Below are 113,816 nucleotides of genomic sequence, written 5' to 3'. Positions count from 1 at the left end.
TGGCGCTGGGACCACGAGGCGGACGCCCCGGAACCGCCGTACGATCCGGAGCTGGCCGAAGCCGACGACGAGGACGACGAGTTCGAGGTCCCGCCGGTGCCCGGACTGCTGCACGCGGCCACCCCGGAGGGCCTGGCGGCCGGGCTCGCCTGGTCGGTCGGGCAATGGCACCGGCGCTTCGAGGTGCTGGCCGCGCTCAGCGAGCCGGACCGGGCCTACGAGCTGTCCGCGGCCCGGGACTTCGAGGGCTAAGGCCTGTCGGGTCGGCCCGACCGGCCGGACAGGGCCTCACCGCCGCGCGGCTTGAGCCGCAGGTAGACGGTGGTGGTGACGGTCAGCCAGACCGCGCCGAGCGTCACCATCGCCGCCGTCTTCAGGGTGGGCGTCGGCCTGGCGGCCAGACCGACGCCCACCATCGCCAGCGCCGTCAGCCCGGCCGCCAGCAGCCCGCCCAGGAAGGCGATGAACGCCTCCAATTCCCCACCCTTGCGCGCCATTCGGCACCCCCTCTCGGGGGCCATGCTAGGGCGTGTCTTTCGGATCACGACGACCGCTTGGCGTGATCCGAAAGACACGCCCTAAGCGCAGGGGCCGTTCGCTCACTCCATGCCGCGGCGCTTCATCCAGGCCCAGCCGACCTCCAGCACCACGCCGCAGACCAGGGCGATGGCCACGCCCGTCCACGGGTCGCGTCGGCCGACCAGGGAGAGCTCGAAGAAGTCCGACAGCCACGGCACCGTCAGCACCAGCGCGAAGGCGAAGCACATGGTGCCGATCAGCAGCAGCCGCCACCAGTTGTACGGGCGGGCGACGATGGCGAGCACCCAGATGGCGATCAGGAAGAGCGTCAGGGTGGCCACGCTGGTGTCGGCCTTGAGGTCGGTGGCGTGGTCGGAGCGGGCCAGCGAGTAGGCGACGAAGGTGCCGGTGCCGGCGATGACGCCGCCGGGCACGGCCAGCCGCAGCACCCGCTTCACGAAGCCGGTGCGGGCCCGCTCGTTGTTGGGGGCGAGGGCGAGGAAGAAGGCCGGCACGCCGATGGTGAGGGTGGACAGCACGGTGGAGTGCCGGGGCAGGAACGGGTACGGCGAGTGGGTGAAGATCACCAGCAGCGCCAGCAGGACGGAGTAGACCGTCTTGACCAGGAACAGCCCGGCCACCCGCTCGATGTTGCCGATCACCCGGCGGCCTTCGGCCACCACCGAGGGCAGGGTCGCGAAGGAGTCGTTCAGCAGCACGATCTGGGCGACCGCCTTGGTGGCGTCCGAGCCGGTGCCCATCGCCACGCCGATGTCGGCGTCCTTGAGTGCCAGCACGTCGTTGACGCCGTCGCCGGTCATCGCCACGGTGTGGCCGCGCGACTGCAGCGCCCCGACCAGCTGGCGCTTCTGCTGCGGGGTGACCCGGCCGAAGACGCTGGTCCGGTCGGCGGTCTCGGCGAGCTGCTCGGGGTCCTGCGGCAGGGTGCGGGCGTCCAGCGGGCGGTCCGCGCCGGGCAGCCCGAGATGGCCGGCCACCGCGCCGACCGAGACGGCCGCGTCGCCGGAGATCACCTTGGCCCGGACGTTCTGCCCCTCGAAGTAGCGCAGGGTCTCGGCGGCGTCCGCGCGCAGCCGCTGCTGGAGCACCACCAGGGCCAGCGGGGTGAGGCCGGCCGCCGGGTCGGGGGAGTCCAGCGGGACGGGTGTGCGGCCGAGCAGCAGCACCCGCAGGCCCCGGGAGCCGAGCTCGTCCACCTCGGCGAGCGCCGGGTGCCCGGCGGGCAGCAGCACGTCCGGGGCGCCGAGCAGCCAGCTGGCCTCGCCGCCCTGGGGCTCCAGCAGCTGGACGCCGCTCCACTTGCGGGCGGAGGAGAAGGGCATCGCCTCGATCACCCGCCAGCCGTCGCCGCCCGGGCCGGCGCCGTCGCCGCGCCCGTACGCGTCGATGACGGCCTGCATGGACGGGTTGGGGCGGGCGTCGGCCCCGGCCATCACGGCGAGCGCGTGCTGGATCGTGTCCTTGTCGACCGGGGCGGACTCGCCGTCGGAGAGCACCCGCAGGTCGATGACGTCCATGCCGCCCTCGGTGAGGGTGCCGGTCTTGTCCAGGCAGACGGTGTCCACCCGGGCCAGGCCCTCGATCGCGGGCAGCTCCTGGACCAGGCACTGCCGGCGGCCCAGCCGGATCACCCCGATCGCGAAGGCGACCGAGGTCAGCAGCACCAGGCCCTCGGGGACCATCGGCACGATGCCGGCCACCATCCGGCGCACGGCCTCGCGCCAGTCGCGGCCCTCCACGGCCAGCTGGCTGATGATCAGGCCGATCGCGGTGGGGATCAGCAGGTAGGTGATGAACCGCAGGATGCTGTTGATGCCGCTGCGCAGCTCCGACTTCACCAGGGTGAACTTGCTGGCCTCCTCGGCCAGCTGCGCCGCGTAGGCCTCCCGGCCGACCCTGGTGGCGGTGAACGCGCCGGCGCCGGCCACCACGAAGCTGCCGGACATCACCTGGTCGCCGGGCTGCTTGAGGACGGGGTCGGGCTCGCCGGTGAGCAGCGACTCGTCGATCTCCAGGCCGTCCGCCTCGGTGACCTCGCCGTCCACGATCACCTTGTCGCCGATGCCGAGCAGCACGGTGTCGTCGAGGACGATCTCGGAGACCGGGACCTGCTGGACGGCGCCGTCCCGGCGGACCTGCGGCCTGGTCTCGCCGATCAGGGCCAGGCTGTCCAGGGTCTTCTTGGCGCGCAGCTCCTGGATGATGCCGATCGCCGTGTTGGCCACGATGACCAGGCCGAACAGGCCGTCCTGGAGGGGCCCGACGATCAGGATGATCCCGAACATGACGCCGATGATGGCGTTGAACCGGGTGAAGACGTTGGCCCGGACGATCTCCTTGGCGGACCGGCTGGACCGCACCGGGACGTCGTTGACCCGTCCGTCCGCCACCCGCTCGGCGACCTCCGCGGTGGTCAGGCCACCGCGCCGTCCGGGCAGCAGGCCGAGCGGGTGCGCTCCGTCCGGGCGGCCTCCGTCGGTCGGCTGCTCTTCCGCGGGCTGGGCAGGCTGCGTCATGGCACCGACTCTACGGGTGCCTTATGTCCGGTGCGTGCTACTAAAGGACTATTCAGTCCGACTGGGTGGACGGGCTCTGGCCGCCGTCCCCGGAGGTGTCCCGCGCGGCCTCGGCGGCACGGCTGCGGGCGATCGCGTCCCGCCGGGCGCGGCAGTACCAGAGGCCGATCAGGCCGAGCAGGCCGCCGGAGAGGCAGATCCACGGCCAGGTGCCGTGGCCGTGGTCGGAGAGGGTGCCCTGGAAGGGGAGCAGGGCGAGGAAGGCGACGAACCACAGCACCGTGCCGCCGCCGACGATGGCGACGTCATTGGCCTCCAGCGGAGGGGGCGAGGGGTGCAGCGGCGTCTTGGGCATGGGGCCTAGCGTACGGTGCGCGGGGGGCTCGGGGGGTGTGGCGGGTGCCCGGCCGGCGGCCTCCGGCGGCCCTCGGTGCTCTACGCGCGAAGATAGCGCGTGTGCGATCCGGAAACCATACTTAAAGGTCTACGCCCGGCCACCGTCGTCCCGGGTGGAACCCTCCTCCTCAGCTCCCCCACAGAGGACGCCCGCATGCCTGTGGTCCAGTCGGCCACCGAGTCGCCCGAACCCGCCTCCAGCGCGCCCACGCCCCCCTCCGGCGCCCTGGACCGCTACTTCAAGATCAGTGAGCGCGGCTCCACCCTGCCGCGCGAGATCCGCGGCGGTGTCGCCACCTTCTTCACCATGGCGTACATCCTGGTGCTGAACCCGATCATCCTGGCCAGCGCCACGGACATGACCGGGGCTCACCTGGACAGCGCCCAGCTGGTCACCGCCACCGCCCTCACCGCGGGCCTCACCACCCTGCTGATGGGCGTGGTCGGCAATGTGCCGATCGGCCTGGCCGCCGGCCTCGGCGTCAACACCATCGTGGCGCTGCAGCTCGCACCCAAGATGACCTGGCCGGACGCCATGGGCATGGTGGTGCTGGCCGGCTTCGCGATCATGCTGCTGGTCGCCACCGGCCTGCGCGAGCGGGTCATGAACGCCGTCCCGCTCGGCCTGCGCAAGGCCATCGCGATCGGCATCGGCCTGTTCATCACCCTCGTCGGCCTGGTCGACTCCGGCTTCGTCAGCCGCATCCCGGACGCCGCCCACACCACCGTCCCGCTGCAGCTCGGCGGCAACGGCCACCTGCTCGGCTTCCCGGTGCTGGTCTTCGTGGTCGGCCTGCTGCTGACCCTGATCCTGGTCAGCCGCAAGGTGCCCGGCGCAATCCTGATCAGCATCGCCGTCTCCACCGTGCTGGCCGTGGTGATCGACAAGTTCGCCGACGTCCCGGCGCTCAAGTGGGGCCTCACCGTCCCCACCTGGCCCGGCAACCCGGTGGCCGCCCCGGACTTCGGCCTGGTCGGCAAGGTCAGCCTGTTCGGCGGCTTCGAGAAGGTCGGCGTGCTGACCGGCGTGCTGTTCGTCTTCACCGTGCTGATGTCCTGCTTCTTCGACGCGATGGGCACCATCCTCGGCGTCGCCGACGAGGCCCACCTGCTCGACGAGAAGGGCGACCTGCCGGGCATCAACAGGATCCTGATGGTCGACGGCATCGCCACCGCGGCCGGCGGCGCCGCCTCCGCCTCCGCCAACACCTGCTTCGTCGAGTCCACCGCGGGCGTCGGCGAGGGCGCCCGCACCGGCTTCGCCTCGATCGTCACCGGCCTGCTCTTTGTGGTGGCGCTCTTCCTCACGCCGCTGGCCACCATGGTCCCGGCCCAGGCCGCCACCCCGGCCCTGGTCACGGTCGGCTTCCTGATCCTGGCCAACTCGATCAAGGAGATCGACTGGGCGGACTACACCATCGCGATCCCGGCCTTCCTGACCATCGTGATGATGCCGTTCACCTACTCGATCACCAACGGCATCGGCTTCGGCTTCATCGCCTTCTGCGTCCTGCGCCTGGCCGCCGGCCGCGGCCGTGGCGTGCCGGCCCCGATGTACGTGGTGGCGGCGGTGTTCGCCTTCTACTACCTGATGCCGGCCTTCGGCCTGCTCTGACGCCGTACGGCCCTCGACGGCCCCGCCCTCCGGAACCGGAGGGCGGGGCCGTCGGCGTCCGGGGCGGCGTTCTCCCGGGCCGCCGGCGTTCCGGTCGGGGCCCGGGCCGGCGTCCAGCAGGCGGGCGATCAGGGTGCGGTGGTCCTCGACGGCGTAGTCCGGGGCGGCGCCCCAGAACGCGGCCTGGCGGTGCGGGTCGGCGCAGTCGATGACGAGCTTCCAGTGCAGTGGCATGCGACCGGGTGTACCGGCCCCGGCTCGGGGGCAATCACCGGCGATCGGAAGGTGTCAAAAAGGTGACTGTGTAGGGCAGTTGGCGGCGGGCATACTGCCTGGACGGAGACGGGGAGGGGACTCGACCGATGGTGCAACAGGATCCGCCCGGGGGAGTCGAGGCGCGACTGCTGCCGGAGTTGTTCTGGCGGGCGGACAAGGCCTCGCTGGACGGACAGCGCGAGACGCTCCGCTGGCACCGCGGGCTGATCGCCATGCTGGTGGTCGCCGCGCTGATCGGCTCGCTCCCGGGCCCGGACCACAAGGGCGACAGCGATATCAAGCCACTGTTCTCGGTGGCCGCCTTCCTGATCGCCGGCTACTTCTGGTCCCGGCTGCGCCGCAGCAACCCGCAGGGCCGGTGGTACGAGGCGCGGGCGGCGGCCGAGTCGGTCAAGACGCTGGCCTGGAAGTACAGCGTCCGGGCCAGCCCGTTCGGTGGCGACGCCGACTCGCCGGACGCCGACCGCGGCTACCTGCTCCAGGTCGAGGACGTGCTGCGGGCCTTCGAGGACCCGGAGATCGTGCCGCCCGGCAGCGTCCCGGAGATCACCGAGGAGATGCGCCGCGCCCGGGCCGACAGCCTCGCCGCCCGGCGCACCCTCTACCTGCGCACCCGGGTCGAGAGCCAGCGCACCTGGTACCGCTCCCGGGCCGATTCCTGCGAGTCCCAGGCGGTCTCCTGGGGGCTCGGCATCGCGACGCTGATCATCATCGGCGCGGCGGCGGCCATCGCCCAGGCCACCGGCGCCCTGGAGGTGCACATCTTCGGCGCCAGCTCGGCCGCGGCCGCCGCGATCATCGCCTGGACCCAGCTCAAGCAGCTGCGCCCGCTGGCCGCCGCCTACCAGCTGGCCGCGCGCGAACTGGAGAACGTCGGCAACCAGCTCTCCGACCTCGACCTCAAGACGCCGGACGCCGAGGAGCGCTGGGCCCGGCTGGCCGCCGAGGCCGAGGACGCGGTCTCCCGCGAGCACACCACCTGGCGGGCCCGCCGGGCCTTCCCCCGGTAGCACCCGGGGCCGGTCGCGGGCCGGTCGCGGGCCGGTCGCGGGCCGGGTCATGGTCCTGGCGCCGGGTGTCCGGCGCCAGGCCGACTCCGGGGAGGGGCTGGGGAGATCCGGCGAAGCGGGGCCACGCCGGGGCCACAGGTGTGCGGGGTGCGTGAGAGTAGAGCGCCGAGCCACGGAACGTGACCATTGCGTGTCCATGCCGTGGTTTCATCGCCTCCGCGCGACCCGCAGTCCCTGCCCGGAGGCCCCCTGTGCGCATTCTCCTGATCGCCACCGCGTTCAACAGCCTGACCCAGCGCGTCCACACCGAGCTGCGCGAGCGCGGCCACCAGGTCGCCGTCCAACTCGCCCTCGGCGACGAACAGATGAGGGAGGCGGTGGCCCGGGTCGACCCGGAGCTGATCGTCTGCCCGATGCTCACCAGGGCCGTCCCCGCGGACATCTGGTCCACCCGGACGGTCTTGATCGTGCACCCCGGCCCGAAGGGCGACCGCGGCCCCTCCTCGCTCGACTGGGCGATCACCGAGGACGCCCGGCGCTGGGGCGTCACCGTGCTGCAGGCCGTCGAGGAGATGGACGCCGGCGACATCTGGGCGTCCGTCGAGTTCGCCGTCCCCGAGTGCGGCAAGAGCGAGCTGTACCGGGGCGAGGTCGCGGACGCCGCCGCCGAGGCCGTCCTGCTGGCCGTCCAGCGCTACGAGGGCGGGCTGTTCACCCCCGAGCCGCTGGACTACACCCGCCCCGACGTGCGCGGCGAACTGCGGCCGTTCCTGCGCCAGGAGGCGCGCCGGATCGACTGGCAGCAGGACGACACCGCCACCGTGCTGCGCAAGCTGCGCGCCGCCGACTCCCAGCCCGGCGTGCTCGACGAGCTGTACGGACGCGAGTTCTTCCTGCACGGCGGCCACCCCGAGGACCAGCTGCGCGGCCCGGAGCCCGGCGCCGTCCTCGCCACCCGGGACGGCGCGATCTGCCGGGCCACCGTGGACGGCGCGGTCTGGATCCCCCAGCTGCGCCCGCGCCGTACCCCCGGCGGGCCGGTCACCTTCAAGCTGCCGGCCGCGACGGTGCTCGCCGACGAGCTGCACCGGGTCCGCGAGGTGCCGGTGAGCCCGGCGGACGCGGCCCGCCGCACCACCTGGTCGGAGCTGCGCTACCACGAGGACGGCGAGGTCGGCTTCCTCGAGTTCGCCTACGCGGGCGGGGCGATGGGCACCGAGCAGTGCCGCCGGCTGCTGGCCGCCTACCGGGAGGCCGCCGCCCGGCCCACCTCGGTGCTGGTGCTGGGCGCGCCCCGGGACTTCTACTCCAACGGGATCCACCTCAACGTCATCGAGGGCGCGGCCTTCCCGGCGCTGGAGTCCTGGGAGAACATCAACGCGATGGACGACCTGGTCGAGGCCGTCCTGACCACCGACGACAAGCTGACCGTCGCCGCCCTGGCCGGGAACGCGGCGGCCGGCGGCCTGATGCTGGCGCTGGCCGCCGACGAGGTGTGGTGCCGGGAGTCGGCGGTGCTCAACCCGCACTACCGGCTGATGGGCCTGTACGGCTCCGAGTACTGGACGTACACCCTGCCCGCCCGGGTCGGCGCCGAGCAGGCCGAGCGGCTCACCACCGAGGCGCTGCCGGTCGGGGCCGAACACGCCCGCCGGATCGGCCTGGTGGACCGTACGGCCGGCGGGGACGCGGCCGGGTTCCGGCGCTGGGTGGCCCGGGAGGCTGCCGCGCTGGCGGACGCGCCGGAGCTCACCGGGCGGCTGGTGGACAAGAAGCGGCGCCGCGCCGAGGACGAGGAGGCCAAACCGCTGGCCGAGTACCGGGCCGAGGAACTGCGCCGGATGCACGCCAACTTCTACCGGGCGGGCGAGCCGTACCACGCGTTGCGGCGGGACTTCGTGCGCAAGGCCTGCCCGGTGGCCACACCGGAGCACCTGACCGGGCTGCTCGGCCGGCCCTGAGTGCCCGCGCGGACGTCCGGCCGGGGTGGGGGACCCGGCCGGACGTCGGTCCTTCCGGCGCTGGGCTTCAGCGCCGGTTCGGGGCGGTCCGGCGCAGTGCGGTGCCGCTCGGGGCGGTGCCGTTCAGCGCCGGGCGCCCGAGCCGGTCATGGAGCGTCGCTGCTGCGGGGGGACGCGCGGCGGCCGGGGCGGCAGCGGGGCCGCCGGGCCGGCCAGCAGGGGCTGGGTGGAGGGCTTGCTCGGTGAGACGGCGAAGGCCAGTGAGCCGAAGAAGACGTAGCAGCCCAGTCCGACGCCGAGCGGGAAGATGAACTGCAGCGCCATCACGCCGCTTTCGGTGGAGCGCGAGAAGTCCAGCTGGACGGAGAGCGCCGCCATGCCGGTGTAGTGCATCGCGCAGACGGCCACGCCCATCACGGGCGCCGCGGCCAGCACGGCGAGGGTGCCCCGGATGTTGAGCGCGGCCCAGAGCGCGGCCGTGGCCGCGAACACCGCGATGCCGACCGACAGCCAGACCGTGACGTGGTCGTAGCCGAGGTGGCCGGGCAGGACCATCGCGGCCATGCCCAGGTAGTGCATCGCGGCGACCCCGAGTCCGGTGGTCAGCCCGCCGATCAGCAGGGACAGCACGGGCCGGCGGCGCCAGTACCCGACGGTGAACAGTCCGACGCCCACCACGGCGACGGCGACCAGCAGGCTGAGCACGGTCAGCCCCGGCTGGTAGGTGATCTCGACGCCGCTGACCGAGAAGCCGAGCATCGCGATGAAGTGCATGGACCAGATGCCGGCCCCGAGCGAGGTCGACGCGAACAGCAGCCAGATCACCCGGCTGCGGCCGGTGGAGACGAGTGCCCAGCGGGCGCTGCGCAGGGCGACGAAGGCGCCGAGGCAGGCGACGAAGTACGAGACCGCTGGTGTCACCCAGCCGTGGTCGGCGTGATGGATCGCACCCAATTGAACTCCCTGGACGAGGGGTTGAGGGCGCCAGGGCTCGGGCGGACCCGGCAGGCCGGGTCGCCGGGGAGAAGTGGGGGAAGGGGCACGGAACGGGTGCCATCGAGAGGAGACCTGGCGTGTGCTGCCCCTGACAACGGGGACAGTAACGACTGCCGGGCAGTCGCACAATGTTCGGGTTTTTCGTGAACTCCCAGGTCAGAGCGGACCTTTACGCTGCCTGCAAGATCTCGGCACCAAGCCCTGACATCGCCTGCGCACGACCCCCGGGCCCCGCCGCCTGCCGCCGCCCCCTGCTGCGCCTACTGCCCGACGGCCTGGTCCAGCGGGGCCAGTCCGAACGGGTGGCCGGCCGGGTCGATCAGCACCCGGAGCGTGCGGCCGTGCTGGTAGCTGGGCTCGGTCGCGCCGAGCGCGAGCGCCTTCGCGGTGGACTCCTCCAGGTCATCGACGTAGAAGTCCAGGTGGAAGTGCTTGCTGCCGTCCGGCTCGGTCCACGGCTCCGGCCGGTAGCCGGTGACCCGCCCGAAGCCCAGCGGGCTGCCGCCCTCCGGGTTGTCCAGGATCGCGAAGTGCTCGTCCACGTGCCGGGTCTCCCAGCCGAGCAGCTCGCCGTAGAAGGAGGCCAGTGCGATCGGGTCGGCGCAGTCGATGGTGACCATGGCGAGCCGGGCGAAGCCGGTGTCGTCCGGCGCGGACTGCGGGTCCGGCAGGGTCTGCGCGGGCCGGACGGCCGGTGCGGACCGGACGGCCGGCGGCGACTGTACGGACGGTTCGGAGGCGAGGTCGGACATCACTGGTCGGCCCTTCCGGAGTCGGGAACGATCACCCATCACCAATATGGCACCGGGCCGATCCTCCGGCACGGTGGGAACCCGTTTTTCCTTAGCGAGAGTAATGACGTAAGCTAAAGAGATGCCCGAGATGTCCGAGCAGGACCTCGCAGCGATCTCACAGCTGCGGTCGTCCACGATGCGCCTCTCCCGACGACTCAAACACCAACGGGTGGAGGAGTCACTGAGTCCCACCGAGATGGGAGTGCTGGGCACCCTCGCCCGGTGCGGGAAGGCGACGCCGGGTGAGCTCGCCCGGAAGGAGCACGTGCAGCCGCCTTCGATGACCAGGATCGTCGCGATGCTGGAGGAGAAGGGGCTGGTGCGGCGCGAACCGCACCCCGAGGACCGCCGCCAGGTGGTCGTCAGCAGCACCGAGCAGGCCGAGACGATCCTCACGGAGAGTCGCCGGCGCCGAAACGTCTGGCTCGCCGAGCTCGCCCAGGGGCTCGACGATGAGGAGTGGGCCGTCCTGCGGGAGGCCGCACCCGTGCTCTACAAGCTCGCACACCTCTAGGCACACCGAACCCGGCCGGCCGCCGGGAGGAGAAGGAGTCAGCATCACCGCAGGACCGACCACCGAAACCAGCAGCGCGACGGCCCCCGCCAGGGCCGTCGCGCCACGAGGGGAGACCACCGTGACACCGCCGGCCGCAGCCAGCGCCGCCGCCATCCGTACCGACGACCCGACCAGCGACCCCGCCGCGGACAACACCGCGGCCGCCGACGCCCAGGCCCCCGCCCCCAGCGGACTGCCCGGCAACGGCGACGACGACCCCGACGAACGCACCGCGGCGCATCCCGCCGCTCAGGGCCGAGCCCATTCGTCCCGCCCGTCGCCCACCACCACCCTTCTGGCGACGAGCTCCGCTCGGCCCCTCTCATCTCCCACCGGTTCGGTTCCGGTTCCCACGACTTCGGTTCCGGCTCCCACGGCTTCGGTGCCGTCTCCCGCGGCTTCGGCCGCATCGCCGACCGGCGCCGAGTTCACCCGGCCCCGGGGGATGTTCTCCTCGCTGCGCGTACGCAACTACCGCTACTACTTCGTCGGCCAGGTGGTGTCCAACACCGGCACCTGGATGCAGCGGATCGCCCAGGACTGGCTGGTCCTCAGCCTCACCGGCAGCCCGCTCGCGGTCGGCATCACCACCGCCATGCAGTTCCTGCCGATGCTGCTGCTCGGCCTGTTCGGCGGCGTGCTCGCCGACCGGATGCCCAAGCGCCGGCTGCTGATCTACACCCAGGGCGCCATGGGCCTGCTCGCCGCGGGCCTGGCCGTCCTGACCGTCGGCGGCGTGGTGACGCCGTACTACGTGTACGCCTTCGCCCTGCTGCTCGGCCTGGTCACCGTGGTCGACAACCCGACCCGGCAGGCCTTCGTGTCCGAGATGGTCGGGCCCAAGGACCTCGCCAACGCCGTCAGCCTGAACGCCGCCAACTTCCAGACCGCCCGGCTGGTCGGCCCCGCCGTCGCGGGCCTGCTGATCGCCGCGGTCGGCAGCGGCTGGGCGTTCGCCGTCAACGCGCTGTCCTTCGCCGCCGTGATCGGCGGGCTGCTCGCGATGCGGGAGTCCGAGCTGCGCCCGACCGAGCCGATCGCCCGCGAGAAGGGCCAGCTGCGCGAGGGCCTGCGGTACGTGAAGGAGCGGCCCGAGCTGCTCTGGCCGATGGTGATGGCCGGGTTCATCGGCACCTTCGGGTTCAACTTCCCGACGCTGCTGTCCGGCTTCGCGCACGACACCTTCAAGGTGGGCGCCGGGCAGTACGGCCTGCTGAACACCGCGATGGCGGTCGGCTCGCTGGCCGGCGCACTGCTCGCCGCCCGCCGGGGCGCGCCCCGGCTGCGCCGGCTGGTCGCCGCGGCGCTGGCCTTCGGCACCCTGGAGGTCGTCGCGGCCTTCGCGCCCGACTACTGGACCTTCGCGCTGCTGCTGACGCTGATCGGGGTGTTCGGGCTGAGCTTCAACACCTCGGTCAACTCCATGCTGCAGCTGGGCACCGACCCCGAGATGCGCGGCCGGGTGATGGGCCTGCTGGTGCTGGTCTTCACCGGCGGCACGCCGATCGGCGCCCCGGTCGTCGGCTGGGTCACCGCCTCGTACGGGCCCCGGCTCGGCCTGCTGGCCTGCGGCCTGGTGTCCGCGCTGGCGGCCGGCGCGGTCGGCCTGGTGCTGGCCCGCAGCGCCGACCTGCGGGTGCGGTTCGACCTCCACCCGGGCCGCGGCGGGCGGGTGGTGGCCTTCGTGCCGCGCACCGCTCCGGCGCTCAAGTCCGAGCTGGCCGCCGCCTGCTGATGTGTGGTCAGAGAATCCCGGAAGATGATTCCGGGGTTCTCTGACGCTCCGTCAGAGCCGGATCTCCAGCACCTGGCCGGGCCAGAGGCCGGACGGCTGCTCGACCTCGAAGCCCACGGTCTCGGTGAAGCCGAGCGCCCGGTACAGGCCGACCAGCTTGCGGTCGTTGCCGGCGTAGCAGTCCACCCGCAGCAGGCCGATGCCGCGCCGGCGGGCCTCCTCGATCGCGTCGGCGATCAGCGCGGCGCCGATGCCCGAGCCCTTGCGGCTGCGGTCGGTGACCAGGCTGCGCACGTACAGCTCGCGTTCATCTGCGGCGGGGATCCACTTGCCGCGGTCCTCGTTGAGCACGCAGCAGCCGATCGTACGGCCGTCCTCGTCCACCGCGAGGCGGATCAGGAAGGGCTCCTCGGCGTACGAGGCGACCTGGTCGACCCGGGCCGGGTTGGTGCTGAAGGGCTGGTCGCCCCATTGGCCGGTGCGCTCCTGGGCGGCCAGCCAGGAGACGGCGCCGTCGAGCAGGGACAGGATGTCGGGGACGTCCGCGGGACCCCCGTTGCGGATCTTCATGGAAATCCGTTCTACACCGAACGGCCGAGCAGGGGAAGATCGGACCATGAGGCTGTTCGTGGCTGTCCTGCCGCCCGCCGAGGCACTACAGGGGCTCTGCGCCGCCGTCGAGCCGGTGCGCGCCCTGCCCGGGGCGGACCGGCTGCGCTGGACCGCCGTCGAGGGCTGGCACCTGACCCTGGCCTTCCTCGGCCAGGTGCCCGCCGAGCGGCTGCCGGAGCTGGAGGCCGCCCTGGCGGCCGTGGCCGCCGTGCACCCGGCGCACCGGCTGCGGATCGCCGGCTCCGGCCGGTTCGGCGAGCGGGTGCTCTGGGCCGGGGTCGAGGGGCGGACCAGGGAGCTGCGCCGGCTCGCCGAGGACGTCATCGAGGCCGTCGCCGAGGTCGGCGGGGAGCCCGACGCCGTCGCCTTCCACCCCCACCTCACGCTGGCCCGGGCCGGCTCCCCGCGCGGCCACCGGCGGGCCGTCCAGCGGGTCGCCGCGGCCGGGCTGGACGCCCTGGCGGCGGCGCTGGCGCCCTACCGGGGGCCGGAGTGGGAGGCCGCCGAGCTGCACCTGATGAAGAGCGACCTGGACGGGGGCTTCGCCCACTACGAGTCGCTGCGCTCCTGGGCGCTGGCGGACTAGGGCGGGTCTGGGTCCGAAGGAGGGGGGCTCGGGGCCGAGGGCCTCGGGTTCGTCCGGGTGTGAGCCACAGGTACGCTCGATGACCGTGGACCCCAAGACTCGAATGCGCATCGTCTCCGGCACCCTGGTGCTGCTGCTGGTCGTCGTACTGATCAGCTCGCTGGCCGGCAAGTAGCGGGCAGCCGGTAGCCCGGCCCCCGGCCGGTCGGCACGCCGGCCCCGGCAGGTCAGCCCAGGAACGTCGGCCCCGGACACGGCTGAGGGCCACCGCCCGCAGGCGGTGGCCCTCAGCCGTGTCCTCGGAGGCTCAGCCCCCTCAGCCGTGTCCTCGGAGGCTCAGCCCCCTCAGCCGTGTCCTCGGAGGCTCAGCCGGCCAGCTGCTCCACCACGTAGTCGATGCAGTGGGTGAGCGCCTCGACGTCCGCCGGGTCGATCGCCGGGAACATCGCGATGCGCAGCTGGTTGCGGCCCAGCTTGCGGTACGGCTCGGTGTCCACGATGCCGTTGGCACGCAGTGCCTTGGCGACCGCGGCGGCGTCCACCGACTCGTCGAAGTCGATGGTGCCGACCACCTGGGAGCGCTCGGCCGGGTTCGCCACGAACGGGGTCGCGTAGGGGGACTTCTCCGCCCAGGCGTACAGCCGGGACGAGGAATCAGCAGTACGGGCGACGGCCCAGTCCAGCCCGCCGTTGCCGTTCATCCACTCCAGCTGGTCGGCCAGCAGGAACAGCGTGGAGAGCGCCGGGGTGTTGTACGTCTGGTCCTTCGACGAGTTGTCGATGGCCGTCGGCAGCGAGAAGAACGGCGGGACGTAGCGGCCGGAGCCGGCGATCTCGGCGGCGCGCTCCAGGGCGGCCGGGGAGAAGGTGGCCAGCCACAGGCCGCCCTCGGAGGCGAAGGACTTCTGCGGGGCGAAGTAGTAGACGTCGGTCTCGGTGATGTCGACCGGCAGGCCGCCGGCGCCCGAGGTGGCGTCCACCAGCACCAGCGAGCCGTCGTCCGCACCCGCCGGGCGCTTGATCGGCATCGCGACGCCGGTCGAGGTCTCGTTGTGGGTGAGGCCGTAGACGTCCACGCCCGCCTCGGCGACCGGCAGCGGGTGGGTGCCCGGGGCGGTCTTGATCACCGTCGGCTCGGCCAGCCAGGGGGCGGCCTTGACCGAGGAGGCGAACTTCGAGGAGAACTCGCCGAAGTCCAGGTGCTGGGACTTCTCCCGCACCAGGCCGAAGGCGGCGATGTCCCAGAAGGCGGTGGAGCCGCCGTTGCCGAGGACGACTTCGTAGCCCTCCGGCAGCGAGAAGAGGCTGCTCACGCCCTCGCGCACGCGCTTGACCACGTTCTTGACCGGGGCCTGGCGGTGGGAGGTGCCGAGCAGGGAGGTCTGGGTGGCGGCGAGGGCACTCAGGGCCTCGGGGCGCACCTTGGACGGTCCGCAGCCGAAACGGCCGTCTGCGGGCTTGATGTCAGCGGGGATCTGGATCTGAGCCACGCGCGCAGCCTACTGGCTGGGGGCCGTGCGGGGGTACGGTCGTCCGCCCGCTGAGATTGTGATGTTGACTGCTCATCGGCATGCGAACAGCGGGCCCGGCCGGAGCCGGACCCGCTGGTCAGGGGTGGTGCGGAGCCGGCTCGGCGGCGGCCGAGCGGAGCTCAGTGGGCGCTCGTTCGGGCGCTCGGCGAGAGCTCGACGAGAGCTCGGCGGGCGCTCGGCGGGCGCTCGTCGGGAGCTCAGTGGGAGCTCAGTGGGCGATGGCGTCCCAGCCCTCGACGGCCTCGGGGCGGCGCGGGCCGGGGCCGATGTAGCGCGCGGAGGGGCGCACGAGGCGACCGGTGCGCTTCTGCTCCAGGATGTGCGCCGACCAGCCCGCGGTGCGCGCACAGGTGAACATCGAGGTGAACATGTGCGCCGGGACCTCGGCGAAGTCCAGCATGATCGCGGCCCAGAACTCGACGTTGGTGGCGAGCACGCGGTCCGGGCGACGGTTGTGCAGCTCCTCCAGCGCGGCCTTCTCCAGCGCCTCGGCGACCTCGAAGCGCGGGGCGCCGAGCTCCTTGGCGGTGCGGCGCAGCACGCGGGCGCGCGGGTCCTCGGCGCGGTAGACGCGGTGGCCGAAGCCCATCAGCCGCTCGCCCTTGTCCAGCGCGTTCTTGACCCAGGTGGTGGCGTCGCCGGTGCGCTCGATCTCCTCGATCATGCCGAGCACCCGGGACGGGGCGCCGCCGTGCAGCGGGCCGGACATCGCGCCGACCGCGCCGGAGAGCGCGGCCGCGACGTCGGCGCCGGTGGAGGCGATGACCCGGGCGGTGAAGGTGGAGGCGTTCATGCCGTGCTCGGCGGCGGAGGTCCAGTAGGCGTCGACGGCCTTGACGTGCTTCGGGTCCGGCTCGCCGCGCCAGCGGATCATGAACCGCTCGACGACCGTCTCGGCCTTGTCGATCTCGCTCTGCGGGACCATCGGCAGGCCCTGGCCGCGGGCGGACTGGGCGACGTAGGACAGCGCCATCACGGCGGCGCGGGCGAGGTCGTCGCGGGCCTGCTCGGCGGAGATGTCGAGCAGCGGCTTCAGGCCCCAGACCGGGGCGAGCATGGCGAGCGCGGACTGGACGTCGACCCGGATGTCGCCGGAGTGCACCGGGATGGGGAACGGCTCGGCGGCCGGCAGGCCGGGGTTGAACTTGCCGTCCACGAGCAGGCCCCACACGTGGCCGAAGGAGACGTGGCCGACCAGGTCGTCGATGTCGACACCGCGGTACCGCAGGGCGCCGCCTTCACGGTCGGGTTCGGCGATTTCGCTCTCGAACGCGACGACTCCCTCAAGCCCGGGTACGAAGTCGGACATGCGACGGCTCCTTCAGTTCTGGGATCGGCGCTCCGCCGTGGTGGGGGCGGTTCGCCAGTGACCGAATCGTGGTTGGCACTCGGTGCCAGAGTGACAGGCACGGGGTGCATTGCGCCATACACCACCGCGGTGATGTTTCCCGTGGGGACCACTTGACTTTCCCGCCGAGGGTCGGTCGTGCCCGGGGGGCCCCTGGAACCAAACGCCAAGTTCCGGACAATTCCCCGTACGGCGGGCGGCCAAGCGGTGGCGAGTCACCATATCTCCGGCCGGGGTTTGTCCGGAGGTAGCGGTGCCGGTTGCTTGTCGTACGGGATGATGTTGGCGTGCAGACCCCGGAACGCGCCCAGTCGACGCCCCCGAGCCCCGCCACCCGGACCCCGGCCGGCGAGGACCGCCCCGGCCCGGACCTCACCGTGATGCGCAAGCACTACGTCCACGAGGGCCTGGCCGAGGAGCAGCTCGCACCCGAGCCGATCGGCCAGTTCACCCGCTGGTTCCACGAGGCCGACGAGGCCGGGGTGGTGGAGGCCAACGCCATGGTGCTCTCCACCGCCGACGCCCAGGGCCGGCCCAGCTCGCGCACCGTCCTGCTCAAGAGCTACGACGTGCGCGGCTTCGTGTTCTTCACCAACTACGGCTCCCGCAAGGGCTCCGAGCTCGCCGCCAACCCCTACGCCGGACTGCTCTTCCCGTGGATCGCGCTGGCCCGCCAGGTGATCGTCCAGGGCCGGGTCGAGAAGGTCGGCCGGGACGAGACCGCCGCCTACTTCCGCACCCGCCCGCACGGCTCCCAACTCGGCGCCTGGGCCAGCGAACAGTCCAGCCCGGTCAGCGACCGCGCCGTCCTCGAACAGCGCTACGCCGACCTCGAACGCCGCTACCCCGAGGGCGAGGGCGTCCCCGTCCCGCCGTTCTGGGGCGGCTACCGGGTCGTCCCGGAGAGCGTCGAGTTCTGGCAGGGGCGCGAGAACCGCCTGCACGACCGCCTCCGCTACCTCGCCGACCCGGCCGGCTCCACGGGGTGGCGGGTGGAGCGCCTCTGCCCGTGACGTCCGGCCCGGGGTGCCATCTTCGGAGTTGCCCCCCGATTCCGGCCGTCCCGCCGGTACGGTGGTCCGGGTCGACGGATCAGGGGCTGTGGCCGGGGGTGCCGTGGAGCCGTTCTTCTTCTTCAGCTACGCGCACCGGGACCAGGTGTCCGGCGGTAGCTTCGTGGACCAGTTCTTCAGCGACCTCAAGGACGAACTGGCCTGCCTGGAACCGGCCGCCGGCCCGGACGGACTCGGCTACCGGGACACCGAGCGGCTGCGGCTCGGCGACGACTGGGAGCGGCAGCTCTCCGGGACGGTCGCCACCTGCCGCACCCTGGTCGCGCTGTACTCCCGGGCGTACTTCGCCAGCGCGTACTGCGGCAAGGAATGGATGGCGTTCAACGAACGAGTCGTCAGACACCGGGAGTTGACCGGCGCCGCGGTGCCTGCCCTGATCCCGGTGCTCTGGGAGCCGCTGCCCGCCGAACTGCCGGCCGAGGTGCTGCGGATCCAGTACGTCCAGCACGACCTCGGCGAGGCCTACGCCGCCGGCGGGTTACGGGCCCTGCTGCGGGCCGATCCGAGGGGGCTGGACTACCTCCGGGTGGTCAAGGTGATCGCGGAGCGGGTGCGGGAGGCGGCCGCCCAGTGTCTCGGCGAGTTGCCGTCCCTGGATCTCGGCCGGGTGGACGGCTGGCCCCCGACGCCCGATGCGGACCCGCCGTCGGCCAGGCCCGGACTGGTCCGGCTGTTCGTGGCGGCCGGCCGGGCGGGCCCGGGCGACGCATCACCGGCGGAGCCCGCGGGTGGCGGGCGGTACGGCCCGCAGCCCTGGGACTGGGCGCCCTACCACCCGCCGACGGTGCCCTCCCTGGTGGCCCAGGCCCAGCGGGTGGTCACCAGGGCCGGGCACATCACGACCATGGACGAGGTCGGCCCCGGGCTGATCCGGGACCTCGACCGGGCCCGGGAGGGCAACCAGGTCAGCGTGCTGTTGGTGGACCCGTGGTCGGCGGGGCGCGAGCCGTACCGGCAGGCACTGCGCGAGTACGACGACCAGAACCACCCGGTCACCGGGGTCCTGGTGCCGGTCGGGACGGACGACCCGCCGGAAGGGCCGGCCCGCGCGCAACTCTGGGACGGGGTGCGCGCGGTGTTCCCGCGCAACTGGTTGCACCGCTCCGGGCCGGAACCACTCTTCCGGGTGAAGGTGACCCGGGAGCGCTTCGAGAGCGAACTCCTGCGAGCCGTGACGGTCGCCCAGAACCGCCTGCTGGACGACGAGTTCGACGAAGAAGACCCGTACGCCGTGCGCGCCTCCTTCGGGCTCGAACCGGGCGTGCCGATGCTGCCCGGGCTCGCCGTCCCGGCCGGGCCGGCCCCCGGGGCACGGTTGCCGAGCCAGGCGACCGGTCCGTCCAGGCCGGTCGTCACTCCACCGGGACCCGCCGTCGATCCGTCACCCGTCGCCGACCAGTCGAGCCGAGGAGAGCCGTAGCCATGAGCGCCGAGCAGACCCAGCCGACGTCCGTCGAGGTCGCCGCCCCGCCCGCGACCGGCTCGATCGTGACCTTCTACTCCTTCAAGGGCGGCACCGGCCGGACCATGGCCCTGGCCAACCTCGGCTGGATCCTGGCCAGTCAGGGCCTGCGCGTCCTTGTGGTGGACTGGGACCTCGAAGCCCCCGGCCTGCACCGCTACTACCACCCGCTGCTGATCGACCCCGAACTGCGCAGCACACCCGGCCTGATCGACCTGCTCCGCGCCTACGTCGACCAGGCGCTGCCGCGCGCCACCGAGGCACCGGGTCTCGGTCCGCGCGAGTGGCTCGACGCGCCGGGCCGGCTCGACGAGCACCTGTGCGGCCTGGCCCTCGACCTGCCGGCCGGTGGCCGCCTCGACCTGATGCCCGCCGGGCGCCAGGACAGCGCCTACTCGGCCGCCGTCACCAGCTTCAACTGGCGCAGCTTCTACACCCGGAGCGACATCCGCGGGGCCGAGTTCCTGACCGCGCTGCGCGAGCGGTGGACCACCTCGTACGACTACGTGCTGATCGACAGCAGGACCGGGGTCAGCGACACCTCGGGCATCTGCACCGTGCTGCTGCCCGACACCGTGGTCGACTGCTTCACCCTGAGCGCCCAGAGCATCCGCGGCGGCGTCGACGCCGCGCACGCCATCGCCGACGCGGACGTGCGGGACATCCGGGTGTTCCCGGTGCCGATGCGGGTCGAGGAGACAGAACGGGCCGGCCTCGCCGCCGGGCGGGACCTCGTCCGGGACGCCTTCGCCCCCTACCTGGACCGCTGGCTCGGCAGCGAACGCGCCGACGCGTACTGGCATGACGTGGAGGTGCCGTACAAGCCCTTCTACGCCTACGAGGAGGTGCCCGCCACCGTCGCCGACCGGCCCAGCCAGCACCGGAGCCTGCTCGGCGCGTACGAGCGGCTGGCGGCCTGGCTCACCGACGGCCGGGTGCGGGAACTGCGTCCCGTCCCGGACCGGGTCCGCCGTCGGCTGTACGCGGCCTACCTGCGGCCGGGTCGGACCAGGTCCCGTCAGCTGTACGTGAGTTACGCCCCGGGAGACCGGATGTGGGCGGAGTGGGCCGCCGCAGTGCTGACCGGGTTCGGCTACCTGGCCACGCTGCACAGCGCGGCCGCCCCGGCGGACGCCGGCGGTGCGCTGCCGGAGGCCGACGGGCCGCTGGAGGGAGACGGGCGAATGCTGGCGCTGTTGTCGCCCGAGTACCTGGCACTGCCGCGCGCGGCCGAGCTGTGGCGTCGGTTCGGTGAGGGCCGGGACGGCGCGGTCGCGGCGGTGTCGGTGGCCGCCGGACCGCTGCCGGAACCGTTCGGCGGGCGGTCGGTGCCCGAACTGGCGGGCCGCCAGGCCGAGTCCGCGGAGTCCGCGCTGTTCGAGCTACTGGGGCCGCCGCCCGGCGCGGGTCGCTGGGTCGAGGTCGAGGAGACGCCCGCGCGGCCCGCCCGCCACCCGGACGGCCGCCCGTCGGTGCAGTCGCTGCCACCGCGCGACCCCGCGTTCACCGGCCGCGGCCGGCTGCTCGACCGGCTGCGCGACCGCTTCACCGGACCGTCCGGCCCGGTACCGGTCCAGGTGCTCTACGGCATGGGCGGGGTCGGCAAGTCGCAGACCGCCGCCGAGTACGCCCACCGCTTCGCCGCCGGGTACGAGGTGTCCTGGTGGATCCGGGCCGCGGAGCCGGCCGACGTCCCCCGGCAACTCGCCGAACTGGCCGCGGCCCTCGGGCTGCCCGCCGACGAGGATGTCCGGCGCGCCGCCCGCGCGCTGCTCCGCGCCCTGGAGCAGGGGCAGCCGTACGGGCGCTGGCTGCTGGTCTACGACAACGCCGAGGACTCGGAGGCGCTGGCGCCCTGGCTCCCCGCCGGAACGGCCGACGGACACGTCCTGGTGACCTCGCGCGACCGACGCTGGGCCCGGCACCCCGGCCGGGCCGAGGTCGACGTGTTCGACCGGGCGGAGAGCGTGCGGCTGTTGCGGCGGTTCAACCCCGCGATGCCGTCCGACGAGGCCGAGTCGATCGCGGACCGGCTCGGCGACCTGCCGCTCGCCGTCGACCAGGCCGCGCGCTGGCTGCAGGAGACCCCGATGCCGGCCGCCACCTACCTGCAACTGCTGGACGAGGCGCTCACCGAGGTGCTGGACCGGCCCGTTCCGGGCGACGGCCCGGCCGCCATCGCCGCCACCGCCCGGATCGTCGGCGCGGACCTGCGGCGGATCAACGCCCCGGCGGTGCGGCTGCTGGAACTCTGCGGTTTCCTCGGGCCGGACGCCATCCCGATCGAGGTGTTCTACAGCGAGCCGGCCGTCCGGATGATCCGGCCGCCGCAGGACCAGGACGGCCGGCTGGCGGTCGGGGAGATCCTGCGCACCGTGAACCAGTACGGCCTGGTCCGCTACGACGCCGAGGGCGGCGGGACGCTCGGGGTGCACCGGATCCTCCAGGCGCTGCTGCGCGACCAGGTGCCCGAGGCCGACCGTCCGTCCGTCCGGGCCGCCGTGCACGAGGCCCTGGCGCTGGTCGGCTCCGGCGATCCGGACCGGGTGGAGGACTGGCCCCGGTTCGCGGCGCTGCTGCCGCACCTGGGGCCGTCCGGCGCGGTGGGGAGCGCTGATCCGCTGGTGCGGCGGTGGATCGCCGCGTCGGTCCGCTACCTGCGGCACCGGGGTCTGCTGGAGGCCGCCGGTGAGCTGGCCGGGAAGGCACTGGCGGCCTGGGACCCGGAGGACCTGGCGGCGCTCCTGCTGCGGGTCGAACTCGGCAACGTGCTGCGGCTGCGGGGGGCGGCGCAGGAGGCGTACCGGACCGACCGGGAGGTGTGGGAACGGCTGACCGAGATGTTCGGCCCGGAGCATCCGCACACCATCGTCGCGGCCTCGGGGCTCGGCGGCGACCTGCGCCAACTCGGCCGCTACACCGAGGCGCAGGAACTCGACCGGCGCACCCTCGCGGCCGCCGAGCTGGTCCTCGGCGTGGACCACCCGCGCACCACGATGATGGTCAACAACCTGGCCCTGTCCGACTTCCTGGCTGGCGACCTGGAGGCCGCCGTCACCCGGCACGCCGAGGCGCTGGGCCGCCAGCGCGCACTGCTCGGCGAGGACAGCCCGTTCACCCTCTCCTCGGTGGTCAACCACGCCCGCGGCCTGTGCGAGCTCGGCCGGTACGAGGAGGCGCGGGCCCGGCTGGCGGAGGCGGTGGAGCGCTACCGCGGTCGGTACGGCCAGGACCACGACGGCACCCTGAAGGCCCTGCGTCACCTCGGCGGCGCCCTGCGGCGGCTCGGCCGGTACGAGGAGGCCCGGGCCGCTGACGAGGAGGCGTACCGCCGGCTGCTGGCCCGGCACGGTGCCGACCACCCGGAGACCGCCGCCGCCGCCGGGAACCTCGCCGCCGACCTGGCCGCACTGGGCGGGACCGAGCGGGCGGTGGAACTGGCCCGGGCCGCGTTCGAATACCACCGCGGTCACCTCGGCGAGGAGCACCCGACCACCCTGCTGGCCGCCGGGAACCTCGCGGTGTTGCTGCTGCGGGACGGGCGCACCGAAGAGGCGGCGGCACTGTCCGGGCGGGTGCTCGCCGGGCTGCGGGAGCGGCTGGGGGAGCGGCACCGCTACGTCGGGGCCGCGCTCGTGAACCACGCCAACTCGCTGTGGGCGTCCGGCGATCCGGACGGTGCGCGGGAGCTGGACGAGCGGGCGGTGGCGGTGCTCGTCGACGCGCTGGGGCCGGAGCACCCCGACACCCGGGCGGCGCTGGGCAACCTGGCGGACGGAGGCGTCGGGGCCGGCCGGGCGGACCTCATCGTGGAAGCACCACCAGTGTGAGCGGACCCCGGGCAGGTGCGCGGCCAGTGCGCCGGTCAGGTGCTGATGCGCGACCGCCGAATGGATGAACTTTTGGCGAGACTTCGCAGTACGGAGAGGGTAACGGGCAGTTAGGGCTGTGCAAGGACACTCCGCAGCTTGCGTGCGACCAGTACCCTTGCGATCAAGCCGAGGTATATACCCGGCCGTGCTTCTCTCTAACCCCCCTCGCGGAAGAGAATCGAACATGACACTCGCACTGGACACCATGCCACGCACAGAACTGACGGAGCCTCAGGTCGCCCCGGCCGACGAGCGTCCGTCACTCGCCGACCTCGCCCAGCTCGGCGCCGAGGAACTCTCGGCCAGGATCCGGCGAGCCCTCCCGGATGCCGGGGTCGGCGCAGTGCCGATCGCGGCCTTCAACTCCTCCATCTGATCGGCTGATTCGCCGTCGACCCCGCGGGATCCGATCGATCATGACGCCAACTCCGCGACCCTTCACCCAGTTCGTGGTGAAGGTCCACAGCCGGTGTGATCTCGCCTGCGATCACTGCTACGTGTACGAGCACGCCGACACCAGCTGGCGACGACGCCCCAAGGTCGTCGGCGAGGACGTCCTGAGCACCATCGCCGAGCGGATCGGCGAGCACGCCGCGGCCCACCGGCTGCCTGCTGTCCGGGTCGTCCTGCACGGGGGAGAGCCCCTGCTAGCCGGCCCGGACCGTCTGCGCCACGCCGCCGAGGCGCTCCGGGCGGCGCTGCCGCCCGGTTGCGCAATCGACCTGCGCATCCACACCAATGGTGTCCAACTCTCCGACGCCTTCTGCGACTTGTTCGCCGAGCTGGGCATCCGCGTGGGGATCTCCCTGGACGGCGACCGGATCGCCAACGACCGCCACCGCCGGTTCGCCGACGGACGTAGCAGCCATCCGCTGGTGCTGAAGGCCGTTGAGCGGCTGCGTCGCCCCGAGTACCGGCCGCTGTACGCAGGGCTGTTGTGCACCATCGACATCGAGAACGACCCGGCCGCGGTCTACCGGGCGCTGGCCGAGCTGGAGCCTCCGGCCGTCGACTTCCTGCTGCCGCACGCCACCTGGGAGGATCCACCGAAGAGGATCCAGGGTGGTGGCGACACCCCGTACGCCGACTGGCTGTTGACGGTCCACGCGCTCTGGGAGGCGGACGGGCGCCCATTCGCCGCCCGGACCTTCGAATCCGTCCACCGGACGTTGCACGGACTGTCCAGCCTCACCGAGTCGCTCGGCCTGGAGCCCAGCGATCTCGTCGTGCTGGAGACGGACGGCAGCTTCGAGATGGCCGACAGCCTGAAGACGGCCTACGACGGCGCGCCCGAGACCGGGCTCGACGTCTACTCGCACAGCCTGGACGAGGTGGCACTGCACCCCGGGATCGTTGCCCGGCAACTGGGACTGGCCGGGTTGAGCGAGGCCTGCCGGGCGTGCCCCGTGGTCCGCAGTTGCGGCGGTGGACTGTACGCCCACCGGTACCGGGCCGGTACCGGTTTCGACAATCCCTCCGTCTACTGCGGTGACCTCATGAAGCTGATCAACGAACTCACCGACCACTCCCGCCCGGCCGTTCCCGCCCAGAGCGGGGCGCCCGTGCTCCCGGCGGCGCTCGACGAGCGGCAACTCGACGAACTGGCCCGGGGGTACGGCGGCGCCGACACCGTCGCGGCGCTCGGGAAGGCCCAACTCTCGCTCACCCGGGCCATGTTGGCCGCCGCCTGGGATGCCTCCGGGCAGGGGCGGGCGGCGGCCTGGGGGTTGTTGTCCGAGCTGGACGGGGTGGCGCCCGGGGCGGTGGACGCGGTGCTGGCGCACCCGTACGCGAGGGCGTGGGCCGCGCGGCGGATCGCCGGGGACCTGACGGTGGGGCTGGGGCCGTTGGCGGCGCTGGCGGCCGCGGCGGCGGTGCGGGCCGGGCGGGGGGACGCGGTGCCGGTGCCGGTGCGGGGCGGGTGGCTGCACCTGCCGACGCTGGGGCGGGTCGCGGTGGCGGACGGGGAGGCGGTGGTCACCGGGCGGCCGGGCGGCTTCGAGGTGCGGGCCGCCGACGGGTCGGTGACCACGGTGCTGGACCAGCCGCTACGGCGGATCCGGCTGGCCGGGGGCTGGACGGTCGCCCTGGAGGACCTCGACCCGCTGCGGGACAGCCATGACCACCCGGTGGCCGAGCGGCTGTCGGAGGCCGAACTGCTGGGCTGGACGGGCGCGTTGCGCGAGGCCTGGGAGCTGCTCGGGCGGGACCTTCCGGCGTACGCGGAAGGCATCCGGGCCGGGCTGGCCACGGTGACCCCGCTGCGGCCGGGCCCGGCCGGGCGGGACGTCAGTTCGGCGGCCCGGCAGGCGTACGGCGCGGTGGGCATCGCCCGGCCCGCGACGGCGCCGACGCTGGCGCTGCTGCTCGCGCACGAGTTCCAGCACGTGAAGCTCGGGGCGGTGCTCGACCTGTACGACCTCTACGACCGGGCCGACGACCGGCTGTACTTCGCCCCCTGGCGGCCCGACCCGCGCCCGCTGGAGGGCCTGCTCCAGGGCACGTACGCGCACCTGGCCGTCACCGAGTACTGGGGCACCCGGACGGCCGCGTACGACGGCCTGGCCGGGGAGGCCGCCGAGCGGGCGCGGGCGCAGTTCGCGCTCTGGCGGCGGTACACGGCGGAGGCGGTCGAACGGCTGGGTGAGTCGGGGGCGTTGACCGGCCTGGGGGTGCGTTTCGCGCAGGGGATGGGGGAAAGTGTCACCCCGTGGCTCGACGTGCCGCTGCCGGCGGCGGCGGAGCGGGCGGCCGAACGGGCGCGTGCGGAGCGTACGGCCGGTGCGGAGCGCGTGGAGCGGATGGTCGAGGCCTGAGGTGGAGGAGGGGATCGCGGTGATCTCTGTCGCCGATCTGGTGGACGGGTTCGCCGGGCTCGGGGTCCGGGCGGGCATGGTGCTGCACGTCCAGGCGTCGCTGCGGGCGCTCGGGCCGGTCGAGGGCGGGGCGGCGGGCGTGGTCGACGCGCTGCTCGAAGTCCTGGGCGAGGAGGGGACGTTGGTGGCGTTCACCGGGACGCCCGAGAACTCCTCGACCTCCCGGATCTACCAGGCGGCGGTGGCGGGGCTCTCGGCGGCGGAGGCCGAGGAGTACCGGGCGCGGATGCCGCGCTTCGACCCGGCGACCACCCCGGCCTCCCCGACCCTGGGCGCGCTCTCCGAGGCCGTCCGTACCCGGCCCGGCGCCCTGCGCAGCGGACACCCGCAGACCTCGTGGGCGGCGGTCGGCCCGCGGGCGGGGGAGATCACCGACCGGCACCCGCTCACCTCCCACCTCGGCCCGGACTCCCCGCTCGGGCGGCTGTACGAACTGGACGCCCGGGTGCTGATGCTCGGCGTCGAGATGGCCCGCTTCACCGCCTTCCACCTCGCCGACCTGCGCCAGCCCGGGGTGCGGGAGCGGGAGTACCGCTGCGTCACCCCGGAGGGCTGGATCGCCTTCCAGGCGGCCGAGTTGGACGACCTGCACTTCGGTGCGCTGGGCGCCCGGGTGCTGGCCGAGGCCGAGGGGGTCGGCGTCGGGCGGATCGGCGGCGCCGACTGCCGGCTCGTCCCGGTCCGGGAGGCCGTCGACCTCGCCGACCGGCTGCTGCGGACCGGCGCCGGGGCGTGAGCGCGGTGCATGAGCCCCGCACCTGAGCCCGTCGCCGGACCCGTCGCCGGACCCGTCGCCGGACCCGCCGCCGGACCCGCCGCCGGCCCTGCCGGGTTCCCGTCCTTTCCGGCGACCCCGGGGTGTCGCTGCGCCCGCACCCTTCCCCGCCGGGTGACCATCGCGCCCAGAAGCGGCGCCGCCCGGCGCCCGGGACGGGAGAGGTGCGGGAATGCGAGGACCGAGGGCCGGTCGGGCCGCCGTGGCGGCGGTGCTGCTGGCGGCGGGCGCACTGGTGGGGCCGCCGGGCGGTGTGGCGGCGGTCGGGGCGTTCGCCCCCGACTTCGCCCCCGACTTCGCCCCCGACTTCGCCCCCGACTTCGCCCCCAACGGGGGGTTCGCCCCCACGACGGACCATCCGGTGGGGCACAACCCGCGCGCGGCCGCGGTGGGCGACTTCACCGGCAGCGGCCGGAGCGACCTGGCGGTGGCGAACGCCGCCGACGGGACGGTGTCGATCCTGCTGAACGACGGCCACGGCGGCTTCGCCCCGCAGCGGACCTTCCCGGCCGGGCCCGGCCCGACCGCGATCGCGACGGGCGACCTCCGGGGCATCGGCGTGCAGGACCTGGTGGTCGCCGACCAGGACGCCAGCGGGGTCTCGGTGCTGCTGGGCAACGGGGACGGCACCTTCCAGCCGCCCCGCCCCTTCGCCACCGGCTCGCACCCGGACGCGGTCGCCCTCGGCGACTTCCGGGGCACCGGGACACTGGACCTGGCGGTGGCCGACCTGGGTGACTCCGGCGACGGCAGCGTCTCGGTGCTGCTGGGCAACGGGGACGGCACCTTCCGGGCGCCGCGCGACTACCCGACCGGCGACAACTCCAACCCGGCCTCGATCGCCCTTGCCGACCTCGGCGGCAGCGGCCACCTCGACCTGGTGGTCGCCCTGGACGGGGTCAGCAAGGTGGCGGTCTTCCCGGGCAACGGCGACGGCACGCTGGGCGCCCGGACGGACTACCGGGTCGGGGGCGTCCCGGTCTCGGTGGCCGTCGGCGACCTGCGCGGGGACGGCCTGCTCGACCTGGTGCTCGCCGACTCGGAGCACGCCGCCCTGGTCCTGCTGGGCAACGGGGACGGTACCTTCCAGCCGGTGCACGCCTACCCGGCGGGCAGCGCGCCGGTCTCGGTCGCGGTGGGCGACTTCACCGGCCGCGGCACGTCCGACCTGGCCCTGGCGACCGGCGACAACTCGGTGGCGCTGCTGCGGGGCAAGGGCGACGGCAGCTTCCGGGCGCCGGAGTTCCTGGCGACCGGGTCCGGCGACTACTCCACCCCGGACGCGGTGGTGGCCGGGCGGTTCACCCGTCACGGGGGGCTGGACCTGGCGGTCACCAACGCCCAGGACGACACGGTCTCGGTGCTGCTGAACGAGCGCCGCTGCCCGTGGCCGTGGGGCTGCGCTGGGCGCGGGTAGCGCCCGGCTGCCCGCCGCAGCGGCTCCGGCATAGCGTTCACCCTCATTCCATTGCAACGCATGGAGTGAGGGTCGTTGCATTCCCGGCAGGGCCGTTGCAATGATTGCACGTCACTGACCTGTAGTTATGGCGATTTCGCGCAACAAGATAGTTGCCGAGAGTTGGAACGCAACGTAGCGTTTCCTTCATCAGAAAGCGGCGGGGCCAAAGGGTCCCGACGCCGAGGAGAAGGAGAGCACGATGCAGAAGTTCGCCACCCCCGCCCCGGTCTCGGCCGTCCTGGACGTCCCCGCCGGCCGCATCCGGTTCATCGCCGCCGACCGGGCCGACACCGTCGTCGAGGTCCGGCCCGCCGACGGCACCAAGAGCCGCGACGTGAAGGCCGCGGAGCGGGTCGAGGTCGCCTACGCCGACGGCGTGCTCCGGGTGGTGACCCCGGAGGCCAAGCACCGCCTCCTCGGCAACTCCGGCTCCGTCGAGGTCACCGTCCAGCTCCCGGCCGGCTCCCGGATCGACGCCACGGCCGCGCTCGCCGAGTTCCGCGGCGTCGGCCGCCTCGGCGACGTCACCCTCAAGGTCGCTCAGGGCACCGTCAAGCTCGACGAGACCGCCGGCGCCCGCCTCGCCCTCCAGGACGGGGACATCGCCGTCGGCCGGCTCGGCGGCCCCGCCGAGATCCACACCCAGAAGGGCGACCTGCGGATCGCCGAGGCCGTAGGCGGCGCCGTCACCCTGCGCACCGAGTACGGGCAGATCGCGGTCGGGGCCGCCCGCGGGGTCTCCGCCGCCCTGGACGCCGGCACCGGCCACGGCCGGATCCACAACGCCCTGAAGAACACCGACGGCACCCCCGACCTGACCATCCACGCCACCACCGCCTACGGCGACATCACCGCCCACAGCCTCTGAGTCCCCCGGCGCAGCCCACCAAAGCCCGCCCTGCCACAGCCCGCCCCACCGCAGCCCACCATGCCCCGCCACGACCCGTGAAGAAGGAACGACCATGAACAGCACCGAGCAGAGCACCGCGCAGGACCGCCCCGAACTGCGGAAGGCCGTCCAGGACTTCGTCGACGCCGGCTTCGCCGGGATACAGCTGCGGGTGCGCGACGAGCGCGGCGAATGGGTCGGCAGCGCCGGGGTGCACAAGCTGGGTGAGAGCGCGAAGCCGTCCACCGAAGGGCAGTTCTGGGTCGGCAGCACCACCAAGACCTTCGTCGCCGCCCTGCTGCTGCACCTCGTCGCCGACGGCGCGATCGGTCTGGACACCCCGGTCGCCGGGCACCTGCGCCGGTTCGGCCTGGACGAGCGGATCACCGTGCGGATGCTGCTCCAGCACACCAGCGGCGTCTACAACTGCACCGGCGAACTGGAAAACGGGGAGTTCGTGCCCGGGCTGCCCTCGATCGGCAAGGCGTGGGTGGACAACCGGTTCCACAGCTACCAGCCGGACGAGCTGGTGCGGTTCGCGCTGGCGAAGCCGGCCCGGTTCGAGCCGGGGGCGGACCAGAGCTACTCCAACACCAACTACACGCTGGCCGTGCTGCTGGTCGAGGCGCTCACCGGGCACTCGTACGCCGAGGAGATGCAGCGGCGGATCCTGCGGCCGCTCGGGCTGGCGGACACCGTGGTGCCGGGCGACCTGTCGGAGCTCCCGGGCCCGCATGCCCACGGCTACTGCCGCTACCAGGACGGCGAGGAGTGGAAGGTGGTCGACGTCTCCCGCCAGAACCTCTCGTTGCTGTGCGGCTCCGGCGACATGATCTCCACCACCCGGGACCTCCAGGTGTTCTTCGCCGCCCTGCTCGGCGGCCGGCTGCTGCCGGGCGAGCTGCTGGACGCGATGCGGACGCCGCACGGGATGCTCGGCTACGGGCTGGGCCTGTTCATCCAGGAGTTGGGCCCGGAGAACGGCGACGTCACCATCGTCCACCACAACGGCGGCGCCCCCGGCGGCTACGGCGCCCTGATGATCGCCACCCCGGACGGCAGTCGGATCCTGACCGCCGGACTGACCACCGGCGATTCCGATGCGGACCCGGCGCAGACCTTCCCTCAGGCCCTGGACCGGCTGATCAAGGCCGTCTTCTGCGGCTGAGCGCCCGGCTCGTTCGCCCGTCGCCGCTTCGGCCCCGCCGAAGCGGCGACGGTGCTTCGAGCCCGCTGGTGGTTGAAAAAGACAGCACACTTTGCCCGAACACTTTGCCCGACCACCGGCACGGGTGACTGATCGACGTGCCGGGAATCGGGCCGATCCCCAGGAAGCGCCAGTGACGGTCACGCCGCCTGCCGATGGCGCTGAACCGCCGAGTGCCCTCACCGGCCTGTACCGAGCGATGAGGCCCCGAGTGGCGAACGGCCCTGGCCACCCGCCGGCGGAAGATGTCGAGACGGTCATCGCGTTCGCGTTCCGGGCGCCGTCGCTGTGGCTGCTCGAGTTCGGTGGCCGTGTCGCCGTTCGTGAGACCGATCACGCTCCGTGGGAGGCGCCGTCCGGGGCGGGCTGCGGCGATCCCGACACCGGGTTCGTCGTGGTGGACCTCGACAACGAGCCGTCGCCGGGGGCGCCGACGGCGGCCCAACTGGTGCGCCAGCCCCTGGACGAGCCGCCGTACCTCAACGGGTGGGCCAGGAACCCGGGGTACCACCGCCAGCGGTGGCGTGACGCCCGCTGGCAGTGGACCCTCGTGCTCTCCGACCACCCGTTGACGGTGGAGCAGTTGGCGCGGGTTCGGGAGGAACTGGCGGAGCAGCACTAGATCAACAAGCAGAGGGGCAGGGTGGCCGGGCCGCAGCCGGAGTCACCGGATCAGGAGACGCGCTGCAGCTGCCAGGCGTTGTTGTTGAAGCTCGGGTTCGACCAGGCGACGCAGCTGCTGCTGTAGTACGAGCTGGTCTGGACCCAGCCCGCGGGCGGGTAGGTGGTGCCGCAGGCCTGGACCACGGTGCCGACGGGAAGTCCGGTGAGCTGCTTTATCTGCTTGATGTTCGGGCTGAAGCTCTGCGTGCCGCAACTGCTGCTGTAACCCCAACTCACGTCGACGTAGCCGGTCGGAGTGAGCGTGCTTCCGCACACGGTCGTGACGTCGCCCGGGGCGGCCTGAGCGGGCGCTGCGGTCAGGGCGAGCATGGCAGCGGTGCCGGCGATGGCCATACAGGTGGTGCGGAGGCGAATCATGGGTGATGGCTCCTTCGATCGGGGGTGGCCCGTCAGGCCGTGGAGCCATTCCTATGGTCTGATCATCGGTTTCGGATAGCGACTTTCCGGCCTAAGGATCCACCGTGCAGATCTCCTGCGCTAGAACGACGCCCTGACCGACTCGTCCACCCGGCCCACGGACTCCTGCTGGAACCGCTGGTCGTAGGCACGGCGGATCTCCTCGACGGCGGCGCCGGCCGGCTTCGCCTTGGGGGTCGGGTACAACAGCGTGACCAGGTAGGACCGTTCGTGCTCGATGACGCCGTAGCGGTCCCGGTACTGGCCACGCGCCTGCTCGACGGTGAGGCCGTCGGGGAACTGCGGGGTGATCTCCGCGTCGACGAAGTCCTGGAACTCCTGGTCGGTGACGGCAGGCCCGCCATCGGGGCGGTCGGTGCCGAAGAACAACTCGGTGCGGGTGTACGGATCGTGCGGCGCGGTCGGCGTGCCGGCCGCACCGGCGACGGGTGCGAGGGTCGCGCCCGTCACCAGTACGGCGGCGCCGGCGAGTAGCCCGGCCCAGGTCCTGGTTTCCATGGCCTGGTAACCGGCTGACCCGGCCATGGGGTGCACCGGTTCAGTCGCACGGGTGAAGGTCGCCCGGCGGCTGACGGCTGACGGCTGACGGCTGACGTCAGGCGGTGAAGTGGTCGAACTCGCCGGCCTTGGCGCCGTTGATCCACGCGTTGAGCTTGGCGCGGGTGGTGGTGACGACCTGGGCAGGGTCGTCGGACTCACGGATGTAGACGAGGTCGCCGTCGGAGGCGATCTCTACGCAGTCGGCCTTGTCGCCGCTGAAGCTCGACTTCTGCCAGTTGAGTTGGCTCATGGCTATCTTCCCTGGAGCTTGTAACGAACGTGCTGGATCAAGCCCAGCGAATCGCGCTGGGTTGCTGACGGAGAGCGCGTGGCGGAATGCAGGGGAGGGAGTGCCAAGCCCCTGATCCGCTCGAACTTCCGTCGGAATGCTGCCACGTCCTCAGGGTCTCCCAAGAAGTACGAGCTATGAGGCTGTTCCAGGAGAACGGTGTCCAGGCGTGTGTGAGCCCCATGCATGAGTACGAAGGGTGTCTCGCTCGACGAGTAGGTGGTGCAGTCGAACGGGAGGATCTGGATCGTCACATGCGGCAGCCTGCTGACCTCGATGAGGTGGTTCAGCTGGTCGCGCATGATGGTCGGTCCCCCGTACATCATGTGAAGTGCTGCTTCATGGATCACGGTGCGAAACGGTGGTGCGTTCTCAACGGTCAGAAGTTCCTGGCGGCGCTGGCGGAACTCGACCTTCTTCTCTGCGTAATCGTGGATGACCTCGCTGTATGCCTTGGTCTGCAGGAGTCCGGGGATCAGCAGTGTCTGGTAACTGTCCAGGGCAGTTGCGCTGGCTTCGAACTCCGCGAGATCGAGAGCGCTGGGGACTACATGAGGCTTGAACTCCCTCCACCAGCCCTTGCCCGAGCTCTCGCTCATGGCGATGAGGCCTGCGCGGTACTGGGGGTCCGTGATGTTGCAGATGTCGAGCCAGGCGTTCAAGCGCTCTGAATTGAGGCCGAGCCTGCCGGCTTCGGTGTGGCTGATGTTCGGACCCTTCACGCCCAGGGCCTCGCCGATCTCCAAGGCTGAGAGGCCGGCGGCATCTCGAAGGCGACGAAGTTCCTCGCCGAAGCGGCGCTGACGCTCGCTGATCCCAGTCCTGAATCCCATGGGCAACGTCCTTCCGCGATCTATGGCTACGCAAAGTGTAGGGGCATGTGCGGAGAGTGTTGCAGAGTTGAGGCTTATTCGCCTACAGTTCAGGGACATGCAGCCGACCGGATGGGTCGTCAGTAGGGCCTGCCCGTACGGCATTCCTCTGCACTGCTGGGAGATCTCCCCATGTGTGACTCCAACCTCAACTCTCCCTCCCTCACCGTGTCCCGCGAGGTGTTGCGCGACGTCATGGTGCGCGCCGGGTACGTCCGGTCCGCCATCGCGGACGCCGAGACCGCCCTCGTCGAACTGATCGCGAACGCCTGGCGGCACGGGCAGACCTCCTCGCCCGCTGTCGCCTTCAGCGTCGGGGGCGGCACCCTTCGTGTCATCGTCGCCGACCGCAGCTCGAAGCTTCCCGAGCGCTGTACGCCCTCCGAACTCTCCGAGTCCGGGCGGGGGTTGCAGCTGGTGGAGGGCCTCACCCACCGCTGGGGCGCCGAACCCCAGGCGCTGGGCAAGCGGGTCTGGTTCGAGCTGGACGGGGGTGTCGCGTGAACGCCCTGCACCCCATTCACCCGGCCGATCCGGCGATCCACCACCTGACCGCCCCGCAGCTCACCGAACTCGTCGTGGAACTCCGCACCGAGGGCCGGGAGTTCGGCCTGCTCTGGCCGTCCGCCACTTCGGGCGAGCAGATCCTCGACGGTCGGGTCCTGGTCAGCCTCGGCAACGTTCCCGCCAGCACTGTGATCAACCTCCTCGCGCTGCTGCGCGAGTTCAAGCGGCACCGGGGTCGGGCGTGACCGCTCTCCTCCTGTTCCTCGCGGCCGCCGCCGTCGGCGCAGGGTGCCAAGTTTGCTCCCAAGGCTTCCTTCCGCGAGGGCCTCCACGGCGGACCGGCCGGCGGCTGTGTCCGCCGCCTCCCGGCGGATCGCGAAGTCCGCAGGTGGCAGGGCTCTTCGGGGTAGTGCTGATGATCTTCACTGGGTAGGGTGGAGCACCGGATGGGGGCCGGTCGTTCGCACGACGCCCTCGGGGACAGGGAGTGTGGACAGATGCAGCCGACGTTCGTCCTGGTACACGGAGCCTTCGCGAGCTCCTTCTCCTTCGCGCCCCTCCAGGCCGAACTCGGCCTCCTCGGACACCGTTCGGTCGCCGTCGACCTCCCCGGGCACGGCTTCGGTGCGACGTACCCGCGGGCCTACCAGGCGCCGCAGGACCTCGCCGGACTCGCCACCGAGGCCGGGGGAATCAAGGGCGTCACGCTCGCCGACAACGTCGCGCACCTGATCGGGATCCTGGAGCGGGCCAAGCGGAACGGCTCGGTCATCCTGGTCTCGCACAGCCGCGGCGGGCTGACGGCCACCGTCGCGGCCAACCGGCGGCCCGACCTGATCGACCGGATCGTCTACGTCTCCGCCTGGGCGCCCGTCGACCTCGCCGTCGGCGCCTACTACGCAGAGCCCGAGATGGCCACGGTGGACGCCGCCGGGCTGGCGGCGGCGATGGTCGGGAACCCGGCCGAACTCGGTCTGCTGCGCTGCAACTTCCGCACCGCCGACCCGGGGGTCCTGGCCGCCTTCAAGTCGGCCTTCTTGGCCGACGGGACGGACGAGGAGTTCATGGTGTTCCTCAACACCTTCCAGCCCGACGAGAACCTCGACGCCGGCACCCCCGAGGACCGGGCGCAGCGCGACAGTTGGGGCCGGATCCCCCGGACGTACGTGCGGCTGACCGAGGACACCAGCGTGCCGCTCGCCATGCAGGACCGGATGATCCGCGAGGGCGACGCCCTGACGCCGGAGAACCCGTACGACGTCCGTACGCTGCCGGGCAGCCACCTGAAGTGGCTGGTCGACCCGGCGCCGGCGGCCCGGGTGCTGGGCGAGGTCGCCGCGCTGCTGCCGGCCGGCTCCTGACCGCTGCCAGGGTGAGGAGCGCGGGAAGTCGGCCCGGCCGACTTCCCGCGCGCGGCGGTGCTAGAGCTGCCGCTGCCAGGCCGACCGGGTGAGCTCGTACTCGACCTCGCCGTGCTCGGAGCCGGGGATCGCGTCGGGCCAGTCGCCGGTGAAGTTCCGCAGGAAGGACAGTCCGGACTTCTCCATCACCCGCCGGGAACGGGAGTTGACGGCCATCGTGTTCGCGGTGACCCGCTCCACCCCGAACTCGGTGAACCCCTTGCGGATCAGCGCCCGCGCGCCCTCGGTGGCGTAACCGCGCCCCCAGGACGACCGGTTGAGCCGGTACCCGAGCTCCACCACGGCCGGGCTGTGCTCGTCGAGGGGGCGGAACTCGAACCAGCCCAGGAAGGTGCCGGTGGACGCCTCCTCGACGGCCCAGTAGCCGCGGGTGCCGAAGCACGGGTAGTCGTGCAGGAGCCGGGGCAGGACCTTCGCCCGGACGGTCTCCGGGCTGGTCGGCTCACCGCCGTTGATGAAGCGCATGACCTCGGGGTCGTCGTCCAGCGTGAAGAGGGCGTCGGCGTCGGCGTCGGTGAACGGGCGCAACACGAGCCGTTCGGTCTCCAGGAAGGCGTGCATGCGGTGATCCTCGCCGCCGGGGGCCGGGCCTGCCACCGGATATCCGCGTGCCCCGGCGAGGGGCCGGGGCACGCGCGCACTCACACCGTCCCATCGTCATGACGCCGCACCGTCAGGCCGTCACATCGTCATGACGTCACACCGTCAGGCCGTCACCGGCTCCAGCCGGAGCCGCTGCAACCGCGACGACAGCGCCGGCGGCGGCGCCTCGGCCGGGCCGAACCACACCCGGACGTCCTCGCCGGTGCGGACGGGCAGGGCGGGGAAGTCGTTCTCGGCGTGCTCGGTGCGATGCAGCGCGTGCTCCGGGCCGAGGTGCCGGGCGGCGTAGGCGTCGAAGGTGGCGGCGTCGAAGGTGGCGGCGTCGAAGGAGGCGGCATCGAAGGAGCCGGTGCCGGCCGGGTGGCAGACGGTCGCGAGCACCTCGCGGACCCCCGGCGGCGGCAGGAAGCCCGGCCCGCGCAGCAGCAGGACGTCGTCACTGTCGACCATGGTGGCGTTGGCCACGTCGCGGTGCTCCCGCCAGACCGGTCCGCCGTAGAAGGCCTCCAGTGAGCGGCGGCGCTCGGCCATCGAGGGGAAGGCGCGCAGCCAGACGAAGCGGTCCGGGTCGTCCAGGTCGCGGAAGCGGCCGCCGAGGGTGATGCCGACGGCTTCCTGCCCGGTGACGAACGCCCGCTCGAACACCTCGATCAGGGTCTCCCGGGCGCCGGGGTGCAGGGTGTACTGGCGCAGTTCGACGATGAGGCTCATGCGGCGAGCCCGCCCAGGGCCGGGCCGGTGCGGGTGAAGTCCATCGTCCAGTTCAGTTCCCAGCTGCGGCCCTCGTCGGCGGAGAACTCCTGCTCCCAGCGGGCGGTGTCCGGGCCGAGGCGGTGCCAGGTGAAGTGGGCCCGGATCGGGCGGCCGTCGTGGGTGTCATCGCCGTAGAAGTCGCCCCGGTCGCCGGTGAAGCCGCCGACCACCGGGGGGTACAGTCGGCCGGTCCGGCTGTTGGACCAGTAGATCGACCAGCGCTCGGTCTCGCGGTCGAACAGCCGCAGGGTCATGCCCCGGAGGTCGATGGTGGGGAAGACGATCTCCTCGATGTTGCCGGCGCCCCCGAACAGCGGCCGGACCACCGTGTGGCCGGGGAACTCCTCCCAGGTGCCGCCGCCGCTGAGCGGTGTGGTGAGGCGGCGGTTGACCACGTCCCAGGAGCCGCGAAGGAAGTCGAAGTCGTTCATGCGCCGCAGGCTAGGGGCACTCCACTGACATCCACTGTCAGTGGAAAACGGGATACTGGACGGCATGCGCGCCAGCCGACTGGTCACCCTGCTCCTCCTGCTGCAGAACCGGGGCCGGATGACCGCCCAGCAGCTGGCCGAGGAGCTGGAGGTCTCCGTCCGCACCGTCTACCGGGACGCCGAGGCGCTCGCCGCCGCCGGGATCCCGCTGTACGGCGAGGCCGGGCACGCGGGCGGCTACCGGCTGGTCGGCGGCTACCGCACCCGCCTCACCGGACTGACGGCCGACGAGGCGCAGGCCGCCTTCCTCGCCGCGCTCCCCGGCACCGCCGCCGACCTCGGCCTCGGCGAGGCGCTCGCCGCCGCCCAGCTCAAGCTGCGGGCCGCGCTCCCCGCCGAACTGCGCGAGCACGCCGGGCGGATCCAGGAACGCTTCCTGCTGGACGCCCCCGGCTGGTACGGCCGCGCCGACGAGACCCCGCACCTGGCGGCCGTCGCCTCGGCGGTGTGGGCGCGCCGGACGGTGCTGCTGCGGTACCGGCGCTGGCGGGCGCCGGAGGAGATCGAGCGCCGGGTGGAGCCGTACGGGCTGGTGCTCAAGGCGGGCCGCTGGTACCTGGTGGCCGGCGGGCCGTCCGGGACGCGCACCTACCGGGTCGACCAGGTGCTCGCACTCCGCACCCTGGACGAGGACTTCGCGCTGCCGGACGGCTTCGTCCTGGCCGCGTACTGGCAGGCCTACCTGGCGGACTTCCACGCCCGGCTGCACACCGGGGAGGCGCTGGTGCGGCTCACCCCGGAGGGCGCCCGCCGCCTCGGCGTGCCGGCGGCCGAGAGCGGTTGGACGGACGTCCGGGTGCCGATCGAGTCGATCGACCACGCCCACGGCGAGTTCCTGCGCCTCGGCGCCGACATCGAGGTGCTCGAACCGGCCGAACTCCGCGAGCGGATCGCCGGGACGGTCCGGACGCTGGCCGCGCGCTACCGGCCGTGAGGGCCGCTCAGAGCCCGACGAAGTGGTCGAACTCGCCGTCCTTGGCGCCCAGGATCCAGGCGTTGAGCTTCTTCCGGGTGGTGGTCACGACCAGGTCGGGGTTGTCGGACTCGCGGATGTAGACGAGATCGCCCGCGGAGGCGATCTCCAGGTAGTTGGCCTGGTCGGTGCCGAAACTCGACCTCTGCCAGTTGAGCTGGTCCATGCGTACCCCTCCTGATCGTTCACGGTGGCCGCAACGAGGGTACTGCTCACCGAAACAGGACAGCGGCATCGTTTCGGTCATGTCAATTCGTGCGAGCCGTTGTGCTATTCCATTGGGGTGTCAGTCGTTCCTACACTGAGACCCCGCCGCACGGGGGCTGCGGGAGCCAGGTTGCCGACGGGCCCGGGGGAGGCACGTGTGACTGACCGGGGCTGGGACGAGGACGAGGCCAGGCCGTACTTCTTCCTCTCCTACGCGCACACGCCGAAGTCCGGTGCGCGTGGCGCCGGCGACCCGAACCACTGGGTGCGCCAGCTGTACCGCGACCTCTGCGAGGCGGTGCTCCAACTCACCACCGTCCCGGCCGGGGTGCCCGTCGGGTTCATGGACGAGTCCATGCACCAGGGCGAGTTGTGGGCGGAGCGGCTGTCCGAGGAGCTGGCGACCTGCCGGGTCTTCGTGCCGCTGTACTCACCCCGGTACTTCAACAGCGTGCCGTGCGGCCAGGAGTGGCACGCCTTCACCCGGCGGCCGGTCTACCCGGCGACCATGGAGGTGGAGCGCACCAGCGGCATCGTGCCGGTGCTGTGGGCCCCGATGAGCCGCTACCGGCTGCCCCAGGTGGCCAGCGAACTGCAGTTCAACCACGCGGGGTTCGGGCCCGACTACGCCACCGAGGGCCTGTACGCGCTGATGAAGCTCAGCTACTTCCGGGCCGCCTACGAACTGGCCGTGCACCGGCTCGCGGCGCGGATCGTGCAGGTGGCGGAGGAGACGGTGATCCCGGTCGGGCGGCGGCTGGAATTCAACGGCCTGCCCAGCGCCTTCAACGTGTCCGCCCCGACCAAACAGCTGCGGATCTCCGTACTCACCTACCACCAGGGCGAGTTGCCCCAGGACCGCAACCCCGACTTCTACGGCGCCCGGCGCGCCGACTGGCACCCCTACCGCCCGGCCGGATCCCCCATCGCCCAGCACGCGGTGCGCCTGGCCCGGCAGCTGGGATTCCAGCCGACCGTGCACGAGTTCGACGACGAGGTCGACTCCATCATCGAGGGCAACGCCGAGGCCCCCGGCCTGCTGCTGCTCGACCGCTGGGCACTGCGCGACCCGCGCCGCCGCGAACTCGTCCGCCGCTTCGACCGCTCCGACGCCACCTGGGTCAGCGTGCTGGAGCCGTGGAACACCGACGACCGCGAATGCCTCGAACGGGACGGCGAGTTCAGCGGGCTGTCCGACCAGACCCTGCGCAAGACCCGCCGCGCGGGCCGCCCCAGCTTCCTCGGCGTCACCGGCCCCACCGGGCTGAACAGCCTGGAGGACTTCGACGACGCCCTGCCCCGCGCCGCGATGAAGGCCAAGTACGCCTTCGAGAGCCGGACCCGAGCCGAACCGGAGGAGCCGCCGGCGCCCCGGCCGAGCCTGCGCGAGGCCTTCCGCCGCGCCCCGGGGGCATACGGACCGGACGGCTTCGGCGGGCACCGGACGGAACCCTACGGACCGGACCCCTTCGACCCCGACCACGACCCCGACCGGGACGACCGCGACAGTCCCCTCGACCGGGCCAGGCCCCTCGGCCGCACCGCCCAGGAGAACGAACGCAACGACCGCACCGCCCGTGAGAACGATCGCGACCACCGCTACGACCGTCACGACGGCGATGACCCCGATGCTGGGATGGCGCCCTTGGGAGGACCGAACCGATGAGCGACAACACCACCAGGAACTTCCGCCTCGGCGCCGCCGAACTGGCCGCCGCCCGCGAGGCCGCCCGGCTGGCCGCGGAACAGGACCGCAACGGCCGGATCATCACCTTCTACTCCTACAAGGGCGGCACCGGCCGCACCATGGCCCTCGCCAACACCGCCTGGATCCTGGCCGCCAACGGCTTCCGGGTGCTCACCGTCGACTGGGACCTGGAGGCCCCCGGCCTCGCCAAGTTCTTCCACCCCTTCCTGGACCCGGCCTCGCTGGCCGGCACCACCGGGATGATGGACCTCATCGCCGAGTACCGCGAGGAGGCACTGCGCCCGGTCGAGCACGCCGAGGGCTGGCACCTGGACTTCGCCCGGGTGCACCCGCACGCACTCTCGCTCTCCTGGCCGTACTTCCCGGCCGGCGGCAGTCTGGACTTCCTCTCCGCGGGCCAGTTCAACCGCGACTACTCCGAGGCCGTCACCCACCTCGACTGGGACATCTTCTACGACCGCTTCGACGGCGGGCAGTTCTTCGACGCGCTCAAGGCCGACATGGCCAAGCGCTACGACTACGTGCTGATCGACTCCCGCACCGGCCTGTCCGACATCGCCGAGATCTGCACCGTCCAGATGCCCGACGACCTGGTGGTCTGCTTCACCCTCAGCGACCAGTCCATCGACGGCGCCTCCCGGATCGCCCAGCACATCCACGACCGCTACCGCGACCGCGGCATCCGCATCCTGCCCGTCCCGATGCGCATCGACGAGGGCGAGAAGGAGAAGGCGGACGCCGGTCGCGCCCTCGCCCGGGTCCGCTTCGACGGCCTGCCCGCAGGCCTGAGCAGCGAGGAACTCGCTGGCTACTGGGGCGCGGTGGAGATCCCCTACCGGCCGTTCTACGCCTACGAGGAGATCCTCGCCACCTTCGGCGACCAGACCGGCAGTCCCACCTCGATGCTGGCCGCCTGCGAACGGCTCACCTCGATGATCACCGAGGGCCGGGTCACCGGGCTGCCGGCCGTGGAGGAGGAGGTGCGGCTGCGCTACGTCGACGCCTTCACCCGCCGCCGCCCGTCCGTCCCCGCCGACCTCTACCTGTCCTACGTGCCCGAGGACCGGATGTGGGCGGACTGGATCGAGTCCGTCCTGACCAGGGCCGGCTTCCGGGTGCTCCCGCGCGACCTCAGCGCCGGCACCGACCCGCGCGAGGAGACCGAGCGCGGCATCGACTCCGCCTACCGCACGGTCGCCGTGCTCTCGCCCGCCTACCAGCGCTCCCCGCAGGCCCGGGCGCTGTGGGAGTCCGTGGTCAACTCCGACCCCTCCGGCACCCGGCGCCAGCTGCTGCCGGTACGCGTCGGCGACGTCCGGCTCACCGCGCCGTTCAGCAACCGCAACCCCGTCGACCTGGTCGGCCGCGACGAGACCCAGTCCATCCAGAGCCTGCTGCGCGCCCTCGGCCGCGGCGACGCGGTGCTCGACGACGCCCCCAGCGGCGGCCCGCGCTTCCCCGGCAGCAAGCCCTCGGTCTGGGACGTCCCGCCGCGCAACCCCTCCTTCACCGGCCGCGCCGCCGTCCTGGAACAACTGCGCAACCAGCTGCGCGGCGGCATGGCGGCCGTCCTGCCCACCCCGCAGACCCTGTACGGGCTCGGCGGCGTCGGCAAGACCCAGGTGGCGCTGGAGTACGCCCACCGCTTCATGTCCGACTACGACCTGGTCTGGTGGATCGACGCCGAGCAGACCGAACTGGTCGCCCCGGCCCTCGCCGAACTCGCCCGCCGGCTCGGCCTGCGGGTCGGCGACTCCGTCACCGAGGCCGCCGAGGCCGCCCGCGAGGCGCTGCGCCGCGGCGTGCCCACCTCGCGCTGGCTGCTGATCTTCGACAACGCCGACGAGCCCTCCGAGATCCGCCGGTTCTTCCCCGGCGGCTCCGGCCACATCCTGGTCACCTCCCGCAACCAGGCCTGGACCGGGCACGCCGAAGCGCTGGAGGTCGACGTCTTCACCCGCGGCGAGAGCGTCGAGCACCTGTGCCGGCGCGCCCGCAGCCTCTCCCGCCCGGACGCCGACCGGGTCGCCGAGGCCGTCGGCGACCTCCCGCTCGCCGTCGAGGTGGCCGCCGCCTGGCTGGACACCACCGGCACCCCGGTCGACACCTACGTCGCCCAGCTGCACGCCGAGGCCGCCCGCGCCCTCGCCGTCGACCACCCCACCGACTACCCCACCCCCGTCGCCGCGACCTGGAACGTCTCGATCGGACGGCTGCGCCAGCAGTCCCCGGCGGCCGTGCGACTGCTGCAACTGTGCGCCTTCTTCGCACCCGAGCCGATCTCGATGAACCTCTTCTACAGCGACCAGATGATCCGCGCGCTGGTGCGCTACGACGCCGACCTCAGCGACAAGTTCATGCTGGGCAAGGTCATCCAGGCGATCGGCCGGTACGCCCTCGCCAAGGTCGACGCCGGCAGCAACAGCTTCCAGGTGCACCGCCTCGTCCAGGCGGTGATCCGCGCCGGGATGACCGACGACGAACAGGAGATCGCCGTCCACGAGGTGCACCGCATCCTCACCGGCGCCCGGCCCGTCCTCGGCGACACCGACGACCCCGCCAACTGGCCCGCCTTCGACGAGATCTGGCCCCACCTGTCGCCCTCCAAGGCGCACAACTGCGACGAGGCCGACACCCGCCAACTGCTCATCGACCGGGTCCGCTACCTGTGGAAGCGCGGCGAACTCGACCGCGCCCGCGACCTCGGCCACGCCCTCGACGCCGAATGGACCGGCAAGCTCGGCGACGACGACCGGCAGACCCTGCTGCTGCGCTTCCAACTCGCCAACGTGCTGCGCTCCCAGGGCAACTACGCCGAGGCGCTCGCCCTCGACGAGGCCACCCTGGAGCGCCAGCGGGTGCTGCTCGGCGAACACCACCCGTACACCCTGATGACGGCCGGCTCGCTCGGCGCCGACCGGCGGGCGCTCGGCCGCTTCCAGGCCGCACTCGACCTCGACCAGGAGATCCTGGAGCAGTTCCGCGAACTCTTCGGCGACGACAACCCGCGCACCCTCTCGATGGCCAACAACCTGGCCATCGACTACCGGCTGGTCGGCAACAGCGAGGCCGCCCGCGAACTCGACCAGGAGACCCTCGACCGGCGCACCGCCGTCCTCGGCCCCAAGCACCCCTACACTCTGTCCACCAAGTCCAACCTGGCCCGCGACCTGCGCGAACTCGGCGACTACCGCGGCTCGGTGGACCTCCTCCAGGAGGTCACCTCCGACCTCGGCGACGTGCTCGACCCCGACCTGCCCGAGAACCTGCGCAACGCCAAGTCGCTGGCCGTCTCACTGCGCCGGATCGGCCAGCTCGCCGAGGCCCGCCGGATCACCAAGGAGACCTACGAGCGCTACCTGGAGCGCTACGGCGCCGACGCCCCCGACGCGCTCGCCTGCGCACTCAACCTGGCCGCCGACCACAGCGCCTCCGGCGACAAGGAAGCCGCCCGCGACCTCTGCGCCACCGTCTTCGAGGGCCACCGGCGGCTGTTCGGCGACGAGCACCCCTTCACCCTGGCCTGCGCCAACAACCTCGGGATCTACCTGCGCGGCAGCGGCGACGTCCAGGGCGCCATCGAACGCGGCCGGCTCACCGTCGACGGCCTCACCCGCTCCGTCGGGGCGGAACACCCGTACACCCTCAACGCGGTGATCAACCTGGCCAACGCCTACGGCGACGACGGGCAGAACGACCTCGCCGAGCACCTCGGCCGGTCCGCCTACGCGGGCCTGTGCGGGCGCTACTCCCCGCAGCACCCGGACGCGGTCGCCTGCGAGGCCAACCTGGCGATCACCCTTCGCGCGGCCGGCCGGCACACCCAGGCCGCCGAACTGCGCGCCCGGGCGATCTCCGAGCTGATCCGGCAGGTCGGCGAGGAACACCCCAACACGGTCTCCGCGCGCGGCTGGAAGCGGATCAACCGCGACCTGGAGCCGCAGCCGGTGTGACCGGGCGGGGGCGGGGTACGCTGCCGAGCCATGAGCGACAGCAGCGAGCGGCCCACGGACCCGACCACCCCGCCCCCGGTCCTGGTCACCCGGCACCCCGCGCCCGGCGTCCTCGAACGGCTCACCGGCCGGTACGCCGCCACCTGCAGCGAGAACGACCGTGAGCTGGAACGAGCCGAACTGCTCGCCGCCGTCCGCGGCCGCCGAGCCGTGCTCACCACCCTCAACAACCGGGTGGACGCCGAGTTCCTGGACGCCGCCGGCCCGCAGCTGGAGATCGTCGCCAACCACGCCGTCGGCTACCACAACGTCGACCTCGCGGCCTGCGCCGAACGCGGCGTGGTCGTCACCAACACCCCCGGGGTGCTCACCAACGCCACCGCCGAGGCCGCCTGGGCCCTGCTGCTGGCCGCCACCCGCCGGCTCGGCGAGGGCGAACGCCTGCTGCGCTCCGGCACGCCCTGGGCCTGGGGCCCGAACTTCCTGCTCGGCCTGGAACTGGCCGGCACCCCGCTCGGCGTGCTCGGCATGGGCCGGATCGGGCAGGCGGTCGCCCGCCGGGCCGCCGCCTTCGACATGCCGGTCGGCTACCACAACCGCCGCGCACTGCCGCCCGAGCAGGCCGGCGGCGCCGAGTGGAAGCCGCTGGAGGAACTGCTCGCCACCTCCACCGTGCTGGTCGTCACCTGCCCCTGCACCGAGGAGACCCGGCACCTGCTGGACGCCCGCCGGCTCGCCATGCTGCCGCCCGGGGCGGTGGTGATCAGCATGACGGCCGGCGTGGTCGACGAGGAGGCGCTGGCCGCCGCCCTGGAGTCCGGCGCGCTGTTCGCCGCCGCCGTGGACAACTTCGAGCACGAGCCCGACGTCCCGTCCGCGCTGCTCGCCCAGGAACGCGCGGTGCTCGTCCCGCACCTGGGCAGCGCCACCGTGCGCACCCGGCAGGCGATGGGCGACCTCGCGGTGGACAACATCCTCGCCGTGCTGGACGGCGCCGAGCCCCTCACCCCCGTCCGGGGCTAGGGTCCGTCCCCGAGATCCCGTCGCCCCGCAGGCGGGAGTTCGAGGACGGACCCTAACCCGCCGCCCAGGCCAGGGCCGTGGTCATCACCCGGAACGCCCCGAAGTGCGCCGCGCCGGGCTCCAGGAAGAGCTCGGCGCCCGGGATGTGGTCGGCCAGCCAGCGGGAGTGGTCGACCGGCGAGAACTGGTCGTCCGCGCCGTGCCACAGCCAGGTCGGCACCCCGACCGACCCGACCTCGAAGCCCCAGTCCGCGGTGAAGGCCAGCACGTCGTCGATCCATCCGTCCGCGCCGTGCCGGAACGCCTCCCGGTAGTTGCTCTGCAGCATCCGGCGCAGCCCGCTGTCCGCCACCACCTCCCGGTCGGCGGGGGAGAGTTCGGTGCGCAGCCCGTTCAGCAGCCGGACCGGGTCGTCCTTGATCTGCCGGGAGCGGAACTCCATCGCGTCCGCGATCCGGCCGTGCCCGCGCTCCGCCTCCCGGTAGGCGCGGACGTTGGACGGGGTCATCCCCGCGTACCAGTCCAGGCCGGTCGCGTCGCGCGGCGCCAGCCCCACCAGCACCGCCACCCGGCTGACCCGCCCCGGCAGCATCGCCGCGCAGGCCAGCGCGTGCGGGCCGCCGCCGGAACGGCCCAGCACCGCGAAGCGGTCCAGCCCCAACTCGTCCGCGATGGTGCGCACATCGGCCGCCGCGTGGGACACCCGGCGGCCGAACAGCCGGGTCGAGTCGCCGTAGCCGGGCCGGTCGTAGGAGATCAGCCGCACCCCCAGCCGGTACAGCACGGTGCTGCGCGGGTGCGGTCCGACCCGACTGCCCGGCATGCCGTGCAGCAGGAACACCGGACGGCCGCGCGGGTCGCCGAGGGACTCGACGGCGAGGGCGCGACCGTCCGCCGTTTTGACCATCCGTAACGCCACGCGTTCCTCCTCAGTGCTCCCGGTCGGTGGTGGTGCGCACCTCCCGGCGGGCCTGCCAGGTGGTGTGCTCGCGGGACACCGCGTCCTCGGCGTCCCGGGCCAGCCGGGCCCAGAGCTCCTCGGCGTCCATCGACTCCAGGTCCAGCCGGGCGAGTTGGAGGTGGATCAGCTCCAACTCCTCGGCCGCGAGCCCGTACGCGGCGGCCAGCGGGCGGTACTGGCGCAACTGGGCCCAGGCGGTGACCGAGGCGGCCACCGCCGAGACGGTGCCCAGCGCGTCGTAGGTGAACGCGCCGAGCGCCCGCAGCACGGCCAGCGCCAGGCCCAGCGCCGGCAGCAGCACGCCCAGCACGCCGGTCCAGTACCCGGCGCGGGCGCAGTAGCGGGCCTTGCGGCGGTACCAGTCGTGCTGCACCCGGATCCGCTCGTTCAGGTACACCTCGCGGCGCACCGCCAGCGGCTGTGCGCGCAGGTCGCGCATCGCCTCGGTGACCTCGACCCCGTCCACGGGCACGGCCACCGGGGTGTTCCGGAAGGCGCCCAGCACCCGGTCGAGCTGGAAGCGGTACAGCCCCTCGGCGTCCGGCAGGCTGTGCGGCGGCGGCTGGTAGGCGTCGGCCCGGACGGCGAACTTCCAGGCCAGCGTCTTCACCGACTCGGCGGCCGCCCGGCCCTCGTACCACAGGCCCTGCGGGTTCTGCCGGCTGATCACCACCGCCAGCGCCATCGCGCCCAGGTAGGCCGCGGCGGCCGACCAGGCCCACGGCTCGCCGTCGGCCGATCCGGTGGCGGCGGCGACCAGCAGCAGGACCAGCTCCCAGGCGGAGAGCAGCACCGAACGCCGCTGGCCGCGCAGCGAGGCCGCGTCGGCGGCCCAGAAGAACTCGGGCAGCAGCTCCCGTTCCCGCACCCACCCGGTCCGTCCCGCACCAGACACCATGCTCGGCCCCCACCCGTCGCTCAGGTCCCTCGGCTCTCCTGCCCCCGGCGGCTTCCCGGTACGCCTGGCGGTGGCCGGGGCGGCCCGCAATGGCCGGGATGGTCCGGTGGTTGTCCGGTACGCCCCGTAGTCGTACCGGCACTCGCCGTCAGCGGGCGTGCCGGTGTTCGCGCCGCCCGACGGGTCGGCGGGTGGGGCCCGGTCAGTAGGTGTAGAGGATGCGCTCGGCGTTCTCCGCCATCTGCTTGGCGTTCCACTCGGTGCCCCCCGGGACGTTGCCGGAGCGGAACAGCGGCGGCGCGGGGGCGTCCCCGGCGGCTGCCCGGTCGGCCAGCCGGCCGACCGCCGAGGCGACCACGGCCTGCATCAGCGCGCTGGTGACGATGGTGGAGACCGGGCCGAAGGAGGTCTCGGCGCCCGGGTGGGTCAGCTCGCCGTCGCCGACCGCGACCTTGCTGTCCAGCACCACGTCGCAGTGGTCCTTCAGATAGCTGCCGGAGGGGTGCGCCGAGGGCACCTCCCCGGGGTAGGCCAGCGAGGTCACCCCGATCACCTTCAGGCCGCGGCCCCGGGCGTACCGGGCCAGCTCGACCGGCATCACCTGGCGGCCGGACAGCGAGATCAGGAAGAGCAGGTCCCCGCTGGTCGCCGGGGTCAGGTCCAGGGTCGAGGTGGCGAGCCCGGAGACCCGCTCCAGCGCGCTGGCCAGCGGCGCGGGCATCATCGTCACCCCGGCCATCCCGGGCACGTTCAGCAGGTTCATCGGGACCAGCCCGCCGGCCCGGTAGACCACATCCTGGGCCGGCAGCGAGGAGTGCCCGGCGCCGAAGGCGAACACCCGCCGCCCCTGCGAGATCGCCTCGGCCAGCAGGGCCGCCGCGGCCTCGATGGAGTCGGACTCCTCCTCGCGGACCCGGTTCAGGTGGGCGATCGCGGCGTCGAAGTACCTGCCGACCAGGTCGTTCATCGGTTGCCTTCGCTCTCTGCCGGTGGGGGCGCCGGCCGGGTGGGGCGGCCGGGGAGGCCCGGACCGCCAGTGGAGAAAGCTACGGCGAGCACGGTCGCGCCCCGGCGGTACCGCTGTCAACAGGAACGAAAACCGGTCCCGGAAACCCCCGGGCGGGCCCGGTTGTCAGTGCGGTACGTCAGAATTGGCGGTGAGGACACCGAAGAACGGAGCCAGCGGCGATGTCTGGGCTGATCGACACCACTGAGATGTACCTTCGCACCATCCTGGAGCTGGAGGAAGAGGGCATCGTCCCGATGCGTGCCCGGATCGCGGAGCGGCTGGAGCAGAGCGGCCCGACGGTCAGCCAGACGGTCGGCCGGATGGAGCGCGACGGGCTGCTCCAGGTCGCCGGGGACCGCCACCTCGAACTCACCGAGGAGGGCCGACGGCTCGCGGTGCGCGTCATGCGCAAGCACCGCATCGCCGAGTGCCTGCTGGTCGACGTGATCGGCCTGGAGTGGGAGCAGGTGCACGAGGAGGCCTGCCGCTGGGAGCACGTGATGAGCGAGACGGTCGAGCGCAAGGTGCTCGCCATGCTCGGCCACCCGACCCAGTCCCCGTACGGCAACCCGATCCCGGGCCTGGACGAGCTGGGCGACACCAAGGCGGAGGGCGAGGGCTTCGACGCCGCGCTCGTCCCGCTGGACTCCGTCAAGCCGGGCGAGGCCGGGGCGGACGTGGTGGTCCGCCGGATCGGCGAGCCGATCCAGACCGACAGCGAGCTGATGAGCACCCTGCGCCGGGCCGGCGTCCGGCCGGGCTCGACGGTCAAGGTGAGCGTCGGCGCCGGCGTCGGCGGCGTGCTGGTCGGCACCGGGGAGAACGCGGCGGAGCTGGGCAAGGACATCGCCCAGCACGTCTTCGTCGCCCAGGCCTGAGCCCGCCGCCCGAGCCCGCGGCTTGAGCCCGCCAGGCCGGGGCCGCCCGCTCCGTAGGAACGATCAGGGCCCGCTGCTCCCCGTGCAGCGGGCCCTTCCCGTCCTCCCCGGCTCCCTCCCGGTCCCCTCCTGCCCCTCCCGCTCCCCTCCACCGCCTCGCCCGGCTTCCCCGTCCGAGCGACCCTTCCGGCGACCCCCACACCGCCATTCCTCCCCTCGGCCGATCATGGCAATCCTTGAGCGCTGTCACTCGTACGAGCGGCTTTCCCGGGTGACCAGCGGGTAGACCGAAGCCTTATCCGCACATGCGTATGACGGGCCCCGTCCCCGGTGGGAGACAAGGCCCGTCACTCACGCGCGTTGTGTCGCGCGATGCTCGCCCTCACCCGATCGGCGCAGGGCGGCAGGCTTCGGCCCGCGGCGGGGCGTGGTCCGGTCAGACGCCCGCCGGCTGGGCGGCCGGGACGGGCTGCGCGGGCGCCTCGCGGCCGCAGGCGTACGCGAGCGGGCTGATCAGCTCGGCGGCGTCCGGCAGCCAGCGGTTGGACTCGGAGGGGGAGCGGGCCCACTGGGCGTAGCCGGTGGAGCCGATCCGGGACGGCGGGGCGACCGTCCAGTCCCCCTCGCCGCGGGCGACCAGGTCCAGCCGCCCGAGCGGCCAGCCGAGCTTGCGGAGCATCTCCGGCAGCTTGGCCGCGACCCCGGGCAGCACCAGGAAGTGCAGCCGCCGCCCCACCCTCCCCGGCGAGGTGGGCAGCACCACGACCGGGCCGAGCTGGAGGTCCATCCGCTCCATCCGGGCCAGCGCCAGGCACCCGGCCGTCTCCGGCACGTCCAGGACGTCGAAGGACCGGCCGGTGGGCAGCAGGATCGAGGCCTTGGGCCGCTCCGTCCACCAGCGCCGCACCGCGCCCGGCCCGGCGCTCGCCTTGCGGGCCCAGTCCGCGTCCAGCGGGTGGGCGCCCGGCTGGGTGCAGCGCTGGTCGCCGCAGGAGCAGCGGGCGGGCCCGTCGCCATCGATCAGCCAGGCGCCCGGGGCCACCTCCCAGTGGCGGTTCTCGGCGTAGCCGACGGCTTCGATCAGCAGCGGGGGCAGGCCGGCGTTCTTGTCCTGGCCGGGGGCGTCGGGGATGTCTTCCACGGGCTGCTCAACTACCGTGTGTGAGGCTGGTTACGGCCCGGCGGGCCCCGGTCGGCCGCATCCCGGCAATGTCACCCGAACCGGTGACTCAAGCGAGTTGGGGCGGGCGGAGGCAGGCGCAGCGGGGGCGCACAGAAGCATTCCCCAGGGCGCGCGGGGGGTGCGGTTCGTCACCGTGGGTATCCCGCTGGCGTTGCTGATCGCTAACCTGGTGTCAGATTCCTTGGACGGTCGGACAGTCGGCAACAGATCAGCACATCGTCGCCCGCCGGCCGGGACCGGAGGGTGTGGGGAGGCGAAGCCCAATGGCCGCGAGACCACTCGTCGCACGACAGCCCAACGAGCGCCTGCAGCAACTGATCCAGGAGGCCAGCTGCTCCAACGCCGGTCTGGCCCGCAGGGTCAACCTGTGCGGCGCGGAGCACGGACTGGACCTGCGCTACGACAAGACCTCCGTCGCCCGCTGGCTGCGCGGGCAGCAGCCGCGCGGTCAGGCGCCGGCCGTGATCGCCGAGGCCCTCGGGCGCAAGCTCGGCCGCAGCGTGTCGGTCGAGGAGATCGGCATGGCCGACGGCAAGAACCTCAGCTCCGGCATCGGGCTGCAGTTCGCGCCGACCCTGGGCGCCGCCCTGGAGCAGGTCTGCGAGCTGTGGCGCAGCGACGTCGGCCGGCGGGACTTCCTGACCGGCGCGACGGTCGCCGCCTCCGCGCTGGTGGAGCCCAGCCGGGACTGGCTGATCACCCCGCCCGACCCGGTGGTGGCCCGCGCCGGCGGCCCCCGGGTCGGCCCGACGGACGTGGCCGCGATCAAGGCGACCACCGCGATGCTGGTCGACCTGGACCACCGCTTCGGCAGCGGTCATGTGCGCCCGGTCGTGGTGCACTACCTCAACTCGGTGGTCTCCGGCCTGCTCGGCGGCGCCTACCGGGAGGAGACCGGCCGCCAACTCTTCGCCGCCGTAGCCCGGTTGACCGAACTGGCCGGCTACATGGCGGTGGACACCGGGCAGCCCGGGCTCGCCCAGCGCTACTACATCCAGGCGCTGCGGCTCGCCCAGGCCGCCGACGACCGCGGCTACGGCGGCTACGTGCTGGCCGCCTCGATGAGCCACCTGGCGGCCACCCTCGGCAACCCGCGGGAGATCGCCCAACTCGCCCGCGCCGCCCAGGAGGGCGCCCGGACGGTGGCCACCCCGACGGCGATGGCGATGTTCTACGCCGCCGAGGCCCGCGGCCACGCCCTGCTCGGCGACGCCCGCTCCTGCGAGGCGGTGTCGGCCAAGGCGCTGGAGATGATGGAGAAGCGCCGCCCGGAGGACGACCCGGACTGGATCGTCCACTTCGACGACGCCTACCTCGCCGACGAACTCGCCCACTGCCACCGGGACCTGGAACAGGCCGGGCCGGCCGAGCACTACGCCCGCCGGGCGCTCGACCTCCACCCGCCGACCCGGGTCCGCCGCCGCGCGGTGGACCTGGTGCTGCTCGCCACCGCCCAACTCCAGCAGCGCGACCTGGAACGCGCCTGCGAGACGGGCACCCAGGCGGTGCGGCTGCTGAGCGGGCTGCGCTCCAACCGGGGCGTGGAGTACCTGGACGAGTTCCGGCGCCGCCTGGAGCCCTACCGGGAACAGCGGGTGGTGCGCGAGTTCCACGCCAGAGCGGACGCGGAGGCGGCCTGAGGATCGTCTGTGCAGGGAGCGTGTGGGATCGTCCCGCCCACGTGGTCACCCGGTGAGGCGAACCGGTAGCGTGGGCGCGACGTCCAAGGAACTGTGATGCTCCCAAGAACCGACGAGATGTGGTCCGCCGCCAGTGCGCGGTCCTGCACAGGTGAGGAATCGCGTTGAGTCAGCGCCGCTCGTACCCCAACTCGGGTGACTTCAACCTGGACGACCTGTTCCGCCCCGAGCCCGGCCAGCCCCAGGGCCAGCCGGGCCAGCCGGGCCAGCCGGGCCAGCCGCAGGGCCCCACGGCCGTGCCGCCGGTGGGCCAGCCGTCCGGGCAGCCCGAGTACCTGGGCGAGGGCGCGCACGCGCTGCCGACCCAGGCCCTGCCCGCCCAGCAGCCGCCGTGGGGCGCCGCGCCGCAGCCCGGTTACGGCGTCCCGCCGCAGGCCGAGCAGGCCCCGGAGACCCAGCACCTGCCGCCGTACCCGGCCGGCGACCCGCAGGGCGGCTACCCCGCGCCCCAGCCCGGTTACGGCGTCCCGACGCAGGCCGGGCCCGGCTACCAGGGGCACCAGGGCTATCCGCAGGCCGGGCAGCCGCCGCAGCAGCAGCCGGGCTACCCGGCGCAGGGCTACCCCCAGCAGGGCGGCTACGCCCAGGACGGCTACGGGCAGCAGGACGGCTACGGGCAGCAGGACGGTTACGGGCCGGGCCCGGACGCCACCCAGGGCGGCCGCTCGGGCCGCGGCGGCCGCCCGTCCAACAAGCTGGTCATCGGCGGCGTGGTGGCCGGCTTCGCGGCGGCCGGCGTGCTGGTCGCCGTGCTGGTGAACGGCGACGACAGCACCACCAAGTCCGACCAGAAGACCGCTCCGGTCGCCGCCACCGGCAGCAGCACCCCCGGCGGGGCGAGCGCGAGCGGCTCCGGCGCGGCGGCCGACCCGGAGGTCAAGGCGCAGGCCCAGCCGCTGTCCGACCTGCTGGGCACCGCGAGCGACAGCCGCAGCGCGGTGGTCTCCGCGGTCGCCGCGGTGCAGAAGTGCGACAAGCTCCCCGACTCGCAGCAGGCGCTGTCCGCCGCGGCCGGCAAGCGGCGCGAGCTGCAGACCAAGCTCGGCCAGCTGAAGACCGACAAGCTGCCCGGCGGCCAGCAGCTGGTCGAGCAGCTCAACGCCGCCTGGACGGCCTCGGCCCAGGCCGACGACGAGTACGCGGCCTGGGCGACCGACGCCCAGTCCTCCTGCGACCCGAAGAAGCCGGACACCGGCAACCAGCACTACAAGAACGCGGTGCAGGCCAGCGGCACGGCGACCACCGCCAAGAAGCAGGCCTCGACCCTGTGGAACGCGATCGCCACCCAGACCGGGCTGCCCAGCCGCGGCGACGGCGACCTGTAGCGCTACGGACGGGCGGGCCCGCACCGGGCCCGCCCTTCGTGCTGTCCCGTGCTGTGCCGTACCCGTGGCGTACCCGTACCCCGTGCCGTACCCCGTGCCCGTGCCGTACCCCGTGCCCGTGCCCGTGCCGTGCCCGTGGCCGGGTCAGCTCGGGGAGCGGGCCCCGGTGAGCACCCAGCGGACGTCCACGAAGCCCGGCTGCTGCAGGGTCATCCGGCCGCCCTTGACCACCTGGTAGGTGACCCAGGTGTTCACCAGCCGCGGGGACTCGGTACTGGGCAGCATGTTGGTGGTGCCCCAGTTCAGCGGCGGGGTGAGGCCGACGTCGATGCCCTCGCCGCTGTCCAGCAGGGCGGCGATGGTCTTCGCGGAGACCTGCTGGCCGGCCGCCGACAGCTTCTCCGTCACCACCCGGAACACCTCGTAGGCGACCCAGGTGGTCTCCACGCCCGGGTCGGAGACGTCGATGCTGTGCCCGTCGGTGGCCTGGGAGCGCACCACCGCGCGCAGGCCGTCCCAGGTCTTGGCCGACTCCGGCGGGTACCAGCTGGTGACGAACGCGCCGGCCAGCGGGCCGGAGTCGCCGCCGGTGGAGTCCACCACCGACTGCTGGACGCTGCCGATCACCGAGGCGACCCGGGTGTTCCGCACGTTCTGCCGCCGGTAGGCGTCCAGCAGGTTGCTCGTCGGCTCGGCGGCCAGGGCGCTGGTGATGCAGTTGCCCGGCTCGTCCTTGCCGATCGCCTTGCGGACCACCTGGCTGTAGTCGGACGACTGCTCGGGCGCCTTGACGTCCAGCAGCCTGATCCCGGCCGGCTTGAGCGCGTTGCCCAGGTAGCCGAGCAGGTTGTCGCCGGCCGGGGTGTCCGGGCGGATCAGCGAGACGGCCTTGCATCCGGCGTCGACCAGCTGGCGGCCGCTGCCGGCGATCAGCGCGGGCATGCCGCCGTCCACCGGGTAGGACAGCGGGCTGGAGAACTCCGGCTGGGACAGCCCGTACCCGCCGATCAGCGGGATGCCGGCGCGCTCCAGCACCGGCATGAAGGCGTCGCCCCACTGGCTGTAGGAGCCGAGCACGGCGACCGCCTTGGCGTCCACCGCCTGCTGGGCGCAGGTCTTGGCGCCGTCGGCGGTGTTGTGCTCGTTGCACGTGATCACGTGCAGCCGGCGACCGCTCAGCCCGCCCTTGACGTTGACGTCCCGGCCGATCGACTCGGCGAGCGCGGTCATGCCGGGGCGGTCCGCGGAGCCGGTGCCGGACGGGGCCCAGGTCATCACGGTCAGGTCGTCGGCACTGGTGGAGGCATCGGCCGGTCCGCCGCACGCGGAGGCCGAGAAGAGGGTGGGGAACAGCACCGCGGCGGTGACCGCGGCGGCGATCGGACGCCGCGGGCGGCGCCTGCTGATCGTGGGACGGGCCCGGGAGAAGTCCCTTCGGCTGGTCATCGGTCTTCCCTCTCTGGGGCGCCATCCGGCGCACCGGGGGACAAGCCAAGCCCGGGAGCCACAAGCCGAGAGGGCCGAAATGCGAACGGTCGGCAAACGGCCGCCGAAATCCGGGTCGGTACGCGTGTAGATCGCGAGTGGAGCACGAACAGACGGGGAACGTACGATCGTTCACCATGTCCGCCAGCACAGATTCTTCGCACCGGTCCGCCCGAAACCCTTCTCGTCCGGGCCACCGCTCCAGCACGATGGGCGGCATGCCGCTCAACGACCTGCCCTGGTGGCGCTGGCGAGCCCGACTGCGCTCGGCCCTGCACATGCTCTCCGACCCCGGTTTCCAGCACGAGGCCTGGCTGACCGGCCGGGAGGGCTACGGGGACGTGACCGACGCCGTCTACCGGCTCGTCGAGGACACCTGGCTGGACCGCTGGTCCGCCGAGAAGTACGTGGGCACCATCTTCCGCGACTCCGCCGAGGCCGCCCTGGTCGACGTCGCGGTGCTGCGCGCGGTGCAGATGCTGCACGAGGTCGGCGCCGACGCCCCGGCCTCCGCCTACCTCGGCCACCCCGGCTGGCCGGAGACCGTCCGGGCCGCCCGCGAGGCCCACGTCGCCCTGGCCACGGGAGACGGGGACGACCCGGACGCGACCCCCAAGTCCCTGGACGTGCTGCGCATCCTGACCCAGGTCTGAGGAGTCCGCCGGTCGGCGCCGTCCCGCAGTACGGGCAGCGGGGCGGCGACCGTCCACGATGTGACACGCTGGACCATTCACGCACTCGACCCGTGCGGGCACCCGACGGTGCCCGCGCGCGCACGACCTCAGGACGGGATACCCCCAGTGGAACAGCAGCCGGCCAGCGCCCAGTACGTCCTCACGCTGTCCTGCCCCGACAAGCAGGGCATCGTCCACGCTGTCTCCAGCTACCTCTTCATGACCGGCTGCAACATCATCGACAGCCAGCAGTTCGGCGACGGGGACACCGGACTGTTCTTCATGCGGGTGCACTTCTCCGCTCCCGAGCCGGTCACCGTCGACAAGCTGCGGGCCAGCTTCGCCGCGATCGGCGCCTCCTTCGCGATGGACTGGCAGATCCACCCGACCGAGCAGCGGATGCGGATCGTCCTCATGGTCAGCAAGTTCGGGCACTGCCTGAACGACCTGCTCTACCGCGTCCGGATCGGCGCCCTGCCGGTGGAGATCGCCGCGGTGGTCTCCAACCACACCGACCTGCGGGACCTCACCGAGAGCTACGGCGTCCCCTTCCACCACATCCCGGTCACCAGGGACACCAAGGCCGACGCCGAACGGCAGCTGCTCGACCTGGTCGAGAAGGAGAACGTCGAACTGGTCGTGCTGGCCCGCTACATGCAGGTGCTCTCCGACCGGCTGTGCACCGAACTGTCCGGCCGCGTGATCAACATCCACCACTCCTTCCTGCCGAGCTTCAAGGGCGCCAAGCCCTACCACCAGGCGCACGCCCGCGGCGTGAAGCTGATCGGCGCCACCGCGCACTACGTCACCGCCGACCTCGACGAGGGTCCGATCATCGAGCAGGAGGTGGCCCGGGTCACCCACGACGTCAGCCCGGACCAGCTGGTCGCGCTCGGCCGGGACGTCGAGTGCCAGGCGCTGGCCCGCGCGGTCAAGTGGCACAGCGAGCACCGGGTGCTGCTCGACGGCGCCCGGACGGTCGTCTTCGCCTAGGCCCTGTTCAGCCCTGGTCCCTGTCCGGCCGAGGGCCCTGTCCGGCCGGGCCCGGTCCGGCGGGATCGGCCGGACCGGGCCTGACCGGGGTCAGCGCCGCGACAGCAGCGGCAGCGCGTGCAACACCTCGCGCACCGCGGCCCGGTCACCGTGCTCGCCCACCGGCAGCCGGTCCGGGTCGCGGTGCGCGGCCGCCAACTGGCACAGCTCCAGGCCGTCCAGCACCATCGAGGCCACCGGGCCCGAGCCGTCCGGTCCGCCGGGCGCCCCCGGCCGCTCCCCGTCCAGCGGCACCAGCCACTCGCCGGCCGCCGGACCGTCCACCACCAGCCGCAGCCGCCGGCCGCCCGGGACAGCGGCCGGCGCGTCCGGCGCCCCGGCGGGCTCAGGGTGCGCCGCGCGCAGCCCGGCCAGCGCCCCCGGCAGCAGCCGCACCACCAACTCCACCATCTGCCGCAGGTGCTGCGGAGCCGGCGGGGCGTACGGGTAGGCGACCGCGCGGGCCACGTCCTCGCCGTGCACGAAGCACTCCAGGGCGCGGTCCACGAAGGCGTCGCGCAGCGGCAGCACCGCGAAGCCGAGGTCGACCGGGGTGCTGCCCTGCGGGGCCAGCGCGGCACTGCGCACCAGGTCGTGGCTCTGCTGGCGCCACCGCGCCCGCACCGACTGCGGCGGCAGACCGGCCTGGTCGGCGAGCAGCCGGGCGGTGCGCGCGCCGACCGCCGCGTGCGGTCCGCCCTGCGGCGGCACCCGCGGCGCCGGGACGGACGCCTCCTGCGGCGGCACCCGCCGCTCCACGACCGGCGCCGGCCCGGTCACGACGGCGGCCGGCACCGGGTCGGGCAGGCCGAGGGCGAGCGCCAGGAAGCCGTCCGCCGCCGTCAGCCGGCCCAGCACCTCGGCCGGGTGCAGCCGCTCGGTGCCGCCGTACCACGGCAGTTCGGCCACCTCCTGCCACTCCTCCGGGCCGAGGTCGCGCAGCAGCGCGTCGAGCTTGGCGGTCTCCGCGGTGTACGGCATCCCCCAGGCGGGGACGGGCAGTTCGGCCGGGCGGCGGGCCAGGCACCAGTCCAGCACCTGCTGGCGCAGCGAACCCGGCTGGTCCAGCGGCTCGTCCAGGGAGAGCCAGCCCGCGGCCTCGCGCAGCCGGGCGGCCTCCTCGGCGCACTCCGGGCAGTCGCGCAGGTGCTGCTCCAACTCGGCGGCCTCGCGCGGCGGGCAGGCGCCGAGGGACCACGCGCCGAGCAGCGAGCGCAGGGCGTCGTGCCGCTCCTCGTTCATCCGCCCGCGCACCTCTCGACGATCCGCTCGCTCACGCTCACCTGCCCCCGTCCCCGTCCGTGTGCTCCTGGCGGGCGCGCTCGTCGGCCAGTTCGGTGGCCAGCAGCTCCAGTCCGAGCCGCATCCGCTGCCTGGCGGCCTGTTCGCTGATGCCGAGCAGCCGGGCCGTCTCCTGGTAGGTGCGGCCGTCGTAGTACGTCACCGCGATGGTCTCACGCAGGGGTTGGGGCAGGGAGTCGACCACGTACTGCATCCGCGCGGCGGTGGCCACGGCGCGGATCTCCTCCTCGGCCGCGCCGGTGCCGCGCCCCGGGCCCGGTCCGGCGCCGCGCCGGGTCCGCAGCCGGTCGACCGCGCGGCGGTGGGTGAGCGCGCCGAGCCAGGAGCGCAGCGAGCCCTGGGCGGGGTCGAAGTCCTCGGGGTGTTCCCAGACGTGGGCGAAGACCTCCCGGGTGAGCTGGGCGGCGGCCGCCTGGTCGGCGAGTATCCGGCCGGCCAGGCCGTGCACCATCGGGGCGAGCCGGTCGTAGAGTTCGCCGAGCGCGGTCTCCTCGCCGCGGGCGAGGCGTCGCTGCAGCTGCTCGTCCCAGCGCGGGATCCGGTCCGGGGTGGCCATCGGGAACCAACCCTCCTGCCCGGTTCGCTGGCGTTACCCAACGGTATCCCCTGGCCGGTCGGCGGTGGAGGGGAATCCGCCAAGAACGGAACCCCGCCTCGTGGTTGGGGTTCGCCCGGCAGGGCCCGACGGGCGGCGGATCGACACCGGGCGGGCTCGTCATAGGGTGGGACGGTCCGCCGACGGCGCTGTTCGAGAACCGCTGGACAAATGTCGCACGGGTGGTTCGCGAGTGGCGGGCCGGGTGACGGGGGTGTCCGGCGGTAGGTTCCCGCCCAAGGCGTGTCCGACACGCCCCGCGGGACCGGCGTCGGCCCGGGCCGGACGAGTGCCGGTGCGAGGTTCGCGAGAGTGAACGGGACAGTATGCACTGCCCTGTACCCCGATCGCCGGAATATGCCCGAAGCGCTTGCTGCGGTCCGTCCGCCCACCCATCCTGAGGCGTATTCGTGTCGTGGCCGGTGCGCGACCGACGAGTTGACGCGGGCGAGTGACGCGGGCGGACGGGTCGGCGAGCGCTCGGTGAGCCCGGGTGGCACCGGGCGAAGTGCGAGGGCCCCGCCGGCCGGCTGATCCGGCCCGACCGGGACGTTGGCCGAACTGCGAGTGCGGGTGGTGGAGCGGTGCAGGTTCTTCAGGTACAGCTTGCGGTGCAGGCGGACCCCGCCGAGGTCGGCCGGGCCCGCCGGTGGGTGCGCTCGCGGCTGCTGAACCACGGGGTGGACCCGGACGCGCCGATGGCCGAGACGGTGGTGCTGGTGGTCTCGGAGCTGGTCACCAACGCCGTGGTGCACACCGGTTGTCCGGCCGTGCTGAGACTCTGTCTGCCGGTGGTCGAGGGCCCGGCGCCGGCCGGTCCGCCCGGCCCGCTGCGGGTCGAGGTGGCCGACGCCAGCCAGGTCGCCCCCGCCCCCCGGCACGCCGGCCCGGACGAGGACGCCACCAACGGCCGCGGCCTGGAGCTGGTCGAGCTGCTCTGCGAGCGCTGGGGCTGGTACCCGGACGGCTCCGGCAAGCGGGTCTGGTGCGAGATCGGCGCCGAGGCGCGCCCCGCCGATCCGCTGGCCGGCGTGGACTGGGCGGCTTTGGCGCAATAGCAGTTTCCGGCACGGCCTGCGGGCGGCCCGGCGGGCGGCGCCGGGCGCGGTGACGATCACCGGCCGAAAGCTGACGCAACCATTCCGAATTTCGGACTACCCATTGACGTGACGTATCCGACTGATCACGCTTGGGTGCGGCTCCCGTTGCGAGGGGACGCCGAGGGGACGTCCGTCCGCCGCCACGGTGCTGCTGTCCAGGGGGATCGCGTCAGCAGGGGGGAACGTGGACTGCCGGGCGCGGCCCACTCCTCGGCGAGTGCGGAGGCCGTGGCGCGGGTTCAGGGCCCGTGCGCCGCGACCGGACGGCGACCCGCCACGTTGCGCTCCGTGCGCACGCGGCCGGCCGCCGTCCGGTGCGCCGCCCCGGTGGGGCGGATTCCGGCCGGCGGCGGCCCGGTCCCGGACCGCACGCTGCCTCGCCCCGGACGCGGGCGCGGACTTCGCTCAGCCTCGCCCCGGACGCGGGCCCGGGCCGGGCGGTCCGGCCGGGGCCGGGGTGGCCCGGAAGGTGCGCCGGTAGGTGGACGGCGCCACGTCCAGCCGGTCGCGCAGCTGCAGCCGCAGCGAGGCGGCGGTGCCGAAACCGGACTCCCGGGCGACCTGGTCGATGCTCAGGTCGGTGCGCTCCAGCAACTGCCGGGCCCGCTCGGTGCGCTGGGTGGTGATCCACCGGCCGGGGCTGGCGCCGGTCTCCTCGCGGAAGCGCCGGGTGAACGTCCGCACGCTCATCCCCGCCCGGTCGGCGAGCCGGCGCAGCGGCAGCGGCCCGTCCAGGTGCTCCAGCGCCCAGGCCCGTACGGCGGCGGTGCCGGAGCCGCCGGCGTCCACCGGGCTCGGCGCCTCCACGTACTGCTTCTGGCCACCGTCGCGCCACGGCGGCACCAGGCAGTTGCGGGCCACCGCGTTGGCCACCGCGCTGCCGTGGTCGCGGCGCACCACGTGCAGGCACAGGTCCACCCCGGCGGCCACCCCGCCGGAGGTGAGGACGTCGCCGTCGTCGGTGTAGAGCACGTCCGGGTCCAGCAGGACCTTGGGGAACGCCCGGGCGAAGCGCTCGGTGTAGCGCCAGTGGGTGGTGGCCGGGCGGCCGTCCAGCAGTCCGGCCGAGGCCAGCAGGAAGGAGCCGGTGCAGATCGACATCAGCCGGGCGCCGGGCCGGATCCGCCGCAGCGCGGCGGCCAGTTCGGGGGTGAAGGCGGCGTCCACGCCGTCCGGGGTGGCGTCGTGGGAGGCCGGGACCACCACCGTGTCGGCCCGCTCCAGCAGTTCGGGCCCGTGGTCGACGGCGATCCGGAAGTCGGCGCTGGTGGCGACCGGCCCGCCGTCCAGGGTGCAGGTGGCCACCCGGTAGAGCGGGCGGCCGACGTCGTCCCTGGCGTTGCCGAAGATCCGTGCGGGGATGCCGAGTTCGAAGGCGATCACGCCCTCCAGGGCGAGTACCGCGACCAGGTGCGCCATGCCGTTCCTCTCCGGGCCGTCCCCCAGCGGGCGGGTCCGGGCCAGGGTACGCGCCGGGCGTGGCCCGATCCTTGCGAAAGCTGTCATTCCGGCCACTCGCCCGGGCGGCTCCCGCTCGGGAGACTCGTCCACGTGACCGAACGCAGTGCCCTCGCCGCCTCCACGCCCCCCACCGCCTCGATACCCGGCCCCGGCCGGCGCCCCCGGGTGCACTACGCCTGGGTGGTGGCCGCCGTCGCCCTGGTCGTCCTGCTCGGCTCGGCCGGCTTCCGCTCCACGCCCAGCCTGATGATGGACGCCCTGCACAACGAGTTCGGCTGGTCGCTCGGGACGATCTCCGGCGCCACCTCCGTCAACCTCACCCTCTACGGCCTCACCGCCCCCTTCGCCGCCGCCCTGATGGACCGCTTCGGCGTGCGCCTGGTGGTGGTCTGCGCGCTGCTCACCATCTCGGTCGGCGCCGGCCTCACCCTGTTGATGCGCCAGCCCTGGCAGCTCATCCTCTGCTGGGGCGTGCTGGTCGGCCTCGGCAGCGGCTCGATGGCCGGCGCCTTCGCCACCACCATCACCGGCCGTTGGTTCCAGGCCCGCCAGGGCCTGGTCACCGGGGTGCTCACCGCCGCCGGCGCCGCCGGGAACCTGGTCTTCCTGCCGGTCGGCGCCTGGCTGGTCGAACAGCACGGCTGGCGCTCGGCCGTGGTCGTGGTCTCGCTCGCCGCCAGCGCCGTCGCCGTGCCCGTCCTGCTGCTGATGCGCGAACGCCCCGCCGACCTCGGCCTGCTCCCGTACGGCGCCACCGAGGCCCCGCCCGAGCCGGCCCGGGACGGCCGCGCCCTGGCCCGCACCCTGCGGGTGCTGCGCGACGCCGCCCGCACCCGGCCGTTCTGGCTGCTGGCGAGCTCCTTCGCGATCTGCGGCGCCACCACCGCAGGCCTGGTCGGCACCCACTTCATCCCGGCCGCGCACGACCACGGCATGCCCGTCACCACCGCCGCGAGCCTGCTCGCCCTGATCGGTCTGTTCGACGTGGTCGGCACCGTATTCAGCGGCTGGCTCACCGACCGGGTCGACTCCCGGCTGCTGCTCACCGTCTACTACGGGCTGCGCGGCCTCTCCCTGCTCCTGCTGCCCCAGCTGCTGGCCGGCTCGCTGCAGCCGCCGATCCTCGCCTTCGTGGTCTTCTACGGCCTGGACTGGGTGGCCACTGTGCCGCCGACCGTCGCCCTGTGCCGCCGGCACTTCGGCGACGACGCCCCGATCGTCTTCGGCTGGGTGCTCGCCGCCCACCAGATCGGCGCCGCCGTCGTCGCCGGGCTGGCCGGTCTGGCCCGCGACGCGCTCGGGAACTACGACCTCACCTGGTACGGCGCCGGCGCGCTGTGCGCGGTCGCGGTCGGGCTCTGCCTGGCGCTGCGCACCGGACGGCCGACGGACCGGGCGGTGCCCGCCCTGTCCTGAGGGTCCGGAGGCTCCCGAGGGTCCGGAGGCTCCTGAGGGTCCGGAGACTCCTGAGGTTCCGGAGGCTGATTCCTGTCAGGGGGCGTCCTGGCGGAGGGCTAGGCTCCGCTTCATGGCGCTCACCTCCCGGCTCGACTTCACCCTCGACCCGAAGCCCGACCCCGACCTGCGCACCGCCGTGGTGCGGCTGTGGACGGACGTGACCAACGCCGGCGGCGCGGTCGGCTTCGTGGCCCCGGTCACCGAGGACGAGGTCTGGGACACCGCCGACGCGCAGTTCGCCGGGCTCGCCCCGGACGGCCCCGACCGGCTGCTGGTCGCGCACGAGCGCGCGACCGGCCGACTGGTCGGGGTGCTGTTCTTCGCGTCGATGCGCTTCGAGCCGATGGAGCACTGGCGGCTGCTCAAGCGGGTCATGGTGCACCCCGACGTCCAGGGCCTCGGCTACGGCGCCGAACTGCTCGCCGAGGCCGAGCGGGTGGCCCGCGGCTGGGGCCTGGAGTCGCTGCGGCTCACCGCGCGCGGCGGCCTGGGCCTGGAGGGCTTCTACGAGCGCTGCGGCTACCGGGAGGTCGGCCGGGTGCCGGCCGCGATCCGGGTCGCCCCCGGGGACGACCGGGACGACATCACCATGTGGCTCGACCTGCGCTGATCCGCCCCGGGGAGGTGACCGGAGCCCCCTGGCCCGCGCCGGGTGTCAGGCATGCTTGACTGGAAGACCCGCCCCGGCTCGACCAGAAGGATGTGTCCCAGTGAGCAGCAACGGCCCGCAGAAGTCGCACGCCACGCTCCGCTACACCTCCATGCGGGCCAGCATCTTCCTCGGCTGCCTGCTGGTGGCCCTGCTGCTCGGGCACTTCGGGATCATCCCGGTGAGCGGTGAGGCCGGGGTGATCTTCCTGGTCCTGCTGGCCGCGATCGCCTCCGCGCCGCTCAGCTACGTGCTGCTGAGCAGGCAGCGCGACGAGATGTCCTCCCAGATCAACTCCAAGGTCGCCGGGATGCGCAACCGTACCGCCGAGCGGATCGCCGTGCAGAACGCCGAGGAGGACGCCGTGGACGACGCCGCCCGCGCGGCCGCCTCCCGGCAGAACTGATCCCGGGCGCGACCCGCTGTGCCCGCCGAGCCCGCTGTGCCCGCCGAGCCCGCTGTGCCCGCTGAGCCCGCGCACCCGCAGCCGGGCGTCGAATCCGAGGCCGGAGTCGAGGTCGGCGTCGAGGCCGGAGCCGGAGCCGAGCGCCCCGCCGGGACGTGGCCGGCCCCCGTGCGCCGACCCACCGGGCGGGACGTGGCCCGGCTCGCCGGGGTCTCCCAGGCCACCGTCTCGCTGGTGTTCTCCGGCGCCGAGGCCGGCCGCCGGGTCTCCGAGGCGACCAGGGAGCGGGTCCGCGAGGCCGCCCGCAGCCTCGGCTACCGCCCGCAGGCGGCCGGCCGGCAACTGCGGCTGGGCCGGAGCGGAATGATCATGCTGGCCGTGCCGAACCTCCAGGGCCCGTTCTTCGGCCGGGTGCTGGAGGGCGTCCACCACGAGGCCGGCCGGCACGGGCTGGCGGTCGTGGTCAGCTCCGGCTGGGGCAGCGCCACCCTCGCCGAGGCCGCCACCGCGGGCCGCTTCGACGGCCTGCTGATCTGCTCCCCGGACGACAGCCAGCTGGGCGAGCTGCCGCCGGACACCCCCGCCGTCTTCCTGGACGCCGACCCCGGCACCGACCGGGCCCGCCCGACCGTCGAGCTCGACGTGGGCGGCGGGATGCGGGCGGCCGTCGAGCACCTGGCGGCCCTCGGGCACCGCCGGATCGGGCACCTGCGCTCCACCCACGCCGCGTACACCTTCCGGGTCCGGCAGGCCGCCTTCGAGCAGGCCGTCCGCGAACTCGGCCTGGAGGTCGTGGAGTTGGGCGTGAGCCTGAATGAGGGGTACGCGGCCGCGCGGACGGTGGCGGGGGAGCTGCTGGAACGGGCGGACCGTCCACGCGCGGTGATCTGCGACGACGACGTGGTCGCCTCCGGGGTCTACCAGGCCGCCGCCGAGCGGGGGTTGCGGGTGCCGGAGGACCTCTCGGTGGTCGGCATGGACAACATCGCCGTCGCCGGACTGCTCGCCCCGCCGCTGACCACCGTCGACCTGCCCGGTGAGGACCTGGGCCGGGCGGGGGCGGCCGCGCTCGCCGGACTGCTGCGCGGCGAGCCGGTGGAGCCGGTCGCGCCGCTGGCCACCTCGCTGGTGCGGCGCTCCTCGACGGCCCCGGCGCCGGCCTGACGGGCCTCCGGCGAGCCCCGTTCCGACCGGCGGCCGTCCGGTGGTGCGCCGGATCGTACTGGCCCGATCGGGTGAAACCGGGTCCTTTCCTCTCGCGCCGTAGCCTCGGGCATTTCATCGGACGATGAGATTCCGCCTATGCGGACGCCCCGACCACGATGCCCACGCCTGTCCAGAGCCGCCCGACTGGCCACCGCCTTCGGCCTCTTCGCGGGCACACTGCTCACCGGCACCCTCACCGCCCCACCGGCCGAAGCCGCCGTCACCTTCACCAAGACGGTCGACAAGGCCGTCGTGGCGCCCGGCGAGAACGTCACCTACACCCTGCGGTACACCTGCTCGGTGAGCGACTGCACCAACGGGAACATCGCCGACACCCTGCCCGCCGGGATGGAGTTCGTCGGCTGGTCCCCGGACGCCAGCACCGTCGACGTGGCCGGCTCCACCGTCCCGGCCGCGGGCACCGTCGGCGGCGCCCTCGACATCAAACTGCTCACCCTCACCCCGGGGACGACCGCGACCGTCAAGGTCGTCCTCAAGTTCCCCAACTTCACCACCCCGAACAACACCCGGACCGTCAACTCGGCCACCCTGACCGCCGACGGCGAACCCCCGGAGACCGGCTCCGCCACCACCACCGCGATCGTCCAGCCCGACTACAAGGTCACCAAGGGCGTCCAGACCAGCAGCCAGGACGGCCGGTCGGTCACCTACCAGTTCAGCGCCTGCTCCACCGCCGGCGTCCCCAACGTCGACCTGGACGCCAGCCGGCTCGTCGACACCCTGCCGCCCGGCGCCGTCGTCGACACCGCCCGCTCGCCCGGCTGGACCCAGGATCCGAACGACCCCGACCGCTGGACCTACGACATCGGCGCCTTCCGCGCCGTGAACGGCCAGGCCGGCTGCCGGCTGCCCGGCGTGCTGGTGGTCAACTACCCCGACCCGACCTTCCCCAGCGGCACCACCTCCACCAACTCGGTCGTGCTGCAGGGCGATCCGCTCGGCCCCGAGCCGACCCGGGACCTCTCCACCGCCACCGCCGAGACCCCGACCTTCAAACCGCCGGCCACCGGCATCCAGGTCACCGCCTCCAAGGTCTGGCAGGACCGGACCGTCTCCGGCGACCTCACCTCCTTCAGCCTGCACGCCGCCAACACCGCCGGCCCCGCCACCAGCCTGGTGATGACCGACCCCGGCTCCGGCACCACCCCCGGCCTCTACAACTGGCTGATCCCGCAGTCCATCCAGCTGGAGGCCTGGAACCCCACCGGCATCGACCTCACCCTGCAGTACCGCCTGAACGGCGACACCGCCTGGCGGACCTTCACCCCCGGCACCCCCTTCAGCGGCTCCACCAGCCGCCGGATCACCTTCGCCGAAGGCGCCGGCGACCCGGCCAACGACGTGCTCGGCATCCCGGCCGGCCGCTGGCTCGACGGACTGCGCTTCGAGTGGAACGGCCCCATCCCCACCGGCTGGAGCCCCGGCAACTCCGTCCAGGTCCTCGCCCAGGTGGTCACCCCCGGCCACGACGGCCGCACCGCGCCCACCCCGCTGCACAACTGCGTGGACGTCACCGGCACCGACGCGGCCGGCGACACCTCCTCGGCCGGCGCCTGCGCCGACGCCACCGTCACCGCCGCCACCAACCTCGGCGCCGCCAAGACCACCACCGCCGGCGCCGTCCTCGCCCCCGGCGGCATCGCCACCTTCGAGGTCGTCCCCTACAACCGCACCGGACGCACCCTCGACACCCCGCTCGTCCTGTACGACCTGCTGCCGCCCGGCCTGGTCTACGTCGACGGAAGCGCCCGGCGCGACCCCGCCTACCCGCAGTCCGTCGCCCCCCAGTCCGTCCAGGTGCTGCCCGGCCCCAACGGCCGCCAACTGCTCAAGATGACCTGGCCGGCCGGCGCGCCCGACATGATGTACCTCAACGACCAGAAGGCGTACCGCACCCTGATCGACGCCCAGGTCGCCGGCAGCGCCCAGCCCGGCACCCTCACCAACGACGTGTACGTCACCACCGAGGGCGCCACCGCACCCGTCAGCTGCTTCTTCTTCGGCACCGACGGCGGCGTGCCGGACACCCTCGACCTCAACGGCGACGGCAACACCACCGAGACCGTGTGCCACGCCTCCTCGCAGGTCGAGGTGCAGGTCCCGGCCGTGCTGCGGTCCTTCAAGGAGGTCAAGGGCGACCTCGACCGGGACTACGCCACCACCGGCACCACCACCCCCGGCGGCGGCATCTCCTACCGGCTGACCGTCCGCAACGACTCGCCCGACCCGGTCACCGACTTCATCGCGTACGACAAGCTGCCCACCCCGGGCGACGCCTACGTGCTGCGGCCCGACATCCAGCGCGGCTCGGCCTGGACGCCCTCGCTCACCCAGCCGCTGACCTCCAGCGACCCGACCGTGGTGATCGAGTACACCACCTCGCCCACCCCGTGCGTCACCGGCGCCATCACCGTGCCCGGCCCGTGCGACGCCAACGCCCAGTGGAGCAGCACCTTCCCGGGGCCCGGCACCACCACCTGGTTCCGGGTCCGCCGCCCCGGCACCCTGGCGCCCGGTGGCCTCTTCGCCCTGACCTGGCCGATGGTCGCCTCGGTGGACGCCGGCAACGCCGACTTCGCCTGGAACAGCTTCGCCTACACCGCCACCGACTCCAGCGGCAGCCCGCTGCTGCCCGCCGAGCCCGCCAAGGTCGGCGTCGGCGTCCAGGCGCCCGTCCCGCCGAACAACGCGCTCGGCGACTACGTCTGGGCCGACCGCGACGGCAGCGGCATCCAGCAGCCCGGCGAGGCCGGGGTGCCAGGCGTACGGGTCGAACTACTGGACGGCGCCGGGCAGCCGGTCCGCGACAAGACGGGCAAGCCGGTCACGACGGTCACCGACGCCAGTGGGCACTACCTGTTCGACAAGCTGCCGGACGGGGAGTACGCGGTGCGCTTCGACCTGACGACCATTCCGACCGGGGCCAAGGTCACCGTGCGGCACGCCGGGACGGATCCGGCGCTGGACTCGGACGCCGACCCGGGCACCGGGACCACCCAGACGGTACGGCTGGCGGGCGGGCAGCGGGACCTGAGCCTGGACATGGGGCTGGTGCTGGCGGCGGAGCCGTCTCCCTCGCCCTCTCCTTCTCCGTCTCCTTCGCCGTCTCCCTCGCCGTCGCCTTCGCCCTCGCCGACGTCTTCGCCGTCGCCGACCTCGTCGCCCTCGCCGACGTCCTCCCCTTCGCCGACCCCGTCGCCGTCTCCGACGAGCTCGCCCTCGCCCACCTCGTCGCCGTCCCCGACGGCTTCGCCCACCTCGTCGCCGTCGCACAGTCCGACGCACAGCCCATGGCACAGTCCGACGCACGGCCCGTCGCCGTCCCGGAGCCACGGCGGGGGCGAGCTGCCCGGCACCGGTGGGTCCGGGCTGGTGCCGGCGCTGCTCGCGGTCGGTGTGCTGGGTAGCGGTGTGCTGTTCAGCGTGATCGCCTGGGGCCGTCGGGGCCGCCACAGCTGATCACTCCGGATGAGTGGAAAGGAATGACTGCGCCCGCCGGCCAGACCCCGGCGGGCGCAGTCGTCTGTGGGGGCGGGCGGTCAGCCCACCGGGACGGGTTCGGCGAGCGGCGCGGCCGGTGCGCCGTGGAACCAGCGCCGGGCGCCGAACAGCACCAGCCCGCCGAGCGCGATCCCGCCGGCCGCGCAGACCGCGACCGGGCGGAGCGAGCCCTCGGCGAGGTGGCCGGAGACGGCGTAGCCGAGCGAGTTGCCGGTGGCGAACAGGGTGACCAGCCAGGCGAAGGCCTCGGTGACCGTCCCGGTCGGGGCCAGTTCGGCGACCAGGACGAAGGCGGCGGCCAGCAGCGGGGCGAGCACGATGCCGGAGAGGAAGGCCAGCGCGGCCATCGGGTACGGGCCGGGCAGCGTGACCAGCGGCAGGTAGGAGGCGGCCATCGCGAGGGCCATCATCCAGGTCCGGGTCGCGGTGCTCTGCCGCCACTTGACCATGCCGTAGGCCAGCGCGCCGAGCAGTCCGCCGAGCGCGGCCAGCGCCAGCAGGGTGCCCCCGCCGCCGGGCAGCGCGCCGGAGTGCTGCTCGGCGTAGGCGATGAACAGCACGTTCTGCGCGCCGACCGACCAGCCGGCTCCGGCCAGTCCGATCAGCAGCAGCACCAGGCCGGGGGAGCGCAGCGGGCCGAGCAGCCCGGCGGACCGCTCGCGGGCGGGGGCGCGCCAGGTCCGGGCGGGCGCCGCGGTGGCCACGACCAGCGCGCCGGCCAGGCCGAGTCCGGCGGCCACCCAGAGCGCGGCGACCGGGCTGAACAGTCCGGCGATGCCGGCGACGGCCAGCGGTCCGGCGACGTAGAGGATCTGCTGGGAGGCGGAGTCGAAGGCGTACGCGGTGTCGAGCTGGTCCTCGTCGACCACGTCCGGCCAGAGCGAGCGCAGGCAGGGTTCCAGCGGCGGCATCGCGAGGCCGGCGACGGCGGCGCCGAGGGGAGCGGCCAGCGGGGAGCCGGGGGCGAGGGCGAGCAGGGCGTACCCGCCGCCGGCCACCACGGCGGAGGCGAGCAGGACGCGCGGCTGGCCGGTGCGGTCGACGAGCCGCCCGAGCACCGGTCCGCCGACGGCGGCCGCGAGCGCGTAGACGGAGGTGGCCAGACCGATCCGGCCGTACGGGACGCCGGCCTCGCGCAGGGCGAGGGCGATCACCAGGGCGGTCATACCGGCGGGCAGGCGGCCGAGCAGGGTGCCGAGCAGGAGTCGGGTGACGTGCGGGGCGCGGAGCAGGGCGAGGTAGCCCATCGGTGGTCTTCTCCGGTCAGGGCAGGGGAGGGCGGGGCGCTGTCTAAGTTATACGTATAACTGCCAGTCGGTCAATCCGGCCGGGAGACGGATCTGATGGGGCGTCAGCCTCGTTCGTGTCCGGATCTCACTCCCGGGTGCGGGTCCGGGGTGGCTCGATCTCAAACAAGTACTTTGAACATCTCAAACCTTTGCTGCTAACGTGTCGACCGTGACCACCTCAGACGCACTGCGGATGCACGGCCCGGGCCCGCTGCCCGGCGCCGCCCGCCCGGGTGCTCTGACCGGTGCTGTGGACAGCCCGCGCCGTTGTCGCGCCATGAGCTGTGCAGCCATGAGCTGTATCGCGGCGGCACGCCCCTGAAACGGGGTCCGTGACCTCTCCCGCCCGGCCCCGCGCCGTGCCGCCGTCCCCGCTCCACCCCCCACCGTCAGCAACGCCCTCCCCCGGAGTCGCAGCCCCATGTCCACAGCGCCCGAGGCGACCTCGTCGCCGTCCGTGCTCGCCCGCATCCGCAAGACGCCGTTCTGGGTGCAGATCGTCGCCGGCCTCGTGCTCGGCGTCGGCCTCGGCTACCTGGCCCGCGCCGCCGACATCTCCTGGCTGGCCACCACCCTGGAGACCATCGGCAAGATCTTCGTCCAGCTGCTCAAGCTGGCCGTGCCGCCCCTGGTCTTCACCGCGATCGTGGTGAGCGTCGCCAACCTGCGCAACGTCACCAACGCGGCCCGCCTGGCCACCCGCACGCTGCTCTGGTTCATGGCCACCTCGCTGATCGCGGTCGGCATCGGCCTGGGCCTGGGCCTGCTGACCAACCCCGGCCAGGGCACCAACCTCAAGACCGAGGGCCTCAAGGCGCTCGACTCCAAGGGCACCTGGATCGACTTCCTGACCGGGATCTTCCCGACCAACATCGTCGACGCCTTCGTCAAGGTGAACGTGCTGCAGATCGTCTTCATGGCGGTCGTGGTCGGCGCCGCGATCATCAAGCTCGGCACCAAGGCCGAGCCGGTCCTCAAGCTCAGCGAGACCGTGCTGGAGCTGACCCAGACCGCCCTGTGGTGGGTCATCCGGCTCTCCCCGCTCGGCACCCTCGGCCTGATCGGCAAGTCCGTCGCCAAGTACGGCTGGGACCTGCTCAAGCCCTTCGCCACGCTGACCCTCGACATCTACGTCGGCTGCGCGCTGGTGCTGTTCGTCGTCTACTCGCTGGTGCTGCGCTTCGCCGCGGGCCTCAACCCGCTGCACTTCTTCAAGGGCGCCTGGCCCGCCATCCAGCTGGCCTTCGTCTCGCGCTCCTCGGTCGGCACCCTGCCGGTCACCCGCCGGGTCACCGAGCGCCTCGGCGTCCCGAGCGAGTACGCCTCGTTCTCGGTGCCGTTCGGCGCCACCACCAAGATGGACGGCTGCGCCTCGATCTACCCGGCGATCGCCGCGATCTTCGTCGCCCAGGTCTACAACATCGAACTGGGCATCAAGGACTACATCCTGATCGCCTTCGTCTCGGTCGTCGGCTCGGCCGCCACCGCGGGCCTCACCGGTGCGATCGTCATGCTGACGCTGACCCTGTCCACCCTGGGCCTGCCGCTGGAGGGCGTCGGCCTGCTGCTGGCCATCGACCCGATCCTGGACATGATGCGCACCGCCACCAACGTGGCCGGCCAGGTGGTCGTGCCGGTCGTGGTCGCGGCGCGGGAGCGGATCCTGGACGTGGCCGCGTACAACAACCCGTCCGGGGACCTGTACGAGGAGGACGTGCCGAAGGCCGCCGTTCCGGCGCGGGCCGACGCGAAGGCTCCGGCCGCGGCCTGATCCCGAACGGACCTGTGCGAGAGCCCTTCCCCGGGCGACGGGGGAGGGCTCTTCGGCGTTCCTCGGGGCGACGGGGAGGGCCCTTCGGCGGTCCTCGGCGCCTGCTCGGGCGGGGCCCGAAAAAGGCAGGGGGCCCGCCGCGATGGGCAGGCCCCCTTGGGTGTTGCTCTTGTGCTCATGGTGACGGCTGTCGGGAGCCGCCGGCGGACCCGAAGGGGTCCCGAGCGATCAGAACATCAAAGGATGGTCAGATAGGGGTGACGTTCTCCGCCTGCGGGCCCTTCGGGCCCTGAGTGACGTCGAAGTTGACCGCCTGGTTCTCCTCCAGCGAGCGGAAGCCGCTCGCGTTGATGGCGGAGTAGTGGACGAAGACGTCGGGGCCGCCGCCCTCCTGGGCGATGAAGCCGAAGCCCTTCTCAGCGTTGAACCACTTGACGGTTCCCTGAGCCATTCCGTTCTCCTTGCGATGCGTGTCGGGGGCCACACCGTGTGGTCCCCGGTCCGCTGCGCTGATCGCCCTGCCTCCGGACGAGTCCGAAGTTTTTCGATATTGCTGAAAAACTACAAAAAGCCTGCGGTTACATGCTCCGCAGGCTTCAAGTACTGCAAGGGGAATCAAACTGCAACTGAGGGCAACGCTAGCATGCGGTCGCTGTGACGACCAGAGGTCACTTGCCCTCCGGACAGTGCGTGTCGTAGGCCCCCGGATCGGGCTGGAAACCGGTGCAGGAAGGCGCGTTGGAAGCACGTGCCGGAGCGGACGGCAGAGGTCCGCGCGCGTGTCGGGTGGCCGGTGCGAGCCCCCGCGAACAGCGGGCATACGCTGCGGGGAAGCGCACGAACAGTAAGGGAGCGGCGCAGTGGCAGCACCGGACGGACAAACGCGGGAGCCCGAACCCCAGGGGAACACCCCGGTCAGGCCCAGGGTCGGCCATATTCAGTTCCTGAACTGCGTCCCCCTCTACTGGGGCCTCGCCAGGACCGGCAATCTGCTCGACCTCGACCTCACCAAGGACACCCCGGAGAAGCTGAGCGACCAACTCGTCGGCGGCTCCCTCGACATCGGGCCGATCACCTGCGTGGAGTACCTGCGCAACGCCGACGACCTGCTCGTCCTGCCCGACATCGCCGTCGGCAGCGACGGCCCGGTGATGTCCTGCCTGATCGTGAGCAAGGTGCCGCTCGCCGACCTCGACGGCCGCCGGGTCGCCCTCGGCTCCACCAGCCGCACCTCCGTCCGGCTCGCCCGACTGCTGCTCGAGGAGCGCGAAGGCGTCCGCCCCGACTACTTCAGCTGCCCGCCCGACCTCAGCGCGATGCTCGCCGAGGCCGACGCCGCCGTCCTGATCGGTGACCCGGCACTGCGCGCCTACCTCGGGCAGGCTGCCGACCTCGGGCTGACCGTCCACGACCTCGGCGAGATGTGGAAGGAGTGGACCGGCCTGCCGTTCGTCTTCGCGGTCTGGGCCGTGCGCCGCGAGTTCGCCGAGCGCCGCCCCGAGCTGACCGCGGCCGTCCACCGGGCCTTCCTGGAGTCCCGCGACCTGTCGCTGGTGGAGGCCGCCAAGGTCGCCGAACAGGCCGCCCGCTGGGAGGCCTTCGGGGCGGACGTGCTGGAGCGGTACTTCAGCGAGGCGCTGGACTTCTCGCTGGGTGGGCGCCAGCTCGCCGGGGTCGCCGAGTTCGCCCGGCGGGTGGCGCACGACAGCGGGTTCGCGCCGGATGTGACGGTGCGGCTGCTGGAGCCGGCGGAGTTGCCGATCGGGTAGGAGGACAGTGGGGCGGTAGAGCGGTAGAGCGGTAGGGCGGGGCCTCGGGGGCGGGGGCCGGTTCGGCCCGGTACGGTCTGCTCCCGAGGCGCGTCCGGCGGGTGCTGCGCGGGGCGCGGTTCGGGAGCGGCGCACGCGGCCGGGCACCCGCCCGGGGCCGCGCGTGCGCGTGCGAGGGGAGCGTGCGGGGCATGCGGGCACTGGGGTCGGACGATCCGCGCCAGGTGGGCGCCTACCGGCTGCTGCGGCGGCTCGGCTCGGGCGGGATGGGCCGGGTCTACCTCGGCCGGACGGCTGGCGGACGCACCGTCGCCGTCAAGGTGGTCCGGACGGAACTCGCGGACGACACCGAGTTCCGCGCCCGCTTCCGCCAGGAGGTGGCCGCCGCCCGACGGGTCGGCGGCGCCTGGACGGCGCCCGTCCTGGACGCCGACACCGAGGGCGAGCCGCCCTGGGTCGCCACCGGCTACGTCGCCGGCCCCGCACTCGACGCCGCCGTCCGGGAGCACGGTCCGCTGCCGGAGACCGCCGTCCGCGCCCTCGGCATCGGGCTCGCCGGAGCGCTCGCCCACGTGCACGGGCTCGGCCTGGTGCACCGCGACGTCAAACCCTCCAACGTGCTGCTCACCCTGGACGGGCCCCGGCTGATCGACTTCGGGATCGCCCGGGCCCTGGACGCGACCAGTGGTTTCACCCGTTCGGGGTATGTGGTGGGCTCGCCGGGCTTCATGTCGCCCGAGCAGGCGAACGGGCGGCCGTCCGGACCGGCCGGGGACGTCTTCTCGCTCGGCGCCGTCCTCGCCTTCGCCGCCACCGGCGTCCACCCCTTCGGCGAAGGGGTCAGCGCGGCCGTCCTGCTCTACCGGGTGCTGCACGAGGAACCGGACGTCACCGGGGTGCCCGACGCCCTGCGGGCCGTCGTCCTCCACTGCCTGGCCAAGGACCCGGCCGCCCGGCCCACCCCGCACCAGCTGGGTGCCTGGCTGGACCCGGACGGTGCGGTCGCCGGCCGGCTCGCGCGGGGGGACTGGCTGCCGCCGGCGCTGGCGGCGGGGGTGGGGCGCAGTGCGGTGGAACTGCTGGACCTGGAGGGGGACTCGGCGGGTTCGGGGGACTTGGGGGACTTGGGGCACGCGGGGGACGGGCAGGGGTCGGGGGCGCTGTCTGCGTCGGGTGAGCGGCCGTTGCGCGCCTATCCGCCCGGGACGGGCGCGTACCCGGGGATCGCCCGGCGGCGGCGTCGACCGGCCGTGACCGCGGGGGCGGTGGCGCTGGCGGTCGCCCTGCTCGGGGGTGTCGGGTACGGGCTGTACGCGCTGGTCCAGCGGCCCGATCCGGCGGTGCCGGTGCCCTCGGTGGGGCCGATGCCGATCCCGTCCATCGATCCGAGTGCGGCCATCGCGTCGCCCGGGGCCTTCGTGCCGGACGGTCCGTCCGCTTCGACCTCCACTTCCGCTTCCGTCTCCGCGTCGCGGTCAGGCTCTCCGTCCGGGGTGTCCCCGGCGCCCGGGGCGGGTGGCGGCGACGCGGTGCCGGCGGCGTTCCTGGGCACCTGGAGCGGGGACATGGTCACCGACAAGGGGCTGCCCGGCGGCACCACCACGATCACCGTCCACCAGGCGGCGGTCGGCCAGGAGGCCACCACCAGCCGCAACGCCCTCTCCGGCCTCATCTCGATCAGCTGCGAGGGCGCCTGGATGCTCAGGTCCGTCGCCGACACCAAGCTGGTGTTCCAGTCCCGGCTGGTGCGCTCCTCGATCCCCGGCGCCTGCACCGGCGGTTCCAACGCGGAGACGCTCACCCTGCAGTCCGACGGGACGATCCGCTTCACCTCCGCCGACCCGGCGGCCGGCAACCCGGCCGGCACACTGCGCCGGGTGGGCGGCGCCACCCCGTGAGGTGGGCTCCGGACCGGCCGGCCGACGGGAGCGAAGCGGGCCGCGGCGCAGTGCGGACACACAGTGCGGACACACAGGGCAGAGGCGCAGTTCAGCGGGCTGACGCGGGCGCCCGAAACGCCTGGCGTAGGCTGGTTCGGCCGTACCCGAGTAGCACTTGAGAGAGAGAAGGCCGCCAGGTGACCGAGCTCGCAGCGACCACCCTCGATGCGTCCAGCACCGACCTGCAGGCCGTGCTCGACCGGGCCGCCGCCGGCGGCCGGATCACCCCGGAGGAGGCGCTGGAGCTCTACCGCTCGGCGCCGCTGCACGCGCTCGGCTCCGCCGCCGACGCGGTGCGCCGCCGCCGCTACGCGGGTACCGAGCACATCGCGACGTACATCATCGAGCGCAACATCAACTACACCAACGTGTGCGTGACGGCGTGCAAGTTCTGCGCCTTCTACGTGCCGCCGAAGAGCGACAAGGGCTGGTCGCGCGAGCTCGACGAGATCCTGCGCCGCTGCGCCGAGACGGTCGAGCTGGGCGGCACCCAGATCATGTTCCAGGGCGGCCACCACCCGGACTACGGCGTGGAGTACTACGAGCGCGCGTTCTCGGCGATCAAGGCCGACTTCCCGCAGCTGGTGATCCACTCGCTCGGCGCCTCCGAGGTCGAGCACATGTCCCGGATCTCGGGCGTCTCCATCGAGGAGGCCATCACCCGGATCCACAAGGCGGGCCTGGACTCCTTCGCCGGCGCCGGCGCCGAACTGCTGCCCGAGCGGCCGCGCAAGGCGATCGCCCCGCTCAAGGAGTCCGGCGAGCGCTGGCTGGAGATCATGGAGACCGCGCACGGCCTCGGCGTGGAGTCCACCTCCACCATGCTGATGGGCACCGGCGAGACCAACGCCGAGCGGATCGAGCACCTGCGGATGATCCGCGACGTGCAGGACCGCACCGGCGGCTTCCGCGCCTTCATCCCGTACACCTACCAGCCGCAGAACAACCACCTCAAGGGCTCGACCCAGGCCACCGTCTTCGAGTACCTGCGGATGATCGCCATCGCCCGGCTGTTCCTCGACAACGTCGCCCACATCCAGGGCTCCTGGCTCACCACCGGCAAGGAGGCCGGCCAGCTGTCGCTGCACTACGGCGCGGACGACCTCGGCTCCGTGATGCTGGAGGAGAACGTCGTCTCGGCGGCCGGTGCCAAGCACCGCTCCAACCTGACCGAGCTGATCCACCTCATCCGCGCCGCCGACCGCGTCCCGGCCCAGCGCTCCACCACGTACGAGCACCTGCGGGTGCTGGACGACCCGGCGAACGACCCGGTCGACGCCCGGGTCGCCTCCCACATCGCCTCCACGGCGATCGAGGGCGGCACTGCGCACCCCGAGCTGAAGATCCTGGACAACTGAGTCCGGCCCCGAAGCCACCGTGCTGACCCTCCACCGGGCGGCGTTCCTGCTGCCCGACCCGGCCGATCCCACCGCCCCGTCCTTCGCCGACGGGGCGGTGGTGGTGCGCGGCGAACTGGTCGAGGCCCTCGGGCCGTACCCGGAACTGGCGGCGGCCCATCCGTCGGCGCGGGTCCGGGACTGGGGCAACGCCGTGCTCACACCCGGGCTGCGCAACCCCTGCGGGCAGCGGCTGTTGGAGCGCGACTACCACCCGGACCCGCGGGAGGAGATCGGCGTCGAACCGGTCGCGGACGGGCTGGTGGGCTGCACCGACGAGGCCCGGTACGGGGCCAGCGCGCGGCGCGGGCTGCAGCGGATGCTCGGGTTCGGGGTGACGGCGGTGGCCGGGCCGTTCGAACGGGCCTCGGTGCGGACGGCGGTGGCGCGGTCCGGGCTGGTCGCGTTGCCGGGGGGTGCGGGGGCTCTGGACGCGGCGGCGCCGGATGCGGATGCGGTGGGGGCCTCCGAAGTGGTGGGGGTGCTGGATCCGTTGGCGGTGCTGCCGTTGATGCGGGCCGTGCACGGGCGGGTGGCGGCCGGTGGGCGGGCGGACTTCGCGGTGTTTCGGGTGGTTGCGGCGGCGGGTGGGGTGGAGCCGGCGTCCGGTGGGTGCCTGGCGACCGTGCTGGGCGGGCGGTTGGTGTACCGGCGGCGGTGAGGCCCGGCGGCGGTGAGGCCCGGCGGCAGTGAGTCCAGGCAACGGTGAGGCCGGCCGGGGCCGGTGATCGGGCCCGGTGTGACGTACTCATCAGTAGGCGGATTGCCTTGCCACGTACGGGACTTCCTTCGTGTGCACCCGAACTGCCGCGCCCGCTGCGGGGGATGATTGCCCCTTCACCGTGACCTGAGGGCCCGCCAGCGGATACGATCCCGGACAGCTCACTCCGTACGCTCACCACACCACCGCCCGTGCCCGCGGGTGGCGGGGCCGTGTCCCAGGCCCCGGAGGCAAGCCAGGACAGGAACCATGCGAACCGCGACCGTCCCCCCGCCGCGCTCCCCGCGGTTGGGCCGTGGTTGGTACCTCGCCACCGTGCTCAGCGCCGTGCTGGCCGTCGGGATGTGCCTGCTCGGTTGGCGCCAGGCCGACCAGGCCGACCGGATCGCGGCCCACCCGGTAAGAGTCGAGGGCGTCGTCACCCAACTGCCGACCGGCGGCGGCACGTACAGTGCCGTCAGCTACAAGGTCAGCGGCCAGCCGCACACCGCCGCCGCGTTGCCGCTCTCCGACGGCGCCAAGGTCGGTGACGCGGTCTGCCTGGAACACGCGGCCGACGACCCCGGCGCGGTACGGATCTGCGGCGACACCTACCCGCAGCCGGTCGGCGTCGGACTGGCCCGGTTCAGCGTGCCGGTCGCCGTCCTGCTGTTCGTGATCTGCGTACTGCGCATCCGGCGCCACCGGCGGGACGTCGCGGTCCGCAGCGGGCACGGGCGGCTCGCCGCCAACCTCGCGATGGCCACCGGGGCGCTCGCCGAGGGGATGCCCGCGATAACCCAGGGCAAGCGCTCGCGGCGCCGGCGCCGCGCGGGCGGGCGTCGGGGCGCCCACTAGGACGGGGCGGGGGACGCCGTGGGGTGCGGGGTTCCCCGGCCGGCGCCCCCGGGAGGACCTTCGATCGGACCTTCCGGCGGGCCGACTGGTGCGCCCCGTGGGTCGGGGTGTCCGTCACAGGGTGAACAATGGGGGGCGTGACCCGAGCCTCCCTGGACAAGCAGCCGCACGAAGTCGCCGCCATGTTCGACGACGTCGCGGCCAAGTACGACCTCACCAACGATGTGCTCTCCCTCGGCCAGGCCCGTGCCTGGCGCCGGGCGGTGGCCGAGGCGGTGGCCGCCGGACCCGGGGACCTCGTGCTCGACCTCGGAGCCGGCACCGGCACCTCCTCGCTGCCCTTCGCCGAGGCCGGGGCCAAGGTCGTCCCGTGCGACTTCTCGGTCGGCATGCTCACCGAGGGCAAGCACCGCCACCCCGAACTGCCGCTCACCGCCGGCGACGCCACCCGGCTCCCGTTCGCCGACGACACCTTCGACTCGGTGACGATCTCCTTCGCGCTGCGCAACGTCCAGGAGACCGACGCGGCGCTGCGCGAGATGCACCGGGTCACCAAGCCCGGCGGCAAGCTGGTGATCTGCGAGTTCTCCACACCGACCTGGACGCCGTTCCGCACGGTCTACACCGAGTACCTGATGCGCGCGCTGCCCCCGGTCGCCACCGCCGTCAGCAGCAACCCGGACGCGTACGTCTACCTCGCCGAGTCCATCCGGGTCTGGCCGGACCAGCCCGCGCTGGCCGCCCGGATGCAGGAGAACGGCTGGTCGAAGGTCGCCTGGCGGAACCTGACCGGCGGGATCGTCGCGCTGCACCGCGGGTACAAGCAGGCGTAGCCGGGTGGCGGGGGCGGCGGGGACTCCGGCCGGGCGGTGTGATGCGGGTTCGGCCGGGGCGCGGTGCGATGCGGGTTCGGCCAGGGCGCGGTGCGATGCGGGTTCCGCCGCGGCGGTGGGGCCGTTGGGCGGAGGCGGCTCCTGCATGGGGCGCGGGGTTCCGGCGGCGGGGGGTTCCGGCGGCGTGAGCGGAACTAGACTGCCGGAGACAAAAGCCGCCATCCCCCCGCCGCAGCTCCAGGAGTGTGTCCACGTGTCCGAGACCGCAGCCGATCTGACGAAGCCGGACAGCACGGTCGAGAGCACCGCCGACGTCATCGTGGTCGGCGCGGGCCCGGCCGGCTCCACGACCGCGTACTACCTCGCCCAGGCCGGGCTGGACGTGCTGCTGCTGGAGAAGACCGCCTTCCCGCGCGAGAAGGTCTGCGGCGACGGCCTCACCCCGCGCGCCACCAAGCAGCTGGTGGACATGGGCATCGACGTCTCCACCGAGAACGGCTGGCTGCACAACAAGGGCCTGCGCATCATCGGCGGCGGCGTCCGGCTGGAGCTGGACTGGCCCGAGCTGGCCTCCTTCCCCGACTACGGCCTGGTCCGCAAGCGCGCCGACTTCGACGAACTGCTCGCCCGTCAGGCCGAGAAGGCCGGCGCCCGGCTCTACGAGCGCTGCAACGTCAGCGGGCCGGTCCTGGACGAGCGCACCGGCCGGATCGTCGGCGTCACCGCCAAGCTCGGCGAGGAGAAGCGGCCCGTCACCTTCCGGGCCCCGCTGGTGGTCGCCGCCGACGGCAACTCCACCCGGCTCTCCCTCGCCATGGGCCTGCACCGCCGCGAGGACCGTCCGATGGGCGTCGCCTACCGCACCTACTTCAACTCGCCCCGCCACGACGACGACTACCTGGAGTCCTGGCTGGAGCTGTGGGACACCCGCGACAGCCAGCGCAAGCTGCTGCCCGGCTACGGCTGGGTCTTCGGCATGGGCGACGGCACCTCCAACGTCGGCCTCGGCATCCTCAACTCCTCGCCCGCGTTCGGCGAACTCGACTGGCGCGAGGTGCTCAAGGCCTGGTGCGCCAGCATGCCGGCCGAGTGGGGCTACACCCCCGAGAACATGACCGAACCGATCCGCGGCGCCGCCCTGCCGATGGCCTTCAACCGGCAGCCGCACTACACCCGCGGCCTGCTGCTCGTCGGCGACGCGGGCGGCATGGTCAACCCGTTCAACGGCGAGGGCATCGCCTACGCGATGGAATCCGGCCAGATCGCCGCCGGCGTCATCGTGCAGGCCCACGCCCGCGTCACCGAGGGCGGCCGCGAGCGCGCCCTGCACGCGTACCCGCGCATCCTCAAGGACGTGTACGGCGGCTACTACACGCTCGGCCGCGCCTTCGTGAAGCTCATCGGCAACCCCAAGGTGATGCAGCTCGCCGCCCAGCACGGCCTGCCCCGGCCGCTGCTGATGCGCTTCACCCTCAAGCTCCTCGCCAACCTCACCGACCCGCAGGGCGGCGACGCGATGGACCGCCTGATCAACGGGCTGGCGAAGGTCGCGCCCAACGCGTGACGCCTCCCGAACGGGTGGCGCCTGCCAACCGCGTGACGCCTGCCCAACATGTGGCGCGGTGAGGTCCGGCGCTTGCTGCGGGACGGTGTCTAGCGGGCTTCGGGGGCCGTCTCGGGTGTGGCCTCCGGGGCTGCACCCGGGGACGCCTCCCGCTCCGCTGTGTTGCGGGAGGCGTCCGAGCGGGAGGCGTCCGAGCGCTGCTCGACGTAGGCGAGCCGCTCGGCGAACACCCGGGCCGCGTCGGGGGTGAGCGTCCGGAGGGCGACGAGGGCGCTGAAGACGACGTCGCAGAGCTCGTGCTGGACGTCCTCCCAGGTGTGGGTGACACCCTTGCGCGGGTTCTGGCCGGTTGCCCCGATCACCGCCGCGCCGACCTCACCGACCTCCTCGGAGAGCTTGAGGAGCCGCAGCAGGCGCTCCTCCTGCGGCGTCTGGGTAGTGTGCTCGTCCAGCCATGCGACCAGGTGGTCGACGCTCTCCCAGATCCGGCTGTCCATGCGGTGCTGCTCCCTGCGGTGTCGGTGGTGCTGCCACCGTACGGGAGCGGCGACGGGCGCGGGGTCGGGCGGTTCGCGGCCCGCCCGTCGGTCAGTGCTTGCTGATCTTCACGTGGCGGATGTTCACGGGGACGTTGGGGTAACCGTCGCCGGGACCGTTCTGGTCGTCCTCGCCGGCGGCGGCGATCTTCTGCAGGACGTCCAGGCCGGCCGTGACCCGGCCGAACGGGGTGTAGGCGGGGGAGAGCTTGGTGTCCTTCCAGACGATGAAGAACTGGCTGCCGTTGGTGTTCGGACCGGCGTTGGCCATCGCCACGGTGCCGGCAGGGTAGGTGGCGCCGGTCAGGTTCTCGTCCGGGAAGGAGTAGCCCGGACCGCCGCTGCCCGTCCCGGTCGGGTCGCCGCACTGCAGGACGTAGATCCGCTGGGTGGTGAGGCGGTGGCAGTGGCTGCGGTCGAAATAGTCGTGCTCGGCGAGGAATCGGAACGAGAAGGTGGTGCAGGGCGCCTTGTCGGTCAGTGCCTCGAAGGTGATCGGGCCCTGATTGGTCCGCAGGGTCGCGCTGTAGGGGCGGGCGGCCTTCTCCGCGTCGAAGACCGGGATGCCCTTGAAGTTGTCGGCCGGGACGGCGGGTGTGTAAGTGCAGGCCGCGCTCTGGGCGGGGGCGGCGCCGGAGGGGGCCGCAACGGCCGTGCCGGTGCTCGCCGCGAGCGGGAGGACGGTGGCGGCGGCGACCAGCGCCCAGTGCTTGCGCTTCATGTGACGGGCCTTCCGGGGGGTGGTGGACGGCGTGCTTGTCATGGAGGCATCATCCACGGCCGGGTGGGTCTCCGGTAGGGGTTGGGGCGGTCGAGGCTCCTTTGGCATGAGGGGAAGTAAGGGGATGCGAGGGGGTATTGGGGCCGCGCTGGGCGGGGTCGGGCCTCTGGTGGTTGCCGGGTCCCGGGGTGGGCTTGGGGTGGGGCTTGGGGGTGTGGTGCGAGCCCTATGGGGCGGGGGTGTTCGGCGCGGTGCCGGGTTCGGCTTCGGTGTTGGGGTCGGTGTTGAGGTCGGGGCTGGGGTTGAGGTTGGCGTCGGTGCCAGGGTCGGTGCCTGGCGGGGTGGACATGAACAGCCCGGCGCGGGCGGCCAGGGCGGCGGCGTCGGCGGCCCTTTCGGCGGTGCGGGCGTCCAGGGGCTCGCCGGTGACGAACAGCCGGTAGTAGAGCGGGGCGGTGGCGGCCCGGACCACCTCGGCGCCGTCCGTTTCGACGGGCAACTCGCCGCGGGCGACCGCCCGTTGGGCCACTTCGGCGGCCTGGCGGTGGCGGGCCGCGAAGAAGTCGCGCAGGGCGGCCGCGCCGATGTCGGAACGCTGGGCGGCAGAGATCAGCGCGGTGGGCGTGAGGCCCCGTTCGGGGTCGGTGAAGACGCTGAACACCTCCTGGGTTATCTGGCGGAGGTCCTGCTGGAGGTCTCCGGTGTCGGGCAGGGGCCAGGGCTGGTCGGCGGAGGCGGTCAGGGCATCCGCGACCAGGCCGTCCACCCCGCCCCAGCGCCGGTAGAGGGTGGCCTTGTGGACGCCGGACCGCGCCGCGACCGCCTCGGCGGTGAGTCCGTCGTAGCCCTTCTCCGTGACTTCGGCGAGCGTGGCGGCGACCACGTCCGCGCGGACCCGGGTGCTGCGGCCGCCCGGGCGCGGGGTCGGCGTACGGGGCTGCTGGTCGGGGCGGGAAGCCTCGCTCAAAGTCGACTCCAGTCGCATTAGTGCTTGCTGTGGGGTGGTGGTCGTGCCATGCTCATCGTAATGCGACTTTGGTCGCATTACGAGAGGAGCTCGCGTGACCACCTGTGCCATCCCCGACCCGACCGCTCTCCACCCGCTCGCCGGCCACGACCGAGTGGTCCTGCTGCGCCCGCTCGTCACCGATCCGAGGATCGAGGTCGGCGAGTACACCTACTTCGACGACCCTGACGGAGCCACCCACTTCGAGGAGCGCAACGTCCTCTACACCTACGGCCCTGAGCACTTGGTGATCGGCAAGTACTGCGCGGTCGCCACCGGAACCCGCTTCCTGATGGCCGGGGCCGCCCACCCGGCCATCGGCGTGTCCACCTTCCCCTTCACGATGTTCGGCGGCAGCTGGACCGAGCAGACCCTCGACATCGTCACGGGCCTGCCCAGCCGTGGCGACACCGTGGTCGGCAACGACGTCTGGTTCGGTTTCGGCGCCACCGTCCTGCCTGGGGTTCGGATCGGCGACGGAGCGATCATTGCGGCCGGCGCGGTGGTCACCGCCGACGTCGAGCCCTACACGATCGTCGGCGGTAACCCCGCCCGTCCGATCCGGCGTCGCTTCGATGACGCCGACATCGATCGCCTGCTCCGCGCCGCCTGGTGGGACTGGCCGGTCGAACTCGTCACCGAGCATGTCCGCGCCATCATGTCCGGCACCCCAGCCGACATCGAGGCCATCGCCGAGACGAACGGTTTGCTCGCCTCCTGACCCGCCGGCACCTGGCAGGGGCATTGATCACCGGCGGGCCGGTGCGCGAAGATGGCGCACCCTTGCTCCATCCCTCACCCCGTCCGCCGCTGAGCCACACGCCCAGCTCCTGGGTCCGTCCGACGCCGTACGGTCCTCGCACCCGCCGGTTCCGTTCGCTCGGAGGGATCTTCCTCATGTCTGCCTCCTCGTCCTCATCGGTTCTTCGTGATCTGCCGGTCCTGCTCGTGGCAGTGGTGTGGGGGTCGAGCTTCCTCGCCGTCCAGCGGGTGGCCGAGCCGGAGACGGTCGTGGCGATGCTCGTCCTGCGCTTCGGGCTGGTGCTGCCATTGCTCGGACTGGCCGCCTGGCGGGCCCTGCGGAAGCTGAGCCGCGCCGAGTGGCTCGGCGGCGCCGCACTGGGCCTGGTCCTCAGCGGGATCTTCCTGCTGGAGACCTACGGCGCCGTACACACCTCCGCCACCAATGCCGGGCTCATCATCAGTCTCGCCATGGTGCTCACCCCGCTCGGCGAGAGCGCCCTCGGCCGCACCGCACCACCGCGCGCCTTCCTCGCGGCCGCCGGGCTGGCCGTCCTCGGCGTCGCCCTGCTCACCGGCGACGGCGGGCTGCGCCCCCCGACGCTCGGCGACCTGCTGGTGCTGGGCGCCGCCCTGGTCCGCTCGGCGTACGTCCTCGCCATGGCCCGCACCCGGGCCATCCGCAACACCGACATGCTCGCCGTCACCTGGGTCCAACTCGCGGTTGCCACCGCGGTGTTCACGGTCGTCGCGCTGGCCGTCGGGCCCAGCCCGTGGAGCGTCGCGCTCTCGTACGGAGCCGGCCAGTGGGCCTGGCTGTTGCACCTGTCCTTGTTCTGCACCCTGTTCGCCTTCTTCGTCCAGATGTGGGCTGTCCGGGCCACCTCGCCGTCCCGGGTGAGCCTGCTGCTCGGCACCGAACCCCTGTGGGCCGCCGTCTTCGGCATCACCCTCGCCGGGAACCGGATGGGCCCGCTCGCCCTGCTCGGCGGAGCCCTGGTACTGGTCGCGACCGAGTGGGGCCGGCGCGCCGCTCCCGCGCCGCGCCCGGCCAGTGGCGCGGTGAGGACGCGCCCGACACGGAGGGGGCGAGCCCGGAGCCGGCCCCGGTGTGACCTGTCGCGCCGATCATCGGCGCCGCCGCAGCGTCCGGCGGGCGTAGTCGACAGTGACCGCGCCCAGCAGCGGGCCCCAGGCGACCAGGGGCAGATAGGCGAGCGTCATCACGACGGCGGCAGCGCCCCGCGGCGAGTCCGGCTCGGCCAGGTTGTGGGCCCAGCGGCCGAACAGCCCCTCCATGCCGAGGATCGTGAGCGCCACTGAGCCCAGCAGAGCCGGGACGATCGCGGTGAGCGGCGGAATCCGACGGCCGCCTATCAGCGGGATCCGGCGTGGAGCCACCAGCCCCCAGGGGCGCACCAGGCCGACGGTCAGGAAGGCCAGGGCTTCGGCCAGGCAGCTCAGCGCCACGCAGTAGACCGTGCCCCAGCCCGGCTGGTGGGCGGCGTACGCCGCGGCCGTCGCTCCGGTGAAACCGGCCGGGAGGCCGAAGCCGAAGGCGATCCGCCACAGCCCCGAGGGAACGGTGCTGAGGGCGGCGGCCTTGGCGGCGAGCTGGGCCCAGCGCGGGGCGGGCGGGACGGCCGGGAGAGTGGTCGCGGTCCGGTGCGCGGTGCTACCCGGGTTGATCGCGAGCTTCGACATGGTGGTGGACTCCCTTCGGCTCCGGCCTCCGTGGCCGGTGCGATGTCTCAAGACTGGAGGTCCACCAGGGCTCGCGGCAGATGCCGATCGGGCTGTTCCTCCTGCTCAACCGGCATTTGAAATATGCCGATCGGCACAGGCGTACCGCTCGGACGCCGCCGTAGTGTGACGGCAGTCGAAGAGTCGAGGAGGCGGTGACGATGACGCAGATTCCGGCCGGGGTGGTCCTGATCCTGGTGCTGCCGGCCTGGTTGGTGCGAGGGCGCCACGGGGTAGCGGCCGTGGCCATGGTCCTCGGGGTTGCGTCGATCGCGGTCACGATCGCGGTCTGGCTCCTCGGCCGCTGGGCGGAGGGAGACCGCTGGGCCGGGCTGTTGGGGCTGGTCGAACTGGCCGTCCTGCTGCTGTCGGTGGTCATCAGCCTGCGCACCGAGGACGGGCCGCGGTGCGCGGCGGCGGCCTGGACGGCCTGCGGAGCGGTTGCCCTCTGGCTGACGCGGTTCGCGTTCATCGAAGGGCCGGGGGACATGCTCACGGTCTTCGGGTTCGGTTCGATGCTCTCGCTGCCGACGGTCCTGATCGGCCTCTACCTGCGGGGCCTGGACGAGGGACGCAAGCGGGCGGTGGTCGAGGCGAGGCGTGCGCAGCGACTCGAACTGGCCCACGACCTCCACGACTTCGTGGCACACGATGTGAGCGGGATGGTCGCCCAGGCCCAGGCAGGCGCCTATCTGGCCTCGGTCGACCCGGCTCGAGCCGTCGCCATGTTCGAACGGATAGAGCAGGCCGGACAGCGGGCCCTGGCATCGCTGGATCGGACGGTCCAGCTGCTGCGCACGGAGGAGGGGACTGGGCGCAGCCCACAGCCGGGGCTCTCGGAACTCGCCGAGGTGGCAGAGCGGTTCACCGCCTCGGGCGGCGCGGAGGTCCGGCTGGAGCTGCCGGACCAGCCGGTGCCGAGGGAAGTGGGTGGGACGGTCCACCGGATCGTGGTCGAGGCACTGACCAACGTTCGCCGGCACGCTCAGAGCGCTCATCGGATCGATGTCCGGGCACGCCGTGTCGGCGGGTGGCTGGAGCTGACCGTGACGAACGACGGCCGGGCGCCAGGTCCGGCCGGACGTCCCCGCCGAGGCGGCGGGAGCGGACTGCCGGGGCTGGCCGCGCGGGTGGAGGCGCTGGGCGGCACTTTCGAGGCCGGCGCCTATGAGCAGGAGGCCTGGCGGGTGACGGCGAGGCTGCCGTTGGCAGGGCAGGAGGGCCCGGAGCAGCCGGGAGCCCTGATGAGGACCAGTGCGGGCGCAGGGGAGCAGAGCGGATGAGCAGCAGTGCGGGGCCGATTCGGATCCTGGTCGCCGATGATCAGGCAGACGTCCGCAGCGCGTTCCGGATGATTCTGGACGTCCAGCCGGACATGGTGGTGGTGGCCGAAGCGGCGAACGGAGCCGCGGCGGTGGAGGAGGCGAGGAGGCTGCGGCCGGACGTGGTGCTCGCGGACATCCGGATGCCGAAGCTCGACGGACTGGAGGTCACCCGGCAACTGGCCGGTCAATGCAAGGTGATCGTGGTGACCACCTTCGACCTGGACGAGTACGTGCACACGGCCTTGCGGAATGGTGCGGCGGGCTTCCTGCTGAAGCGCTCGGGGCCGGTCCTGCTGATCGAGGCCGTTCGGGCGGCGATGGCCGGGGATGCGTTGATCAGCCCGCAGATCACTGTCCGACTGCTGCGGCACATGGCGCTCTCGGACTCCACGCCGATGCCCGGTCCCGCGATCGGGGCAGGCGCTCCGGGCCCGTTGATAGCCGGCCCGGTGGAGGAACTGACCGAGAGAGAAAGGGAGATTGCTGAGTTGGTGGCCGACGGAGCGACCAACGCCGAGATCGGCGCCGGGCTCTTCATCTCACCGGGAACGGTGAAGAACCACCTCGCCAACATCCAGCGCAAGCTCGGTGCCCGTAACCGGGTGGGCGTCGCGGCCTGGGTGTGGGAACAGGCAGTCGGTAACCGGTAACCGGCCCTGATCCGCAGGCGAGAGCGGAACAGCGTAGGCGGCCCGCGCAAGGGCGAGGCCCGAGGAAGAGAGGGATGCAGGGCGCAGGTGGAGGCGGGCCCAGGACTGTGAGGGTCGCGCCGGGAAGGGAAGTCGGGCCTGCCCGCAACGGGAGGCAGAGCCGCGGAGGCGGAGGGCGAGGAGGAGGGCGAAGGGCAGGCCCCCAGGGGCCCACATGCTGCCGGAGCTGCGAGCGCGCAGCAGCTCCGCGCTGGGACCGGCCGGCCCAGCGCAGGTGACACCGGCGGCAGGTGGGCAATCCTGGCGCGGGCGGCGGGCGGCGGGCGGCGGGCGGCGGGCGGCGGGCGGCGGGCGGCGGGCGGCGGGCGGGGAGGGGGAGGGGGAAGGAGACCCCAACACGACTTCGCGCGCTTGTGAACAAAGGGTCAAGCAAGCGTTCATCCCCCCACCACCCCTCCGAGTGAGCCGCTATAACACGTCAACATGGCGCCCAGAAATTTGCCATCAACGGAGCATAGTTGATATAGAAACGCACCCCTGACCAGCCGCTTCAAAGATAAATGCGACTGCTTGTGACCATTTGACTCCTTTGCGTTGACAACTCTGGGCATGTTCACATTCGCCACCATTCACATGGTGGCGTAGATCACAAAGATGACGATGAACTGCGTGTCGCAGATCACAAGCCACCGGGCATAGGATGCGCTCGTTCCAGGCTTTGTGAACTGCCTCACATGAGGTGGATCCCGGGAACTGGAACGCGGGTTCACCTCAGCGTGACCCGCTGGTTCCGATCTGCAGTCAAGGACGACTGGACGGAGGGAGCGGAGGCTATGAATGCCTACGCGCCGATCCTCGTACTCGGTGCCATCGCGGCGGCGTTCGCGGTCGGTTCCGTCGTGATGGCCTCACTCACTGGCCCCAAGCGCTACAACCGGGCCAAGTTGGAGGCGTACGAGTGCGGCATCGAGCCGACCCCGCAGCCCGTGGGCGGCGGTCGGTTCCCGATCAAGTACTACCTGACGGCGATGCTCTTCATCGTCTTCGACATCGAGATCGTCTTCCTCTACCCCTGGGCGGTGACCTTCGACTCCCTGGGGATCTTCGGGTTGGTCGAGATGCTCCTGTTCATCGCCACCGTCTTCGTCGCGTACGCCTACGTCTGGCGCCGCGGCGGCCTGGAGTGGGACTGAGCCGGGGGTGGCGCCGCCGCCCCTTGTGAACGAGTGGACAAGCTCGAACGGGCCGGACGTTCCCCGGGGCGCCGCCGGGCGCTCCCGGGCGCACCGTCGGACACCCCGCCGGACGTACCAGAGGACTTGAGGGCATTGAGAGGGATCTGATGGGAATCGAGGAGAAGCTGCCGAGCGGTTTTCTGCTCACGACCGTGGAGACGGCCGCCGGTTGGGTGCGCAAGGCGTCACTCTTCCCGGCCACCTTCGGTCTGGCCTGCTGCGCGATCGAGATGATGACCACCGGCGCCGGCCGTTACGACCTGGCCCGGTTCGGCATGGAGGTCTTCCGGGGCTCCCCCCGGCAGGCCGATCTGATGATCGTGGCGGGCCGGGTGAGTCAGAAGATGGCCCCGGTGCTGCGCCAGGTGTACGACCAGATGGCCAACCCGAAGTGGGTCATCTCGATGGGCGTCTGCGCCTCCTCCGGCGGGATGTTCAACAACTACGCGATCGTCCAGGGCGTCGACCACATCGTCCCGGTGGACATCTACCTGCCCGGTTGCCCGCCCCGCCCGGAGATGCTGATGGACGCCATCCTGAAGCTGCACGACAAGATCCAGCACGAGCCGCTGGGCGTGAACCGGCGCCGGGCCGAGGAGCTCGGCGAGGCCCTCGCCCTCAAGGCCACCCCGGTCAGCGAGATGCGGGGGCAGCTGCGATGAACGAGCAGGTACCCGAGACCCGCCGCGAGCAGCCGGTCCGCGAGATCCCGGTCGAGGTGGTCGGCCGCCGCCAGGGCATGTTCGGCGCCCAGGGCACCGGCGACACCTCCGGTTTCGGCGGGCTGGCCGCCCCGATCGTGCTGCCCGGTCCGAGTGAACGCCCGTACGGCGGTTGGTTCGACGAGGTCGCCGACGAGTTCGAGGGCGCCCTGGAGGAGCAGGGCCTGGACCCGGCCGAGGTCATCGAGAGGACCGTGGTCGACCGCGGCGAGCTGACCTTCCACCTCGACCGCGTCCACCTCCTGAAGGCGGTGCGCATCCTGCGCGACGACCCGGCGCTGCGCTTCGAACTGTGCCTGGGCGTGAGCGGCGTGCACTACCCCGGCGACAAGGGCCGTGAGCTGCACGCGGTCTACCACCTGCGCTCGATCACCCACGGCCGGCTGATCCGGCTGGAGGTCACCGCGCCGGACGCCGACCCGCGCATCCCCTCGGTGGTGAGCGTCTACCCGACCAACGACTGGCACGAGCGCGAGGCCTACGACTTCTTCGGCCTGGTCTTCGACGGTCACCCGGCGCTCACCCGGATCATGATGCCGGACGACTGGCTGGGCCACCCGCAGCGCAAGGACTACCCGCTCGGCGGCATCCCCGTCGAGTACAAGGGCGCCCAGATCCCGGCACCCGACCAGCGGAGGTCGTACAGCTGATGGACACTCAGCACTACGAAGGCGCCCACGGACCGGCCCAGGACGGGGCGGAGGAGGCGCAGGCCCGCGACACCACCGAGGGCCGGGTCTTCACCGTCACCGGTGGCGACTGGGGCGAGGTGGTCGAAGCGCTCGGCCGGGCCGACGACGAGCGCATCATCGTCAACATGGGCCCCCAGCACCCGTCCACCCACGGCGTGCTGCGGCTGATCCTGGAGATCGACGGCGAGACGGTGAAGGAGGCCCGCTGCGGCATCGGCTACCTCCACACCGGCATCGAGAAGAACATGGAGTTCCGCAGCTGGGTCCAGGGCACCACCTTCGTGACCCGCATGGACTACCTGACCCCGCTGTTCAACGAGACCGCCTACTGCCTGGCGGTCGAGAAGCTGCTCGGCATCACCGACGACGTCCCGGACCGGGCCAACGTCATCCGGGTGATGATGATGGAGCTCAACCGGATCGCCTCGCACCTGGTCTGTCTGGCCACCGGCGGCATGGAGATCGGCTCCACCACCCTGATGATCTACGGCTTCCGGGACCGCGAGCTGATCCTGGACGTCTTCGAGCTGGTCACCGGTCTGCGGATGAACCACGCGTACGTGCGCCCCGGCGGCCTCGCCCAGGACCTGCCGCCCGGTGCCGTGGACCAGATCCGGGAGGCGGTGCGCACCTTCCGTTCCCGGATGCACGAGTACGACAAACTCGCCACCGGCAACCCGGTGTTCAAGGCCCGCCTGGTCGACGTCGGCTTCCTGGACCTGGCCGGCTGCCTGGCCCTCGGCGCCACCGGCCCGATCCTGCGCGCCGCCGGCCTGCCGCACGACCTGCGCAAGACGGACCCGTACTGCGGTTACCAGGACTACGACTTCGAGGTCGCGACCGCCGACACCGCCGACTCCTACGGCCGCTTCCTGATCCGCCTGGAGGAGATGAAGCAGTCGCTGGGGATCGTCGAGCAGTGCCTGGACCGGCTGCGGCCGGGCCCGGTCATGGTGGCCGACAAGAAGATCGCCTGGCCGGCCCAACTGGCCGTCGGCCCGGACGGGATGGGCAACTCGCTCGACCACATCCGCAAGATCATGGGTACCTCGATGGAGGCCCTGATCCACCACTTCAAGCTGGTCACCGAGGGCTTCCGGGTCCCGGTCGGCCAGGCGTACGCGGCGGTCGAGTCGCCGAAGGGCGAGCTGGGCGTGCACGTGGTCAGCGACGGCGGGACGCGCCCGTACCGGGTCCACTTCCGGGATCCGTCGTTCACCAATCTGCAGTCGATGGCGGCGATGTGCGAGGGCGGCCAGGTGGCCGACGTGATCGTCGCGGTGGCCGGGATCGACCCGGTGATGGGAGGCGTGGACCGGTGACCAACGTCGAACTGGGACTGCCGGCGCTGCCGGCTCCGCCCTATCCGGAGGAGGTGCGCGCCCGGCTGGCCGAGGAAGCCGCCGAGCTGATCGGCCGCTACCCCCAGGCCCGTTCGGCGCTGCTGCCGCTGCTGCACCTGGTGCAGGCCGAGGAGGGCTTCGTCAGCCCGACCGGGATCCGGTTCTGCGCCGAGCAGTTGGACCTCACCACCGCCGAGGTCACCGCCGTCGCCACCTTCTACACGATGTACCGGCGGCGTCCGGCCGGGAAGTACCACGTCGGGGTGTGCACCAACACCCTGTGCGCGGTGCTCGGCGGCGACCAGATCTTCGCCGAGCTGCAGGAGCACCTGGGCGTCGGCAACAACGAGACCACCGAGGACGGCGAGATCTCGATCGAGCACATCGAGTGCAACGCCGCCTGCGACTACGCCCCCGTGGTGATGGTCAACTGGGAGTTCTTCGACGACCAGACCCCGCAGAGCGCCCGGCGACTGGTCGACGACCTGCGGGCCGGCCGCGAGGTGCGGCCCACCCGTGGCGCCCGGCTGTGCGGCTTCAAGGAGACCGCCCGGATCCTGGCGGGCTTCCCCGACGAGCGCCCCGGGGCCAACGACGAGTCCGGCGCCGGCGGTGCCCCCTCGCTGGCCGGTCTGCGGCTGGCCCGCGGCGAGGTCTTGCCCGGCACCGGCGGCACCAAGGTGGTCGCCCCCCGCCACGAAGGCACGGGCACCGGCACCGAAGCCCACGGCACCGGCACCGGCACCGAAGCCCACGGCGCCGGCCAGGAAGGGACCGAAGCGTGATGACCTCCGCCGAGCCGGCCGAGAAGCTGCTCACCCCCGTCCTGTCCGACTCCTGGGACGACAGCCGCCCCTGGACGCTGGCCACCTACCGCCGCCACCACGGCTACGAGGGCCTCAAGGCGGCCCTCGCGATGCCCCCGGACGACGTGATCGCCCTGGTCAAGGACTCCGGGCTGCGCGGCCGCGGCGGCGCCGGCTTCCCCACCGGGATGAAGTGGCAGTTCATCCCGCAGAACGACGGCAAGCCGCACTACCTGGTGGTCAACGCGGACGAGTCCGAGCCGGGCACCTGCAAGGACATCCCGCTGCTGTTCGCCAACCCGCACGCGCTGATCGAGGGCATGGTGATCGCCTCCTACGCGATCCGCTGCGACCACGCCTTCATCTACCTGCGCGGCGAGGTCGTCCCGGTGCTGCGCCGGCTGCACGCGGCGGTGGCCGAGGCGTACGAGGCGGGGCTGCTGGGCCGGAACGTCCTGGGCTCCGGGGTGAACCTGGACATCACCGTGCACGCCGGCGCCGGCGCGTACATCTGCGGCGAGGAGACGGCGCTGCTGGACTCGCTGGAGGGCCGGCGCGGCCAGCCGAGGCTGCGGCCCCCGTTCCCGGCGATCGCCGGTCTGTACGCCTGCCCGACGGTGGTCAACAACGTCGAGTCGATCGCCTCGGTGCCGCCGATCCTGGCCCGGGGCAAGGAGTGGTTCAAGAGCCTGGGCACCGAGAAGTCCCCGGGTTTCACCCTGTACTCGCTCTCCGGCCACGTCACCAATCCGGGCCAGTACGAAGCCCCGCTGGGCGTCACGCTGCGCCAGCTGCTGGACCTCAGCGGCGGCGTGCGGGCCGGGCACCGGCTGAAGTTCTGGACCCCGGGCGGCTCCTCCACCCCGATGTTCACCGACGAGCACCTGGACGTCCCGCTGGACTACGAGGGCGTCGGCGCGGCCGGTTCGATGCTGGGCACCAAGGCGCTGCAGGTCTTCGACGAGACCACCTGCGTGGTGCGGGCGGTCACCCGCTGGACGGAGTTCTACGCCCACGAGTCCTGCGGCAAGTGCACCCCCTGCCGGGAGGGCACCTACTGGCTGGTCCAGCTGCTGAAGCGGATCGAGGCGGGCGGCGGCGTCGAGGGTGACCTGGAGAAGCTCCTCGACATCGCCGACAACATCAACGGCAAGTCCTTCTGCGCGCTGGGCGACGGCGCGGCGAGTCCGATCGTCTCCTCGCTCCAGCACTTCCGCGCCGAGTACGAGCAGCACCTGGCCGAGCGCCGCTGCCCGTTCGACCCGGCCGCCTCCACCGTCTGGGCCGACGGCCCCCGCCCCGGCCACCAGTCCGCCACCGAGAGGGAGGTGCACGCGTGACGATCACTGAGCCAACCGCCTCCAAGAACGACGACACCGCGGTCGAACTGGTCACGCTCACCATCGACGGCGTCGAAGTGAAGGTCCCCAAGGGCACCTTGGTGATCCGGGCCGCCGAGACGATCGGCACCCAGATCCCGCGCTTCTGCGACCATCCGCTGCTGGATCCGGCCGGCGCGTGCCGGCAGTGCATCGTGGAGGTCGAGGGCCAGCGCAAGCCGGTCGCCTCCTGCACCATCCCGGTCGCCGAGGGCATGGTGGTGCGCACCCAGGTGAGTTCGCCGGTGGCCGAGAAGGCGCAGCGCGGCGTGATGGAGCTGCTGCTGATCAACCACCCGCTGGACTGCCCGGTCTGCGACAAGGGCGGCGAGTGCCCGTTGCAGAACCAGGCGATGAGCAGCGGCGCGGCGGACTCCCGGTTCGAGGGGATGAAGCGCACCTACCCGAAGCCGCTGCCGATCAGCAGCCAGGTGCTGCTGGACCGGGAGCGCTGCGTGCTGTGCGCGCGCTGCACCCGCTTCTCGCAGCAGATCGCCGGGGACCCGTTCATCGACCTGGTGGAGCGCGGGGCGCTGCAGCAGGTGGGCACCGGGGAGGGGGACGACTTCGAGTCGTACTTCTCCGGGAACACCATCCAGATCTGCCCGGTGGGCGCGCTGACCTCGGCGGCGTATCGGTTCCGCTCGCGCCCCTTCGACCTGGTGTCCTCGCCGAGCGTGTGCGAGCACTGTTCGGCGGGCTGCGCGCAGCGCACCGACCACCGGCGGGGCAAGGTGCTGCGCCGGCTGGCGGGTGAGGACCCGGCGGTGAACGAGGAGTGGAACTGTGACAAGGGCCGGTTCGCGTTCCGCTACGCCCAGCGGCGGGACCGGCTGACGGCCCCGCTGGTGCGGGTGGACGGCGAGCTGGTGCCGGTGTCCTGGCCGGAGGCGCTGGCCCGGGCGGCGGAGGGGCTGCGCGGGGCCCGTACGGGGGTGCTGGCCGGTGGCCGGGTGACGGTGGAGGACGCGTACGCGTACGCGAAGTTCGCCCGGGTGGTGCTGGGCACCAATGACGTGGACTTCCGGGCCCGGCCGCACAGCGGTGAGGAGGCGGACTTCCTGGCCGCGGCGGTCGCCGGGCGCGGGGTGGACGTGGACGGCACGGGCCTGAGCTACGAGCGGCTGGAGCAGGCGCCGACGGTGCTGCTGGCGGGTTTCGAGCCGGAGGAGGAGTCGCCGATCGTCTTCCTGCGGCTGCGCAAAGCGAACCGGGCGAGGGGCCTGAAGGTGTTCTCGGTGGGGGCGTTCGCCTCCCGGGGGCTGGTGAAGCTGCGCGGTTCGCTGCTGCCGGCGGCGCCGGGCACCGAGCCGGAGTGGTTCGCCGCGCTGGCGGCGGACGAGCCGTTGAACGACGACGCGGGGCGGGCGGCCGAGCTGCTGCGGCAGCCGGGTGCGGTGATCCTGGCGGGTGAGCGGCTGGCGTCGGTGCCGGGCGCGTTGACGGCGGTGCTGCGGCTGGCGCACGCGACCGGGGCCGCGTTGGCCTGGGTGCCGCGCCGGGCGGGGGAGCGGGGCGCGGTGGAGGCGGGTGCGCTGCCGGGTCTGTTGCCGGGTGGCCGTCCGGTGGCGGCGGTGGCGGCGCGGGCGGAGGCGGCCGCGGTCTGGGGGGTGGCGGAGCTGCCGTCGCGTCCGGGCCGGGACACCGGTCAGATCCTGACCGCGGCGGCGCGGGGTGATCTGGACGCGCTGCTGGTCGGCGGGGTGGATCCGGGCGACCTGCCGGATCCGGCGTTGGCCGGGGAGGCGTTGGCGGCGGTGCCGTTCGTGGTGTCGCTGGAGCTGCGGCCGTCGGCGGTGACCGAGCGGGCCGATGTGGTGCTGCCGGTGGCGGCGGTGGCGGAGAAGGCGGGCACCTTCCTGGACTGGGAGGGCCGGGTGCGGATGTTCGAGGCCGCGCTGAAGCCGGACCAGCAGATGGGCCGTCATCTCTGGTCCGACCTACGGGTGCTGGAGATGCTGGCGGACGCGCTGGGCCACCGGCTGGGTCTGGCGGACGTGCGGGCGGCCCGGCTGGAGCTGGACCGCTTCGAGCCGTGGCGGGGTGACCGCGCGGCGGATCCGGCGGCGCACCCGGGGGTGCTGCCGCGGCCGGCCACCGGCCAGGCGGTGCTGGCGGGTTGGCGTCTGCTGCTGGACGAGGGGTCGCTGCAGGACGGCGATCCGCATCTGGCGGGGACGCGGCACCGGGCGGTGGCCCGGGTGTCGGCGGCGACCGCGAAGGAGATCGACGCCGGTGCGGCGGGGGCGCTGCGGCTGACCGGTCCGGCCGGTTCGCTGACGCTGCCGCTGGAGGTCACCGACTCGGTCCCGGACCGTACGGTCTGGATCCCGCTCAACTCCACGCCGGGCGGCGCCCACCGCGCGCTCGGTACGACCGTCGGCCACCTGGTGACGATCGCCGCGGCGGAGCTCGCGCCGGTCGTCGTCGAGGGCGGGGCCCGGGAAGGGGAGGTCCGATGACTCCGAAGCCGTACGAGACGCTGCACTTCTTCGGCCAGGACCCGTGGTGGCTGGTGCTGCTGAAGGCGGTGTTCTGCTTCGCGTTCCTGCTGCTGACGGTGCTGGTCGCGATCGTCTGGGAGCGCAAGGTGGTGGCCTGGATGCAGTTGCGCATCGGGCCGAACCGGCACGGGCCGTGGGGTCTGCTGCAGTCGCTGGCGGACGGCGTGAAGCTGGCGCTGAAGGAAGACCTGGTGGTCAAGGGCGCGGACAAGGTGGTCTACATCCTGGCGCCGATCGTCTGCGCGATCCCGGCGTTCATGGCCTTCGCGGTGATCCCGTTCGGTCCGCCCGGCGACGAGGTGTCGATCTTCGGGACCCGGACGCCGTTGCAGCTGACGGACTTCCCGGTGGCGCTGCTGTACGTGCTGGCGACGGCCTCGGTGGGCATCTACGGGATCGTGCTGGCGGGCTGGTCGTCGGGTTCGACGTATCCGCTGCTGGGCGGGGTGCGGTCGGCCGCGCAGATGATCAGCTACGAGATCGCGATGGGCCTGTCCTTCGCGGCGGTGTTCGTCTACTCGGGGTCGATGTCGACCTCGGAGATCGTGGCGCACCAGCAGCCGAGGTGGTTCGCGGTGCTGCTGCCGGTGTCGTTCATCGTGTACGTCATCGCGATGGTCGGTGAGACCAACCGGGCGCCGTTCGACCTTCCGGAGGCCGAGGGCGAGCTGGTGGGCGGCTTCAACACCGAGTACTCCTCGCTGAAGTTCGCGATGTTCATGCTGGCCGAGTACGTCAACATGGTGACGGTCTCGGCGGTGGCCTCGACCCTGTTCCTGGGCGGTTGGCGGGCCCCGTGGCCGGTGTCGACGTTCTGGGAGGGCGCCAACCACGGCTGGTGGCCGATGCTGTGGATCACGCTGAAGATCCAGTTGCTGCTGTTCTTCTTCATCTGGCTGCGCGGCACGCTGCCCCGGCTGCGCTACGACCAGTTCATGAAGCTGGGCTGGAAGGTGCTGATCCCGGTCTCGCTGGTGTGGCTGGTGCTGATCGCGAGCGTGCGGGCGCTGCGCAACGAGGGGTACGGCTCCGGTTCGGTGGTGCTGTACGTGGGGGCGCCGGTCGGCGCGGTCCTGCTGCTGGTGCTGGTCCGGGACTTCCTGAAGAAGCAGCCGGAGGAAGAACAGCCGCCACCGGGTGGGGGCACCTCCCGGCCGAGGGCTGGGGGAGAGTTCGACCCGATGGCGGGCGGGTACCCGGTGCCGCCGCTGCCCGGTCAGGTGCTCCCGCCGGTGCCGCGCCGGCCGAGCCGTGCTCCGAAGCAACTCCAGGACGCCCTCAACGGGGCCGACCATTCCGAAGGGAGCTGATCCGAGATGGAGTCCGACCAGACGGGCCGGCCCGAGCGGGCCGACCGGCCGTCGATCCTCGGTCCGGCCGCCGGCTTCGGCGTGACCTTCAAGGCCATGTTCAAGAAGCGGCTCACCGAGCAGTACCCGGAGCAGAAGAAGCCCACCGCTCCGCGTTTCCACGGCCGCCACCAGCTGAACCGGCATCCGGACGGCCTGGAGAAGTGCGTCGGCTGCGAGTTGTGCGCGTGGGCCTGCCCGGCCGACGCGATCTACGTGGAGGGCGCGGACAACCGGGACGAGGAGCGCTACTCGCCGGGTGAGCGCTACGGCGTGGTGTACCAGATCAACTACGCCCGCTGCATCCTGTGCGGGCTGTGCATCGAGGCCTGCCCGACCAGGGCGCTGACCATGACCAACGACTACGAGCTGGCCGACTCCTCCCGCAAGGACCTGATCTTCACCAAGGAGCAGCTGCTGGTGGGCCTGTCCGAGGGCATGGTGGACACCCCGCACGAGATCTTCCCGGGCACCGACGAGGGCGCGTACTACCGGGGCGAGATCACCGCGGCGGCGCCGGGGACGGTCCAGCAGGAGCGCACCGACCGGGACAAGGAGGTGCGGCAGTGATCGCACAGCTGGCGGCGGCGAGCGGGACGACCTCCACGGGTGAGGCCGTCCAGTTCTGGGTGCTCGCGGTGATCGCGGTCGGTGGCGCGCTGGGCATGCTGCTGATGCGCAAGGCGGTGCACAGCGCGCTGTGCCTGGCGGCGACGATGCTGGCGCTGGCGGTCTGTTACATGGCCCAGGGCGCGGTGTTCCTGGGCGTGGTGCAGATCGTGGTGTACACCGGCGCGATCATGATGCTGTTCCTGTTCGTGGTGATGCTGGTCGGCGTGACCAGCGAGGACTCCCTGAAGGAGCAGCTGAAGGGCCAGCGGTTCGCGGCGGTGCTGTGCGGGCTGGGCTTCGGGGTGCTGCTGATCGCGGGGATCGCCGCTGCGAAGCTGGACCACTTCACCGGGCTGGCCGAGGCGAACGCCGAGGGCAATGTGCCGGGTCTGGCCCGGCTGATCTTCACCCGGTACGTGTGGGCCTTCGAGGTCACCGGCGCGCTGCTGATCACCGCGGCGATCGGCGCGATGGTGCTGACCCACCGGGAGCACGTGAAGGCGCCGAAGACCCAGCGCGAGCTGGCGGAGCAGCGGGTGCGGGACAACATCCAGGTGCCGCCGATGCCGGCGCCGGGTGTGTACGCGCGGCACAACGCGGTGGACGTCCCGGCGCTGCTGCCAGACGGCACGGTCGCCGAGGACTCGGTGATGGCGACGCTGCGCGAGCGCGGTCAGGTCCGGGACGTCAGCCAGGCGATGCTCCGGCGGATGGCGGAGTTGGAGAACAGCACGGCGGACTGGCTGGGCCGTCCGTCCTCGGAGCGGCCGGCGGTGGCGGCTGTGCGCAAGTCCCTGGCGCCGGCCAACGCCCGTGCCAACGCCCGTGCCAACGGCAACGGCGACACCGGCAACGGCAACGGCAATGGCAACGGCAACGGCGGTACCGATCACGCGGCCGGCAAGGAGGGCGCGGAGTGAACCCGGTCAACTACCTCTACCTGTCAGCCCTGTTGTTCACCATCGGCGCGTCCGGGGTGCTGATCCGGCGCAACGCGATCGTGCTGTTCATGTGCGTGGAGCTGATGCTGAACGCCTCGAACCTGGCGCTGGTGACGTTCTCCCGGCTGCACGGGACCCTGGACGGTCAGATCATCGCGTTCTTCACGATGGTGGTCGCGGCGGCCGAGGTCGTGGTCGGCCTCGCCATCATCGTCTCCATCTTCCGGACCAGGCACTCCGCTTCGGTCGACGACAGCAACCTGATGAAGCTGTAGGCGGAGGGCCCTCGGTGAACTCTCTCATTCCGCTGCTGGTGGCGGCCCCGCTGGCCGGTGCCGCCCTGCTGCTCCTGGGCGGCCGGGCATTCGACCGGTTCGGCCACTGGCTGGCCACCGCGCTCGCCGCGCTCTCGTTCGGCTTCGGCCTGGCGTTGTTCTCGGACATGCTGGGCCGGAGCGCCGAGCACCGGGCGGTGACCGAGCACCTGTTCAGCTGGGTGTCGGTGAACGGCTTCCAGGCCGACGTCTCGTTCCGGCTCGACCAGTTGTCGATGACCTTCGTGCTACTGATCACGGGTGTCGGCACGCTGATCCACCTGTACTCGGTGGGCTACATGGCGCACGACGAGCGCAGGCGCCGCTTCTTCGCGTATCTGAACCTGTTCCTGGCCGCCATGCTGCTGCTGGTGCTCGCGGACAACTACCTCCTGCTGTACGCCGGTTGGGAGGGTGTGGGGCTGGCCTCGTACCTGCTGATCGGCTTTTGGCAGCACAAGCCGAGCGCGGCGACGGCGGCCAAGAAGGCCTTCATCGTCAACCGGGTCGGCGACATGGGCCTGTCGATCGCGATCATGCTGATGTTCGCCGAGTTCGGCTCCTTCGCCTTCACCCCGGTCTTCGACGGGGCACACCAGGCGAGCGAGGGCAAGCTGACGGCGATCGGCCTGATGCTGCTGCTGGCCGCGTGCGGCAAGTCGGCGCAGGTGCCGTTGCAGTCCTGGCTCGGGGACGCGATGGAGGGCCCGACCCCGGTCTCGGCCCTGATCCACGCGGCCACCATGGTGACGGCCGGCGTCTACCTGATCACCCGCTCCTCGGCGATCTTCAACCTGGCGCCGGACGCCCAGACCGCCGTGGTGGTGGTCGGCGTGGTGACGCTGCTGTTCGGTGCGATCGTCGGGTGTGCCAAGGACGACATCAAGAAGGCGCTGGCCGGTTCGACCATGTCGCAGATCGGCTACATGGTGATGGCGGCCGGGCTGGGCCCGATCGGCTACGCCTTCGCGATCATGCACCTGGTGACCCACGGCTTCTTCAAGGCCGGGCTGTTCCTCGGCGCCGGGTCGGTCATGCACGGCATGGACGACGAGGTGGACATGCGTCACTACGGCGGCCTGCGGAAGTACCTGCCGTGGACCTTCGCCACCTTCGGCCTGGGCTACCTCGCCATCATCGGCTTCCCGGGCCTGTCCGGCTTCTTCTCCAAGGACAAGATCATCGAGGCGGCCTTCGCCAAGGGCGGCACCGAGGGTTGGATCCTCGGCCTGTGCGCGCTGGTCGGCGCGGCCGTCACCGCGTTCTACATGACCCGGGTGATGCTGCTGACCTTCTTCGGCGAGAAGCGCTGGCAGCCGGACGCGAAGGGCGACCTCCCGCACCCGCACGAGTCGCCGAGGACCATGGTGATCCCGATGGTCCTGCTGTCCTTCGGCTCGGTGTTCGCGGGCGGGCTGTTCGTCTACAACAACTCCTTCCTGAGGTGGCTGGAGCCGGTCACCGGGCACAGCGAGGGCAACTCGCCGCTCGGTTCCTGGACCGTCACCGGGCTGACCACCGCCTGCATGCTGGCCGGCGTCGGGCTGTCGTACGCGATGTACGGGCGCTCGCCCGTCCCGGTGGTGCCGCCGGTCGGCTCCCCGCTCACCCGGGCCGCCCGCCGCGACCTGCTGCAGGACGACTTCAACCACGCCGTGCTGGTGCGGCCGGGCTCGGCGCTCACCGCGACCCTGGTCTACTTCGACAGCCGCGGCCTGGACGGCTTCGTCAACGGCCTGGCCGCCCTCATCGGTGGCCTGTCCGGCCGGCTGCGGCGGGTCCAGAACGGTTTCGTCCGCTCGTACGCGCTCTCCATGTTCGGCGGCACGCTGGTGCTGGTCGCCTCGACTCTCCTGATGAGGTCCGTGTGATGACTCGTCCTGAAACGCGTCGGGAGGCCAGGCCATGAGTGTGCTGCTGACCGTCACCTGCGCCGTCCCGGCGGCCGGTGCGGTGCTGACCGCCGCGCTGCCGGCCGGCTCGACCGAGGCCCGGCGCCGCACCACCAAGGCCGTCGCGCTGGGCGTCTCGGCCGTCACCCTGGCGCTGGCCGCCGTGGTGGCGCTGCGGTTCGACCCGCACGGCGCCCGCTACCAGCTGACCGAGTCGTACAGCTGGATCCGTTCCTTCGGCATCACCTTCTCGCTCGGCGTGGACGGCATCGGTGCGGTGCTGGCCCTGCTGACGGCCGTCCTGGTGCCGATGGTGATGCTGGCCTCCTGGCACGACGCCGACCCGGGCCCCGCCGCGCCGGACGGCACCTTCGAGAACAGGCGCCGCACCCAGGCCTTCTTCGCCCTGATCCTGGCGGTGGAGGCGATGGTGATCGTCTCCTTCTACGCCACCGATGTCTTCCTGTTCTACGTGTTCTTCGAAGCCATGCTGATCCCGATGTACTTCCTGATCGGCGGCTTCGGCGACCGGGCCGGCGGCCCGGAGTCGGCGCGTCAGCGCTCCTACGCGGCCGTCAAGTTCCTGCTGTACAACCTGCTCGGCGGCCTGGTGATGCTGGCCGCGGTGATCGGCCTGTACGTGATCGCCCAGGACCAGGGCCTCGGCACCTTCGACCTGCGGACCCTCACCGGCGCGGTCGCCGACGGCAGCCTGAAGCTGTCCGGCACCGCCCAGGACGCGCTGTTCCTGGGCTTCTTCTTCGCCTTCGCGGTGAAGGCCCCGCTGTGGCCGCTGCACACCTGGCTGCCGAACGCGATGGGCGAGGCGACGGCCGGCACCGCCGTGCTGATCACCGCCGTGGTGGACAAGGTCGGCACCTTCGCGATGCTGCGCTTCTGCCTCGGGCTGTTCCCGGACGCCTCGAAGACCTTCGCCCCGGCGATCCTGGTCCTGTCGCTGATCGGGATCGTCTACGGGGCGCTGCTGGCGGTCGGCCAGAAGGACATCAAGCGGCTGGTCGCCTACGCCTCGATCTCGCACTTCGGCTTCATCATCATGGGCATCTTCGCCCTGACCAGCCAGGGCCAGAGCGGCGCGACCCTCTACATGGTCAACCACGGCCTCTCCACCGCCGCGTGGATGCTGGTGGCCGGCTTCCTGATCTCGCGTCGCGGCTCGCGGCTGATCGCCGACTACGGCGGTGTGCAGAAGGTCGCCCCGGTGCTCGCCGGGACGTTCCTGATCGGCAGCCTGGCCACCCTGTCGCTGCCGGGGCTGGCCCCGTTCGTCAGCGAGTTCCTGGTGCTGGTGGGTACCTTCACCCGCTACCCGGCGATCGGGATCGTCGCCACCTTCGGCATCGTGCTGGCCGCGCTGTACGCCCTGCTGCTGTACCAGCGCACCATGACCGGCCCGGTGAAGGAGGGCGTGCGCGCGATGCCCGACCTCAAGGTCCGCGAACTCGCCGTGGTGGCGCCGCTGGTGGCGCTGACCGTGCTGCTCGGCGTCTACCCCAAGCCGCTCACCGACCTGGTGAACCCCTCGGTGGACGCGACGCTCTCGCAGGTCCACCGGACCGACCCGGCGCCGGCCCACCCGGTCGCCGCCACCTCAGGAGGTGAGCAGAAGTGAGTGTCACCGCAGTGCTCGCCGCCGCCGGCGGCAACACCCCGAGCATCCCGTCCCCGCACATCGAGTACGGCCAACTCTCCCCGATGCTGGTGGTGTTTGCCGCCGCCGTGGCCGGCGTCCTGGTCGAGGCGTTCGTCCCGCGCCGGCTGCGGCACTGGACCCAGGTCACCCTCGCCCTGGTCGCGCTGGCCGGCGCCTTCGCCGCCGTGGTGGTGCTGGCCGCGCAGGGCCACGGCGCGCCGCGGATCGACCTGCTGGCCATGGAGTCGGTCGCGCTGGACGGCCCGGCGCTGTTCCTGCAAGGCGTGATCCTGCTGGTCGCCGTGGTGACGGTGCTGACCTACGCGGAGCGCCGGCTGGAGCCCAAGGCCGGCGGCCTGCCCGCCGACGCCTTCGCCGCCCAGGCCTCCGCCACCCCCGGCGGGGAGCAGGAGCGGGCCGCGGTCCGGGCCGGCTTCACCACCACCGAGGTCTTCCCGCTGACCATGTTCGCGGTCGGCGGGATGCTGCTCTTCCCGTCCGCCAACGACCTGCTGACCATGTTCGTGGCGCTGGAGGTCTTCTCCCTCCCGCTGTACCTGCTCTGCGCGCTGGCCCGGCGCCGCCGGCTGCTCTCCCAGGAGGCGGCGGTCAAGTACTTCCTGCTCGGCGCCTTCGCCTCGGCGTTCTTCCTGTTCGGCACGGCGCTGCTGTACGGCTACGCCGGCAGCGTGAAACTCGGCGACATCGCGGACGTCATCTCCGGCAAGGCGATGACCACCCCGGCGCAGCTCAGCAGCACCCAGAGCGACGTGCTGCTGCTGGCCGGCCTGGCGATGCTGGCGGTGGGCCTGCTGTTCAAGGTCGGCGCGGTGCCGTTCCACTCCTGGACCCCGGACGTCTACCAGGGCGCGCCGACCCCGGTGACCGGCTTCATGGCCTCGGCCACCAAGGTGGCGGCGTTCGGCGCGTTCCTGCGACTGTTCTACGTGGCCTTCCCGGGCCTGCGGCTGGACTGGCGGCCGGTGCTGTGGGGCGTGGCGATCCTGACCATGGTGGTGGGCGCGGTGCTGGCGGTGACCCAGCAGGACGTCAAGCGGCTGCTGGCGTACTCCTCGGTCGCGCACGCCGGGTTCATCCTGACCGGGGTGATCGCCGTCAACAAGCAGGGGCTGTCCTCGGTGCTGTTCTACCTGGCGGCGTACTCCTTCGTGACGCTCGGCGCCTTCGCCGTGGTCACCCTGGTGCGCGACTCCAAGGGCGAGGCGACCCACCTGTCCAGCTGGGCGGGGCTGGGGCGGCGTTCACCGCTGGTGGCGGCGGTGTTCGCGCTGTTCCTGCTGGCCTTCGCCGGGATCCCGCTGACCTCCGGGTTCACCGGGAAGTTCGCGGTGTTCCAGGCGGCGGCGGCCGGCGGGGCCACACCGCTGGTGATCGTCGGTGTGCTGAGTTCGGCGGTGGCCGCGTTCTTCTACATCCGGGTGATCGTGCTGATGTTCTTCTCCGACCCGCAGCCGGGCGGTCCGACGGTGGCGGTCCCGAGCGCCTTCACGGCGACCGCGATCGGGGTGGGGGTGCTGGTCACGCTGGGTCTGGGCCTGCTGCCGCAGTACTTCCTGGACCTCGCGTCCAAGGCCTCGCTGTTCGCCTACTGATTCGCGGCATTCGCGGCACTGGTCCGCGCACCGGTGCGCGGCGTGGCGATGCGCGCACCGACGCGCGTGCCGATGCGCGCGCCGAGCGGCGCGGGTCGGTCCGCTGGAGGTCGGTCCGGAAGTCCGGGCCGATCTCCAGCCGTTGTTTCCAGAGGAATTCGCCCCCACCGCCGCATGGCCCGCGGAGACCGTCTGACCAGGCCTTCCGGCTCGGGCATGACAGGATCCGCACGCCCGTGCAGTGATCCACTCGCGACCGGATACCCTGCCTGTATGGCCAGCGGCGGCACTCAGGGACCAGGCCGCTAGATCGACCAGGGACAGAGGAGTGGTCTTCGTGACCGTCGTGGGACCCTTCGGGCTCAGCGTGCAGGACCGCGACCTGACCCGGGACGTCCAGGCCGGACTGGACGCGGTGGAGGCGGCGCTCTCCGAGGCCGTCAAGAGCGACGTCCCTTTCATCACCGTCACCGCCAGCCACCTGATCGAGGCCGGCGGCAAGCGCTTCCGTCCGCTGCTCCTGCTGCTGGCCGCCCAGTTCGGCGACCCGGGCGCGCCCGGCGTGGTGCCGGCCGCGGTGGTCGTCGAGCTGACCCACCTGGCCACGCTGTACCACGACGACGTGATGGACGAGGCCCCGGTGCGGCGCGGCGCCGAGAGCGCCAACTCCCGCTGGGACAACTCGGTGGCCATCCTCACCGGCGACTTCCTGTTCTCCCGGGCCTCCCAGGTGCTGGCCGACCTCGGCCCGGCGGCGGTGCGGATGCAGGCCGAGGCCTTCGAGCGGCTGGTCACCGGCCAGATCCTGGAGACCCGCGGCCCCGGCCCGGATCTGGACCCGCTGCTGCACTACCTGGACGTACTCGCGGGCAAGACCGGATCGCTGATCGCCGTCTCCTGCCGGATAGGAGCGCTGATGGCCGGCGCCGCGCCGGACCTGGTGGACACCCTCGGCGAGTTCGGCGAGCGGATCGGCATCGCCTTCCAGCTGGCTGACGACGTGCTGGACATCGCCAGCGACGGCCACGAGTCCGGCAAGACCCCCGGCACCGACCTGCGCGAGGGCGTGCCCACCCTGCCGACCCTGCTGCTGGAGCAGATGCCGGCCGACCCGGCCGACCCGGACGACACCCGGCTGCGCGAACTGCTCGCCCAGGACCTCTCCGACGACGACCTGCACGCCGAGGCGCTGCGCCTGCTGCGCGCCCACCCCGCCCTGGAGCGCGCCCGCCGGGAGACCCTGCGGCACGCCGAGGAGGCCCGGGCGCTGCTGGCCCCGCTGCCGGACTGCGCGGCGAAGGCGGCCCTGGACGGGCTGTGCGACGCGGTGGCCATCCGCACCATGTGACCGCCCTCGGGCGATCCGGCCCCACGGCCGCGGCGGCCCGCCGGGATGGGGGAGACTGACACCCGTCAGCTCACGCCTGCCCGGAAGGTCACCATGCGCCGCGTCGTCATCGCCGAGGACTCCGTACTGCTGCGGGAAGGTCTGACCCGGCTGCTCACCGACCGCGGCCTGGAGGTGGTGGCCGGGGTCGGGGACGGCGCCGCCCTGGTGAAGACCATCCACGACCTGGCGGCGTCCGGCGACCTGCCGGACGTGGTGGTCTCGGACGTGCGGATGCCCCCGACCCACACCGACGAGGGCCTGCGCGCCTGCGTGGAACTGCGCGGGCGCTACCCGCAGCTGGGCGTGCTGGTGCTGTCGCAGTTCGTGGAGGAGCGGTACGCCTCCGAGCTGCTGGCCGGCTCCACCCGGGGCGTCGGCTACCTGCTGAAGGACCGGGTTGCCGAGGTGCGCGAGTTCGCCGACGCGGTGGTGCGGGTCGCCGAGGGCGGCACCGCGCTGGACCCGGAGGTGGTGCAGCAGTTGCTCAGCCGCAGTCGCAAGGGCGACGTGCTGGCCAACCTCACGCCGCGCGAGCGCGAGGTGCTCGCGCTGATGGCGGAGGGGCGCACCAACGCGGCGGTGGCCAAGCAGATGGTGGTCTCGGACGGCGCGGTGGAAAAGCACGTCAGCAACATCTTCCTCAAGCTCGGCCTGGCGCAGAGCCCGGAGGACCACCGCCGGGTGCTCGCGGTGCTCACCTACCTCAACTCCTGAGCCGTGAGAGCTCGTGACCCGTGAGAACTCCTGAGCCTTGAGCCGCCCCGGGCCGGCTCCGCGCGGCCCGGGCGCGGCCCGCTCGGTCCGTGTGCGGAATGATCTCCGGCGGCCGGCTGTTGTGCCGGAAAGAGGTACCGGCATGGGCGGGTGAAATCCTGCCGGAGTTCCGGCCTGGGCGGAGTTCGCGCGCATAGGATGCGAGCGGTGCACCAGGCGGACGGGGCACGGGGCCGCGCCCGCGGTGGTGTGCCCACGAGGAGGTCCGCGGCAGTGACCAGTCAGGTCGATCAGTCAGAGGCAGTGGACGGATCGGACGGCGACGAGGGTCGTACCGGTGACGGTGCCGGACCCCCCGGAGCGGCCGGGCCCGTCGGCGCGCACGCCCCGGGCGGCCCGCCGGAGCGGCGGGCCAAGCCCATCCGCAGACTCGACCGGGTGATCATCCGGTTCGCCGGCGACTCGGGTGACGGCATGCAGCTCACCGGTGACCGGTTCACCTCGGAGACGGCCGCGTTCGGCAACGACCTCTCCACGCTGCCGAACTTCCCGGCCGAGATCCGGGCTCCCGCCGGCACCCTGCCGGGCGTCTCGTCCTTCCAACTGCACTTCGCCGACCACGACATCCTCACCCCGGGCGACGCCCCGAACGTGCTGGTGGCGATGAACCCGGCGGCCCTGAAGGCGAACCTGCCGGACCTGCCGCGCGGCGCGGAGATCATCGTCAACACCGACGAGTTCACCAAGCGGGCGCTGGCCAAGGTGGGTTACGCCGCGGACCCGCTCGGCGACGGCTCGCTGGACGCCTTCCACCTCCACCCGGTGCCGCTCACCGCGCTGACCCTGGAGGCGCTCAAGGACAGCGGGCTGGCCCGCAAGGACGCCGAGCGGGCGAAGAACATGTTCGCCCTGGGGCTGCTGTCCTGGATGTACCACCGGCCCACCCACGGCACCGAGACCTTCCTGCGCGCCAAGTTCGCCAAGAACCCGCAGATCGCCGAGGCGAACATCGGCGCCTTCCGGGCGGGCTGGAACTTCGGCGAGACCACCGAGACCTTCGCGGTCTCCTACGAGGTGCCGCCGGCCAGGCTCCCGGCCGGGCGCTACCGCAACATCTCCGGCAACCTGGCGCTGTCCTACGGGCTGATCGCCGCCGCGCAGCGCTCCGGCCTGCCGCTGTACCTGGGCTCGTACCCGATCACCCCGGCCTCGGACATCCTGCACGAGCTGAGCCGCCACAAGGACTTCGGGGTGCGCACCTTCCAGGCCGAGGACGAGATCGCCGGCATCGGCGCGGCGCTCGGCGCGGCCTTCGGCGGGGCGCTGGGCGTGACGACCACCTCCGGGCCGGGCGTGGCGCTCAAGTCGGAGACGATCGGCCTGGCGGTCTCACTGGAACTGCCGCTGCTGGTGGTGGACATCCAGCGCGGCGGCCCGTCCACCGGGCTGCCGACCAAGACCGAGCAGGCGGACCTGCTGCAGGCGATGTTCGGCCGCAACGGCGAGGCGCCGGTACCGATCGTCGCCCCGGCCACGGCCGCCGAGTGCTTCGACGCCGCGCTGGAGGCGGCCCGGATCGCGGTGACCTACCGCACCCCGGTGTTCCTGCTCTCGGACGGCTACCTGGCGAACGGCTCGGAGCCCTGGCGGATCCCGGAGGTCGGCGAACTGCCGGAGATCGACCCGAAGTTCGCCACCGCCCCGAACCGCGAGGACGGCGCCTTCTGGCCGTACCTGCGGGATCCGCACACCCTGGCCCGGCCCTGGGCGGTGCCCGGCACGGCCGGGCTGGAGCACCGGATCGGCGGCATCGAGAAGGAGGACGGCACCGGGAACATCTCCTACGACCCGGCCAACCACGACCTGATGGTGCGCACCCGGCAGGCGAAGGTCGACGGGATCACGGTCAAGCCGGTGGAGGTCGACGACCCGAGCGGGGACGCCCGGGTGCTGGTGCTCGGCTGGGGCTCGACCTACGGCCCGATCACCGCGGCGGTGCGCCGGGTACGGGCGGACGGCGGCGAGGTCGCCCAGGCGCACCTGCGCAACCTCAACCCGTTCCCGGCCAACCTGGGTGTGGTGCTGCGCAGTTACGAGAAGGTCATCGTGCCCGAGATGAACCTGGGCCAGCTCGCGCTGCTGCTGCGGGCGAAGTACCTGGTGGACGCGGAGTCCTACAACCAGGTGCGCGGACTGCCGTTCAAGGCGGCGCAGTTGGCGGACGTGCTGTGGGCGGCGATCGGCAGCCTGGACGAGGAGGACCACCGATGAGTGACGTTGGCTCCGAGAAGCGTGCCTTCCCGTCGTTGCGGCTGGTGCCCAAGGCCGAAGAGCCGCAGAGCGCCCGGGACTTCAAGACCGACCAGGAGGTGCGCTGGTGCCCGGGCTGCGGGGACTACGCGGTCCTGGCGGCGGTGCAGTCCTTCATGCCGGAGCTCGGCATCCGGCGCGAGAACACGGTGTTCGTCTCCGGCATCGGCTGCTCCTCGCGCTTCCCGTACTACATGAACACCTACGGGGTGCACTCGATCCACGGCCGGGCGCCGGCGATCGCGACCGGGCTGGCCTCCTCCCGGCGGCACCTGAGCGTGTGGGTGGTGACCGGTGACGGCGACGCGCTGTCGATCGGCGGCAACCACCTGATCCACGCCCTGCGGCGCAACGTCAATCTGAAGATCCTGCTGTTCAACAACCGGATCTATGGCCTCACCAAGGGCCAGTACTCGCCGACCAGCGAACTCGGCAAGATCACCAAGTCCACCCCGATGGGCTCGCTGGACGCGCCGTTCAACCCGTTGTCGCTGGCGATCGGCGCCGAGGCCACCTTCGTGGCCCGCACCATCGACTCGGATCGCCGGCACCTCCAGTCGGTGCTGCGGGCGGCGGCCGGGCACGAGGGCACCGCGCTGGTGGAGATCTACCAGAACTGCAACATCTTCAACGACGGCGCCTTCGAGGTGCTGAAGGACGCCGGCACCCGGGACGAGGCGCTGATCCGGCTGGAGCACGGGCAGCCGATCCGCTTCGGCGCGGAGTCGGGCAGCGGCGTCTTCCGGGGCCCGGACGGCGAGCTGTTCGTCGCGCCGGTCACGCCCTCGAACGAGGCGGACGTCCTGGTGCACGACGCCCACGCGGCCGGCCCGGCGACGGCCTTCGCGCTCTCCCGGATCGCCGACGCGGACACCCTGCACCACACGCCGATCGGCGTGCTGCGCGACGTCCGCCGGCCGGTCTACGACGAGCTGATGGCGGACCAGCTGGCCACCGCCGTCGCCCAGCGCGGGCCGGGCGACCTGGCGACGCTGCTGGCGGGCAACGACACCTGGACGGTGGACTGACCGCCCCGGTCCGCCCTGGTCCGCCCCGGCCCGCACGTCGGCGCCCCCGTCCCTCGTCGGACGGGGGCGCCTCGCGTTCTCCGGTCCTGCGTACGGCCGGCCCTTACCGCTGGGCCCACTCGACCAGCTGGATCACGACCCCGTTCGGGTCGGCGACCTGGAACAGCTTCTCGCCCCACGGCTCCTCGCGCAGCGGCAGGGTGATCTCGACCCCCTCCTCGCGCAGCCGCCGCTCCTGCGCGGCGATGTCCTCGACGGTGAAGGCCAGGATCAGCCCGTCCGCCGTGTGGTCGCGCTGGTCCTCGGGCAGCACCTCCAGGCCGCGGCGCAGGTAGACGACGCCGATCCCGCCGCCCGGGTGGGCGAGCGAGACGAAGCCGTCGGCGGACATCTGCTCGGTGTAGCCGAAGTGCCGCTGGAGGAAGGCGGCGGAGGCGGCGGTGTCCTCGACGGTCAGGGAGACGACGGTGGTGGTGATCTGCATGGCGGAGCCCTCTCGTCACTGCGTACGGATATCCCGTACGCAGTACACTATACATAGTACGGAGAATCTCGCCAGGGGTCCGCCCGCAACGGATCGCGCTCACGTTCGAGAAAGTCCGGCGGCGAACGGTCCGCCACCGCTAGGGTTTTGGAAATCGCATCGAACATGGGGGGTCGATCCGATGCCGGATCCCGGATTCGACGTGTCGCCGCAACAGCTGAAGTTCGCGGCGGACAACGCGTCGTCCATCACCGCCGGCCTGGCCAAACCGGTCCAGACCGCCGGCATCGCCTCGGGGACCGCCGAGACGGCCCTCGGGGGCTGGCAGGTGGCCGGGCAACTGGCTGCCGTGGTGACCTCGTGGACCCAGGGCGTGGAGAAGATCCGTACCGCGCTCGGCAAGGACGAGGAGGCGCTCCGCACGGCCGCCGACGGCTACGGCAGGACCGAGAAGGGGACGGCCAAGGCCCTCCAGTAGGAGAACACGGGGAAGGGGGGCTCCTGTGGTGGACTTCGCGCACCTGCGCGACGTGAAGCTGGAGTCGGTGACGGAGGCCGGCAAGGACTGGCAGGCCGTCGCCAAGGCGTTCGACCAAGCACGGCAGCACATCGAGGAGTCGGTGCTGAAGCCGATCGGCACCTGGACCGGCACCGCCGCGACCGGGGCCCGGCACTCCTTCGGCGAGCAGGAACTGCAACTGCAGGTGGCCGCGCTGGAACTCCAGGCGGTGCAGAAGGTCCTGGACGGCTTCGTCCAGGCCGTGACCGCCGCCCAGCAGGAACTGCAGTGGGCGCTGACGGAGGCGAGCAGGCGAGGCCTCGCGGTCGACGCGAACGGGACGGTCACGGCGACGCCGACACCGGTGGACCAACTGCCCAAGAACGCGGCGCTCCGCCAGGAGGCCGCCGACTCCTACCGGGCGGAGGCCGCCTACGCCGCCACCCTGACCGCCGACATCGCCGCCGCCGTGCAGGCCGCCACCCGGGCGGACGCCAAGTGCGCGGAAGAACTGGGCAAGCTGGCCGGGGAGTCCAAGCTCCTGGACGGCAGTGGGCGGACCGGCCTCGCGGGTGCGGTCCAGGCCGCGACCAAGGACCTCGGCGAGGCCACCCGGCTCGCCGGGGCCGTCGAGGGGGACGCCGTCCCCACGGACCCGGCCGCCCGGTCCGCCTGGTGGGGCGCGCTGACGCCGGACCAGCGGAACCTGTTCCTGGACGCCGCGCCGTGGAAGGTCCAGGGTCTGCCCGGTGTGCCGCCGCTGGAGGAGTACTACAAGCAACTCGCGATGCGGAAGGCCGGGATCGACCCGTCGAAGTGGCACCCGGATCAGGGGCTCGACTTCAACGACGAGACCGTGCAGAAGGTCTACGCCTGGTACCAGAAGCTGTGGGACGAGAACCCGGACTTCCAGTGGGCCGGCATGGCCAAGCTGGCCGGAGCGCCGGTGTACGGGGGGATCCACGACCTCGACGAGTTCATCAAGGGAGCGGACGTCGGCGGGCTGGTGACCCCCGTCCCCGGGGTGGGGCTGCTGTCCACGATGAGTACCGACGAGGTGCAGTGGTTCGAGAACAAGTTCCTGACCATGCAGAAGGACATCTTCGACGACGTCGGCTCCATGCACGCCGCCTACCAGCAGTACGGGATGGCCGGCATCGAGGCGTTGCAACAGCAGGACTCGAAGAAGTACCCGCAGCCCCTGATCGACGCTTGGCGGGACATCGACTCGGGTGACCCGAAGCGAGTGGCGGCAGGGAACGCCGCGCTGCTGGAACGTGAGCAGACCGTCGTGCTTCCCAAGTCGTACGGGGAGGTGGAGAACTACCACGGCCCGGTCGGGGAGACGTTCGCCGAGGTCTTGTCGGCCATGACCAAGTCGCCGATCCCGGGCGGCAAGTCCTTCAACGGCTACTACGGCGGCGAATGGTCGACCTGGTGGGACGACCGCTACGTGACCGATACGAATGACCGGATGGACTGGATCCGCAAGGACATGCTGCCCAAATACCAGCAGCTCCTGAAGAACCCGGTGGAGGCGAAGACGCTCATCGACACTCCGCTGCTCGACCGGGCCGACCAGTACGAGATCCTGCCGTGACGAGGGCGCGGTGGATCTGGAGCCTGGTGGCCTTGCTCTGCGTGGGCTCGCTGGTCGCCGGGTACCTCCTGGTCAGCGGGCGGACGCGTCCCGTCCACTGGGACCTGCGGACCTCGCACCGGGCAGCCGATCTGGGAGTCAGGCTGAATCCGCACAGCGGCCACGATTTCGACAACCCGGGCCCGGTGGACATCGACCTGCCGGGGGGCCAGCGCTTCCACGCCGACAAGATGATGCTCATCGTGGCGGTCACTCGCGATGACGCCGAGAACGTCGACGAACTCACCGGCTGGTATCCCGGAATGCCGCTCGACAAGGCGTACGAAAAGGCTCTGGAACTCTCGCGGCAGTTCGGTCTGAACACCGAGAGGATCATGGACTTCCGCCGGAGGGTCCTCGATGACCTGGCGAAGGGTGACCGGGTGCGCCTCGGCGAAGAGGAGGGCGGGACCGACTTCAAACTGCTGACTCCGGCCGGCCCGCTGATCGGCGTCAGCCTCAGGTACGAGACCGTGAACGACGGCCAGCCGGTGACCGTCAATATCGAGATCGCCTGGGGCGAGAACCTGGCCTCCGCCCTGGCGAAGCAGGCCACCCAGTCCGCCACCCCGCCCGCGCCCTGATCGGAGGCCCGATGTCCCACGAGCAACCCGTCCAGCCGACCGCCGTCACCTGGAACCTCCGCAGCGGCCACGGCCGGGGCGATGTCGGCTGGCCCGAGGCCGTTCGGCGCCGCTGGCGCATCCCCGCCGTCGCCGCGACCATCGCGTTGCCGGGCGGGCGCTGGCTCACCGGGCGGGTCGAGCTGCTGGCCACTGCCGAGGGGGAGGCGCTCGACCTGGTCAGTGCGACCTTCCCGGCGGCCACGGTGGAGGACGCGTACCGGCTGGCGGGCGAGCTGGTCGCGTACTGGGGGCTGCCGGTCGAGCCGTTGGAGTCCTGGTACCGCGAGGTCCGGGCGGGACTGGCGGCGGGGAAGGCGATCAACGGGTTCGGGTTGAGCATCCGTGGCCCGCGGCTGGAGGAGCCGTTCGGGCCGACGGTGAACCTGGTGTTCCTGTTCGCGCCGGGCAGCCCGAGGCCGGTGCGGCCGGCGTTGTACTTCGAGTGGTCCTGAGTCGGTGCCCTGCCCGGGGGCGGGGCACCGACTCCACGGCCGGTCGCGTCAGAAGACGCAGGGGATGCCACCGTCGGACTCGGCGTCGACACCGGGGCCCTGCACGGGCAGGTTGGCGGCCGGGTCGCCGCTGGGGGCGGGGCCGGGGGTGGTGGGCTTGTCGGCCGCGACGCCGGTGAAGGAGGTGCCGAGGGTGACCACCACGTGGTCCGCGGCGGTGCCGGCCGACTCGGTGGCGGTGACGCCGTAGCGGGCCGCGATCTGGTCGGCGGCGTCCTTGCCGCCCTTGCCGTAGGTGACCGTGGTGGTCTTCTGCTTGGTGCGGGCCGGGCCGGTGGTGCCCTCCTTGAAGCCCATCGCGACCAGGCTCTTGGCCTCGTTGCCGGAGGAGACTCCGGCGGCCGCGGAGGCGTTGTACACGTCGACGGTGGCCGGGGAGGCGGCCTTGGCCGGGGTGGTCGCGGTCGCCGAGGGGGCGGGGGCTTCGGTGGTCGGGGTGTCGGTGGCGCCGTCGGCCCCGGCGGCGGGCGCGGCGGCGTCGGCGTAGCCGAAGATCTGCTTGACGACCTTCTGGATCTTCGACGGGGTGACGATGTTGACGTCCTGGCCGTTGCGGGTGTCGAACTTGTCGAAGGTCAGGGTGTTGAACTCGACGTTGCCGCCGGTGAGCGCCGGGGCCTGCTGGGCGAAGTCCAGGACGTTCCACTCGTTGTCGATCACCAGGTCCTTCTGGACGACGCCGAAGAGGTCCTTCAGCTTGCCGAGGTCGCTGATGATGCCGTCCTGCTTGAGCTTGTGCACGACGGAGGAGATGAAGGCCTGCTGGCGGTGGGTGCGGGCGAAGTCGCCGCTGTTGCCCTTGCCGTCGTCCAGGTTGTGGCGCTGGCGGACGAAGGCGAGCGCCTGGGAGGCGTTGAGGGTGTTGATGCCCTTCTTGAAGTCGGCGCCGGAGCCCTGGCCCTCCATGGCCGGGTCCTTGGTGTCGTGGGTCAGGCAGACCTGGATCGGCTCGACGGCCTTGGCGATGTCGTAGAAGCCCATCAGGTTGACCTCGGCGACGTGGTCGACCGGCTGGTTCACGAAGGTCTGGACGGTGCGGATGGTGGCCGCGCGGCCGGCGTCGCGGCCGGCCTTCTCCAGGTCGGCGCCCTTGAGGCCCTTGGCCTTGGAGCTCCGGTCGAAGGCGTCCTTGGCGTTGCCGTAGGCCTCCTTGATCTTGTGCATGCCCTGCTGGGAGCCGTCCCCGTTGTAGGTCATGACGTAGTCGTCGCGCGGGATGGAGATCGCCTGCACCTTGCCGCCGCCCGCCGGTATGTGCAGCAGGATCAGCGAGTTGGTGTTGTAGCCGCCGATGTCCGAGCTGTGGCCGGCGTGCAGTTCGTCCTGGACGAACTGCGGGGGCAG

General features: G+C 72.5%; 100 protein-coding genes and 1 pseudogene (2 of these 101 only partly in view). 69 read left to right on the top strand and 32 right to left on the bottom strand.

The annotated features are described in order from the left end of the window. Positions 1–252 carry the 3' portion of a sacsin N-terminal ATP-binding-like domain-containing protein gene (locus ACZ3YL_RS13835; protein ID WP_317621039.1) on the top strand. The gene continues 3,045 nt to the left of window position 1, outside the view, so 252 of the gene's 3,297 nt are visible here — the last part of the coding sequence; its start codon lies beyond the left edge, outside the window; its stop codon occupies positions 250–252. On the opposite strand, the gene ACZ3YL_RS13830 is transcribed toward ACZ3YL_RS13835, so the two are convergent. From ACZ3YL_RS13830 to ACZ3YL_RS13820, 3 genes are all read right to left on the bottom strand, one after another. After that, on the bottom strand, positions 249–497 hold the full coding sequence (locus tag ACZ3YL_RS13830) for a hypothetical protein (protein WP_188304689.1): 249 nt from the start codon (positions 495–497) through the stop codon (positions 249–251). The genes ACZ3YL_RS13835 and ACZ3YL_RS13830 overlap by 4 nt on opposite strands. 102 nt (positions 498–599) lie before the next feature. Continuing rightward, a complete protein-coding gene (locus ACZ3YL_RS13825) occupies positions 600–3,056 on the bottom strand; it encodes an HAD-IC family P-type ATPase (RefSeq protein ID WP_465657279.1) in 2,457 nt (818 codons plus the stop codon). A 52-nt stretch (positions 3,057–3,108) separates the two neighbouring features. Continuing rightward, positions 3,109–3,411, bottom strand: a complete 303-nt coding sequence (locus ACZ3YL_RS13820; RefSeq protein ID WP_188304687.1) for a DUF2530 domain-containing protein — start codon at positions 3,409–3,411, stop codon at positions 3,109–3,111. Between the two features lie 195 nt (positions 3,412–3,606). Between ACZ3YL_RS13820 and ACZ3YL_RS13815 the strand changes: the two genes are divergently transcribed. The 3 genes from ACZ3YL_RS13815 to ACZ3YL_RS13805 all read left to right on the top strand — a co-directional run bounded on the left by ACZ3YL_RS13815 (position 3,607) and on the right by ACZ3YL_RS13805 (position 8,314). Further along, entirely contained in the window at positions 3,607–5,067 is a 1,461-nt protein-coding gene (locus ACZ3YL_RS13815; protein ID WP_465657276.1) for an NCS2 family permease, read from the top strand. A 362-nt stretch (positions 5,068–5,429) separates the two neighbouring features. Beyond that, positions 5,430–6,353 (top strand): DUF4231 domain-containing protein, encoded by a 924-nt coding sequence (locus tag ACZ3YL_RS13810; RefSeq protein WP_188304685.1) that lies wholly within the window; start codon positions 5,430–5,432, stop codon positions 6,351–6,353. A gap of 251 nt (positions 6,354–6,604) precedes the next feature. After that, the gene (locus tag ACZ3YL_RS13805) at positions 6,605–8,314 is read left to right on the top strand and encodes a hydrogenase maturation protein (protein ID WP_188304684.1); all 1,710 of its coding nucleotides are present in this window, start codon (positions 6,605–6,607) and stop codon (positions 8,312–8,314) included. Positions 8,315–8,437: 123 nt separating this feature from the next. Here the strand turns inward: ACZ3YL_RS13805 and ACZ3YL_RS13800 are convergent, their stop codons facing one another. After that, positions 8,438–9,268, bottom strand: coding sequence for an MHYT domain-containing protein (locus ACZ3YL_RS13800; protein WP_188304683.1), 831 nt, complete (start codon positions 9,266–9,268; stop codon positions 8,438–8,440). Positions 9,269–9,570: 302 nt separating this feature from the next. Then, positions 9,571–10,062 (bottom strand): VOC family protein, encoded by a 492-nt coding sequence (locus ACZ3YL_RS13795; RefSeq protein WP_223242203.1) that lies wholly within the window; start codon positions 10,060–10,062, stop codon positions 9,571–9,573. Between the two features lie 121 nt (positions 10,063–10,183). Between ACZ3YL_RS13795 and ACZ3YL_RS13790 the strand changes: the two genes are divergently transcribed. Together ACZ3YL_RS13790 and ACZ3YL_RS13785 are read left to right on the top strand one after the other, a co-directional pair. Further along, positions 10,184–10,618: a MarR family winged helix-turn-helix transcriptional regulator gene (locus ACZ3YL_RS13790; RefSeq protein WP_030287092.1), complete on the top strand. Its 435-nt coding sequence runs from the start codon at positions 10,184–10,186 to the stop codon at positions 10,616–10,618. Positions 10,619–11,042: 424 nt separating this feature from the next. Beyond that, on the top strand, positions 11,043–12,395 hold the full coding sequence (locus tag ACZ3YL_RS13785; protein WP_317621038.1) for an MFS transporter: 1,353 nt from the start codon (positions 11,043–11,045) through the stop codon (positions 12,393–12,395). Between the two features lie 51 nt (positions 12,396–12,446). On the opposite strand, the gene ACZ3YL_RS13780 is transcribed toward ACZ3YL_RS13785, so the two are convergent. After that, positions 12,447–12,965, bottom strand: coding sequence for a GNAT family N-acetyltransferase (locus ACZ3YL_RS13780; protein WP_188304682.1), 519 nt, complete (start codon positions 12,963–12,965; stop codon positions 12,447–12,449). Positions 12,966–13,011: 46 nt separating this feature from the next. Between ACZ3YL_RS13780 and thpR the strand changes: the two genes are divergently transcribed. Continuing rightward, complete coding sequence (thpR, locus tag ACZ3YL_RS13775) at positions 13,012–13,593, top strand: RNA 2',3'-cyclic phosphodiesterase (protein ID WP_465657272.1); 582 nt, start codon at positions 13,012–13,014, stop codon at positions 13,591–13,593. 365 nt (positions 13,594–13,958) lie between these two features. On the opposite strand, the gene serC is transcribed toward thpR, so the two are convergent. Together serC and ACZ3YL_RS13765 are read right to left on the bottom strand one after the other, a co-directional pair. Further along, positions 13,959–15,083, bottom strand: a complete 1,125-nt coding sequence (gene serC, locus ACZ3YL_RS13770) for a phosphoserine transaminase (protein WP_188304680.1) — start codon at positions 15,081–15,083, stop codon at positions 13,959–13,961. A 250-nt stretch (positions 15,084–15,333) separates the two neighbouring features. After that, complete coding sequence (locus ACZ3YL_RS13765; RefSeq protein WP_188304679.1) at positions 15,334–16,434, bottom strand: citrate synthase 2; 1,101 nt, start codon at positions 16,432–16,434, stop codon at positions 15,334–15,336. A 419-nt stretch (positions 16,435–16,853) separates the two neighbouring features. Between ACZ3YL_RS13765 and pdxH the strand changes: the two genes are divergently transcribed. The 10 genes from pdxH to ACZ3YL_RS13715 all read left to right on the top strand — a co-directional run bounded on the left by pdxH (position 16,854) and on the right by ACZ3YL_RS13715 (position 30,708). Beyond that, positions 16,854–17,486 (top strand): pyridoxamine 5'-phosphate oxidase, encoded by a 633-nt coding sequence (gene pdxH, locus ACZ3YL_RS13760; protein ID WP_188304695.1) that lies wholly within the window; start codon positions 16,854–16,856, stop codon positions 17,484–17,486. 88 nt (positions 17,487–17,574) lie between these two features. Next, the gene (locus tag ACZ3YL_RS13755) at positions 17,575–18,966 is read left to right on the top strand and encodes a TIR-like protein FxsC (RefSeq protein ID WP_465657270.1); all 1,392 of its coding nucleotides are present in this window, start codon (positions 17,575–17,577) and stop codon (positions 18,964–18,966) included. 2 nt (positions 18,967–18,968) lie between these two features. Beyond that, positions 18,969–22,838 (top strand): FxSxx-COOH system tetratricopeptide repeat protein, encoded by a 3,870-nt coding sequence (fxsT, locus tag ACZ3YL_RS13750; RefSeq protein WP_465657268.1) that lies wholly within the window; start codon positions 18,969–18,971, stop codon positions 22,836–22,838. 226 nt (positions 22,839–23,064) lie between these two features. Next, complete coding sequence (locus ACZ3YL_RS13745; protein ID WP_465657266.1) at positions 23,065–23,256, top strand: hypothetical protein; 192 nt, start codon at positions 23,065–23,067, stop codon at positions 23,254–23,256. Positions 23,257–23,296: 40 nt separating this feature from the next. Further along, positions 23,297–25,696, top strand: a complete 2,400-nt coding sequence (locus ACZ3YL_RS13740; RefSeq protein WP_465657264.1) for an FxsB family cyclophane-forming radical SAM/SPASM peptide maturase — start codon at positions 23,297–23,299, stop codon at positions 25,694–25,696. A gap of 19 nt (positions 25,697–25,715) precedes the next feature. After that, entirely contained in the window at positions 25,716–26,492 is a 777-nt protein-coding gene (locus ACZ3YL_RS13735; protein WP_317621037.1) for an AAC(3) family N-acetyltransferase, read from the top strand. A 211-nt stretch (positions 26,493–26,703) separates the two neighbouring features. Continuing rightward, a complete protein-coding gene (locus tag ACZ3YL_RS13730; protein WP_465657262.1) occupies positions 26,704–27,948 on the top strand; it encodes an FG-GAP repeat domain-containing protein in 1,245 nt (414 codons plus the stop codon). Positions 27,949–28,189: 241 nt separating this feature from the next. Then, a complete protein-coding gene (locus ACZ3YL_RS13725; protein WP_188304670.1) occupies positions 28,190–28,858 on the top strand; it encodes a DUF4097 family beta strand repeat-containing protein in 669 nt (222 codons plus the stop codon). Positions 28,859–28,952: 94 nt separating this feature from the next. Further along, a complete protein-coding gene (locus ACZ3YL_RS13720; RefSeq protein ID WP_465657260.1) occupies positions 28,953–30,047 on the top strand; it encodes a serine hydrolase domain-containing protein in 1,095 nt (364 codons plus the stop codon). Between the two features lie 172 nt (positions 30,048–30,219). Further along, a complete protein-coding gene (locus tag ACZ3YL_RS13715) occupies positions 30,220–30,708 on the top strand; it encodes a hypothetical protein (RefSeq protein ID WP_465657258.1) in 489 nt (162 codons plus the stop codon). A 50-nt stretch (positions 30,709–30,758) separates the two neighbouring features. Here ACZ3YL_RS13715 and ACZ3YL_RS13710 read toward each other — a convergent pair whose 3' ends face one another. From ACZ3YL_RS13710 to ACZ3YL_RS13695, 4 genes are all read right to left on the bottom strand, one after another. Next, positions 30,759–31,127, bottom strand: a complete 369-nt coding sequence (locus ACZ3YL_RS13710; protein WP_188304667.1) for a hypothetical protein — start codon at positions 31,125–31,127, stop codon at positions 30,759–30,761. Positions 31,128–31,247: 120 nt separating this feature from the next. Continuing rightward, the gene (locus tag ACZ3YL_RS13705) at positions 31,248–31,712 is read right to left on the bottom strand and encodes a DUF3574 domain-containing protein (protein WP_465657256.1); all 465 of its coding nucleotides are present in this window, start codon (positions 31,710–31,712) and stop codon (positions 31,248–31,250) included. Positions 31,713–31,782: 70 nt separating this feature from the next. After that, positions 31,783–31,977: a DUF397 domain-containing protein gene (locus tag ACZ3YL_RS13700; RefSeq protein ID WP_188304665.1), complete on the bottom strand. Its 195-nt coding sequence runs from the start codon at positions 31,975–31,977 to the stop codon at positions 31,783–31,785. A gap of 2 nt (positions 31,978–31,979) precedes the next feature. Beyond that, positions 31,980–32,849, bottom strand: a complete 870-nt coding sequence (locus ACZ3YL_RS13695; RefSeq protein WP_188304664.1) for a helix-turn-helix domain-containing protein — start codon at positions 32,847–32,849, stop codon at positions 31,980–31,982. A gap of 171 nt (positions 32,850–33,020) precedes the next feature. Between ACZ3YL_RS13695 and ACZ3YL_RS13690 the strand changes: the two genes are divergently transcribed. The 3 genes from ACZ3YL_RS13690 (at position 33,021) to ACZ3YL_RS13680 (ending at position 34,756) form a co-directional block, all read left to right on the top strand. Further along, a complete protein-coding gene (locus tag ACZ3YL_RS13690) occupies positions 33,021–33,392 on the top strand; it encodes an ATP-binding protein (RefSeq protein WP_465657252.1) in 372 nt (123 codons plus the stop codon). Continuing rightward, on the top strand, positions 33,389–33,640 hold the full coding sequence (locus ACZ3YL_RS13685; RefSeq protein WP_188304662.1) for a hypothetical protein: 252 nt from the start codon (positions 33,389–33,391) through the stop codon (positions 33,638–33,640). Before ACZ3YL_RS13690 ends, ACZ3YL_RS13685 begins: the two co-directional genes overlap by 4 nt. Positions 33,641–33,892: 252 nt before the next feature. Beyond that, positions 33,893–34,756 (top strand): alpha/beta fold hydrolase, encoded by an 864-nt coding sequence (locus ACZ3YL_RS13680; RefSeq protein ID WP_465657249.1) that lies wholly within the window; start codon positions 33,893–33,895, stop codon positions 34,754–34,756. Positions 34,757–34,816: 60 nt separating this feature from the next. Here the strand turns inward: ACZ3YL_RS13680 and ACZ3YL_RS13675 are convergent, their stop codons facing one another. The 3 genes from ACZ3YL_RS13675 to ACZ3YL_RS13665 all read right to left on the bottom strand — a co-directional run bounded on the left by ACZ3YL_RS13675 (position 34,817) and on the right by ACZ3YL_RS13665 (position 36,603). Then, positions 34,817–35,377, bottom strand: a complete 561-nt coding sequence (locus ACZ3YL_RS13675; protein ID WP_465657247.1) for a GNAT family N-acetyltransferase — start codon at positions 35,375–35,377, stop codon at positions 34,817–34,819. A 144-nt stretch (positions 35,378–35,521) separates the two neighbouring features. Then, complete coding sequence (locus ACZ3YL_RS13670) at positions 35,522–36,130, bottom strand: NIPSNAP family protein (RefSeq protein ID WP_465657245.1); 609 nt, start codon at positions 36,128–36,130, stop codon at positions 35,522–35,524. After that, complete coding sequence (locus tag ACZ3YL_RS13665; RefSeq protein ID WP_188304658.1) at positions 36,127–36,603, bottom strand: hypothetical protein; 477 nt, start codon at positions 36,601–36,603, stop codon at positions 36,127–36,129. The genes ACZ3YL_RS13670 and ACZ3YL_RS13665 overlap by 4 nt, the downstream gene beginning before the upstream one ends. 64 nt (positions 36,604–36,667) lie before the next feature. On the opposite strand from ACZ3YL_RS13665, the gene ACZ3YL_RS13660 reads away from it, so the two are divergent. Continuing rightward, positions 36,668–37,597, top strand: coding sequence for a helix-turn-helix transcriptional regulator (locus ACZ3YL_RS13660; RefSeq protein WP_188304657.1), 930 nt, complete (start codon positions 36,668–36,670; stop codon positions 37,595–37,597). A gap of 7 nt (positions 37,598–37,604) precedes the next feature. Here the strand turns inward: ACZ3YL_RS13660 and ACZ3YL_RS13655 are convergent, their stop codons facing one another. After that, positions 37,605–37,802: a DUF397 domain-containing protein gene (locus tag ACZ3YL_RS13655; RefSeq protein ID WP_188304656.1), complete on the bottom strand. Its 198-nt coding sequence runs from the start codon at positions 37,800–37,802 to the stop codon at positions 37,605–37,607. A gap of 198 nt (positions 37,803–38,000) precedes the next feature. On the opposite strand from ACZ3YL_RS13655, the gene ACZ3YL_RS13650 reads away from it, so the two are divergent. Genes ACZ3YL_RS13650 through ACZ3YL_RS13640 form a run of 3 tightly spaced genes read left to right on the top strand, consistent with a single transcriptional unit; the run spans position 38,001 to position 44,527 of the window. Next, the gene (locus ACZ3YL_RS13650; RefSeq protein ID WP_188304655.1) at positions 38,001–39,509 is read left to right on the top strand and encodes a TIR-like protein FxsC; all 1,509 of its coding nucleotides are present in this window, start codon (positions 38,001–38,003) and stop codon (positions 39,507–39,509) included. Then, positions 39,506–43,504, top strand: a complete 3,999-nt coding sequence (fxsT, locus tag ACZ3YL_RS13645; RefSeq protein ID WP_188304654.1) for an FxSxx-COOH system tetratricopeptide repeat protein — start codon at positions 39,506–39,508, stop codon at positions 43,502–43,504. Before ACZ3YL_RS13650 ends, fxsT (ACZ3YL_RS13645) begins: the two co-directional genes overlap by 4 nt. 30 nt (positions 43,505–43,534) lie before the next feature. Next, the gene (locus tag ACZ3YL_RS13640; protein ID WP_465657243.1) at positions 43,535–44,527 is read left to right on the top strand and encodes a 2-hydroxyacid dehydrogenase; all 993 of its coding nucleotides are present in this window, start codon (positions 43,535–43,537) and stop codon (positions 44,525–44,527) included. A gap of 52 nt (positions 44,528–44,579) precedes the next feature. On the opposite strand, the gene ACZ3YL_RS13635 is transcribed toward ACZ3YL_RS13640, so the two are convergent. From ACZ3YL_RS13635 to ACZ3YL_RS13625, 3 genes are all read right to left on the bottom strand, one after another. Next, on the bottom strand, positions 44,580–45,434 hold the full coding sequence (locus tag ACZ3YL_RS13635; protein WP_188304693.1) for an alpha/beta fold hydrolase: 855 nt from the start codon (positions 45,432–45,434) through the stop codon (positions 44,580–44,582). 22 nt (positions 45,435–45,456) lie between these two features. Beyond that, on the bottom strand, positions 45,457–46,356 hold the full coding sequence (locus ACZ3YL_RS13630) for a DUF4231 domain-containing protein (protein WP_188304652.1): 900 nt from the start codon (positions 46,354–46,356) through the stop codon (positions 45,457–45,459). 232 nt (positions 46,357–46,588) lie between these two features. Next, on the bottom strand, positions 46,589–47,353 hold the full coding sequence (locus tag ACZ3YL_RS13625) for a sugar isomerase domain-containing protein (protein ID WP_188304651.1): 765 nt from the start codon (positions 47,351–47,353) through the stop codon (positions 46,589–46,591). Positions 47,354–47,574: 221 nt separating this feature from the next. Between ACZ3YL_RS13625 and ACZ3YL_RS13620 the strand changes: the two genes are divergently transcribed. After that, complete coding sequence (locus ACZ3YL_RS13620; protein ID WP_465657241.1) at positions 47,575–48,273, top strand: metal-dependent transcriptional regulator; 699 nt, start codon at positions 47,575–47,577, stop codon at positions 48,271–48,273. 436 nt (positions 48,274–48,709) lie between these two features. Here ACZ3YL_RS13620 and ACZ3YL_RS13615 read toward each other — a convergent pair whose 3' ends face one another. Then, positions 48,710–49,414, bottom strand: a complete 705-nt coding sequence (locus ACZ3YL_RS13615) for a bifunctional DNA primase/polymerase (protein ID WP_188304649.1) — start codon at positions 49,412–49,414, stop codon at positions 48,710–48,712. Positions 49,415–49,719: 305 nt separating this feature from the next. On the opposite strand from ACZ3YL_RS13615, the gene ACZ3YL_RS13610 reads away from it, so the two are divergent. Next, the gene (locus ACZ3YL_RS13610) at positions 49,720–51,096 is read left to right on the top strand and encodes a transcriptional regulator (protein WP_188304648.1); all 1,377 of its coding nucleotides are present in this window, start codon (positions 49,720–49,722) and stop codon (positions 51,094–51,096) included. Between the two features lie 164 nt (positions 51,097–51,260). Further along, entirely contained in the window at positions 51,261–52,481 is a 1,221-nt protein-coding gene (locus ACZ3YL_RS13605) for a hypothetical protein (protein WP_465657239.1), read from the top strand. 144 nt (positions 52,482–52,625) lie between these two features. On the opposite strand, the gene ACZ3YL_RS13600 is transcribed toward ACZ3YL_RS13605, so the two are convergent. Then, a complete protein-coding gene (locus tag ACZ3YL_RS13600) occupies positions 52,626–53,927 on the bottom strand; it encodes an ABC transporter substrate-binding protein (protein WP_188304646.1) in 1,302 nt (433 codons plus the stop codon). 257 nt (positions 53,928–54,184) lie between these two features. Between ACZ3YL_RS13600 and ACZ3YL_RS13595 the strand changes: the two genes are divergently transcribed. Further along, positions 54,185–54,619 carry an SCO4402 family protein gene (locus ACZ3YL_RS13595; RefSeq protein WP_465657237.1) on the top strand — a complete coding sequence of 145 codons (435 nt, stop codon included), beginning with the start codon at positions 54,185–54,187 and terminating at the stop codon, positions 54,617–54,619. A gap of 147 nt (positions 54,620–54,766) precedes the next feature. Continuing rightward, the gene (gene purU, locus ACZ3YL_RS13590; RefSeq protein WP_411292947.1) at positions 54,767–55,633 is read left to right on the top strand and encodes a formyltetrahydrofolate deformylase; all 867 of its coding nucleotides are present in this window, start codon (positions 54,767–54,769) and stop codon (positions 55,631–55,633) included. A gap of 90 nt (positions 55,634–55,723) precedes the next feature. On the opposite strand, the gene ACZ3YL_RS13585 is transcribed toward purU, so the two are convergent. Both ACZ3YL_RS13585 and ACZ3YL_RS13580 read right to left on the bottom strand, forming a co-directional pair. Continuing rightward, complete coding sequence (locus tag ACZ3YL_RS13585) at positions 55,724–56,914, bottom strand: zf-HC2 domain-containing protein (RefSeq protein ID WP_465657235.1); 1,191 nt, start codon at positions 56,912–56,914, stop codon at positions 55,724–55,726. A gap of 37 nt (positions 56,915–56,951) precedes the next feature. After that, positions 56,952–57,530, bottom strand: a complete 579-nt coding sequence (locus ACZ3YL_RS13580; RefSeq protein WP_188307966.1) for a sigma-70 family RNA polymerase sigma factor — start codon at positions 57,528–57,530, stop codon at positions 56,952–56,954. Positions 57,531–58,153: 623 nt separating this feature from the next. Between ACZ3YL_RS13580 and ACZ3YL_RS13575 the strand changes: the two genes are divergently transcribed. Continuing rightward, entirely contained in the window at positions 58,154–58,627 is a 474-nt protein-coding gene (locus ACZ3YL_RS13575) for an ATP-binding protein (protein ID WP_188307965.1), read from the top strand. Positions 58,628–59,074: 447 nt separating this feature from the next. On the opposite strand, the gene ACZ3YL_RS13570 is transcribed toward ACZ3YL_RS13575, so the two are convergent. Beyond that, positions 59,075–60,088: a GlxA family transcriptional regulator gene (locus ACZ3YL_RS13570; protein WP_188305330.1), complete on the bottom strand. Its 1,014-nt coding sequence runs from the start codon at positions 60,086–60,088 to the stop codon at positions 59,075–59,077. Between the two features lie 132 nt (positions 60,089–60,220). On the opposite strand from ACZ3YL_RS13570, the gene ACZ3YL_RS13565 reads away from it, so the two are divergent. From ACZ3YL_RS13565 to ACZ3YL_RS13545, 5 genes are all read left to right on the top strand, one after another. Continuing rightward, positions 60,221–61,546, top strand: coding sequence for an MFS transporter (locus ACZ3YL_RS13565; protein ID WP_188305329.1), 1,326 nt, complete (start codon positions 60,221–60,223; stop codon positions 61,544–61,546). Between the two features lie 112 nt (positions 61,547–61,658). Further along, positions 61,659–62,198, top strand: coding sequence for a GNAT family N-acetyltransferase (locus tag ACZ3YL_RS13560; RefSeq protein WP_188305328.1), 540 nt, complete (start codon positions 61,659–61,661; stop codon positions 62,196–62,198). A gap of 100 nt (positions 62,199–62,298) precedes the next feature. Next, complete coding sequence (locus tag ACZ3YL_RS13555) at positions 62,299–62,643, top strand: DUF4229 domain-containing protein (protein WP_317621108.1); 345 nt, start codon at positions 62,299–62,301, stop codon at positions 62,641–62,643. Positions 62,644–62,697: 54 nt separating this feature from the next. Beyond that, entirely contained in the window at positions 62,698–63,807 is a 1,110-nt protein-coding gene (locus ACZ3YL_RS13550) for a LacI family DNA-binding transcriptional regulator (RefSeq protein ID WP_465657232.1), read from the top strand. A gap of 138 nt (positions 63,808–63,945) precedes the next feature. Beyond that, the gene (locus tag ACZ3YL_RS13545; protein ID WP_465657230.1) at positions 63,946–67,329 is read left to right on the top strand and encodes an SdrD B-like domain-containing protein; all 3,384 of its coding nucleotides are present in this window, start codon (positions 63,946–63,948) and stop codon (positions 67,327–67,329) included. 80 nt (positions 67,330–67,409) lie between these two features. Here ACZ3YL_RS13545 and ACZ3YL_RS13540 read toward each other — a convergent pair whose 3' ends face one another. Continuing rightward, positions 67,410–68,618, bottom strand: a complete 1,209-nt coding sequence (locus tag ACZ3YL_RS13540) for an MFS transporter (protein WP_465657228.1) — start codon at positions 68,616–68,618, stop codon at positions 67,410–67,412. 463 nt (positions 68,619–69,081) lie between these two features. Here ACZ3YL_RS13540 and ACZ3YL_RS13535 point away from each other — a divergent pair, with 463 nt between their 5' ends. Next, positions 69,082–70,431 carry a dicarboxylate/amino acid:cation symporter gene (locus ACZ3YL_RS13535; protein ID WP_188305324.1) on the top strand — a complete coding sequence of 450 codons (1,350 nt, stop codon included), beginning with the start codon at positions 69,082–69,084 and terminating at the stop codon, positions 70,429–70,431. Positions 70,432–70,678: 247 nt separating this feature from the next. Here ACZ3YL_RS13535 and ACZ3YL_RS13530 read toward each other — a convergent pair whose 3' ends face one another. Then, positions 70,679–70,882 carry a cold-shock protein gene (locus ACZ3YL_RS13530; RefSeq protein WP_188305323.1) on the bottom strand — a complete coding sequence of 68 codons (204 nt, stop codon included), beginning with the start codon at positions 70,880–70,882 and terminating at the stop codon, positions 70,679–70,681. 409 nt (positions 70,883–71,291) lie between these two features. Here ACZ3YL_RS13530 and ACZ3YL_RS13525 point away from each other — a divergent pair, with 409 nt between their 5' ends. The 7 genes from ACZ3YL_RS13525 (at position 71,292) to ACZ3YL_RS13495 (ending at position 79,492) form a co-directional block, all read left to right on the top strand. Then, a complete protein-coding gene (locus ACZ3YL_RS13525; RefSeq protein WP_465657226.1) occupies positions 71,292–72,200 on the top strand; it encodes a menaquinone biosynthetic enzyme MqnA/MqnD family protein in 909 nt (302 codons plus the stop codon). Between the two features lie 191 nt (positions 72,201–72,391). Then, the gene (locus tag ACZ3YL_RS13520) at positions 72,392–74,098 is read left to right on the top strand and encodes a serine/threonine-protein kinase (RefSeq protein WP_465657224.1); all 1,707 of its coding nucleotides are present in this window, start codon (positions 72,392–72,394) and stop codon (positions 74,096–74,098) included. A gap of 179 nt (positions 74,099–74,277) precedes the next feature. Then, positions 74,278–75,498 carry a cyclic dehypoxanthinyl futalosine synthase gene (mqnC, locus tag ACZ3YL_RS13515; RefSeq protein ID WP_188305149.1) on the top strand — a complete coding sequence of 407 codons (1,221 nt, stop codon included), beginning with the start codon at positions 74,278–74,280 and terminating at the stop codon, positions 75,496–75,498. Positions 75,499–75,517: 19 nt separating this feature from the next. Next, entirely contained in the window at positions 75,518–76,198 is a 681-nt protein-coding gene (locus tag ACZ3YL_RS13510) for an imidazolonepropionase-like domain-containing protein (protein WP_465657222.1), read from the top strand. 309 nt (positions 76,199–76,507) lie between these two features. Beyond that, positions 76,508–77,095: a hypothetical protein gene (locus tag ACZ3YL_RS13505; RefSeq protein ID WP_465657220.1), complete on the top strand. Its 588-nt coding sequence runs from the start codon at positions 76,508–76,510 to the stop codon at positions 77,093–77,095. Between the two features lie 137 nt (positions 77,096–77,232). Beyond that, positions 77,233–77,928 (top strand): demethylmenaquinone methyltransferase, encoded by a 696-nt coding sequence (locus ACZ3YL_RS13500; protein WP_188305147.1) that lies wholly within the window; start codon positions 77,233–77,235, stop codon positions 77,926–77,928. 274 nt (positions 77,929–78,202) lie between these two features. Continuing rightward, entirely contained in the window at positions 78,203–79,492 is a 1,290-nt protein-coding gene (locus ACZ3YL_RS13495; RefSeq protein ID WP_188305154.1) for a geranylgeranyl reductase family protein, read from the top strand. A gap of 89 nt (positions 79,493–79,581) precedes the next feature. Here ACZ3YL_RS13495 and ACZ3YL_RS13490 read toward each other — a convergent pair whose 3' ends face one another. From ACZ3YL_RS13490 to ACZ3YL_RS13480, 3 genes are all read right to left on the bottom strand, one after another. Next, positions 79,582–79,989: a MazG-like family protein gene (locus ACZ3YL_RS13490; RefSeq protein WP_465657218.1), complete on the bottom strand. Its 408-nt coding sequence runs from the start codon at positions 79,987–79,989 to the stop codon at positions 79,582–79,584. A 91-nt stretch (positions 79,990–80,080) separates the two neighbouring features. Further along, entirely contained in the window at positions 80,081–80,791 is a 711-nt protein-coding gene (locus ACZ3YL_RS13485) for a peptidylprolyl isomerase (protein ID WP_223242329.1), read from the bottom strand. Between the two features lie 184 nt (positions 80,792–80,975). Next, on the bottom strand, positions 80,976–81,716 hold the full coding sequence (locus tag ACZ3YL_RS13480; protein WP_465657215.1) for a TetR/AcrR family transcriptional regulator: 741 nt from the start codon (positions 81,714–81,716) through the stop codon (positions 80,976–80,978). Positions 81,717–81,810: 94 nt separating this feature from the next. On the opposite strand from ACZ3YL_RS13480, the gene ACZ3YL_RS13475 reads away from it, so the two are divergent. Together ACZ3YL_RS13475 and ACZ3YL_RS13470 are read left to right on the top strand one after the other, a co-directional pair. Continuing rightward, positions 81,811–82,476 (top strand): CatB-related O-acetyltransferase, encoded by a 666-nt coding sequence (locus tag ACZ3YL_RS13475; RefSeq protein ID WP_465657212.1) that lies wholly within the window; start codon positions 81,811–81,813, stop codon positions 82,474–82,476. A 176-nt stretch (positions 82,477–82,652) separates the two neighbouring features. Further along, positions 82,653–83,495 (top strand): annotated as a pseudogene (locus ACZ3YL_RS13470) (DMT family transporter); the annotation flags it as partial. A 129-nt stretch (positions 83,496–83,624) separates the two neighbouring features. Here ACZ3YL_RS13470 and ACZ3YL_RS13465 read toward each other — a convergent pair. Continuing rightward, positions 83,625–84,200, bottom strand: a complete 576-nt coding sequence (locus ACZ3YL_RS13465) for a hypothetical protein (protein ID WP_223242327.1) — start codon at positions 84,198–84,200, stop codon at positions 83,625–83,627. Positions 84,201–84,400: 200 nt separating this feature from the next. On the opposite strand from ACZ3YL_RS13465, the gene ACZ3YL_RS13460 reads away from it, so the two are divergent. From ACZ3YL_RS13460 to ACZ3YL_RS13365, 20 genes are all read left to right on the top strand, one after another. Beyond that, positions 84,401–85,522, top strand: a complete 1,122-nt coding sequence (locus ACZ3YL_RS13460) for a sensor histidine kinase (protein WP_465657210.1) — start codon at positions 84,401–84,403, stop codon at positions 85,520–85,522. Next, the gene (locus ACZ3YL_RS13455) at positions 85,519–86,214 is read left to right on the top strand and encodes a response regulator (protein ID WP_465657208.1); all 696 of its coding nucleotides are present in this window, start codon (positions 85,519–85,521) and stop codon (positions 86,212–86,214) included. The genes ACZ3YL_RS13460 and ACZ3YL_RS13455 overlap by 4 nt, the downstream gene beginning before the upstream one ends. Positions 86,215–87,047: 833 nt before the next feature. Next, complete coding sequence (locus ACZ3YL_RS13450) at positions 87,048–87,407, top strand: NADH-quinone oxidoreductase subunit A (protein WP_188306789.1); 360 nt, start codon at positions 87,048–87,050, stop codon at positions 87,405–87,407. Between the two features lie 149 nt (positions 87,408–87,556). Beyond that, positions 87,557–88,111: a NuoB/complex I 20 kDa subunit family protein gene (locus ACZ3YL_RS13445; protein WP_030286559.1), complete on the top strand. Its 555-nt coding sequence runs from the start codon at positions 87,557–87,559 to the stop codon at positions 88,109–88,111. Next, positions 88,108–88,821 (top strand): NADH-quinone oxidoreductase subunit C, encoded by a 714-nt coding sequence (locus tag ACZ3YL_RS13440; protein ID WP_465657204.1) that lies wholly within the window; start codon positions 88,108–88,110, stop codon positions 88,819–88,821. Before ACZ3YL_RS13445 ends, ACZ3YL_RS13440 begins: the two co-directional genes overlap by 4 nt. Next, positions 88,821–90,185, top strand: coding sequence for an NADH-quinone oxidoreductase subunit D (locus ACZ3YL_RS13435; protein ID WP_188306787.1), 1,365 nt, complete (start codon positions 88,821–88,823; stop codon positions 90,183–90,185). The genes ACZ3YL_RS13440 and ACZ3YL_RS13435 overlap by 1 nt, the downstream gene beginning before the upstream one ends. Continuing rightward, positions 90,182–90,991, top strand: a complete 810-nt coding sequence (gene nuoE / locus ACZ3YL_RS13430) for an NADH-quinone oxidoreductase subunit NuoE (protein ID WP_465657200.1) — start codon at positions 90,182–90,184, stop codon at positions 90,989–90,991. The genes ACZ3YL_RS13435 and nuoE overlap by 4 nt, the downstream gene beginning before the upstream one ends. Continuing rightward, positions 90,991–92,352 carry an NADH-quinone oxidoreductase subunit NuoF gene (gene nuoF / locus ACZ3YL_RS13425; RefSeq protein ID WP_188306785.1) on the top strand — a complete coding sequence of 454 codons (1,362 nt, stop codon included), beginning with the start codon at positions 90,991–90,993 and terminating at the stop codon, positions 92,350–92,352. The genes nuoE and nuoF overlap by 1 nt, the downstream gene beginning before the upstream one ends. Then, entirely contained in the window at positions 92,349–94,853 is a 2,505-nt protein-coding gene (locus tag ACZ3YL_RS13420; RefSeq protein ID WP_465657197.1) for an NADH-quinone oxidoreductase subunit G, read from the top strand. Before nuoF ends, ACZ3YL_RS13420 begins: the two co-directional genes overlap by 4 nt. Beyond that, the gene (nuoH, locus tag ACZ3YL_RS13415) at positions 94,850–96,205 is read left to right on the top strand and encodes an NADH-quinone oxidoreductase subunit NuoH (RefSeq protein ID WP_465657196.1); all 1,356 of its coding nucleotides are present in this window, start codon (positions 94,850–94,852) and stop codon (positions 96,203–96,205) included. Before ACZ3YL_RS13420 ends, nuoH begins: the two co-directional genes overlap by 4 nt. Positions 96,206–96,211: 6 nt before the next feature. Then, a complete protein-coding gene (nuoI, locus tag ACZ3YL_RS13410; protein WP_465657194.1) occupies positions 96,212–96,814 on the top strand; it encodes an NADH-quinone oxidoreductase subunit NuoI in 603 nt (200 codons plus the stop codon). Further along, complete coding sequence (locus ACZ3YL_RS13405) at positions 96,811–97,776, top strand: NADH-quinone oxidoreductase subunit J (protein WP_188309223.1); 966 nt, start codon at positions 96,811–96,813, stop codon at positions 97,774–97,776. The genes nuoI and ACZ3YL_RS13405 overlap by 4 nt, the downstream gene beginning before the upstream one ends. After that, on the top strand, positions 97,773–98,072 hold the full coding sequence (nuoK, locus tag ACZ3YL_RS13400) for an NADH-quinone oxidoreductase subunit NuoK (RefSeq protein WP_188309222.1): 300 nt from the start codon (positions 97,773–97,775) through the stop codon (positions 98,070–98,072). The genes ACZ3YL_RS13405 and nuoK overlap by 4 nt, the downstream gene beginning before the upstream one ends. 14 nt (positions 98,073–98,086) lie before the next feature. Beyond that, on the top strand, positions 98,087–99,982 hold the full coding sequence (gene nuoL / locus ACZ3YL_RS13395; protein ID WP_465657192.1) for an NADH-quinone oxidoreductase subunit L: 1,896 nt from the start codon (positions 98,087–98,089) through the stop codon (positions 99,980–99,982). A 34-nt stretch (positions 99,983–100,016) separates the two neighbouring features. Then, positions 100,017–101,636, top strand: coding sequence for an NADH-quinone oxidoreductase subunit M (locus ACZ3YL_RS13390; RefSeq protein ID WP_188309220.1), 1,620 nt, complete (start codon positions 100,017–100,019; stop codon positions 101,634–101,636). After that, the gene (gene nuoN / locus ACZ3YL_RS13385) at positions 101,633–103,270 is read left to right on the top strand and encodes an NADH-quinone oxidoreductase subunit NuoN (protein ID WP_188309219.1); all 1,638 of its coding nucleotides are present in this window, start codon (positions 101,633–101,635) and stop codon (positions 103,268–103,270) included. Before ACZ3YL_RS13390 ends, nuoN begins: the two co-directional genes overlap by 4 nt. 337 nt (positions 103,271–103,607) lie before the next feature. Continuing rightward, the gene (locus ACZ3YL_RS13380; protein ID WP_188309218.1) at positions 103,608–104,618 is read left to right on the top strand and encodes a polyprenyl synthetase family protein; all 1,011 of its coding nucleotides are present in this window, start codon (positions 103,608–103,610) and stop codon (positions 104,616–104,618) included. Positions 104,619–104,711: 93 nt separating this feature from the next. Beyond that, the gene (locus ACZ3YL_RS13375; protein ID WP_188309217.1) at positions 104,712–105,374 is read left to right on the top strand and encodes a response regulator transcription factor; all 663 of its coding nucleotides are present in this window, start codon (positions 104,712–104,714) and stop codon (positions 105,372–105,374) included. A gap of 438 nt (positions 105,375–105,812) precedes the next feature. Next, positions 105,813–107,645: a 2-oxoacid:acceptor oxidoreductase subunit alpha gene (locus tag ACZ3YL_RS13370; RefSeq protein ID WP_411293091.1), complete on the top strand. Its 1,833-nt coding sequence runs from the start codon at positions 105,813–105,815 to the stop codon at positions 107,643–107,645. After that, a complete protein-coding gene (locus ACZ3YL_RS13365) occupies positions 107,642–108,712 on the top strand; it encodes a 2-oxoacid:ferredoxin oxidoreductase subunit beta (protein WP_465657189.1) in 1,071 nt (356 codons plus the stop codon). The genes ACZ3YL_RS13370 and ACZ3YL_RS13365 overlap by 4 nt, the downstream gene beginning before the upstream one ends. A 103-nt stretch (positions 108,713–108,815) precedes the next feature. Here ACZ3YL_RS13365 and ACZ3YL_RS13360 read toward each other — a convergent pair whose 3' ends face one another. Next, positions 108,816–109,196, bottom strand: coding sequence for a VOC family protein (locus ACZ3YL_RS13360; protein ID WP_465657187.1), 381 nt, complete (start codon positions 109,194–109,196; stop codon positions 108,816–108,818). 181 nt (positions 109,197–109,377) lie between these two features. On the opposite strand from ACZ3YL_RS13360, the gene ACZ3YL_RS13355 reads away from it, so the two are divergent. The 4 genes from ACZ3YL_RS13355 to ACZ3YL_RS13340 are packed head-to-tail and all read left to right on the top strand — an operon-like array spanning position 109,378 to position 112,412. Continuing rightward, complete coding sequence (locus ACZ3YL_RS13355) at positions 109,378–109,674, top strand: hypothetical protein (protein WP_465657185.1); 297 nt, start codon at positions 109,378–109,380, stop codon at positions 109,672–109,674. Between the two features lie 28 nt (positions 109,675–109,702). Further along, positions 109,703–111,295 carry a hypothetical protein gene (locus ACZ3YL_RS13350; protein WP_465657183.1) on the top strand — a complete coding sequence of 531 codons (1,593 nt, stop codon included), beginning with the start codon at positions 109,703–109,705 and terminating at the stop codon, positions 111,293–111,295. 41 nt (positions 111,296–111,336) lie between these two features. Beyond that, a complete protein-coding gene (locus ACZ3YL_RS13345; protein ID WP_465657181.1) occupies positions 111,337–111,918 on the top strand; it encodes a hypothetical protein in 582 nt (193 codons plus the stop codon). 11 nt (positions 111,919–111,929) lie between these two features. Further along, entirely contained in the window at positions 111,930–112,412 is a 483-nt protein-coding gene (locus tag ACZ3YL_RS13340; RefSeq protein WP_188309210.1) for a hypothetical protein, read from the top strand. Between the two features lie 48 nt (positions 112,413–112,460). Here the strand turns inward: ACZ3YL_RS13340 and ACZ3YL_RS13335 are convergent, their stop codons facing one another. Continuing rightward, positions 112,461–113,816, bottom strand: the 3' portion of a protein-coding gene (locus tag ACZ3YL_RS13335) for an LCP family protein (protein ID WP_465657179.1). Its footprint extends 300 nt past the window's final position; 1,356 of the gene's 1,656 nt are visible here — the last part of the coding sequence; its start codon lies beyond the right edge, outside the window; its stop codon occupies positions 112,461–112,463.

The sequence above is a fragment of the Kitasatospora sp. NPDC023176 genome (genome assembly GCF_055560495.1).
This window is presented reverse-complemented; position numbering and strand designations above follow the sequence as displayed.

Bases quoted from the DNA above. Each gene is read 5' to 3' on its own strand.
- ACZ3YL_RS13830 (WP_188304689.1), bottom strand. From the start codon at position 497: ATGGCGCGCAAGGGTGGGGAATTGGAGGCGTTCATCGCCTTCCTGGGC.
- ACZ3YL_RS13825 (WP_465657279.1), bottom strand. From the start codon at position 3,056: ATGACGCAGCCTGCCCAGCCCGCGGAAGAGCAGCCGACCGACGGAGGC.
- ACZ3YL_RS13820 (WP_188304687.1), bottom strand. From the start codon at position 3,411: ATGCCCAAGACGCCGCTGCACCCCTCGCCCCCTCCGCTGGAGGCCAAT.
- ACZ3YL_RS13815 (WP_465657276.1), top strand. From the start codon at position 3,607: ATGCCTGTGGTCCAGTCGGCCACCGAGTCGCCCGAACCCGCCTCCAGC.
- ACZ3YL_RS13810 (WP_188304685.1), top strand. From the start codon at position 5,430: ATGGTGCAACAGGATCCGCCCGGGGGAGTCGAGGCGCGACTGCTGCCG.
- ACZ3YL_RS13795 (WP_223242203.1), bottom strand. From the start codon at position 10,062: ATGTCCGACCTCGCCTCCGAACCGTCCGTACAGTCGCCGCCGGCCGTC.
- ACZ3YL_RS13790 (WP_030287092.1), top strand. From the start codon at position 10,184: ATGCCCGAGATGTCCGAGCAGGACCTCGCAGCGATCTCACAGCTGCGG.
- ACZ3YL_RS13780 (WP_188304682.1), bottom strand. From the start codon at position 12,965: ATGAAGATCCGCAACGGGGGTCCCGCGGACGTCCCCGACATCCTGTCC.
- thpR (WP_465657272.1), top strand. From the start codon at position 13,012: ATGAGGCTGTTCGTGGCTGTCCTGCCGCCCGCCGAGGCACTACAGGGG.
- ACZ3YL_RS13765 (WP_188304679.1), bottom strand. From the start codon at position 16,434: ATGTCCGACTTCGTACCCGGGCTTGAGGGAGTCGTCGCGTTCGAGAGC.
- pdxH (WP_188304695.1), top strand. From the start codon at position 16,854: ATGCGCAAGCACTACGTCCACGAGGGCCTGGCCGAGGAGCAGCTCGCA.
- fxsT (WP_465657268.1), top strand. From the start codon at position 18,969: ATGAGCGCCGAGCAGACCCAGCCGACGTCCGTCGAGGTCGCCGCCCCG.
- ACZ3YL_RS13745 (WP_465657266.1), top strand. From the start codon at position 23,065: ATGACACTCGCACTGGACACCATGCCACGCACAGAACTGACGGAGCCT.
- ACZ3YL_RS13740 (WP_465657264.1), top strand. From the start codon at position 23,297: ATGACGCCAACTCCGCGACCCTTCACCCAGTTCGTGGTGAAGGTCCAC.
- ACZ3YL_RS13730 (WP_465657262.1), top strand. From the start codon at position 26,704: ATGCGAGGACCGAGGGCCGGTCGGGCCGCCGTGGCGGCGGTGCTGCTG.
- ACZ3YL_RS13725 (WP_188304670.1), top strand. From the start codon at position 28,190: ATGCAGAAGTTCGCCACCCCCGCCCCGGTCTCGGCCGTCCTGGACGTC.
- ACZ3YL_RS13720 (WP_465657260.1), top strand. From the start codon at position 28,953: ATGAACAGCACCGAGCAGAGCACCGCGCAGGACCGCCCCGAACTGCGG.
- ACZ3YL_RS13710 (WP_188304667.1), bottom strand. From the start codon at position 31,127: ATGATTCGCCTCCGCACCACCTGTATGGCCATCGCCGGCACCGCTGCC.
- ACZ3YL_RS13705 (WP_465657256.1), bottom strand. From the start codon at position 31,712: ATGGCCGGGTCAGCCGGTTACCAGGCCATGGAAACCAGGACCTGGGCC.
- ACZ3YL_RS13700 (WP_188304665.1), bottom strand. From the start codon at position 31,977: ATGAGCCAACTCAACTGGCAGAAGTCGAGCTTCAGCGGCGACAAGGCC.
- ACZ3YL_RS13695 (WP_188304664.1), bottom strand. From the start codon at position 32,849: ATGGGATTCAGGACTGGGATCAGCGAGCGTCAGCGCCGCTTCGGCGAG.
- ACZ3YL_RS13690 (WP_465657252.1), top strand. From the start codon at position 33,021: ATGTGTGACTCCAACCTCAACTCTCCCTCCCTCACCGTGTCCCGCGAG.
- ACZ3YL_RS13680 (WP_465657249.1), top strand. From the start codon at position 33,893: ATGCAGCCGACGTTCGTCCTGGTACACGGAGCCTTCGCGAGCTCCTTC.
- ACZ3YL_RS13675 (WP_465657247.1), bottom strand. From the start codon at position 35,377: ATGCACGCCTTCCTGGAGACCGAACGGCTCGTGTTGCGCCCGTTCACC.
- ACZ3YL_RS13670 (WP_465657245.1), bottom strand. From the start codon at position 36,130: ATGAGCCTCATCGTCGAACTGCGCCAGTACACCCTGCACCCCGGCGCC.
- ACZ3YL_RS13665 (WP_188304658.1), bottom strand. From the start codon at position 36,603: ATGAACGACTTCGACTTCCTTCGCGGCTCCTGGGACGTGGTCAACCGC.
- ACZ3YL_RS13660 (WP_188304657.1), top strand. From the start codon at position 36,668: ATGCGCGCCAGCCGACTGGTCACCCTGCTCCTCCTGCTGCAGAACCGG.
- ACZ3YL_RS13655 (WP_188304656.1), bottom strand. From the start codon at position 37,802: ATGGACCAGCTCAACTGGCAGAGGTCGAGTTTCGGCACCGACCAGGCC.
- fxsT (WP_188304654.1), top strand. From the start codon at position 39,506: ATGAGCGACAACACCACCAGGAACTTCCGCCTCGGCGCCGCCGAACTG.
- ACZ3YL_RS13640 (WP_465657243.1), top strand. From the start codon at position 43,535: ATGAGCGACAGCAGCGAGCGGCCCACGGACCCGACCACCCCGCCCCCG.
- ACZ3YL_RS13635 (WP_188304693.1), bottom strand. From the start codon at position 45,434: ATGGTCAAAACGGCGGACGGTCGCGCCCTCGCCGTCGAGTCCCTCGGC.
- ACZ3YL_RS13625 (WP_188304651.1), bottom strand. From the start codon at position 47,353: ATGAACGACCTGGTCGGCAGGTACTTCGACGCCGCGATCGCCCACCTG.
- ACZ3YL_RS13620 (WP_465657241.1), top strand. From the start codon at position 47,575: ATGTCTGGGCTGATCGACACCACTGAGATGTACCTTCGCACCATCCTG.
- ACZ3YL_RS13610 (WP_188304648.1), top strand. From the start codon at position 49,720: ATGGCCGCGAGACCACTCGTCGCACGACAGCCCAACGAGCGCCTGCAG.
- ACZ3YL_RS13600 (WP_188304646.1), bottom strand. From the start codon at position 53,927: ATGACCAGCCGAAGGGACTTCTCCCGGGCCCGTCCCACGATCAGCAGG.
- ACZ3YL_RS13595 (WP_465657237.1), top strand. From the start codon at position 54,185: ATGCCGCTCAACGACCTGCCCTGGTGGCGCTGGCGAGCCCGACTGCGC.
- ACZ3YL_RS13585 (WP_465657235.1), bottom strand. From the start codon at position 56,914: ATGAACGAGGAGCGGCACGACGCCCTGCGCTCGCTGCTCGGCGCGTGG.
- ACZ3YL_RS13580 (WP_188307966.1), bottom strand. From the start codon at position 57,530: ATGGCCACCCCGGACCGGATCCCGCGCTGGGACGAGCAGCTGCAGCGA.
- ACZ3YL_RS13570 (WP_188305330.1), bottom strand. From the start codon at position 60,088: ATGGCGCACCTGGTCGCGGTACTCGCCCTGGAGGGCGTGATCGCCTTC.
- ACZ3YL_RS13560 (WP_188305328.1), top strand. From the start codon at position 61,659: ATGGCGCTCACCTCCCGGCTCGACTTCACCCTCGACCCGAAGCCCGAC.
- ACZ3YL_RS13545 (WP_465657230.1), top strand. From the start codon at position 63,946: ATGCGGACGCCCCGACCACGATGCCCACGCCTGTCCAGAGCCGCCCGA.
- ACZ3YL_RS13540 (WP_465657228.1), bottom strand. From the start codon at position 68,618: ATGGGCTACCTCGCCCTGCTCCGCGCCCCGCACGTCACCCGACTCCTG.
- ACZ3YL_RS13535 (WP_188305324.1), top strand. From the start codon at position 69,082: ATGTCCACAGCGCCCGAGGCGACCTCGTCGCCGTCCGTGCTCGCCCGC.
- ACZ3YL_RS13530 (WP_188305323.1), bottom strand. From the start codon at position 70,882: ATGGCTCAGGGAACCGTCAAGTGGTTCAACGCTGAGAAGGGCTTCGGC.
- ACZ3YL_RS13520 (WP_465657224.1), top strand. From the start codon at position 72,392: ATGCGGGCACTGGGGTCGGACGATCCGCGCCAGGTGGGCGCCTACCGG.
- ACZ3YL_RS13505 (WP_465657220.1), top strand. From the start codon at position 76,508: ATGCGAACCGCGACCGTCCCCCCGCCGCGCTCCCCGCGGTTGGGCCGT.
- ACZ3YL_RS13490 (WP_465657218.1), bottom strand. From the start codon at position 79,989: ATGGACAGCCGGATCTGGGAGAGCGTCGACCACCTGGTCGCATGGCTG.
- ACZ3YL_RS13485 (WP_223242329.1), bottom strand. From the start codon at position 80,791: ATGACAAGCACGCCGTCCACCACCCCCCGGAAGGCCCGTCACATGAAG.
- ACZ3YL_RS13465 (WP_223242327.1), bottom strand. From the start codon at position 84,200: ATGTCGAAGCTCGCGATCAACCCGGGTAGCACCGCGCACCGGACCGCG.
- ACZ3YL_RS13460 (WP_465657210.1), top strand. From the start codon at position 84,401: ATGACGCAGATTCCGGCCGGGGTGGTCCTGATCCTGGTGCTGCCGGCC.
- ACZ3YL_RS13455 (WP_465657208.1), top strand. From the start codon at position 85,519: ATGAGCAGCAGTGCGGGGCCGATTCGGATCCTGGTCGCCGATGATCAG.
- ACZ3YL_RS13450 (WP_188306789.1), top strand. From the start codon at position 87,048: ATGAATGCCTACGCGCCGATCCTCGTACTCGGTGCCATCGCGGCGGCG.
- ACZ3YL_RS13445 (WP_030286559.1), top strand. From the start codon at position 87,557: ATGGGAATCGAGGAGAAGCTGCCGAGCGGTTTTCTGCTCACGACCGTG.
- ACZ3YL_RS13440 (WP_465657204.1), top strand. From the start codon at position 88,108: ATGAACGAGCAGGTACCCGAGACCCGCCGCGAGCAGCCGGTCCGCGAG.
- ACZ3YL_RS13435 (WP_188306787.1), top strand. From the start codon at position 88,821: ATGGACACTCAGCACTACGAAGGCGCCCACGGACCGGCCCAGGACGGG.
- nuoF (WP_188306785.1), top strand. From the start codon at position 90,991: ATGACCTCCGCCGAGCCGGCCGAGAAGCTGCTCACCCCCGTCCTGTCC.
- nuoH (WP_465657196.1), top strand. From the start codon at position 94,850: ATGACTCCGAAGCCGTACGAGACGCTGCACTTCTTCGGCCAGGACCCG.
- nuoI (WP_465657194.1), top strand. From the start codon at position 96,212: ATGGAGTCCGACCAGACGGGCCGGCCCGAGCGGGCCGACCGGCCGTCG.
- ACZ3YL_RS13390 (WP_188309220.1), top strand. From the start codon at position 100,017: ATGAGTGTGCTGCTGACCGTCACCTGCGCCGTCCCGGCGGCCGGTGCG.
- ACZ3YL_RS13375 (WP_188309217.1), top strand. From the start codon at position 104,712: ATGCGCCGCGTCGTCATCGCCGAGGACTCCGTACTGCTGCGGGAAGGT.
- ACZ3YL_RS13365 (WP_465657189.1), top strand. From the start codon at position 107,642: ATGAGTGACGTTGGCTCCGAGAAGCGTGCCTTCCCGTCGTTGCGGCTG.
- ACZ3YL_RS13360 (WP_465657187.1), bottom strand. From the start codon at position 109,196: ATGCAGATCACCACCACCGTCGTCTCCCTGACCGTCGAGGACACCGCC.
- ACZ3YL_RS13355 (WP_465657185.1), top strand. From the start codon at position 109,378: ATGCCGGATCCCGGATTCGACGTGTCGCCGCAACAGCTGAAGTTCGCG.
- ACZ3YL_RS13340 (WP_188309210.1), top strand. From the start codon at position 111,930: ATGTCCCACGAGCAACCCGTCCAGCCGACCGCCGTCACCTGGAACCTC.